This is a genomic window from Streptomyces sp. NPDC054872, assembly GCF_053610705.1.
In genome coordinates this window covers 1-91,799 of sequence record NZ_JBSGYY010000038.1, presented here as the reverse complement: position 1 = coordinate 91,799, position 91,799 = coordinate 1, and the positions used below count along the sequence as shown (strand labels likewise).

The 91,799-nt window shown below is 70.0% G+C and carries 82 protein-coding genes, 1 tRNA gene and 2 pseudogenes; 41 read left to right on the top strand and 44 right to left on the bottom strand.

What is annotated here, in order from left to right:
• Positions 1–102: 102 nt before the first annotated feature.
• On the top strand, positions 103–2,379 hold the full coding sequence (locus ACWGIH_RS34545) for a transglycosylase domain-containing protein (RefSeq protein WP_453452376.1): 2,277 nt from the start codon (positions 103–105) through the stop codon (positions 2,377–2,379).
• A 212-nt stretch (positions 2,380–2,591) separates the two neighbouring features.
• On the opposite strand, the gene ACWGIH_RS34540 is transcribed toward ACWGIH_RS34545, so the two are convergent.
• A complete protein-coding gene (locus tag ACWGIH_RS34540; protein WP_363310242.1) occupies positions 2,592–3,056 on the bottom strand; it encodes a GatB/YqeY domain-containing protein in 465 nt (154 codons plus the stop codon).
• Between the two features lie 75 nt (positions 3,057–3,131).
• On the opposite strand from ACWGIH_RS34540, the gene ACWGIH_RS34535 reads away from it, so the two are divergent.
• From ACWGIH_RS34535 to ACWGIH_RS34520, 4 genes and pseudogenes are all read left to right on the top strand, one after another.
• The gene (locus ACWGIH_RS34535) at positions 3,132–4,058 is read left to right on the top strand and encodes a metallophosphoesterase (RefSeq protein WP_453452375.1); all 927 of its coding nucleotides are present in this window, start codon (positions 3,132–3,134) and stop codon (positions 4,056–4,058) included.
• 123 nt (positions 4,059–4,181) lie between these two features.
• The gene (locus ACWGIH_RS34530) at positions 4,182–4,964 is read left to right on the top strand and encodes a Pr6Pr family membrane protein (RefSeq protein WP_453452374.1); all 783 of its coding nucleotides are present in this window, start codon (positions 4,182–4,184) and stop codon (positions 4,962–4,964) included.
• A 49-nt stretch (positions 4,965–5,013) separates the two neighbouring features.
• Positions 5,014–5,087: transfer RNA gene (locus ACWGIH_RS34525), tRNA-Pro, on the top strand.
• Positions 5,088–5,210: 123 nt separating this feature from the next.
• Positions 5,211–5,386, top strand: a pseudogene (locus ACWGIH_RS34520) (Tn3 family transposase); the annotation flags it as partial.
• Between the two features lie 58 nt (positions 5,387–5,444).
• Here the strand turns inward: ACWGIH_RS34520 and ACWGIH_RS34515 are convergent.
• Entirely contained in the window at positions 5,445–6,599 is a 1,155-nt protein-coding gene (locus ACWGIH_RS34515) for a DNA sulfur modification protein DndB (protein ID WP_453452373.1), read from the bottom strand.
• A gap of 204 nt (positions 6,600–6,803) precedes the next feature.
• Here ACWGIH_RS34515 and ACWGIH_RS34510 point away from each other — a divergent pair, with 204 nt between their 5' ends.
• A complete protein-coding gene (locus ACWGIH_RS34510) occupies positions 6,804–7,199 on the top strand; it encodes a hypothetical protein (protein ID WP_453452372.1) in 396 nt (131 codons plus the stop codon).
• A 280-nt stretch (positions 7,200–7,479) separates the two neighbouring features.
• Here ACWGIH_RS34510 and ACWGIH_RS34505 read toward each other — a convergent pair whose 3' ends face one another.
• The 4 genes and pseudogenes from ACWGIH_RS34505 to ACWGIH_RS34490 form a co-directional block, all read right to left on the bottom strand.
• Positions 7,480–7,842 carry a hypothetical protein gene (locus ACWGIH_RS34505; protein ID WP_453452371.1) on the bottom strand — a complete coding sequence of 121 codons (363 nt, stop codon included), beginning with the start codon at positions 7,840–7,842 and terminating at the stop codon, positions 7,480–7,482.
• 189 nt (positions 7,843–8,031) lie between these two features.
• A complete protein-coding gene (locus ACWGIH_RS34500) occupies positions 8,032–8,547 on the bottom strand; it encodes a hypothetical protein (protein WP_453452370.1) in 516 nt (171 codons plus the stop codon).
• A gap of 116 nt (positions 8,548–8,663) precedes the next feature.
• A pseudogene (locus ACWGIH_RS34495) lies at positions 8,664–9,514 on the bottom strand (tyrosine-type recombinase/integrase); the annotation flags it as partial.
• A gap of 135 nt (positions 9,515–9,649) precedes the next feature.
• A complete protein-coding gene (locus ACWGIH_RS34490) occupies positions 9,650–10,303 on the bottom strand; it encodes a DUF4231 domain-containing protein (RefSeq protein WP_453452369.1) in 654 nt (217 codons plus the stop codon).
• Between ACWGIH_RS34490 and ACWGIH_RS34485 the strand changes: the two genes are divergently transcribed.
• From ACWGIH_RS34485 to ACWGIH_RS34470, 4 genes are read left to right on the top strand one after another with little or no spacing between them, the layout of a single operon-like run.
• On the top strand, positions 10,302–11,270 hold the full coding sequence (locus ACWGIH_RS34485; protein WP_453452368.1) for a hypothetical protein: 969 nt from the start codon (positions 10,302–10,304) through the stop codon (positions 11,268–11,270). The genes ACWGIH_RS34490 and ACWGIH_RS34485 overlap by 2 nt on opposite strands.
• Positions 11,225–11,674, top strand: coding sequence for a hypothetical protein (locus ACWGIH_RS34480; RefSeq protein WP_453452367.1), 450 nt, complete (start codon positions 11,225–11,227; stop codon positions 11,672–11,674). The genes ACWGIH_RS34485 and ACWGIH_RS34480 overlap by 46 nt, the downstream gene beginning before the upstream one ends.
• Entirely contained in the window at positions 11,671–12,057 is a 387-nt protein-coding gene (locus ACWGIH_RS34475) for a hypothetical protein (protein WP_453452366.1), read from the top strand. Before ACWGIH_RS34480 ends, ACWGIH_RS34475 begins: the two co-directional genes overlap by 4 nt.
• 20 nt (positions 12,058–12,077) lie before the next feature.
• Positions 12,078–14,588 carry a DUF499 domain-containing protein gene (locus ACWGIH_RS34470; RefSeq protein ID WP_453452365.1) on the top strand — a complete coding sequence of 837 codons (2,511 nt, stop codon included), beginning with the start codon at positions 12,078–12,080 and terminating at the stop codon, positions 14,586–14,588.
• A gap of 364 nt (positions 14,589–14,952) precedes the next feature.
• On the opposite strand, the gene ACWGIH_RS34465 is transcribed toward ACWGIH_RS34470, so the two are convergent.
• The 3 genes from ACWGIH_RS34465 to ACWGIH_RS34455 all read right to left on the bottom strand — a co-directional run bounded on the left by ACWGIH_RS34465 (position 14,953) and on the right by ACWGIH_RS34455 (position 16,818).
• Positions 14,953–15,219 carry a hypothetical protein gene (locus ACWGIH_RS34465; protein WP_453452364.1) on the bottom strand — a complete coding sequence of 89 codons (267 nt, stop codon included), beginning with the start codon at positions 15,217–15,219 and terminating at the stop codon, positions 14,953–14,955.
• 68 nt (positions 15,220–15,287) lie between these two features.
• Positions 15,288–15,455, bottom strand: coding sequence for a hypothetical protein (locus ACWGIH_RS34460; protein ID WP_453452363.1), 168 nt, complete (start codon positions 15,453–15,455; stop codon positions 15,288–15,290).
• A gap of 541 nt (positions 15,456–15,996) precedes the next feature.
• Positions 15,997–16,818, bottom strand: coding sequence for a VOC family protein (locus ACWGIH_RS34455; RefSeq protein ID WP_453452379.1), 822 nt, complete (start codon positions 16,816–16,818; stop codon positions 15,997–15,999).
• Positions 16,819–17,025: 207 nt separating this feature from the next.
• On the opposite strand from ACWGIH_RS34455, the gene ACWGIH_RS34450 reads away from it, so the two are divergent.
• Together ACWGIH_RS34450 and ACWGIH_RS34445 are read left to right on the top strand one after the other, a co-directional pair.
• Complete coding sequence (locus ACWGIH_RS34450) at positions 17,026–17,715, top strand: TetR/AcrR family transcriptional regulator (RefSeq protein WP_453452378.1); 690 nt, start codon at positions 17,026–17,028, stop codon at positions 17,713–17,715.
• Between the two features lie 117 nt (positions 17,716–17,832).
• Positions 17,833–18,432 (top strand): GNAT family N-acetyltransferase, encoded by a 600-nt coding sequence (locus ACWGIH_RS34445; protein WP_453452362.1) that lies wholly within the window; start codon positions 17,833–17,835, stop codon positions 18,430–18,432.
• Positions 18,433–18,525: 93 nt separating this feature from the next.
• On the opposite strand, the gene ACWGIH_RS34440 is transcribed toward ACWGIH_RS34445, so the two are convergent.
• Positions 18,526–19,365 (bottom strand): class I SAM-dependent methyltransferase, encoded by an 840-nt coding sequence (locus tag ACWGIH_RS34440; RefSeq protein ID WP_453452361.1) that lies wholly within the window; start codon positions 19,363–19,365, stop codon positions 18,526–18,528.
• 140 nt (positions 19,366–19,505) lie between these two features.
• On the opposite strand from ACWGIH_RS34440, the gene ACWGIH_RS34435 reads away from it, so the two are divergent.
• Positions 19,506–21,281: a S9 family peptidase gene (locus tag ACWGIH_RS34435; protein WP_453452377.1), complete on the top strand. Its 1,776-nt coding sequence runs from the start codon at positions 19,506–19,508 to the stop codon at positions 21,279–21,281.
• Between the two features lie 168 nt (positions 21,282–21,449).
• Entirely contained in the window at positions 21,450–22,286 is an 837-nt protein-coding gene (locus tag ACWGIH_RS34430; RefSeq protein WP_453452360.1) for an SURF1 family protein, read from the top strand.
• 123 nt (positions 22,287–22,409) lie between these two features.
• Here the strand turns inward: ACWGIH_RS34430 and ACWGIH_RS34425 are convergent, their stop codons facing one another.
• From ACWGIH_RS34425 to ACWGIH_RS34395, 7 genes are all read right to left on the bottom strand, one after another.
• A complete protein-coding gene (locus tag ACWGIH_RS34425) occupies positions 22,410–23,729 on the bottom strand; it encodes a hypothetical protein (RefSeq protein WP_453446133.1) in 1,320 nt (439 codons plus the stop codon).
• Entirely contained in the window at positions 23,726–24,385 is a 660-nt protein-coding gene (locus ACWGIH_RS34420; RefSeq protein ID WP_453446132.1) for a SigE family RNA polymerase sigma factor, read from the bottom strand. Before ACWGIH_RS34420 ends, ACWGIH_RS34425 begins: the two co-directional genes overlap by 4 nt.
• A 337-nt stretch (positions 24,386–24,722) precedes the next feature.
• The gene (locus ACWGIH_RS34415; RefSeq protein WP_453446130.1) at positions 24,723–25,787 is read right to left on the bottom strand and encodes an aspartate-semialdehyde dehydrogenase; all 1,065 of its coding nucleotides are present in this window, start codon (positions 25,785–25,787) and stop codon (positions 24,723–24,725) included.
• On the bottom strand, positions 25,784–27,055 hold the full coding sequence (locus ACWGIH_RS34410; protein WP_249588720.1) for an aspartate kinase: 1,272 nt from the start codon (positions 27,053–27,055) through the stop codon (positions 25,784–25,786). Before ACWGIH_RS34410 ends, ACWGIH_RS34415 begins: the two co-directional genes overlap by 4 nt.
• A 282-nt stretch (positions 27,056–27,337) precedes the next feature.
• Positions 27,338–28,099: a DUF5063 domain-containing protein gene (locus ACWGIH_RS34405; protein ID WP_453446129.1), complete on the bottom strand. Its 762-nt coding sequence runs from the start codon at positions 28,097–28,099 to the stop codon at positions 27,338–27,340.
• Positions 28,092–28,691, bottom strand: coding sequence for a recombination mediator RecR (gene recR, locus ACWGIH_RS34400; protein WP_125514107.1), 600 nt, complete (start codon positions 28,689–28,691; stop codon positions 28,092–28,094). The genes ACWGIH_RS34405 and recR overlap by 8 nt, the downstream gene beginning before the upstream one ends.
• 79 nt (positions 28,692–28,770) lie before the next feature.
• Complete coding sequence (locus ACWGIH_RS34395; protein WP_190084082.1) at positions 28,771–29,112, bottom strand: YbaB/EbfC family nucleoid-associated protein; 342 nt, start codon at positions 29,110–29,112, stop codon at positions 28,771–28,773.
• A gap of 356 nt (positions 29,113–29,468) precedes the next feature.
• Between ACWGIH_RS34395 and ACWGIH_RS34390 the strand changes: the two genes are divergently transcribed.
• Positions 29,469–30,263 (top strand): SLATT domain-containing protein, encoded by a 795-nt coding sequence (locus tag ACWGIH_RS34390; RefSeq protein WP_453446127.1) that lies wholly within the window; start codon positions 29,469–29,471, stop codon positions 30,261–30,263.
• 179 nt (positions 30,264–30,442) lie between these two features.
• Here ACWGIH_RS34390 and ACWGIH_RS34385 read toward each other — a convergent pair whose 3' ends face one another.
• The 5 genes from ACWGIH_RS34385 to ACWGIH_RS34365 form a co-directional block, all read right to left on the bottom strand.
• A complete protein-coding gene (locus tag ACWGIH_RS34385; protein WP_453446125.1) occupies positions 30,443–31,093 on the bottom strand; it encodes a hypothetical protein in 651 nt (216 codons plus the stop codon).
• A 102-nt stretch (positions 31,094–31,195) separates the two neighbouring features.
• Positions 31,196–33,625 carry a glycosyltransferase gene (locus ACWGIH_RS34380; protein ID WP_453446124.1) on the bottom strand — a complete coding sequence of 810 codons (2,430 nt, stop codon included), beginning with the start codon at positions 33,623–33,625 and terminating at the stop codon, positions 31,196–31,198.
• A complete protein-coding gene (locus tag ACWGIH_RS34375) occupies positions 33,622–34,335 on the bottom strand; it encodes a GntR family transcriptional regulator (RefSeq protein ID WP_453446122.1) in 714 nt (237 codons plus the stop codon). Before ACWGIH_RS34375 ends, ACWGIH_RS34380 begins: the two co-directional genes overlap by 4 nt.
• Before the next feature lie 144 nt (positions 34,336–34,479).
• A complete protein-coding gene (locus ACWGIH_RS34370; protein ID WP_453446121.1) occupies positions 34,480–35,847 on the bottom strand; it encodes an aminotransferase class III-fold pyridoxal phosphate-dependent enzyme in 1,368 nt (455 codons plus the stop codon).
• Positions 35,848–36,012: 165 nt separating this feature from the next.
• On the bottom strand, positions 36,013–36,507 hold the full coding sequence (locus tag ACWGIH_RS34365) for a hypothetical protein (RefSeq protein WP_453446119.1): 495 nt from the start codon (positions 36,505–36,507) through the stop codon (positions 36,013–36,015).
• A gap of 72 nt (positions 36,508–36,579) precedes the next feature.
• Between ACWGIH_RS34365 and ACWGIH_RS34360 the strand changes: the two genes are divergently transcribed.
• Together ACWGIH_RS34360 and ACWGIH_RS34355 are read left to right on the top strand one after the other, a co-directional pair.
• Entirely contained in the window at positions 36,580–37,323 is a 744-nt protein-coding gene (locus tag ACWGIH_RS34360) for a response regulator transcription factor (protein ID WP_453446118.1), read from the top strand.
• Entirely contained in the window at positions 37,323–38,663 is a 1,341-nt protein-coding gene (locus ACWGIH_RS34355) for a sensor histidine kinase (protein WP_453446116.1), read from the top strand. The genes ACWGIH_RS34360 and ACWGIH_RS34355 overlap by 1 nt, the downstream gene beginning before the upstream one ends.
• On the opposite strand, the gene ACWGIH_RS34350 is transcribed toward ACWGIH_RS34355, so the two are convergent.
• Entirely contained in the window at positions 38,596–39,408 is an 813-nt protein-coding gene (locus ACWGIH_RS34350) for a VTC domain-containing protein (RefSeq protein ID WP_453446115.1), read from the bottom strand. The genes ACWGIH_RS34355 and ACWGIH_RS34350 overlap by 68 nt on opposite strands.
• Entirely contained in the window at positions 39,405–40,070 is a 666-nt protein-coding gene (locus ACWGIH_RS34345) for a DUF4956 domain-containing protein (RefSeq protein WP_453446113.1), read from the bottom strand. The genes ACWGIH_RS34350 and ACWGIH_RS34345 overlap by 4 nt, the downstream gene beginning before the upstream one ends.
• Positions 40,071–40,221: 151 nt before the next feature.
• Here ACWGIH_RS34345 and ACWGIH_RS34340 point away from each other — a divergent pair, with 151 nt between their 5' ends.
• From ACWGIH_RS34340 to ACWGIH_RS34325, 4 genes are all read left to right on the top strand, one after another.
• Positions 40,222–40,818, top strand: coding sequence for a DJ-1/PfpI family protein (locus ACWGIH_RS34340; protein ID WP_453446111.1), 597 nt, complete (start codon positions 40,222–40,224; stop codon positions 40,816–40,818).
• The gene (locus ACWGIH_RS34335; RefSeq protein ID WP_453446109.1) at positions 40,815–41,333 is read left to right on the top strand and encodes a MarR family winged helix-turn-helix transcriptional regulator; all 519 of its coding nucleotides are present in this window, start codon (positions 40,815–40,817) and stop codon (positions 41,331–41,333) included. Before ACWGIH_RS34340 ends, ACWGIH_RS34335 begins: the two co-directional genes overlap by 4 nt.
• A 79-nt stretch (positions 41,334–41,412) precedes the next feature.
• On the top strand, positions 41,413–43,440 hold the full coding sequence (locus ACWGIH_RS34330) for a serine/threonine-protein kinase (protein WP_453446108.1): 2,028 nt from the start codon (positions 41,413–41,415) through the stop codon (positions 43,438–43,440).
• Between the two features lie 101 nt (positions 43,441–43,541).
• Entirely contained in the window at positions 43,542–45,089 is a 1,548-nt protein-coding gene (locus ACWGIH_RS34325; RefSeq protein ID WP_453446106.1) for a substrate-binding domain-containing protein, read from the top strand.
• On the opposite strand, the gene ACWGIH_RS34320 is transcribed toward ACWGIH_RS34325, so the two are convergent.
• Positions 45,082–46,365, bottom strand: coding sequence for an adenylosuccinate synthase (locus ACWGIH_RS34320; RefSeq protein WP_344520021.1), 1,284 nt, complete (start codon positions 46,363–46,365; stop codon positions 45,082–45,084). The genes ACWGIH_RS34325 and ACWGIH_RS34320 overlap by 8 nt on opposite strands.
• Positions 46,366–46,496: 131 nt before the next feature.
• Here ACWGIH_RS34320 and ACWGIH_RS34315 point away from each other — a divergent pair, with 131 nt between their 5' ends.
• On the top strand, positions 46,497–47,357 hold the full coding sequence (locus ACWGIH_RS34315; RefSeq protein WP_453446104.1) for a diacylglycerol kinase family protein: 861 nt from the start codon (positions 46,497–46,499) through the stop codon (positions 47,355–47,357).
• A 31-nt stretch (positions 47,358–47,388) separates the two neighbouring features.
• On the opposite strand, the gene ACWGIH_RS34310 is transcribed toward ACWGIH_RS34315, so the two are convergent.
• Positions 47,389–47,892: a GbsR/MarR family transcriptional regulator gene (locus ACWGIH_RS34310; RefSeq protein WP_453446102.1), complete on the bottom strand. Its 504-nt coding sequence runs from the start codon at positions 47,890–47,892 to the stop codon at positions 47,389–47,391.
• A gap of 104 nt (positions 47,893–47,996) precedes the next feature.
• On the opposite strand from ACWGIH_RS34310, the gene ACWGIH_RS34305 reads away from it, so the two are divergent.
• The 5 genes from ACWGIH_RS34305 (at position 47,997) to ACWGIH_RS34285 (ending at position 54,049) form a co-directional block, all read left to right on the top strand.
• On the top strand, positions 47,997–48,899 hold the full coding sequence (locus tag ACWGIH_RS34305) for an ABC transporter ATP-binding protein (RefSeq protein WP_453446100.1): 903 nt from the start codon (positions 47,997–47,999) through the stop codon (positions 48,897–48,899).
• Complete coding sequence (locus ACWGIH_RS34300) at positions 48,896–50,506, top strand: ABC transporter permease (RefSeq protein WP_453446098.1); 1,611 nt, start codon at positions 48,896–48,898, stop codon at positions 50,504–50,506. The genes ACWGIH_RS34305 and ACWGIH_RS34300 overlap by 4 nt, the downstream gene beginning before the upstream one ends.
• Positions 50,507–50,781: 275 nt before the next feature.
• Complete coding sequence (locus tag ACWGIH_RS34295; RefSeq protein ID WP_453446096.1) at positions 50,782–52,110, top strand: sensor histidine kinase; 1,329 nt, start codon at positions 50,782–50,784, stop codon at positions 52,108–52,110.
• Positions 52,107–52,775: a response regulator transcription factor gene (locus ACWGIH_RS34290; RefSeq protein ID WP_363210464.1), complete on the top strand. Its 669-nt coding sequence runs from the start codon at positions 52,107–52,109 to the stop codon at positions 52,773–52,775. Before ACWGIH_RS34295 ends, ACWGIH_RS34290 begins: the two co-directional genes overlap by 4 nt.
• A gap of 56 nt (positions 52,776–52,831) precedes the next feature.
• The gene (locus ACWGIH_RS34285; protein WP_453446094.1) at positions 52,832–54,049 is read left to right on the top strand and encodes a cytochrome P450; all 1,218 of its coding nucleotides are present in this window, start codon (positions 52,832–52,834) and stop codon (positions 54,047–54,049) included.
• Between the two features lie 22 nt (positions 54,050–54,071).
• On the opposite strand, the gene ACWGIH_RS34280 is transcribed toward ACWGIH_RS34285, so the two are convergent.
• The 10 genes from ACWGIH_RS34280 to ACWGIH_RS34235 form a co-directional block, all read right to left on the bottom strand.
• A complete protein-coding gene (locus tag ACWGIH_RS34280) occupies positions 54,072–54,947 on the bottom strand; it encodes an alpha/beta hydrolase (protein WP_453446093.1) in 876 nt (291 codons plus the stop codon).
• 97 nt (positions 54,948–55,044) lie between these two features.
• Positions 55,045–56,256, bottom strand: a complete 1,212-nt coding sequence (gene kynU / locus ACWGIH_RS34275; RefSeq protein ID WP_453446091.1) for a kynureninase — start codon at positions 56,254–56,256, stop codon at positions 55,045–55,047.
• Positions 56,249–57,070 (bottom strand): tryptophan 2,3-dioxygenase family protein, encoded by an 822-nt coding sequence (locus tag ACWGIH_RS34270; RefSeq protein ID WP_453446089.1) that lies wholly within the window; start codon positions 57,068–57,070, stop codon positions 56,249–56,251. Before ACWGIH_RS34270 ends, kynU begins: the two co-directional genes overlap by 8 nt.
• A gap of 156 nt (positions 57,071–57,226) precedes the next feature.
• A complete protein-coding gene (locus tag ACWGIH_RS34265) occupies positions 57,227–57,640 on the bottom strand; it encodes a DUF3151 domain-containing protein (RefSeq protein WP_453446087.1) in 414 nt (137 codons plus the stop codon).
• A 102-nt stretch (positions 57,641–57,742) separates the two neighbouring features.
• Positions 57,743–58,774: a class II fructose-bisphosphate aldolase gene (fbaA, locus tag ACWGIH_RS34260; RefSeq protein WP_453446086.1), complete on the bottom strand. Its 1,032-nt coding sequence runs from the start codon at positions 58,772–58,774 to the stop codon at positions 57,743–57,745.
• 131 nt (positions 58,775–58,905) lie between these two features.
• A complete protein-coding gene (gene pyrE, locus ACWGIH_RS34255; protein ID WP_351167044.1) occupies positions 58,906–59,457 on the bottom strand; it encodes an orotate phosphoribosyltransferase in 552 nt (183 codons plus the stop codon).
• Positions 59,458–59,487: 30 nt separating this feature from the next.
• Positions 59,488–60,279, bottom strand: coding sequence for an aldose epimerase family protein (locus tag ACWGIH_RS34250; RefSeq protein WP_453446084.1), 792 nt, complete (start codon positions 60,277–60,279; stop codon positions 59,488–59,490).
• A gap of 202 nt (positions 60,280–60,481) precedes the next feature.
• Positions 60,482–61,261: an SRPBCC family protein gene (locus ACWGIH_RS34245; protein ID WP_453446083.1), complete on the bottom strand. Its 780-nt coding sequence runs from the start codon at positions 61,259–61,261 to the stop codon at positions 60,482–60,484.
• A gap of 46 nt (positions 61,262–61,307) precedes the next feature.
• The gene (locus ACWGIH_RS34240) at positions 61,308–62,876 is read right to left on the bottom strand and encodes a polyamine aminopropyltransferase (RefSeq protein ID WP_453446081.1); all 1,569 of its coding nucleotides are present in this window, start codon (positions 62,874–62,876) and stop codon (positions 61,308–61,310) included.
• Between the two features lie 98 nt (positions 62,877–62,974).
• Positions 62,975–63,493, bottom strand: coding sequence for a DUF2617 family protein (locus tag ACWGIH_RS34235; RefSeq protein WP_453446080.1), 519 nt, complete (start codon positions 63,491–63,493; stop codon positions 62,975–62,977).
• Between the two features lie 704 nt (positions 63,494–64,197).
• Here ACWGIH_RS34235 and ACWGIH_RS34230 point away from each other — a divergent pair.
• On the top strand, positions 64,198–65,430 hold the full coding sequence (locus ACWGIH_RS34230; RefSeq protein WP_453446078.1) for a pyridoxal phosphate-dependent aminotransferase: 1,233 nt from the start codon (positions 64,198–64,200) through the stop codon (positions 65,428–65,430).
• 70 nt (positions 65,431–65,500) lie between these two features.
• Here the strand turns inward: ACWGIH_RS34230 and ACWGIH_RS34225 are convergent, their stop codons facing one another.
• Both ACWGIH_RS34225 and clpB read right to left on the bottom strand, forming a co-directional pair.
• Entirely contained in the window at positions 65,501–66,049 is a 549-nt protein-coding gene (locus ACWGIH_RS34225) for a YbjN domain-containing protein (protein ID WP_453446077.1), read from the bottom strand.
• Between the two features lie 83 nt (positions 66,050–66,132).
• Positions 66,133–68,730: an ATP-dependent chaperone ClpB gene (clpB, locus tag ACWGIH_RS34220; protein ID WP_453446075.1), complete on the bottom strand. Its 2,598-nt coding sequence runs from the start codon at positions 68,728–68,730 to the stop codon at positions 66,133–66,135.
• 259 nt (positions 68,731–68,989) lie between these two features.
• Here clpB and ACWGIH_RS34215 point away from each other — a divergent pair, with 259 nt between their 5' ends.
• Complete coding sequence (locus ACWGIH_RS34215) at positions 68,990–69,445, top strand: pyridoxamine 5'-phosphate oxidase family protein (RefSeq protein WP_453446073.1); 456 nt, start codon at positions 68,990–68,992, stop codon at positions 69,443–69,445.
• Positions 69,446–69,559: 114 nt separating this feature from the next.
• Here ACWGIH_RS34215 and ACWGIH_RS34210 read toward each other — a convergent pair whose 3' ends face one another.
• A complete protein-coding gene (locus ACWGIH_RS34210; protein WP_453446072.1) occupies positions 69,560–69,925 on the bottom strand; it encodes a hypothetical protein in 366 nt (121 codons plus the stop codon).
• A 319-nt stretch (positions 69,926–70,244) separates the two neighbouring features.
• Here ACWGIH_RS34210 and ACWGIH_RS34205 point away from each other — a divergent pair, with 319 nt between their 5' ends.
• The 6 genes from ACWGIH_RS34205 (at position 70,245) to ACWGIH_RS34180 (ending at position 76,556) form a co-directional block, all read left to right on the top strand.
• Positions 70,245–71,213 carry a helix-turn-helix transcriptional regulator gene (locus ACWGIH_RS34205; protein WP_453446071.1) on the top strand — a complete coding sequence of 323 codons (969 nt, stop codon included), beginning with the start codon at positions 70,245–70,247 and terminating at the stop codon, positions 71,211–71,213.
• Positions 71,214–71,237: 24 nt separating this feature from the next.
• Positions 71,238–72,218, top strand: coding sequence for a LuxR C-terminal-related transcriptional regulator (locus ACWGIH_RS34200; protein WP_453446070.1), 981 nt, complete (start codon positions 71,238–71,240; stop codon positions 72,216–72,218).
• A gap of 21 nt (positions 72,219–72,239) precedes the next feature.
• Entirely contained in the window at positions 72,240–73,214 is a 975-nt protein-coding gene (locus tag ACWGIH_RS34195) for a helix-turn-helix transcriptional regulator (protein ID WP_453446068.1), read from the top strand.
• Between the two features lie 642 nt (positions 73,215–73,856).
• Entirely contained in the window at positions 73,857–74,633 is a 777-nt protein-coding gene (locus tag ACWGIH_RS34190; RefSeq protein ID WP_453446067.1) for an ABC transporter ATP-binding protein, read from the top strand.
• Complete coding sequence (locus tag ACWGIH_RS34185; protein WP_453446065.1) at positions 74,627–75,928, top strand: DUF7224 domain-containing protein; 1,302 nt, start codon at positions 74,627–74,629, stop codon at positions 75,926–75,928. Before ACWGIH_RS34190 ends, ACWGIH_RS34185 begins: the two co-directional genes overlap by 7 nt.
• The gene (locus ACWGIH_RS34180) at positions 75,915–76,556 is read left to right on the top strand and encodes a hypothetical protein (protein WP_453446063.1); all 642 of its coding nucleotides are present in this window, start codon (positions 75,915–75,917) and stop codon (positions 76,554–76,556) included. The genes ACWGIH_RS34185 and ACWGIH_RS34180 overlap by 14 nt, the downstream gene beginning before the upstream one ends.
• Before the next feature lie 98 nt (positions 76,557–76,654).
• Here the strand turns inward: ACWGIH_RS34180 and ACWGIH_RS34175 are convergent, their stop codons facing one another.
• The 5 genes from ACWGIH_RS34175 to dnaK form a co-directional block, all read right to left on the bottom strand.
• On the bottom strand, positions 76,655–77,176 hold the full coding sequence (locus ACWGIH_RS34175; protein WP_453446061.1) for a hypothetical protein: 522 nt from the start codon (positions 77,174–77,176) through the stop codon (positions 76,655–76,657).
• 81 nt (positions 77,177–77,257) lie between these two features.
• Positions 77,258–77,722: a heat shock protein transcriptional repressor HspR gene (locus tag ACWGIH_RS34170; protein ID WP_363210447.1), complete on the bottom strand. Its 465-nt coding sequence runs from the start codon at positions 77,720–77,722 to the stop codon at positions 77,258–77,260.
• A gap of 1 nt (position 77,723) precedes the next feature.
• Positions 77,724–78,935: a molecular chaperone DnaJ gene (gene dnaJ, locus ACWGIH_RS34165; protein ID WP_453446060.1), complete on the bottom strand. Its 1,212-nt coding sequence runs from the start codon at positions 78,933–78,935 to the stop codon at positions 77,724–77,726.
• Positions 78,936–78,976: 41 nt separating this feature from the next.
• Entirely contained in the window at positions 78,977–79,717 is a 741-nt protein-coding gene (grpE, locus tag ACWGIH_RS34160; protein WP_453446058.1) for a nucleotide exchange factor GrpE, read from the bottom strand.
• On the bottom strand, positions 79,714–81,582 hold the full coding sequence (gene dnaK / locus ACWGIH_RS34155) for a molecular chaperone DnaK (protein ID WP_453446057.1): 1,869 nt from the start codon (positions 81,580–81,582) through the stop codon (positions 79,714–79,716). The genes grpE and dnaK overlap by 4 nt, the downstream gene beginning before the upstream one ends.
• A gap of 343 nt (positions 81,583–81,925) precedes the next feature.
• On the opposite strand from dnaK, the gene ACWGIH_RS34150 reads away from it, so the two are divergent.
• The 6 genes from ACWGIH_RS34150 (at position 81,926) to ACWGIH_RS34125 (ending at position 91,768) form a co-directional block, all read left to right on the top strand.
• Positions 81,926–84,208, top strand: coding sequence for a (Fe-S)-binding protein (locus ACWGIH_RS34150; RefSeq protein WP_453446055.1), 2,283 nt, complete (start codon positions 81,926–81,928; stop codon positions 84,206–84,208).
• Positions 84,209–84,390: 182 nt separating this feature from the next.
• A complete protein-coding gene (locus ACWGIH_RS34145) occupies positions 84,391–85,716 on the top strand; it encodes an FG-GAP repeat domain-containing protein (RefSeq protein ID WP_453446053.1) in 1,326 nt (441 codons plus the stop codon).
• Positions 85,717–85,910: 194 nt separating this feature from the next.
• A complete protein-coding gene (locus ACWGIH_RS34140) occupies positions 85,911–87,284 on the top strand; it encodes an FG-GAP repeat protein (RefSeq protein ID WP_453446052.1) in 1,374 nt (457 codons plus the stop codon).
• Between the two features lie 272 nt (positions 87,285–87,556).
• On the top strand, positions 87,557–89,041 hold the full coding sequence (locus ACWGIH_RS34135) for an FG-GAP repeat protein (protein ID WP_453446142.1): 1,485 nt from the start codon (positions 87,557–87,559) through the stop codon (positions 89,039–89,041).
• Positions 89,042–89,201: 160 nt separating this feature from the next.
• Positions 89,202–90,662, top strand: a complete 1,461-nt coding sequence (locus ACWGIH_RS34130) for an FG-GAP-like repeat-containing protein (RefSeq protein WP_453452829.1) — start codon at positions 89,202–89,204, stop codon at positions 90,660–90,662.
• Between the two features lie 134 nt (positions 90,663–90,796).
• Positions 90,797–91,768 (top strand): Yip1 family protein, encoded by a 972-nt coding sequence (locus ACWGIH_RS34125; RefSeq protein WP_453452827.1) that lies wholly within the window; start codon positions 90,797–90,799, stop codon positions 91,766–91,768.
• Positions 91,769–91,799: the final 31 nt, after the last annotated feature.

Here is a 91,799-nt window from a genome sequence, read left to right as displayed (position 1 = left end):
TCAGTGACCCGGCTGCCCCTAGATGTCACGATCCGGTACTCGAACATCCCGAGGAACACCCGCTCCATCGGAACGTCCATAACTACGGATTAGGCTGCCCCCATGGGAAAGAAGCGCTCGGGCGGTGGTCTGTCACCAACTCAGCAGGCCGCGAAGTTCCTAGGTGTCAGCGTGCTCGCGGGAGCCGTGCTGGCAGGTATCGCCCTGCCCGCGGCCGGTGCGCTCGGCCTCGCGGCGAAGGGCTCGGTGGAGGAGTTCGACGAGATCCCGTCCAACTTGGAGCAGCCGCCGCTGAGTCAGCGCACCACGATCCTCGACAGCGAGGGCGGCTCCATCGCCACGGTCTACTCGCGTGACCGCACGGTGGTCCCCCTCAAGGAGATCTCGCCGTACATGCAGAAGGCGATCGTCGCGATCGAGGACTCGCGCTTCTACGAGCACGGCGCGATCGACGCGAAGGGCATCCTTCGCGCGCTGAACCAGAACGCGCAGAGCGGCGGCGTCTCCCAGGGCGCCTCCACCCTCACGCAGCAGTACGTGAAGAACGTCTTCGTGGAAGAGGCGGGCAACGACCCGACGAAGGTCGCCGAGGCCACCCAGCAGACCCTCGGGCGCAAGATCCGCGAGCTGAAGTACGCGATCCAGGTCGAGGACAAGCTGGGCAAGAAGCGCATCCTCAGCAACTACCTGAACATCACCTACTTCGGGCAGCAGGCGTACGGAGTCGAGGCCGCGGCCCAGCGCTACTTCTCCAAGCCCGCCAAGGATCTGCAGGTCCAGGAGGCCGCGCTGCTCGCCGGCATCGTGCAGTCCCCCAGCCGGTACGACCCCGTGAACGACTCCGAGGAAGCCACCAAGCGCCGCAACACCGTGCTGCAGCGGATGGCGGAGACGCACGACATCACGCGGGCGGAGGCGGCGGAGGCGAAGGCGAAGCCGCTGGGCCTCAAGGTGAGCAGGCCCAAGAACGGCTGCATCACGGCGGTCAGCGGCGCCGGGTTCTTCTGTGACTACGTACGCGAGGTCTTCCTCTCCGACCCGGTCTTCGGCAAGACCCAGAAGGACCGGGCCAAGGTCTGGAACCAGGGCGGCCTGCGGATCAAGACGACCCTCGACCCGAAGGCCCAGCAGTCCGTGCAGGCCTCGATAAAGGATCACGTCAACCAGAAGGACGACGTGGCGACGGCCGCCACCATCGTCGAGCCGGGCACCGGCAAGATCCTGGGCATGGGCCAGTCGCGGCCCTACGGCATCAATCTCAAGGACAACGAGACCTCGATGAACCTGTCCGTGGACCACGCCATGGGCGGCGGCGCGGGCTACCAGCCGGGCTCGACCTTCAAGCCGATCGTGGCAGCGGCCGCCCTGGAGGGCGGGATGCCCGCCACGAAGAGCTACGACTCTCCGTACGAGATGCCGTACCCCAGCAGCGTCGCGGCGTGTGACGGCAAGAAGTGGCTGAACTCGGGGGGCGCGAAGCTCACCAACGAGAACGAGGCCGAGGTCGGCCCGTACGACATGCGGGAAGCGACCGCGAAGTCGGTCAACACCTACTACGTGGAGATGATCGGCGACATCGGCATCTGCCCGGTGACGCAGATGGCCGAGAAGATGGGCGTCGAGCGGGCCGACGGCAGGAAGATCGATCAGGCGCCGTCGATCGCGCTCGGCACCCAGGAGATGTCGCCGCTGACGATGGCGGGCGCGTACGCGACGTTCGCCGCGCGCGGTAAGTACTGCTCGCCCGTCGCGATCGAGTCGATCGCCGCGCCGGGCGGCAAGACGCTGCCGGTGCCGAAGTCGACGTGCTCGCGCGCGATGTCGACGAAGACGGCGGACACGATCAACACCCTCCTGAAGGGTGTGGTCGAGGACGGAACCGGCAAGCAGGCCGGCCTCGGCTCCCGTGCGAGCGCGGGCAAGACGGGTACGACCGACTTCCGCTACGCCGCCTGGTTCGTGGGCTACACCCCGAACATGTCGGGCGCGGTCTGGGTCGGCGACCCGGAGCACAAGCGGCGGATGGTCAACATCACCATCGGCGGACGACCGTACGGCAAGGTCTTCGGTGGTGAGGTCCCCGGTCCGATCTGGCGGGACGCGATGAGCGGGGCGCTCGAGGGCGAGCCGGCGCCGGGCTTCAACACCGTCCACATCCCGGGCGGCGACAAGGACAAGGACAAGCCCCACGAGGACAACAAGCCGCCGAGCGACGGCAACGGTGGTGGCGGCGGCGGAGACGGCGGCAACAACGGGGGTGGCGGCGGGGGCGGCGATCCCTGGCCGGACATCTCCCTGCCGCCGGACGTCATCGGTGGCGGCGGGAACGGCGGCGGAGGGAACGGCAATGGGGGCGGGATCGGTGGCTGGGGGCGCTAGCCGGGCGCTCTTGCCTCGACGGGTTCTCTGAGTTGTGTGAATGAGGGCGCCTCCCGACTTCGGGGGCGCCCTCATTCATGTGTGAGCCGCGTTGAGCTTCGTACGAGCGGCGTATGAGCTACGTACGAGCGTGACGGTTGGCGGCTGGTGGCCGGCGGCTGGCGGCTGGCGCTCTACCGCTGGCGGCTGTCTGCGCGTCGTCCGGTGGCTCGTCAGCCTGCGAGGAGCTTCTTGACGACGGCGGCGACGCGGCCGCCCTCGGCCAGGCCCGCGACCTTCGGGTTCACGATCTTCATGACCTGGCCCATGGCGCGCGGCCCCTCGGCACCGGCGGCCCTGGCCTCCTCGACGGCCTGGGCGACGATCGCCTGGAGCTCGTCCTCGGAGAGCTGCTTCGGCAGGTACTCGGCGAGGACCTCGCCCTCCGCCTTCTCCTTGGCGGCCTGCTCGGCGCGACCGCCCTGGGCGAAGGCCTCCGCGGCCTCGCGGCGCTTCTTGGCCTCGCGGGCGATCACCTTCTGCACCTCGTCGTCGGAGAGTTCGCGGGCCGTCTTGCCCGAGACCTCCTCCTTCGTGATGGCGGTGAGGGTCAGCCGGAGCGTGGAGGAGCGCAGCTCGTCACGCCCCCTGATCGCGGCGGTGAGGTCTTCCTGCAGCTTCGACTTGAGCGTGGTCATGCGGTGATTGTCGCAGGTGCGTACGGCCCGACGCCCGCCGATTTACGGGGCCTTCGGGTCTGACACGATGGGTGGATGCGCGCGCAATACGCAGTACCTCTGGGAATCGCGGCGACGGCCGCCGCCGGTCTGGCCTACTCGGTGGGCTTCGAAGCCCGCTTCTTCCGACTGCGACGGATCACGGTGCCGGTCCTGCCGCCCGGGATGCGACCGCTCAGAGTTCTCCAGGTGTCGGACATCCACATGGTGTCGGGGCAGCGCAAGAAGCAGCGCTGGCTGCGTTCGCTCGCGGGTCTACGCCCTGACTTCGTGATCAACACCGGGGACAACCTCTCCGACCCGGAGGGCGTGCCGGAGACGCTGGACGCGCTCGGCCCGCTGATGCAGTTCCCCGGGGCGTACGTCTTCGGCTCGAACGACTACTACGGCCCCAAGCCGCGCAACCCCGTCCGCTACCTGGTCGAGAAGTCGCAGGGCAAGCACGGCCTGAACGGCAACGCACCCGCCGTCGGCGTGATCCACAACCCGTGGGAGGACCTGCGCGACGGCTTCGACGCCGCGGGCTGGGTGAACCTGACGAACACGCGGGGTGCCCTGAAGATCGAGGGCTACGAGATCGGGCTCACCGGCCTGGACGACCCGCACATCAAACGCGACCGGTACGCGCGCGTGGCGGGCGGTCCGGACACGGGCGCCGACTTCTCGATGGGCATCGTGCACGCTCCGTACCTGCGCGCGCTCGACGCCTTCGCGGCCGACGGCTACCCCCTGATCCTCGCGGGCCACACGCATGGCGGCCAGGTGTGCATCCCCTTCTACGGGGCGCTGGTCACCAACTGCGACCTGGACACGGAGCGCGTGAAGGGCCTCTCGCAGCACGAGGCGGAGGGCCGGACGTCGTACATGCACGTCTCCGCGGGCTGCGGCGCAAACCGCTACACCCCGATGCGCTTCGCCTGCCCTCCGGAGGCGACACTGCTGACGTTGGTGGCGGGGGGCTGAGGGCGGGGCCGGGGGCCCGCAGTGGAGGTGACTGCAGGGTGCGGTGGCCGAGGCCCGCGGTGGGCGTCAGGCGCCTGGCCCTGACGGCGCGCGCGTGAGCGGAACGGTGCTTAGCGTGGGGGCATGATCACGCGGACAACGTCGTCGTACGCCCCGACCGACATAGCGATGCCCGGAGTGTGCCGCCCCGGGACCGCGGCCTTCCGGACGCTGATCGCCCTGGCCGCGGTCACCGGCATCGTCATCGATCTGGCCATCGGCAGCCCTCTGCGCGTGCTCAGCTACTTCACCATCCAGAGCAATGTCCTGGTGGCGGTGGTCTTCGGGCTCGGCGCACGCCGCGCGTGGCAGGGCCGGCGCGAGCTGCCCCCGGTGGTGACCGGCGGCACGCTTCTCTTCATCTCGATCACGGGCCTCGTCTACCACTTCATCCTCGCCAACGGCTCCAGCGGCTTCGCCATGACGGACGACACCGGTGCGCTCTCCGGCTGGCACTCCCTCGCCAATCACCTTCTGCACACCGTGACCCCGATCGGCGCGCTCCTCGACTGGCTCCTGCTGACACCGCCCCTCGCCCTGAGCTCCACCTCGGGCGGCTGCCTCCGCTGGCGCCACGCGGCGCTGTGGCTGCTCTACCCGCTCGCCTACCTGGGCTTCGCCCTGATCCGCGGGGCGCTCATGGACCCCGGCTCGCCGGCGCGCTACCCCTACCCGTTCCTGGACGTCGACGCCCACGGCTACGCGGGAGTCCTTCGCAACGCCGTCATCCTCGGCCTGGCCTTCTACGCGCTGGCCCTGCTCCTGGTGGCCCTGGACCGACTCCGCCCGGGCCCACGCCGCCGCGGGTCCGGAACCCGGGCCCGCGAAAACCGGATTTCGTCTCCGGGCGCCGGTCCGCTAAAGTAATCGATGTCGCCACGGCCAGCAGCAATGCGGGCAGGTGGAGCAACGACATCGGGGTGTAGCGCAGCTTGGCAGCGCGCTTCGTTCGGGACGAAGAGGTCGTGGGTTCAAATCCCGCCACCCCGACAGAGAAACGCCAGGTCAGGCCCGGTGCTGAGAGATCAGCACCGGGCCTGATTTGCTTTGCGGGGCCATTTTGGGAGCCATTTGGGAGCCGACCTCGGAAAGCGGCTCCCCGGTGGCTCCCCCGCCGCGGTGAACCAGCTGCCCGCGGACGGCTTCGACATCCGCGACGAGGACGTGGCCCGCCTCTCCCCGTTCGTGCGGCAGCACATCAACATGCACGGCCGCTACTCGTTCCAGCTCCCCGACCTGACGCGCGGCCTGCGCCCTTGCGCGACAAGGATTCCACCGACGACGAATAAGCCGGACGGCCAGAGGGGGGCCTCCGGATGGAGGCACCCCCCTCTGGTTCCTGTTCGATCATTTTCCGGCCACGTATGCCTGAAGGATCTGAGCTGCGGTCTCCCACGCGGTGCGACCGGCGACAAGCTTCCCGGTCTCCGTGTCGATCAGGTTGCCGGCGAAGGGGGTGTCCGCCGTGGTGATGTCCTTGACCTTCTTCGTGCGACTGAAGCTGAAGCTGTCCATGGCCTTGACGGCCTCTGAGACAGCCAGTCCGTCCTTCTGGAGGAGGTAGACGGCCATCGCCACGGCGTAAAGGACCCCGGCCGACAGGAGGTAAGTGTCCTGGCGCAGCTCGTATGCCTTCACACTGTCGTCGATGACGTCCGCGAAGAGGGTGAGTTCGCCCAGCGCGGTCCAGAAGTCGACCAGTTCCTGACGTGCCTTCTCGGGGTCGGCGTCGGGTCCTTCGAACCGGCCGTTGACGGCCCTGTCCATCGTGGCAGGGGACCGGTAGCCGTTGCCGACGAGGAGCAGTCCGGAGACGTAGCGCACGGTCTTGAAGCTGAACAGCTTGGCGGACAGCTTCCCCGGGTTGTCCTTCTGGTACTCGACGCGGTCGACCAGGACGGGGACGCTGTCGAACAGGTTGTTGAGTTCGCGGTTGATGGGCTGGCGGCGGTCCATCGACTGGCCGAGGGACTGGGTGGGGGCCTTGACGTTGCGCTGGAGGTCGGCGAAGTCCTGGGCACGTCGGCGGGTGTCGTCCTCGATGACGATGATCAGGGGTTGGCCGGACTCACGGAGCCGCTCGATGACCGGGTCTCCGTCCTCGTCGCGGTTCTGGACGATGTGCTCGTAGGCGCCGATCCGGTGCTGCCCGTCGCCGATGTCGAACAGGGCGCCGATGTCGACGGCCAGAGTGCCGATGGAAGCGGCGTCCTTGTCGGTGGAGACCCCGTCGATCGGCGTCGGCTTGAACTCGGCCTCGCGCTGGGTGAGGTAGAGGACGGCCGCACCGAGGACGAAGTGCTCTTCCTCTTCGAGGTACTTCACGATGCCCTGCAGGTGCGCCTTGTCGCGCGGCCGGTTGCCGTGCTGCGTGGCCTTCACCGGGTCCCAGGCTTCGGGCTTGCGGACCATGCGAACCAGGTCGGTGGGCGACATCGCGGTGACGAGCATCTGCCGGCCGCCCTGCTTGTAGCGAATCGCGGGGATGTGGATCTTAGGCATCTGGGCCCCTCCGGGAGCTTAGGAATCCGAACACCCACCATAGCTACGCCGAATTATCGTGTCAACGGTGAGTTGATTTTGGCGTAGCTTCGCTAAAGATTTGCGTATCCGCACCTTCGTGTGGCGTAGTGGAGAGTGGTGGATGAGAGCAGGGCGACCGCTGGACAGGGCGTCCCGGATCTAACGCGCAGGAGGCGTGACGGCATGACCAAGGACAAGGGCGACAGCACCACCATCGCGGCGCGGTGCCGTGCGGAGGGCGGGTTGATGGAGGTGAACCTGGGGGACCTCAGGGAGGAGCTCGGATACAAGAAGCTGGGCAAGTGGGTGCTCGTCGAGGTGGCGGAGGCGCTGGGCAGGGACAAGCTGGGCTACTTCCCGGAGGGCATGCTCGACCCGCAGCACAACACCGTTCCTCGCCAGGCGCAGACGGTCTGGATCTACGAGAACGACGGCGGCCTCCGTGCCCAGGTCATCAGCGCTGTTCTGCACCCGGATCAGCGCGACGTTCGGGCGGCGCTGGACGCCCTGGCGGACCACGGCGAAGTGCTGACGCCGGAGCAGAAGCTCGATCGCATCCGCGACTTGGTCGGCTCGTAGGGGAATGAAGCCGGGATCCCCGCCAGGGCGGCCGCTCAGGCAGGGGTCACGGCTTCATAGCCTTGCCTGGTGCCGTTCAGCGCCTGCTGTTTCCGGGGGCGAGCAGACTGGTGACCTCGGCGATCGTCACGGGGGAAGGGTGGAAGTTGCGGCGGACGTTCTCCGGCTTCTTGTGCCGGGACTTCGCCATCAACATGAGCAGGCTTGCCCGGCCTCAAGGGCGCTGGACAGTCCGTGATGCGGATCCCACCCTGGCCCGCGCCAGCGCCTGGCCTGACGGTCAGACAGCGCGCAGTCGAGGGGCGTCAGGCTGCTCCGGCTCGACCTCCGCAACAACCGTGAGGGGAACGAGGGTCTCGGCGTCGGTGGTCTCCTCCGCCCGGCGGCGCAGCTTCGACTTAAGGCTGATCAACCCGCTCTTGACGTGCGGCGCGACAACGACCCCCAGCGCGAAGCACGTGCCGGCGATCGCCAGGGCCGTCTTGGTGCCGTCGAACAGCACGGCGTGCGTGACGAGCGTGTTGTCGTCATCCCGCGCCAACGGGCTCTTTCCGCCCGGAGTACTCGACTGCGAGAAGCGCGTGTCGGAGGGACGCCTCGTCAGCATCAGTTCCCAGATCCAGTCACCCCGGTTGAACTCCATGACGGAACTGTAAAGGCGACCAGGCACACCGCGGCCCGAAATGCCATGTTCCCCACTTTGGTCAGCGGACGGGGACCCGAGGACCTTGACACCCTTTCAGTCGAGGTCCTCGGGTCCCCAAGGAATGGCCTGCCGGCCGCCATAGCGTCAAGCGATCTGTGCCTGTTGGGTACCGTAGTGTCCCCGGGTCTACTCCTGAACGAGGTCGTATACAGCCCGTTGAGGGTCGGTTTTGACGATGAGCCCGTCCGCGCACAGGTCGCGCATGATCTGCCGGACCCGTTTTTCCGCTGCCTGTTGGTCTTCCCACGTGTGACCGTGGTCGCCGAGAACCTTGATGGCACGCTGCGGGTCCCAGGTGCCGCCGAGGGCGCGAATCGCCTGGGCGAGGACATGTCGGTCGGGATGGTCCTTCTTGCGGTGGTTGGCGATGCTGGCAGGGGCGCCGCTGTAGTTGCAGTCGGCGCACTTCTCCCACGAGCAGTCCGGATCGGTGACGGCGGCGTGGCGGACGGAATGGTGCGAGCCGAAGCCGTGGGCGTGGAGCAGTTGAGCGACGGATCCCTCGTACTTGAGGGCCATGAGAGCTGCTTCGGCGATCTTGTCGTGACCGGCGGCGAAGAACTTGCCCAGGCCGACGTCCTTCCCGCAGCCGCACCAGCACTTGCCGGTCGGGATGAGGCGAGGCTTCTCATTGCTTGGCATAAATCCAAGGTACCAACCCTTGGGTTTAAGTCAAGGAGTAAATCCAAGGATCCAATTCAAGGGTTGCATCGACGTAAGCAGGCGTACAACCGCAACCGACTTCATGCACAGCAGGGTCAGCGGCGCGCGTCGCCGGGGGCGAGCAGACTGGTCAGCTCAGAGATCGCCTCAGGGGACGGCTTGAAGTAGCGGCGGACGTTCTCCGGCTTCTTGTGCCGGGACTTCGCCATCAGCATCAGCAGGGAGGCGCCCTGCTCCCCGAGGTGGGTGAGGGCGGAATGGCGGTACTCGTGCAGGTCCCATCCTGTCCCCGGCCCGCGCACGGCGGTGTGCTCATCGAGCAGGGCGCGGGCCTGTCCGTAGGAGAGGCGGGCCTGTCCGTAGGAGAGGCGGGCCAACCCGGTGTCCGGGCACACGTCGCGCGGGCTGACCGCCTTCCCCGGACCTGGACGGCGATGGGTGACGAACACCGGGCCACGGGTGCGGCCCCGCAGCAGGCGAGGCAGGAGCCGGGCGGTGCCGGCGTCCCAGTAGACGGTCTCCAGCACGAAGTCCTCGCGCGCCTGTCCACGGCGGCGGGCCTTGCTGCGGCACCCTTGGCCTTGACCAGGCAGCGGCGGACAGCGAGGTCCAGGTCCTCGACGTTCACTCCGAGGATCTCCTCGGACCGCCCGGCGGTCTCGTAGAGCATCCGCCACAGCGTCTTCTCCCGCAGGTGGACCTCGCGCCGGGTGATGAGCCGGTCCAGGGCCATCTTCGAGCGGGCCGGGGTCTCGGAGTCCGGCACTGCCAGCCGCTTCGTCCAAGCCGGGACCGCCGGGGCGTCATGCCCGTACGACTCGCACCAGCCCAGCCACGACAGCACCGCCGCCCGGCGGGCGTTCCAGGTGTTGACCGCCGCAGTGCCCCACAGCAGTTCCAGGGCCTCGCCGATCTCGTCGTCCGCGACCGACCCGAGCGGGCATTCCGGGCTGGTCACCTGGCAGCCTCTGCCGAAGGCTCTCACGTGTGGCCGTGCCGCCAAACGACAACGCTGACACAAGCTGCCGGAGCTGGCCAAAACCGTTCCATAGCCTTCCCCGGACTCTGCTGATGGTGAGGATTAGCCGGACGGGTCGCGCGTTTCCGGCGGTTGGTCAAGTTGTTGTTCTCGGCGTCGTTGTTCCACCTGGAGGGTTTCGACCTTGGCGGTGAGGAGCGCAAGGTTGGCCGCAGGGTCGGTGCCGTCGTAGGGCGGCAGACCGAGGTGGAAAGCGTTGGCGTGCTCTTCGATCGAATCCGCGGTCTGCTGCAAGTTGAAGCTGCGTTCGCGGAACTTGTAGTACCCGGTGATGCCTGCGCAGATGGCGACCAGCATGGTCAATCCAATGATGACCGACTTGAGCGGCTGGCTGGTGTCACTGAAGGACTGCGCCCCAGCGTTGGCGATCGAACCGATGATGATCAGGAGCTGGAAGAAGTTGTGCCGCCGACGGTAGCGGTGGCTCTCTTTACGGAGCTGATCCAGTTCCTCGGGCACGGACTCGCTGTAGGCGAACTGCCTGTTGCGGATGGGGATGTCGAGCGGGGTCGCGTCAATGAGCCGGTTCTCGATTGCGATTTCGAGATCCAGCTCCAGCTCCTCGCGATTCAGCCGATCCCCAGAGGTTCCAGGCCGCGGGCCCTCGTGTCTGATCGTTTCTATCCACGAGGACGCAATGAACCCAACAACAAATACGGCGGCCAAGAGAACGAGCACCGTGTTGATGGGTGCCATGTTGAAGCGCCGCCACGTCAGCGCTGTAGGAACCTGGGCGTCCCTGACCAAAACCGGCCTGCGGCCCTATGAGGCCCACATACGCGGCCTGCGTGGCACGCCCGCACGCTTCCGCCAGGCGAACGCGATGCGGCTGCCCTACCGCGACGCGAGCGTCGACGCCGTGGTCACCGACCCTCCGTACTACGACATGATCGAGTACGCGGACGCCTCCGACCTCATGTACGTCTGGCTCAAACGCGTCCTGTTCGACATCGAACCGGACCTCTTCGGGCCCAAGGCAATCCGTACGAGTGACGGCCTGCAGAACAAGGACGACGAAATCATCGTCCGCCGGGTTCATGAGCCCGGACGGGTGCGGCACGACAAGGACTTCTACGAAACGTCGCTGTCCGCCGCCTTTATGGAGAGCCGCAGGATACTGCGCCCTGACGGGCACCTGGTCGTCGTCTTCGGCCACTCCGACCCCGATGCCTGGAAGCGCCTGCTCGCGGCGCTCCACGATGCCGGGTTCGTGGTCACCAGCTCATGGCCGAGTCGGACCGAATCAGCCAACACCAAGGTGGCCTCGGTCAAGGTCACCATCACCATCGGCTGCCGCGTTGCCCCCACCGGCCGGGAGACTGCCACCGCCGCGCAGGTCGACAGGGAGATCGCCGACGCGATACGGCCGCAAGTGCGCAACTGGACACAGGACGGCCTGGCCCTGGCCGACCAGATGATGGCCGCGTACGGACCTGCCATGGAGGTCTACGGTCGGTACTCCACGGTCATCCAGCCAGACGGCGAGTCAGCCCCGCTGGAGCGGTATCTGACCTTGGCCCGCCGCTGCGTCCGCGAGGCAACCGCACTGCGACTGGACCGCATCCCCATCGAGACCTTCGACGCGATCACCCGCTTCGCCGTGTTCTGGATGAGGGGGTGCACGGGCGCACCGTTGTTGCCAAGGGAGAGGCCATCTTCCTAGCGCAGGTCGACGGACTGCGACTGGAGAACGTCCGTGGGGACCTTCTCGCGGAATCCGGCAAGGGTTTTCGCTTGATCCTTGACCCGCCGACGTCGATAGGACCCGGCAGCGCCGAGTTCGACGTTGCCCGTGCTCTCGCTGGCGCCTACATCTCCGGTGGTACCGAAGCGGCCTCCGTGGTGCTCGCCCAGTGGGAGCGCCCCGTCGATGACGAGCATCTTTGGGCGGTCATTGGAGACCTGGCAGCCCAACTGCCCCCCAGCGACTCCATCGCGAAGGCGCTAGTAGCCCTGCAGCGCAACGCCGGAACCATCAAGAACATCGCCCGCGGCCTGGCAGGAACACTTGCCCCGAGTGAAACCGACCAACGTCTGACCTTGTTCGACGCTGAGGACGCCCGATGACCACTACGTATCCCCACTGGGCCGAAGTACTCACCCTGCGGCCCGAGATCACAGATGCGAACGGCCAAATCGCCGACCTTCAGATGTCTCTGTACAGCGCCGTCTACACCGACCGCAACGTGCCATACACCGATCCCGTGTACTACGCGGAGATCACCGAGCCGACTCCCAGGCTTGTCCAGTTCATGAGCACCGTCGCCCGAAGGCTCGGCACTCGGACCCGCGGTGGAAAAGCCCTCTTTCACCTAGACCAGGGGATGGGTGGCGGCAAGAGCCACGCCTGGTCGGTCTATACCATCTGGCCAACAGCCCCCAGGCTTTTCTGGCGACCGAACTGGGCCAGCGAGTACAAGACGAAGCCGAGCAAAACGGGGCGCACTTAGACCTGGACGGCGCCCGGGTAGTGGTCCTGTCCGCAGACAACATGACCCCAGGGGCGACGAGCCCGGAATTTGGCCCGGCAACGACCTTGTATGAGCGGTTCCTGTGGGCCCTGTTCCATGGCGACCGGGACCGATACGCCCAGCACCTCGCCGAGGGATCGAACAAGGCGGCGTTGGCCCGAGCCCTGGAGGCAGTTCAGGGACCGGTGCTGATCCTGCTCGACGAGTTGATGCAGTACGCCCTCGACCTCGCGGACAAGAAGCACATCGCCACGATGCCTGGCGAGAAGGTCTTCCTGGACTGTCTGATGGACGCCGTCGACGAGGTCCCCCGGGTGGCCTTCGTCATTGTGATGATCCGCTCCGACCGCGATGATCGCGGCTACCCGGTGGAAGCCGAAAGCCTTCGTACCTTCGTGACGAGCGGCATAGAGCGCAATGGAATTGGTGACTCCGTCACCGAGCCGCAGGACTTCTCGGCGATCATCCGCCGTCGTCTCTTCCAGCCTGTCGACACAACGCCCGTCAGCGCACTTGCCGCTGCCTGGGCAGAGCATGCGGGACGGGCCTGGACCGAGGAGGTGTTCCAGCGGCTCGGCGCACGGCACGGCCTCGGTGGCCTGACTGAACGCCTCGCTGCCAGCTATCCGTTCTCTCCCGACGTCATGGCATTGGTCCGCGACGACTGGTCGCGCCATGCCGGCTTCCAGCGAGTGCGTTCCACCGTGGAAATATTCTCCGCCACCGCCTACTACTGGGCTCGCGAGCACGAGGCCGGCCGATGGACGCCTGAGCTCATCGGGATAGGCGACATTCCTCTTCACAACGCCATAGAGAACGTCCTCTCCTCAGGTCTCCTACACGGCAACGAACGTGTCATCCAAGGATTCCGGCAGGTAGCCGCAACCGACATCACGACCAAGGACGGCACCCGCGGCCGTGCCCGCGCCCTCGATAACGTCCTGGCTGAGCGAGGCATCGACACCGGACAGCCCTTTACGAGTCTGCGGATGGCCACCGCCCTGTTCTGCTACTCACTGGTGCCGCGAGACCAGGCGAAGCGAGGAGCCACCAAGCCGGAGCTCCTCGCAAGCGTCTACAGCCCAGGCGTCGAGTTCAACTCTGCCGAAGAGGTCTTCAACCTCCTCATCAGCGACGACGAAGGGCTCGGCGCCCTGGAGGTGACCGATACCACCTCCGGACGCGGCACCGCGCGGTTCCACCTGGCCATCGCCCAGACCCTGCGAATGTTCTACAAACAGGCCAAGAGCTCCGTTTCCGCATCCGACCGCGACGCCTACCTGTGGGAACGGGCCAAGACGATCGCCCGCAGCAACCAGGGCCCTTTCGACCAGGTCATACCCGTCGCGAACACTCCCGGTGCACCTCTGTCCCAAGTGTTCAGCGACGTCGACCAGAACAGCAAGACCCGGCTGGTCGTTCTTGATCCGAGCCGCTGGACCCTGCATAACGGCCGGGACACCCCCACCCGAGCCGAAGTCTCAGCGCTCCTCGGCGAGGGTGATAATTCCCTGCCTGTCGACAACGGCGCTTCCTGCGTTGTGGCGTGCGTCAACACTCAGCGGCGCGACACCGTCCGCAAGCGTGTCATCGAAGTACTGGCCTGGCGTTCGGTCATCTCGCAACTCGACCAAGATGATGACAAGCGTCCCGAAGCCCAGGCCGAACTGCGCTCCGCCGCCCAGCGTGTGGACGATGACTTACAGAAGGCATTCCAGCACTTCGCCTACCTCACCCGCACCGACCAGACTGAAGTCGACTGGCAGCGATTCGACGACGACGGCAAGACCGCTCTCAAGGGCGGACACGTCTGGGACGCCTTGGTCAACCACAGCCGCGCCGTACACCCTGGCCGCCTTTCCGGCGCCTACCTGAAGACCCTGCTGTCCAAAATCGCCCGCGACTTGACGCTGAAAGAGATAGGTCAGCAGTTCTACAAGAACCCGGCGTTCCCCCTTGTCCCCTCCATTGACGACATCCGACGAGCCGTACACCAGACCTTGACCGGACCTGATTCCTTGCAGGTCATCGACGGTGAGGGTGCACCCCAACACATTGCCTCCCCCGATGAGCTGTCCATCGGCTCCTTGGAACTTCGGCTGCGCCGAGCGCCAGCGCCGACGACGGACGGCTCCCCGCAGCCATCACAGGTCACAGCGTGTTCCGGCTCGGCATCGAGTAGCGGCTCGACTCCCAGCCGCGCCAGCGGCCCTCCGAACCGCCCTACGAGCCCACCCGCCCATTCGGGACCAGTTGTCAGCACGCCCGCCGACTACCATCGCTACCGGCTCGATATCCCGAATCGGAGCATGGCATCCACAGATGCGCGCCGCACCGTCGCTAACCTCCTCCAGGAGGTGCTCGACCTGGTCGATCCGGAGATCGGCGGGGACATCCAACTGCTCGACCTCCAGCTGACGCTTACGGCCGCTCCAGCAGCTGTGGATAAGGTCGAAGCGACCGCTGCCGCGGCGAACGCCGACTGGGAAGAGGAGGCCCTGGACTTCTGAGAGGGCGTCCACGGACATGACTGCGATGTCGATGCTGGGAGCCATCTGGGAGCCAACCCGCTCCCCAACCCCCTTCGAGACCACCCGAGACCACAACAGCCCGACGCTGTGACCAGGGCAATCGGCATCGGCGCTGGCAAGATCAGCAACCGATCCTCATTCGGGACGAAGAGGTCGTGGGTTCAAATCCCGCCACCCCGACAGCTGAAACACCAGGTGAGGCGCCTACCGGATTCGGTAGGCGCCTCACCTGTTTCTGCGTGGGTGTCCGTCTGAGTCGCTTGCGGCCTAGGCGGCTGCGGGCCAGTGACACCGTGAGAGCCCCTGACCGGTATTGCCGGTCAGGGGCTCTCGACCGTCGTGGTCAGTTCTGCGAGCTGGTGCGGCCGCGTACCGCGTGGATTCCGGTGATGGCTGCGGCCATCCAGAAGCAGGCGCCGGACACCGCGATCCGGGCCGGTGCGTGGAGGAGCAGAGCCGGAACGCACACCGCGGCGAAGACGACGACGCCGCAGGCTATCGACGTGGTGTCACGCCAGGCCGGTGTCGTGGGTCTGCCCACGAAGAACAGGATCCCGATGGACAGGAGCACCATCAGGGCTCCGCTGTAGATGAGCCACGTGCTGCTCAAAGCCAATCTCCGCTCGCGTTACTGGTGTTGCTGGTGACACAGGTGTTGCTGGTGGCGCGCTCGTGTTGCTACTTGCAGTTTCCGCCGGAGTATTGGTCAGGGATGAAGATTCCAGCCGCGAACTTGATCTTGATGCACTTCTTGGCGTTCTTCGCCTTCAGTGCCGTCGTGGTGATGACCGCGGCGTGCGCGCCCCAGTAGATGTTCAGACCCGGCGGGAGGAAACCCGAGACCACGCCGGACAGAGCGCCGTTGGCGGCGATCGCCTTGGTTTCTGCGCCACGCCATCTTCGGGTCGGCGACCGCCGGGAACGCGGTCTCCCCGCCGGTCTCAATGGTTTGGATGAGATCCGTACCGTCCAGCTTGTAACTGGTGGGAACGCTCCTGCCGTTCGCGTCCTCGGCCCACGGCGCGTCGATCGTGGCTACCGGGGCATGGAAAGCCGCCCTGGCCGTCGGAAACGGTGGGTCTCAGAAGCTTTGTCGTCCCGCATCGGGGTAAATCACTGTGCCCGCGCCGGCCGAACGAAGAGCCGTTGTCGTCGGCCGCGTACAGGGCGCCATTCGTCTCTCCGGTGCGGTGACCGCCTTGGCCGGCGTCCCCGGAGCCGCCGTCGGCCGACGCGGCCACCACCCCTCATGCCGCCGCTGTAGTGGAATCGGCGACGGGGACGGCTGATATCGCCGTGTGTGCTGGTCTGCACGCGCCGTACTCCTTTGAGCGTGCTTTTCAGGCATTGCTCGCAACCCGGCCCCGTAGGGGGTTAGGGGTGCCAGTCACTGGGCCCACGGCAGAGTGCGTGTGCCCTCGGTGCCTGGTACGGAGGCGACTCCGTCCGCGCGCATGGCGACGTGCGCCTCTGTCGCCTGCGGGGCGTGTATCTGCCTGGGCACGTCCGGCGGGAGGACGAAGGTCTGGCCCGCCGCGATCCTTTCGGTGCGGCCGTCGCACGTGACGTCCAGGACGCCGTCGGTCACCGTCCAGACCTGCTCGCGGTTGATGGCGTGCTCCGGGCCGGTCTGCCCCGCCGTCATTGCGACGGTCCACGTGCTGAGCTCCGTACTGCCCCGGCTGGGCGCGGCCAGACCCGTCATGCGGGCGTTCGGGGATTCCGTGACGTTCTTGTCGGTCGGGGTGATCACGAGCATGGCGGGCTCTTCCGTTTCCGACTCCGGCTTCAATTCAGATTCCCTTTTCGGCTCCGGCTCGGTCTCCTCTGCCTGCGCCGCCCACTCGACGAACTGGACCACGACGCCGTTCGGGTCGGTCAGTTGGAACAGGCGCTCGCCCCAGGGCTCCTCGCGCAGCGGCATGGTGATCGGGGCGCCGGCCTCGCGCAGGCGTCGTTCCACGGCCTCGATGCCGGTGACGGTGAGCGCGAAGATCAGGCCCGTGGCCCGCTGGTCTCGCTGCTCGGGCGGGAGGACCTCGCTGCCGCGGCGGAGCAGCACGATGTCGGCGGCTCCGTCGCCGCGGGTCAAGGACGCGAAGCCGTCGGCGGCCATGGCGACCTGGTAGCCGAGGTGGGCGTGGAAGAACTCACGCGAGGCGTCCACGTCGGCGACGGTGAGGGAGAGGGTGGAAGCGGTGACGTTCAGGGCAACTCCTGGCAGGTCGGGTGTTGGTGGGGCGAGGTGTTGGCGTGGGGCGTTGTGGTGTGACGGGTTCGAGCGGGCACTGCGGGCGGTCCGCCCGCCCGGACCCTTGGGGTAATTTTACTACGGACATAACTTTAGGCACGGGGGCGCAGTCAGTCAAGGGTAATTTTGCTATCGGTGTAAGATTTCCTCATGACCGCCACCGAGATGGGGCTCCGCGAGTCCAAGAAGCAGGAGACCAGGCAGCTGATCTCCGACTGCGCCACCAAGCTCTTCATCGAGCAGGGCTTCGAGCAGACCACCATCGCCGAGATCGCCGCCGCGGCCCGCGTGGCCAAGAAGACGGTGACCAACTACTTCCCCCGCAAGGAGGACCTGGCCCTCGACCACCACGAGGCGTTCACCGAGGGCCTGGCCCGGACCGTTGCCGAGCGCGAGCCCGGCGAAGCGCCGCTCGCAGCCCTCGGGCGGACGTTCCGCGCCGCTCTCCTCGCGCACAGCCCCGTCGTCGGCTTCACCGGCCCCGCGTTCGCCCGTATGGTCGCCGACAGCCCCACCCTCACCGCCCGCCTGCGTGAACTGCACGACCTGCGCGAGGATTCGCTGGCCGTGGCGCTGGCCGCCGCTTCCCCGGGCGCCGACCCGGACACCGCCCCGAACGACGCCCCGTCCATCGCGCACCGGGCCGACGCAGCCCTGATCGCGGCGGCGGACCGGCTCCTGTTCCGGCGCATCCAGGAACTCACCCTGGCCGGTCGCCCCAACGACGAGATCGAGGCCGCGCTGCTCCCTGAAGCCGATCACCTCCGCGCCCTCCTCGCCGCCGCACTCGGCGTTCGCGGGACGGACGGACAGGAGCTCGCCGCACCCGTACCGGGCACCTTCACGCAGCCGTGACTTCAAGTGGCCCCCACACGCCCCGTTCCGCTAGTCGTTCCGTGGTGTCACCATGCGGAGTCCAGGGGTGTCGAGGGGTGTCGAGGGGTCCCTCGGCGGGGGCGGGCGGAGGTACGAATGGCTGAGGTGTTCTTGCGGCGGCTGACCCGGTGGCAGGCGGAGCAGCAGCGGGAAGCGGTCGCCGACGTCTATGTCGAGGCCTACAAAGGAGACGCCGGAGCCGAGTACCGGGACCGGCAGGAGTTCCTGCGCACGTTCGAGAACATCGTGCAGCGGCCCGACTTCGACATGGTCGTCGCCGACGCGGCGGGCCTGGTCGGCTGCCTCTACGGCTACCGTGCCACGCGCACCGGCGACTGGTGGGAGGGGTTCCGCGGCGTGCTCCCCCCGGAGATCGAGGAACGCACGGCATCGGGCCGGGTCTTCGTCCTGACGGAGCTGATGGTGGTGCCCGCCTACCGGCGCCTTGGCATCTCGGAGCGCCTGCGCACCCTGCTGCTCGTACGGCACACCACGGATCTGGTCGTCGCGGTCATCAAGCGGGACGACGACCTGGGGCGTGAGGTCCTGCGCTCGTGGGGCTGGACGAAGCTCGGGGAGTTCGATCCGGCGGGCCCGGGTTCGACGGCCCCGCCCCGCCGCGGGGAGAGCGAGGCGGCGAAGCCCGACGGGCTCGTGCGGGAGGGGTGGATGCGGCCGATGGGCGCGCTGTCCTGAGCTGCCTCGGCGGCCGGGGCACGACGTCTGCTGGGGCAGGACGTCTGCTGCGGCAGGACGTCTGCCGCGGCAGGACGTCTGCGGGGGCCCCGCTCAGGTCCTGGCCTTGCGGTCCTTGCTCGCCCTCAGGGAGTACATGAGGGGGATGCGGGGGCGCGTTGCCGGGAACTGGTAGGCGCCGTCGCGGAGTTCGAGGGTGCCGAAGCGTTCGAAGAGCGTGATGTCGTGCTCGTGGAGGAACTCGATCCGCAGGCCGGCCGCCGCCAGGGCCGAGACGACCTCGCCCACCGGGTGCTGCCACTCCACGGTGCGGTTGTGGACCGTGGGGGTGGTGTTGTCCGCGTAACCGCCGGGGGTCTCCTCGATCCAGGCGTCGCGGGCGAAGTAGTCGTACTCGATCCGTGAGCCGGTGGCGTCGTCCAGGATGTCCGCGAGCGGATGGAACTCCGAGAGGTAGAGGAAGCCGCCGGGCGCGACGAGCGCGGCCGCGGTCTCGGCCCACCGCTGGATGTCGGGGAGCCAGCACAGGGCGCCCACTCCGGTGTAGACGATGTCGTACGAGGAGTCCGGCACCGCGTCCGCCGCGTCGTACACGTCGGCGGCGACGAAGGACGCCTGGTCGGCGCTGAGGCCGAGCTCGGCGGCGAGGTCGCGGGCCGCGTCCACGGCGGGCTCGGAGAAGTCCAGGCCGACCACGCGGGAAGCTCCGTGCCGGGCCCAGGACAGGGTGTCGAGGCCGAGGTGGCACTGGAGGTGGAGCAGGGACCGCCCGGTGACGTCACCGACCTCGGCCAGCTCGAAGGCGCGCAGCGGGTCCTTGCCCGCGCGGAAGGCCTCGAGGTCGTAGTAGTCGCTGGCGAGGTGGAGAGGGACACGCTCGTCCCAGCGTTTTCGGTTGGCCTCGCGCCAGTCGGACGGGGTCGGTGAGTACATTCCAGAAAGTTATCCACAGGCTGGGGACCCTCGCCAGCGGATTGTCGGCGCGTACGTGCACTATGGGGTCCATGAGCGACTTGGGTGCGGGTGCAGGGAAGACGACGCCGACTGCTGCGGGCGGGGACGCGGATGCGCCGATGCCGGACTGGGAGAAGCGGTTCCGTGCGCCGCGGGTCTCCCTGCCGGACTGGGCGGAGGACGCCCCTGACCGCTCTTTGTTCGTGTCGAACGCGACGGGGACGTACGAGCTGTACGCGTGGGACCGCGCGTCCGGCGAGCAGCGCCAGGTGACGGACCGGCCGAACGGCACGACGGACGGGGTGCTCACGCCGGACGGCGAGTGGATCTGGTGGTTCAACGACACGGACGGCGACGAATTCGGCGTGTGGATGCGCCAGCCGTTCACGGGCGGCGGCACCGACGAACCCGCGGTGCCGGGACTCGAACCGTCGTATCCGGCGGGCCTCGTCCTCGCGCGGGACGGACGGATGTCCGTCGTCGGCCGCTCGACGGACGACGAGGGCTCGACGATCCACGTCGTACGGTCCCCCGGCGCGGACCCCGTCGAGATCTACCGCCATCGCGAGTCCGCGGGCGTCGGCGACCTCTCCCACGACGGTTCGCTGATCGCCGTCGAGCACACGGAGCACGGCGACGCGATGCACTCCACCCTCCGGGTGATCAGGCCGGACGGCTCCACGGTCGCCGAGCTCGACGACACCGAGGGCGGCACGGTCGAGCTGGGCCTGGAAGTCCTCGGCTTCGCGCCGGTCGACGGGGACACGCGGCTCCTCGTCGGGCATCAGCGGCGCGGCCGCTGGGAGCCGATGGTGTGGGACGTCGCGACGGGCGAGGAGACGGACCTGGCGCTCGACCTGCCGGGTGACGTGAGCGCCGAGTGGTATCCGGACGGCTCCGCTCTGCTCATCGCGCACAGCTTCGAGGCACGCAGCGAGCTGTTCCGGTACGGATTCGCCTCGGGTGACCTCGTCAGGGTCGAGACGCCCGCGGGGTCGGTGTCGGGGGCGACGGCACGGCCGGACGGCAGCGTGGAGTACCTGTGGTCGTCGGCCGCCGAGCCGCCGGTGGTGCGCTCGACGTCGGGCGGCGTCGTGCTCGACCCGCCCGGCATGAAGGCCCCGGCGTCCGTGCCGGTGGAGGACGTGTGGGTGGAAGGCCCCGGCGGCCGGGTGCACGCCCTCGTGCAGAAGCCCGCCGACGCGACCGGCCCCCTCCCCACGGTCTTCGAGATCCACGGCGGCCCGACGTGGCACGACAGCGACGCGTTCGCGGCGGGCCCCGCGGCCTGGGTGGACCACGGGTACGCGGTGGTGCGCGTGAACTACCGCGGCTCGACCGGGTACGGCAGGGAGTGGACGGACGCCCTCAAGCACCGGGTCGGCCTGATCGAACTGGAGGACATCGCGGCGGTGCGGGAGTGGGCCGTGACGTCGGGCCTGGCGGACCCGGACCGCATCGTCCTGGCCGGCGGCTCCTGGGGCGGGTACCTCACGCTGCTCGGCGTCGGCACGCAGCCCGACTCCTGGGCGGTGGGCCTGGCCGCGGTCCCCGTCGCGGACTACGTGACGGCGTACCACGACGAGATGGAGGCCCTGAAGGCGATGGACCGCACGCTTCTCGGCGGTACGCCGGAGGAGGTCCCGGAGCGCTTCGAGGCCTCGTCCCCGCTGACGTACGTGGACGCGGTGAAGGCCCCGGTCTACATCTCCGCGGGCGTGAACGACCCGCGCTGCCCGATCCGGCAGGTCGAGAACTACGTGGACCGGCTCAAGGCGCGGGACGCGGTCCACGAGGTGTACCGCTATGACGCGGGGCACGGCTCGCTCGTCGTGGACGAGCGGATCAAGCAGGTGCGGTTGGAACTGGACTTCACCGAGCGGCACCTCCGCTAGCCGGGGGTATCGGCGGTCGGGCCAGGGCGGCGCTGGGCTCGGCGCTCGTCTTGGCGCTCGGCTCGATCGAGGGCTCGGCAGGGACGGTGGTCGCGGGACAGCGGTCGCGGGCAGTGGATTGGGGAACCCCGCGGCCTCTCCCCGGCGGACGCCCCGTACCGTGGGGGTGTGTACCGGTTCCTGCTGACGCCCCGCTGGTGGGGGATCAACGTCTTCGTACTGCTGGCCATCCCCGTCTGCGTCTTCATGGGGTCATGGCAGTTGGGGCGGTTCGAGGACCGCGTCGAGGCGCATGACGCCGCGCAGCAGCAGGCGGACCGGCAGGCGTCGCCGACCCGGGCCGAGAAGAAGCCCCGGCCGCTGGACTCGATGCTCCCCGTGGACCAGGAGACGTCCGGGGAACAGGTGTCGGCCACGGGCCGGTACGGCAGGCAACTGCTGGTGCCGGGCCGGGAGTTGGACGACAAGTCGGGGTACTACGTCCTGACTCTGCTGCGTACCGGAAGCGGCAAGGACCTGCCCGTCGTACGCGGCTGGCTCCCCGGCCGGGCGAGCACGGCGAAGGCTCCCGCGGCGCCCTCCGGCGAGGTCACCGTGACGGGCGCGCTCCAGGCCTCCGAGAGCCCTGGTTCGAACGGGGTCAGCGCGGCCGGAGGGCTGCCGGACGGGCAGCTGGGCGCCATCAGCGCGGCCTCCCTGGTGAACGTGGTCCAGGGCGATGTGTACGACGCCTGGGTCACCCTGGCGAAGGGTGACTCCGGGATGAAGACGGTGCCCGCGGCCGCGCCGGAGAACTCCGGGCTCGACCTCAAGGCCTTCCAGAACCTCGGTTACACCGGCGAGTGGTTCGTGTTCGCGGGGTTCGTCGTCTTCATGTGGTTCCGGCTGTTCCGACGGGAGCGGGAGTTCGCGCGGGACGCCGAGCTGGGGCTTCTTCCGGAGGAGCCGGCCACCGCCACTGGTGACGGAACGGCTGACGCAGCTGCCGGGGTCCGCGCGGGCTGACCCCCGTCCTCCCCCTCCCACTCACACACCCGCACGCACGACGGCCGGGCCGGAACCTCGCACAGGTTCCGGCCCGGCCGTCTCACTCAGTCAGTCTCAGGCCGTCGTGTCCGTCCGCCTCGTCTACGACGCCGACAGCATCCCGGTCCGGTACACCGTCCCCGCGCACGCGTTGACGATCGTCGCGCCCGCGGCGGGCGAACCCTGGGGGCCGGTCAGGGACACCGTCACGCCACCGTCCAGTACGCCGCCGTCCTCGCGGACCATCTGGGGCTCCACGCCACCGGGTGTGCCGCCGTCCGTGCCGCCGCCGTTCTCGGTCGGGGTCGGGTCGGGCGAAGGCTCTCCGCTGTCCGTCGGACATGCCTCCGAAGGCACCCAGGCGAACTTCACCTCGTACGCCGCGCCCGGCTGGAGGACCAGCGAACTGACCGCCTGCGACGGGTCCGGGAGGCCCGTCGCCGCGTCGCCCGCCACGTGGTCGGCGACCACGATCTTCGCCGGGTCGGCCGCCCCCGTCGTCGCCGTGCTCACGCTGCCCGGGGCGCTGACCGTACAACTGCTGCCGGAGACGTTGGCGACGCGGAACGTGCCGTACACCTTGCCGTCGGCCTCGGCCACACCCGCGCTGCCCGAGGCGTTGCCGAGCTGGTCCACCGCGCAGGCGGGCGAGCCCGCGGACTCCGTGCCCGCAGGGTCGGGGCCACCGGTCGCGCCGCCGCTGGCCTCACCCTTGCCCTTGCCGTCCTTCTTGCCCTTCTTGTCCTTCTTGTCCTTGGACTTGGAGGGGCCGGAGCCGCTGCTCTCGCCCTTCTCCCCGCCCCCAGGACCCTTGCCCTGGCTCGAACCGCCCTGCGTCTGCTCGCTGTTGCCCGCGATCGACGGCCGGTCGTCCGAGCCGCCGCCGGAGTTCGTCACGTGCACGAGAGCGGGGATGGCGGTGCCGATGAAGAGCGCGGCGGCCGCCATGCCGACCACGGCCTGGCGCTTGCGCTGCCGCCGCGCCGGTACCGCATGCCGCAGACGCTCCAGGGCACGGTCTCCCGGCTCGATCTCCTGGACCGCCGAGCGCATCATCCTGCGCAGCGCCAGCTCGTCGGAGCCTTCGTCACCGCCGAAGAGGGAATCCAACGGGGAAGCCGCCGCGGGACCCTTGGCCTCGGCAGCTCCGGAGTCCTTGGCGTCAGCGGCCCCGGAGTCACCGGCCCGCGGGCCCTCGGCCTCGGCAGCCCCGGACGCTTCGGCCCCGGATTCCTCGGCCCCGGACCCTTCCGTCCCGGACTCCTCCGCCCCGGACGCTTCGGTCCCGGAGCCCCCGGCCCCCGTCTCGTTCTCGGAGGCGGTGGGCTCGTCACCCTGGCCGTGATTCACAGTTCCGTCCCCAGCACGCTGCTCAAACTCGGCGCTCTCGTCCTGCTCGCGCCCGTACTCATGCTCGCTCATGCCGGTGCCTCCATGGCGACCCGCAGAGCCGCGATCCCGCGCGAGCCGTACGCCTTCACCGACCCCAGCGATATGCCCAGGGTCTCGGCGACCTGCGCCTCGGTCATGTCCGCGAAGTACCGCAGGACCAGAACCTCGCGCTGGCGGCGCTGGAGGCCGCGCATCGCCTTGATCAGCTCGTCGCGCTCAAGGAGGTCGTACGCCCCCTCCTCGGCACTCGCCATGTCGGGCATCGGCTTCGAGAGCAGCTTCAGCCCGAGAATGCGGCGACGCAGAGCGGACCGCGAGAGGTTCACGACGGTCTGCCGCAGATAGGCGAGGGTCTTCTCCGGGTCCCGGACGCGTTTGCGCGCCGAGTGCACCCGGATGAACGCCTCCTGCACGACGTCCTCGCAGGAGGCCGTGTCATCGAGAAGCAGCGCCGCCAGGCCGAGGAGCGACCTGTAGTGGGCGCGGTAGGTCTCGGTCAGGTGGTCGACTGTGGTGCCGGCGCTCGCCGCCTCTTCAGCGCCCTCGCGCTGCGTCGGGATGCGGGCCGATCTCGTGGTGGGCATGGGGGCGATCACCGGCATGCCGGCGGGCGCACGGGGACGGCGGGGCGGGCGCAGGGTCGCACCCCTCGCCTGTACCGCTGTGAAATCGAGAACCTCTGCCACGCCAGTTGGACACGCCTACCCCCTGGAGGGTTGTACGCATCGCGCGGCGCGTTTGTGGCAGACATCGTCGCCGTCGGTGACGATGCATCAATTGCCCCCATGCGTACCAGCTCTTCCCCTATGCCCAATTTTCGCAGCGCTCAGGTCACACCCCCGGGAGGGCGATCGCAAAGACGCGCCCCGCCCTGCTGCTGGTTGCAGAGGACGGGGACGAATATCTTCGAACGCTTCTTGCGAATCTTCGAACGCGGCGATGGTCCAGTTCAAGCGATCCTGGCCACCAAGTTGGACACAGAATTTACACAGATCCCACAGAGACCTCCGCGCCGGGGACCGGTCAGGAGTGGCGCCCGGTGAGTTCCGCGGCCACCAGCTCCGCGATCTGGACCGTGTTGAGCGCGGCCCCCTTGCGCAGATTGTCCCCGCACACGAAGAGCTCGAGGGCCGTCGGATCGTCCAGTGCGCGCCGCACCCGGCCCACCCACGTGGGGTCGGTCCCGACCACGTCGGCGGGCGTCGGGAACTCCCCGGCTGCCGGATCGTCGAACAGCACGACGCCCGGTGCGGTGGCCAGGATCTCGCGCGCGCGGTCCACCGTGACCTCGTCCTCGAAGCGCGCGTGCACGGTCAGGGAGTGCGTGGTGACGACCGGCACGCGTACGCAGGTCGCCGCGACCCGCAGGTCGGGCAGGCCGAGGATCTTGCGGGACTCGTCCCGCACCTTCATCTCCTCTGACGACCAGCCGTCGTCCCGCAGCGTCCCGGCCCACGGCACCACGTTCAGCGCCACCGGCTCCGGGAAGGGACCGGTGTCGTCGCCGACGGCACGGCGTACGTCACCGGGGCTCGTGCCCAGTTCCGAACCGGCCACCAGCTTCAGCTGGCGGCGCAAGGTCTCCACACCGTCCCGTCCCGCGCCGCTCACGGCCTGGTACGAGGAGACGATCAGTTCGCGCAGACCGAACTCGGCGTGCAGCGCGCCGATGGCCACGATCATCGAAAGAGTCGTGCAGTTCGGGTTGGCGACGATGCCGCGCGGGCGTACGCGCGCGGCATGCGGATTGACCTCCGGGACGACCAGTGGCACATCCGGGTCCATCCGGAAGGCGGCGGAGTTGTCCACGACGACGACGCCCTTGGACGCCGCGATGGGCGCCCACTGTGCGCTGACCTCGTCGGGGACGTCGAACATCGCCACGTCGACACCGTCGAAGACGTCCTCACTCAGCGCGAGGACCTCGATCTCCTCACCGCGCACGGCCAGCTTCTTGCCGGCCGAGCGCGGTGAGGCCACGAGTCGGATCTCGCCCCAGATGTCGGCATGCTGCGACAGGATCTGGAGCATGACCGCGCCGACGGCCCCGGTCGCTCCGACGACCGCGAGCGTCGGCTTTCCGGTCATCGCCCGGTGCCTCCATAGACCACGGCCTCGTCCGTGTCGGAGTCGAGGCCGAAGGCGGTGTGCACGGCGCGCACGGACTCGTTCGCGTCATCGGCGCGGGTCACGACCGAGATGCGGATCTCGGAGGTCGAGATCAGCTCGATGTTCACGCCCGCGTCGCTGAGCGCCTCGAAGAAGGCGGCAGTGACGCCGGGGTTCGTCTTCATGCCCGCGCCGACCAGCGAGATCTTGGCGATCTGGTCGTCGTAGCGGAGGGAGTCGAAGCCGATGGCCGAGCGCGTCTTCTCGAGCGCGTCGATCGCCTTGCGGCCCTCGGCCTTGGGCAGGGTGAACGAGATGTCCGTGAGTCCGGTCGAAGCGGCCGAGACGTTCTGGACGATCATGTCGATGTTGACCCCGGAGTCCGCGATGGCGCGGAAGATCGAGGCGGCCTCACCCGGCTTGTCCGGCACGCCGACGACCGTGATCTTGGCCTCCGAGGTGTCGTGCGCGACACCGGAGATGATGGCCTGCTCCACCTTGCGGTCCCCTTGCGGTTCGTTGCTGACCCACGTGCCCTGAAGTCCACTGAAGGACGAGCGCACGTGAATCGGGATGTTGTAACGGCGGGCGTACTCCACGCAGCGGTGGAGCAGCACCTTGGACCCGGAGCTCGCGAGCTCCAGCATGTCCTCGAACGAGATCCAGTCGATCTTCTGGGCCTTCTTCACCACACGGGGGTCGGCGGTGAAAACGCCGTCCACGTCCGTGTAGATCTCGCAGACCTCGGCGTCGAGCGCGGCGGCGAGGGCGACAGCGGTCGTGTCCGACCCGCCGCGGCCCAGCGTGGTGATGTTCTTGCCCTCCTGGCTGACACCCTGGAACCCCGCGACGATGGCGATGTTGCCCTCGTCGATGGAGGCCCGGATGCGGCCCGGCGTGACATCGATGATCCGCGCTTTGTTGTGGACGGAGTCGGTGATGACACCGGCCTGGCTGCCCGTGAACGACTGGGCCGCGTGACCCAGGTTTTTGATCGCCATGGCAAGAAGGGCCATGGAGATCCGCTCCCCGGCGGTCAGCAGCATGTCGAATTCACGCCCGGCAGGGATCGGAGATACCTGCCCGGCAAGATCGATCAACTCATCCGTCGTGTCACCCATGGCGGACACCACGACAACGACCTGATGGCCGTTCTTCTTGGCGTCGACAATCCTCTTGGCGACCCGCTTGATGCCCTCGGCATCGGCTACGGAGGAGCCTCCGTACTTCTGCACGACAAGGCTCACGTGCGCTCCTCGCTCAGTCCGTCTTCACCGCACTGCTGCGGTCGGCTCAGTTTAACGAGCGGCCGAAATTCGCCGCACAGATATCACATGGTGAGATGTCCCGCCCACCAGGTGATCATCCGACGGCATACGCTCCCGCTGCTCGGGACGTACGTTTCGACCGCTCGGCTTGGCACATGCCCAGCGGGGAGTCGGACACTCCGGAAAGTGGGGCGGGTCACAGCGAGCCGCCGGGGGGGGGCGGGCGGGGCGAAGGCCCCGGCGCCCGGCTCCTCCCGGAAGCTACTTGACCGTCCTGAGGCCCAGGGGCCCGGCGATCTCCTCCGCCATGACCTTGCCCGCCGCCTCCGCCAGGGCCTCCTCTGCCAGGTCCTCGTCCGTGTCCAGGCCGTTGAGGTCCTCAAGGGGCTGGTTCAGGCGGACGTGGGCCACCAGGGACTGGAGGGCGCGCAGGGTCGCCGAGGCCGTGGAGCCCCAGTTGGAGAAGTACGAGAACTGCCACCACCACAGGGCCTCGGTCGTGCGGCCCGCGCGGTAGTGGGCCAGGCCGTGGGAGAGGTCCGCGACGACGTCCGCGAGGTCGTCGGAGATGCGGGCCGCCACCGGGGCCTTGCGCGGTTCGTACGGGTCGAAGACCTCGGAGTAGACGTCCACCGGCTCCAGCATGGCGGCCAGGCGTTCGCGCAGGTCGTCCACGTCGCGCTCCGGGCCGAGGTCCGGTTCGTAGCGCTCCTCGGGGAGGATGTCCTCGTGCGCGCCCAGGCGGCCGCCGGCGAGGAGGAGCTGGGAGACCTCCAGGAGGAGGAAGGGCACGGCCGAGTCCGGCTCGTCGCCCTTCGCGACCTCCGTCACCGCCACGATGAAGCTCTCGATCTGATCCGAGATCTGCACCGCGAAGGAGTCCGGGTCCTGGGCGGAGGCGTGCAGCAGGACGGTTGGCTCGGCGCCCGGGGCCGCGGCCGGTGACGTCGCGGGGGCCGCTGCCGCTGCCGGGGCCGGGGTTTCCGCCGGATTCGTGGACTTCTCTTGCTGCTTCTCAGACATCTAGGAGTCGTCTCCCCTCGAAGGCGCGGCCCAGGGTGACCTCGTCCGCGTATTCCAGATCTCCCCCGACAGGGAGCCCGCTGGCCAGGCGGGTGACCTTCAGGCCCATGGGCTTGATCATCCGTGCGAGGTACGTCGCCGTCGCCTCGCCCTCCAGGTTCGGGTCCGTGGCCAGAATCAGCTCCGTGACCGTGCCGTCCGCCAGGCGCGCGAGGAGTTCTCGTATGCGCAGGTCGTCCGGTCCGACCCCCTCGATCGGGCTGATCGCTCCGCCCAGTACGTGGTACTTCCCCCGGAACTCGCGCGTACGCTCGATCGCCACGACGTCCTTCGGCTCCTCGACCACGCAGATGACGCTGAGGTCGCGGCGCGGGTCGCGGCAGATGTTGCAGAGCTCTTCCTGCGCGACGTTCCCGCAGGTCGCGCAGAAGCGGACCTTGTCCTTCACCTCAAGGAGGGCGTGGGCGAGGCGGCGTACGTCCGTCGGCTCCGTCTGCAGGATGTGGAAGGCGATCCGCTGCGCGCTCTTGGGACCGACGCCGGGCAGCCTGCCCAACTCGTCGATGAGGTCCTGAACCACGCCTTCGTACACGGGGTGCCTTTCCCTTTCCTGTTCTTGCCGTTGCCGAGTATCGAGCTTTGATACGTACGGTAGTTGGCCCGTGGCCCTCTTAGAAGGGAAGGCCCGGGATGCCTCCGCCGCCCAGGCCCTGTGCCAGCGGGCCCAGCTTCTGCTGCTGGAGCGCCTGCGCGTTCTCGTTCGCCGCCTGGACCGCCGCGACGACCAGGTCCGCGAGGGTCTCGGTGTCCTCCGGGTCGACCGCCTTGGGGTCGATCACCAGGCCGCGCAGCTCACCGGAACCGGTGACCGTCGCCTTGACGAGGCCGCCGCCCGCCTGGCCTTCGACCTCGGTGCGCGCGAGCTCCTCCTGCGCGGTCGCGAGGTCCTGCTGCATCTTCTGGGCCTGCTGGAGCAGTTGCTGCATGTCGGGCTGGCCACCACCGGGGATCACGATCAGCTCCTGTTCGTCGGTCTGCTGGTAGGTCTGTTCGGCGGGTCTGGCGATGCTTTTTCCACCTGGAATGAGCCTACGTGGTCCAGGGTGCCCTCGCCCCAGCACTCTTTCGAGTGAGACCGACCGTCTCCCTATACCTGATCAAGCACCTCTTCCGGGCGGAAATACCGCGAAAACGGGCTCAGGGCCACCCATTGGGCGGTAGGACTGGGGCTGCGCATGCGCATGAGCAGATGACATCAGTCGCGTCAGCACCACAAGCGCCATCAGTACCAACTGTCACAGTGCGAGCACCGTAAGGAACTGCCGCAGGTGACAGTCAGGGATCTCGTAGAGGTAAGAGGGAGTGCCGGGTGAGCCAGCCGGAGATGCAGCCCGAGGGGGTGCCCCAGGAGGGGCAGGGTGCCGGGGCGGGTGCGCACCAGGGCACTCCTGGGGGTGCTCCCGGTGGGGCTTCCGGGGGTGGGGACGGCTCTCGGACCGGGGATCTGACGGGGCGGGCCTTTCCCCTCGGCGACTGGGGCGAGCCCGCCCAGCGGCTCGACGAGCTGTACCGGTGGGTGGAGCGCGGGGCGCTCAACACCGCGGAGTGGTACCTGTCCGACCGGGCCTGGAAGCGGCGCGGGGCGCGGCTCGCGCGGGTGGGGGCGGCCACGGGGGCCGTCGGCGCGGGGGTTCTTCCGCTGCTCGATCTGGCGGGGGCGGTGGGGGGTCTCGCCACCTGGGGGTTCGTCTCGTTGCTCGCGGGGGCGGCGTGCGTGGCGTGCGACCGGTTCTTCGGTCTGACGTCCGGGTGGATGCGGGACGTGGCCACCGCGCAGGCCGTGCAGCGGCGGCTCCAGGTGCTGCAGTTCGACTGGGCGTCGGAGAGTGTGCGGGAGGTCCTCGGGCCCACCGAGGGGACCGCCAGTGAGGCCGCCGAGCGGTGTCTCGGGGTGCTTCGGCGGTTCTCGGAGGATGTGACAGAGCTCGTGCGGGCCGAGACCGCGGACTGGATGGTGGAGTTCCGGTCGGGGCCCGCGCCGCTGGCCATGCAGGCGGTGGTTCCGGCCTCCCGTGGGGAGGCGGGCGCCTCGCCTGTCCGGGCCGCTCTGCCGCCGGGGGCGCGCCCGAACATGCCTCGGCAGCGTCCGCCTGAGCCGCGGTGAGGGCCCCCGGCGGGGGCGTGGGGCGGGTGCGGGTCAGGGCGGGCCCTGCGGGGCTTTCCCCGATCCCGCCCCTTCCCGAAACTGGGGCTGGGCCCCAGACCCCGTACGTGGCTCGGTGGATCACCGGCTCCGCCGAGTTCGTCCTCGAACGCCGGACGGGCTGAAAGACCGCCCCCCGGTCAGCTGTAGATGATCATGGATCCCTGGGCCAGGCTCCGGGTGGTCGCCGCGTGCAGGCCCAGCCATACGTGACGTTCCCTCGCGAAGGGGCTGTCGTCCGGTGGGGCCGGGGCCGCCGGTTCCTCCAGGGAGGTGGGGGCCTCGGGCGGGGTCGGCGGGCGCGGGGGGTTGGCCGCGTCGATGCCGATCGACGGGGCCACGAACTCCAGTTCCCGGAGCAGCGCCTGGGACGAGCCCAACGGCCCTCCGCCCGAGAGCAGTTCGTCGTTCGAGAGCGGGGCGGGGAAGTCGACGGGGACGTACGCCCCCGCGTGGTCGTAGTGCCAGACCAGATGCGACTGCTGGGCCGTCGCGTCGAACATCTCCAGCAACTGCTCGTAGTCCCCGCCCAGTTCGTCCACCGGCGTGACCTCGAGGCCGCAGACCTGGAGCAGATACGCCCGGCGCAGGAAGTGCAGCGCGTCGTAGTCGAAGCCCGCGACCGGGGCCACGTCCCCGGAGAGGCCCGGCATGTAGGCGAAGACGGGAACGGGCGGCAGGCCGGCCTCGTGCAGCGCCTTGTCGTACGTCGCGATCTCCTCCGCGAAGGGATTGTCGGGGCTGTGGCACAGCACGTCGACGAGCGGGACCAGCCACAGGTCACAGGCCAAGGGTGCTCCTCAGGTCAGGTTCATGAGCAGGCTCGTACGGGGACGGCATATCGGACGTCGGACGTTCCTCGCGTGCAGGCAGCGTAGTCCGGGCGGACGCCCCTAGCTCCCCTCGTGCAAATCCCAGATCCACACCCCGTCTACCCACTTTCCGGGGCGGTCAAGGAGTTCCTCCACCGTCACCCGCAGTTCGGCGTCGTGCTCCTGCGGCGCCAGGACCAGGACGCCCGCCTTCCAGTACGCCAGATCCTCGCGCGCCGCCCTGCGCCACGCGTCCGTGATCTGCGGGGCGCGGCCCGCCGAGCGGACGTCCCGCAGGAGGTTGGAGGTGTTGCGGGGCGACGCGCCGTAGATGCCGATACGGTCCGGCCCCCACGGCCCGTTGAAGTAGCCGCCGGGCAGGCTGAAGCCCAGTCCTGCGGTGGTCTGCCAGTGCAGCGCCTCCGCGCCTGCCGGGTCCGGCAGCGGTATCGGTACGAGGGTCTCGCCCTCCCCCACGTACTGGCGCCACGTCCCGTCGGCGATGAACTCCGGGGGCCGCGCCCGCTCCACCGCCTTCAGCGGCGCCGGCACGATCGGAAGCAGCGCGAGGGCGACCGCGGCCACGCCCGCGTACCGCGCGGCCGTCATGCGGCGCGCGGAGGTGAGGAGATCGGCCAGCGCGAGGGCCACCAGCATGCCGAGCGCCGGGGCGCACACCATGGCCACCCGCGACTCGATGACCGACTCGAAGAGGGGCGCGTGAGCGAGGGGCGCCCAGGGTCCTGGCAGCACGACGTCCGTCAGCGGGATGCGGAACCTCGGGCCCAGCGAGAGGACGGCCGCCGCGATGACCGTGCAGGCCAGCGCCTTCACCACCGCCCGCTCCCAGAGACGTACGACGATCGCGAAGGCCAGCGCGACCAGGGGCCAGCCGTAGAACGCGTTCTGCTCGGTCGGGTTCTGGGAGAGGGCGGCCGCCGTCTCCTCGTTGCCCGCCAGCGAGCGTTCCGCGAAGGAGATGAGCGCCAGCGGACTGTTCCCGGCGTTGTCGCCGTGCAGCACGCTCGTGTAGCTCTGCGGCCCGAAGAACTGCCAGTAGAGCGGGAACGCGACCAGCGGCAGGGTCACGGCCACCGCCACTCCGAGGCCGCGCGCCAAGGGGCGGAACGTTTCCCTCGCCACGTCACGGCGCACCGCGCCGTACGCCGCGGCGAACAGCAGCATGCCCACCGCCGCGAGCAGCAGCGGCTCCTCGCCGAGGAAGATCTGGTACGTCGTGAAGAGCCCGAGGACGACCCCGTCCCGTACGACCCTGCGGCCCTCGCAGAGCCGCAGCGCCCTGTCGATGATCGGCGGGATCATGAACAGGACCATGAAGTTCGGGTGCGCGTGCGCGTGGCTGATCATCGGTGGCGCGAAGGCCGCCAGTGCCGCGCCGACGGCTGCCGCGCCCCGGTGGCGTACGAGACGCTTGCGGATCAGCCAGTACCAGGCGACCCCGGTGGCGGCCAGGCCCAGCGTCATCGCCGCGTTGAGGGCGACGGCCGGACCGAAGAGCCAGGTCACGGGGGCGAAGGGGACGGAGAGGCCGAGCATGACCGTGTTGGCCATGAGGTTCACGCCGTCGGGAAAGTTCTGGAGATGCGTGAAGAGGGGGTTCTGGAGGTGGCGGACGTTGTCCGCCGTCACCGCGAAGAACCACTCCCACTGGTTCTGGTCCTGGAGGGAGTCGGGGAGATAGCGGGCGCCGGGCGCGACCCAGCGGCCCGAGTAGAGGGTGACCGCCATGGCCAGGAAGAACGCCGCCACGAGCAGGTCCTTCGGCCGGACCGTACGGGCCTTGAGCGAGGTCAGCTCGGCGAGGACCTTCACGTAGTCGAACGGGCGGACCTTCGAGCCCTCCTGGTGCGCCCAGCGCACCGGCACCTCGGCGACCGGCCAGCCGGAGCGGCGGAAGTACTGCAGTATCTCGACGTCTATGCCCCAGCCGCGCAGACGGGACGCGGCGAAGGCCTCGCGGGCACGGTCGCCGTCGAAGAGCTTGAAGCCGCACTGGGTGTCGCGGACTCCGGGGACGGCGACCGTTCGTATCAGGAAGTTGCCGGTACGGCCGAGGAGTTCGCGCAGGCGGTGCTGGTGGGCCTCGATCGTGGCGCCGGCACCCGCGCGGGACCCGATCGCTGCCTCGTGGCCGTCGGAGAGCGCCTTGTCGAGGCACTCCAGCTCCTCGATGGGCGTGGCCAGATCGGCGTCGGTGATCAGGACGCGGTCGCCGCGCGAGGCCAGGACGCCCAGGCGCAGGGCGTGTCCCTTGCCGCGGTTGCGGCCGGAGTGGATGAGCCGGACACGGGGGTCGGCGGCCTCGGCGTCGGCCGCGATGTCGAGAGTGCCGTCGGTGGAGCCGTCGTCCACGACGATCAGCTCCCACCGGGTGCCGCGGTCGCCGCCTTCGGACCCGCCCTCCAGATACGCCCGGATCGCGGCGAGCGTGGGGGCCAGGCGCCGCTCCTCGTTGTAGGCGGGGACGACGACAGTCAGATCCACGCTCATGCAGCGGCCAGCCGCTCGATGAGGGCGAGTGAGTGGGCGTTGTACTCGTCGATGATCGCGTGCGCGGCCATGGGGTCGCGGTGCGCCAGGGCGTCGACGAGCTCGGTGTGCCGGGCCCACAGGGTGCCGCGCAGGTCGCCGTCGCCGCGTTCGACGGCGCGGCGCAGGTAGGTGACGGCACAGACCCAGGACTGGACGCGGATGCGGTGCAGGAAGTCCGAGAGGTAGGGGTTGCCGAAGAGGGCGCTGAGCTCGCGCCAGAAGCGCAGGTCGTAGCCGATGAGGACGTTCAGGTCACCCGCGCAGGCGGCGCGCGCCGCTTCCTCGCCACGGCGGCGTACGGAGATCAGCGCGGCGGTGGTCTCCTTCTGGCTCTTGGGTCCCAGCGGGGTGCCGTTCTTCGCGAGGTCGCGGAAGATTCCGTCGGCGACGAGCCCGCGGGCCTCCAGCATGCCGCGGTAGTCGGCGAGGGAGTGCTCGTGGACGCGGTAGCCGCGGTGCTGGTCGGCGTCCAGGAGGCCCTGCGCGGCGAGGTTCACCAGGGCCTCGCGGACCGGGGTCGCGGAGACGCCGTACTGCTCGGCGATCTCCTTGACCGTGAACTCCTGCCCCGGCTCCAGACGGCCGCCGAGGATCTCGTCGCGCAGCGCGTCGGCGATCTGCTGGCGCAGAGTGCTGCGGATGACGGCGGAGCCGTCGGTGCCGGGCATCTGGGTTCCCTCGCGGAGTCGTCTCGGTGGTCGTCGTTCGCTTACGAGCACGTCAGACTACGCGGTCGGAGTTCCCGGCCCCGGGCGTCCGGTTTCCCGGCGCCCGGCGGCGGGTGCCCCGCACGGGGTGCGCCATGGAGGCGGTTACACCGTGTGCTTGTCCGCTTCCGTCAGCGCTACGTCCAGCGCCGCGAGGCCCTCCTTGGCCTCCGTGTCCGTGATGTTGCACGGGGGGACCACGTGGGTGCGGTTCATGTTGATGAAGGGCCACAGGCCCTGCTTCTTCGCGGCGGCGCCGAACGCGGCCATCGGGGCCGCCGCCTCGCCCGTGGCGTTGTACGGGACGAGGGGCTCGCGGGTCTGCTTGTCCTTGACCAGCTCCAGGGCCCAGAACATGCCGAGGCCGCGGACCTCGCCGACGCTCGGGTGCCGCTCGGCGAGCTCCGCGAGGGCGGGGGCGATGATCTCCGTCCCGACGCGGGCGGCGTTCTCGACGACGCCCTCGTCCTCCATGACGTTGATCGTCGCGACGGCGGCGGCGCAGGCCAGGGGGTGCCCGGAGTAGGTGAGACCGCCCGGGTAGGGCCTGCGGGCGAACGTCTCGGCGATGGCGGAGGAGATCGCGACGCCGCCGAGCGGGACGTAACCGGAGTTCACGCCCTTCGCGAAGGTGAGCAGGTCGGGCACGATCCCGCCGTCGAAGTGATCGGCGGCGAACCACTTGCCCGTGCGGCCGAAGCCCGCCATCACCTCGTCGAGGACGAAGACGATGCCGTGGCGGTCGCAGATCTCGCGCACGCCCTTGAGGTAACCCGGCGGCGGGATCATGATGCCCGCCGTGCCCGGGACGGATTCGAGGATGATCGCCGCGATCGTCTGCGGGCCCTCGAAGGCGATGGTGTCCTCGAGGTGCTGGAGGGCTCGCTCGCACTCCTGCCGCTCGTTCTCGGCGTAGAAGGGGCTGCGGTAGAGGAACGGCGCCCAGAAGTGGACGACGCCCGACGTGCCGTTGTCGGAGGCCCAGCGGCGGGGGTCGCCGGTGAGGTTGATCGCGGTGGAGGTGCCGCCGTGGTACGAGCGGTAGGCGGAGAGGACCTTGGGGCGGCCGGTGTGCAGGCGCGCCATGCGGGTCGCGTTCTCCACGGCCTCGGCGCCGCCGTTGGTGAAGAAGATCTTGTCGAGGTCGCCGGGGGTCCGCTCGGCGATGAGGCGTGCGGCCTCGGAGCGGGCTTCCACGGCGAAGGCGGGGGCGAAGGTCGTCATCTCGGCCGCCTGCTTCTGGATGGCGGCGACGACCTTGGGGTGCTGGTATCCGATGTTGGTGAAGACGAGGCCACTGGTGAAGTCGAGGTAGCGGTTGCCGTCGTAGTCCCAGAAGTACGAGCCCTCGGCGCCGGCTACGGCGAGGGGGTCGATCAGCTCCTGTGCGGACCAGGAGTGGAACACGTGCGCGCGGTCTGCTGCCTTCACGGCGGCGCCGACCTGGGGGTTCGGGTTCGGCTGAGGGGTCATGTGGGCGAGGGTAAATGTCCACGGAGTGGACGGGACATGGGCGGTCTGTTTCGCGGGGGCGGGGGGCACTGGACAGTGTGTCGGGGCCGTTCGTCCTCAAACGCCGGACGGGCTGAAAGACCAACCACCGGCCGGGCTGGAAAACCGAACGCCGGGCGGGCTGGATCAATCGTCCGCGTCCGCCACCACCCTCGCCCGCGGCTCCCCGCCCTCCCCGCAGCGGATCTCGTACGGCAGATCGTCCCGCTCGTCGTCGTCATCGCTCGGTTCCGCCTCCAGGCGGGCCACCACGCCCGGGCCCCGTTCCACGTCGTCGTCGATGTGGAAGCCGTCCGCCGGGCTCCACGAGACGAGATACACCGTCCCGTCGTCCCTGCACTCGACCGTCGCCGTCCCGCCCGTGAACCGCAGGGTGGAGCGGTCGGGGGGCGTCTTCGAGGGCGTCGCGGACGGCGAAGGCGACGCGGGCCGGGAGGAGGAGGCCGGTGGCGACGCCGATGTCGCCGCGAGCGCTCTCTCCACCGCGCCCTCGTCCAGGGGACGGCTGTGTGCCGCGCCGCCGCCGTCCGAAGTGGCCAACTGCCAGGCGCCGAGCGCCCCGGCGGCCGTACCCACCCCGACCCATGCCGCGGTCACCACCGCGCTCCGCCACTTCCTCATCGGGCCACTGTGCCGCACAGTTTCCTAACGCCCGGTTAAGAGCTGCCCAAAGCACCTGACTACGGTGGATGTATGGCCCATCTTCTTGTCGTGGAGGACGATCCCCAGCTGCGCGGCGCCCTGGTGCGGGCCCTGCGCGACAAAGGGCACGCCGTCGCCACCGCGCCCAGCGGCATGGCGGGCCTGGACGCGGCGGTCACTCACCGCCCCGACCTCGTCGTGCTCGACCTGGGGCTGCCGGACGTGGACGGCGGGCAGGTCCTGCGCATGCTCCGCGCCGTCAGTGACGTACCCGTCATCGTCGCGACCGCGCGCGACGACGAACCGGAGATGGTGGCGATCCTGGAGGACGGGGCCGACGACTACATCGTCAAGCCGTTCGGCGCCGCCCAGTTGGACGCCCGCGTCAAGGCCGTCCTGCGCCGGCTCGGCTCGCCCGACGTGGCGGAGGAGCCCCTGCGTGTCGGGGGCCTGGCCATCGACCCGGCCTCCCGCGAAGTCACCCTGGACGGCCGCCCCTTGGATCTCACCCCGCGTGAGTTCGACCTCCTCACCTACCTCGCGCACCGCACCGGCCAGGTGATATCCCGTCGCGAACTCCTCGCCGAGGTCTGGCAGCAGCCCCTGGGCGGCGCCGACAAGACGGTGGACGTCCACCTCTCGTGGCTCCGCAGAAAACTCGGCGAGACGGCTCAGGCCCCCCGCTACCTCCATACGGTCCGCACGGTGGGCGTGAAGCTGACCCCACCGGAGGCGTCCGAACCGGAGGCGTCCGACGGCGCGGAAACCCCCGCCCAAGGCCCCGGGGCCCGCTGATGCGGCGCAGGCTCCTCCTCCTCACCGCCGCCACCACCGCCCTCGTGCTCACCGCTCTCCTCGTGCCCCTCACGCTCCTCACCCGCACTCACGCCGCCGACCGCACCACCGCCGAGGCCACCGCACGTGCCCAGTGTGTGGCGCATGCGCTCGGGCCCGCGCTCGCCGGTCCCGACGAGCGCGAGACCGCCGAGCAGACCGTGGAGAGCGTCAACACCCAGGATCTGCCCACCACCTCGATCGTCCTCGGGGACGGCGCCGTCATCGGGCCGGGGCCCAGGGGCCGCGTCTCGGACGCCGTCCGTCTGGCCCGCACCGGCCGCGCCTTCACCTACGAACCCTCCACCGGTGGCCGTCAGGTCCTCGTCCCCGTCCAGGGCGCGACCGGCGGCACCGCCGTCGTGCAAGTCACGGTGACCGAGCGCCAGTTGTACGCGGGCACCATGACGTCCTGGCTCGTGCTCGCCGGGATCGGGGTCGGCCTCGTACTCATCGGGCTGCTCCTCGCCGACCGCCTCGGCGCCCGTCTGGTCGGCGCCACCCGCCGTTTGGCCGGCACCGCGGACCGGCTCGCCGCCGGCGACCTCACGGCACGCGCCACTCCCGAGGGCCCGCCCGAACTGCGCCTCGTCGCGGGCGAGCTGAACCGCCTCGCCACCCGCATCGACGAACTCCTCGCCGCCGAGCGCGAGAACGCCGCCGACCTCGCCCACCGCCTGCGTACCCCCGTCGCCGCCCTGCGACTGGACGCCGAGACCCTCCGCGACACCGAGGAGGCGCACCGCATCGCCGCGGACGTCGCCGCCCTGGAGCGCAGTGTCGACGACGTGATCCGCAAGGCCCGCAGGACCTTTAGGGACGCCCCGTACGCGGACCTGGCCGCCGTGACGCGCGAACGTGCCACGTTCTGGCTGCCGCTCGCCGAGGATCAGGGGCGCACGACCGAGATCGCGGCCGGGGAGGACGCGCGCCCCGTTCCCGTTCCCGAGGACGATCTGGCCGCCGCCATCGACGCCCTCATCGGCAACGTCCTCGACCACACCCCCCAGGGCACCCCGCTCCGCATCACCGTCCGCGCCACCCCGGCGGGCAGGACCGAGCTCACCGTCGCCGACGAGGGCCCCGGTCTCCCGCCCACGTACGCGGCCGCACGCGGCGCCAGCGGCGGCGGCTCCACCGGACTCGGCCTGGACATCGCGCGCCGCACGGCCGAGGACGCCGGCGGCACCTTCGACATCACGTCGGACGCCACCCGCGGCACCCGCGTGACCCTCACCTTCCCGCAGGCGCCCCCGCGGCCCGCGGAAACGCGACCCGGACGGCCCGGGCCCACCGGTTGACCCCCAACTCGGGCCGCAGCGCGGCGAACCCGCCGCAGTACTTCGTGAAGTCCGCGGCCCGCACCCCGTACCGGTGAAGCACCCGGTCCGCCTCCGTCAGATGCCCCTTCGTCTTGGTCTCCACCAGGACGAGCCCGGAGTCGGCCGCCACCGACCGCCCGGTGGCCACGTCCCGCACGACGAGCCCCGCGTCGCAGGTGATCCGCTGGCCGTCGGCCACGAAGGTCGCCCGCTGGTACTCGGTGACCAGCGCCCTGGTCAGCCCGCCGGGCGCCTCGATCCCGTACGACCCGCTCAGCACCCCGGCGAGGAACCCCTGCCGCTCGGCGTCGAGCACGCGGTCCTCGCCCCGGAGACGCTGGCGGTGCTTGACCGTCTCGCCGCGGCCGCTCTTCAGCTTGATCTCGAACTGCCGCTCCCCGCTGTCCTGGTAGACGCGCTCCCGGATGCGGTAGCGCAGCCGTCTGCCCTGCCGGTGGTGGTGGTAGGTCAGGAGATCGGGGGTGTCGTAGTACGTCGAGTGGTAGCCGAACCAGCGCTTGCCTCCGATGCTCAGGGCCCGGAAGGGGCCCGATGCGCGGCGCGGGTCCGTGAGCAGCGCGGCCAGGTCGTCGAAGATCTCGACCGGCACGAGGTAGCTGTTGTCGTAGCGGGCGAGCAGCTCCGCCCGCGCGTTCACCTCGTCAAGCGCGATGGGGTGCGCGGCGAGCGCGGCCCGTCCGATGGCGCGTACGGCGGGGTTCACACGGTCTCCTTCTGGTGGGGGACGGCAGGCGTGCGGGACCGGGTCGTGCGGCGTCGTGGTGTCGTACGTACGAACTCCCCGGACCGCTCCGAAGGTTCCGGTTGCCGGAAACGGACTTCCAGAACCATCAGGTCCCGTACGTAGTCGACTTCCCGGACGTTCCAGCCGAGCGGCTGCCCGAGGCGCCGCGCCAGTTCGGCGCGGAGCTCGGTCTCCTCGCGGTACACGGCGTCCAGGGTGACGACCGCGCGCCGGTCACCGGCGAAGAGGCGGGGGTGGTCGGCGCCGTACATCACCAGGAGCAGCACCGCCGCGAGCCCGGCGGCGACCGGCAGGTCCAGGCCCGGAAGCCCGCAGAGGAGACCCAGGACGAGGGTGATGAAGTAGTACGCCACTTCCTGGTGCTGCAGGGCGTCCGAGCGGAGCCGCACGATGGAGAGCACCCCGAAGAGCCCGAACCCGAGCGCGAGCCCGCCGTTGCCGCCTGCGCTCGCGAGGGCGGAGACGACCGCGAAGAGCGCGACGTTCAGGGCGAGATAGGCGGGGACCAACTCCCTTCTGCGGTGCCGCGGATAGAAGACCCCGAAGGTCAGGAGGGTCACGGCCACCAGGTCGAGGCCGAGGTGGGCGGCCATCTGTCCGAGGTTCTCTGCGCTGTCCATGACCAGGACGCTAGGGATCGGCGGGTTAAGGGCGCCCCCGGTGAGGGTTAACGGGCCGGAGCCGGATCCTCGCACACTATTGACAGCATGCTGTCGAGATGACAGCATACTTACATAACAGCCCGACGGAGCCCAGCCAACGGAGGCAGCCATGTCCCGCAAGCCCGTGCACCTCGCCGTTTACGACACGCTCGCCGACTGGGAGACCGGATTCGCCACGGCGTTCCTCGCCCGCGCCGGATACGAGATCCGCACCGTCGCCGCGGACCCGTCGGCGCTCGTCACCACGGCGGGCGGCGTCCGCATCCAGCCCGACCTGGCCCTCGCCGACCTGCGGCCCGAGGACAGCGCGCTGCTGATCCTGCCGGGCGCCGACCTGTGGGACGCGGGCGACGACCTGGCCCCCTTCGGCCGCACGGCCCGCGCCTTCCTCGACGCGGACATCCCGGTCGCCGCGATCTGCGGGGCCACCGCCGGCCTCGCCAAGGAGGGGCTGCTCGACGACCGCGCGCACACCAGCGCGGTGTCGTTCTACCTCGCGGCCACCGGCTACAAGGGCGGCGAGCGGTACGTGGACGTGGACGCCGTCACCGACGGCGGGCTGACCACGGCGGGGCCGACCGAACCCGTGGCCTTCGCGCGGGAGATCCTCGGGCGGCTCGGCGCCTTCGAGGGCGCGAAACTCGACGCCTGGTACCGCCTGTTCCACGACTCGGACGCCTCCGCCTACGAGGTGCTCGAAGCGTGAGCGGCGACGCGGACCGCGGGGTGCGGGAGCAGCAGGAGCTGTTCTCCCGCACCGCCCTCGGGGTCTTCAGGCTCAACGGACAGTTCCTCTCCGTGGCGGACGACCTTGCCAAGCCGGGCGGGCTCACCGCCGCCTGGTGGCAGGTGCTCGGCGCCGTCCTGCGCGAGCCCCTGCCCGTCGCCGGGATCGCCCGCTCGATGGGCATCACCCGGCAGAGCGTGCAGCGCATCGCCGATCTGCTCGTGCGGCGCGGCCTCGCCGAGTACGTGCCGAACCCCGCCCACCGCCGCGCCAAGATCCTGCGCCCCACGGACGAGGGCCTGGCCGCCGTCCGCAGGATCAGCCCCGGGCACGCGGACGTGGCCGCGCGGCTCGCGGAAGCACTCGGCGAAGAGGAATTCGCGGAGACCGTACGGGTATTGGAGCGGCTTTCCGAAGTGCTTGCCGGGAAAGTCCTTCCCGGCATGGAAGGAAATGCGGCGGCGGATACGGAACAACCCGTTACGGAGCCGTAGCAGGCAGTCCGCACCCCGATGTCCTGCCGCCCCACTATCCTCGATCTGTTGCACACCAACGGGGGAGGTCGGCGCGGCGATGGAGAAACTGGGTTCCGGGGATCCACAGCGAATAGGCGCCTATCGACTGCTCGCGCGACTCGGCGCGGGCGGCATGGGACACGTTTATCTCGCGCGATCCGACCGAGGACGGACGGTCGCGGTGAAGCTCGTGCGGGAAGAGCTCGCCGAGCAGGAGGAGTTCAGGAACCGCTTCCGGCAGGAGGTGCAGGCGGCGCGGCGGGTCGGCGGCGCGTGGACGGCGCCGGTGCTCGACGCGGACACCGAGGCGGCGATCCCGTGGCTGGCCACGGGATATGTGGCGGGCCCCTCCCTGCAGAGCGTCATCTCGCAGGACCACGGGCCGCTGCCCGAGCGGTCCGTGAAGATACTGGCGGCCGGGCTCGCCAACGCGCTCAAGGACATCCACGCGGCGGGCCTCATCCACCGCGACCTCAAGCCGTCGAACGTGCTCGTCACGATCGACGGGCCGCGCGTCATCGACTTCGGCATCGCCCGCGCCCTCGAAACCGTGACCGACGGCGGCCTGACCCGCACCGGCGCGCTCGTCGGTTCGCCCGGCTTCATGGCGCCCGAGCAGGTGCGGGGCGACCGGATCACCCCGGCCTGCGACGTGTTCTGCCTGGGTTCGGTCCTCGCGTACGCGGCTTCGGGCGCGCTGCCGTTCGGCACGGCCAACAGCGGCGTGCACGCGATGATGTTCCGTATCGCGCAGGAGGAACCGGACCTTCAGGGGCTGCCCGAGGAGCTGGCCGAGCTGGTCGGCGACTGCCTGCGCAAGAACCCCGCCGACCGGCCGACGCTGGCCCAGCTCCTCGAGCGGACGGGGGCCGAGGACACGCTCGGCGACGGCGGCCGGACCCGGGACCCTTGGCTGCCGGGCGCGCTGGTGGCCCAACTGGGCCGCCACGCCGTGCAGTTGCTGGACACGGAGAATCCGGACGAGGGCGGCGCGGAGGCACCGTCCACGCAGGACCCCTCGGCGAAGGACCCCTCGGCGAAGGGTCCCGGTGCGCCGGTGTCGCTCGCGCCGCCGAAGGAGCTGGCCGCGGGGAGCGGGGGCGCCGCTTCCCACTCCGCCGGGGGACAGGCCGGGGCCGCGGCGGCCGGATCCGCAGCAGCCGCAGCCGGAGCCGCGGCGGCCTCCGCAGCCGCCGGGGGGAACGGCGCCGGGCCGGCGCCCGCCGCCGGTGACACCCCGCCGCCGCCGGGCAGGCCGGGCGAGGCGACCCCCCTGGACCACCTCCCCACGATGATCACCGGGCAGACACCGCCGCCCACTCCCCCGCCAGGGCAGGCGTACGGCTATCCCCAACAGCACCCCCAGCCACAGCAGCACCCCCAGCAACCGCCCGGCTACGGCTACCCCCAGCAGGGCCCGTACGGCCCCACGCCCCCGTACGGCCCCACACCTCCGTACGGCCCGCTTGTCCACCCTCAGGGCGAGCCCCCGCGCCGCAGTGGCCGGTCCACCGCCGCGCTCATCGCGGTCGCCGTCATAGTGGCCATCGGAGCGGGCGGCACGGTGTACGCGGTGATGAAGGGCGAGGGCAGCACGAAGGCGGGCGGCACGAGCTCCGACTCGCCGTCCAACAGCGCGCCCACGACGCCGGGCACGCCCTCCGACGGCGGCTCATCGGAGCCCGACGACCCGCCCACGTCACCGGCGTCGGAGGACAAGGGCAAGGAGGAGGGCACGGTCCCGGACAAGTTCCTCGGCACCTGGAGCGGGTCCATCCAGAACAACCTGGGCAGCAACTCCCGTCAGCTCGTCCTCCAGCAGGGAGAGGTCGGCGACACCGTCATCTCGATCACGGCGGACGGCCCGACCGACACGGGCGGCACGTATCACTGCGTGTTCCAGGGCAAGTTGGAGTCGGTGAGCGGCAACACCCTGCGCATCGGGCCGACGGACGTGATCGTCGGGCAGCCCGCGAGTTCCTGCAGGCCGGGCCAGGCGAGCACGGTGACGCTGCTCTCGAACGGCAGGCTGCACCGGGAGAACACGGGCACGGACAAGGGCCTCACCTACGACAAGGAGGGCTGAACCAGCCGCCTGACGTGCCGAGTTGAACCCCGGGCGAACAGATCACGTCCGGACGGACAAGCGGGGTCCGACGCCCGGCACCGCCGCCTACCGTGCCGCCCATGAACTGGTTGAGCACCGAAAACATCATCGCCGTGCTCGCCATCCTGGTCGGCATCGCCGGCGCGTTCGTCCCCGTGCTGCTCGAACGCCGCGTACCGCGCCGCAAGCGCATCGGCTACCGCAAGCAGATGGACACGGCGATAGGCGACAACGTCCGTACGGGCGACGCCAACGCGCGTCTCGGCCTCTTCGACGAGGCCCCCGAGATGTCGGACGCGACGCTGGTGCTGCTCCGCGTCGAGAACGACGGCTCGCTGCCGATCGACGTGGCCGACTACACGGGCCGCTCGCCGCACGGCCTGACGGCGGTCTTCGAGAACCGCACGATCCGCGCGGTGGCGGTGACGCTGCCGCCCGAAGCGGACCATCTGATGGAGCACTTCGCGCCCGGCACGGGCCTCGGCTACGAGTCCGGCAGGCTGCACATCCCGCGCGTGCCGCTCAACCGGGGCGAGTACTACAAGCTCCTGGTCCTGCTGACCGGCGGCCCCGTGGACAGCGGATACACGGTCATCGGCGGCATCCAGGGCGGCGAGACGCACGAGAACCACAGCGCCGCGCCCGACGAGAAGCCGCCCGTCTTCAGCAGGCTGTCGCAGCGGGTGGCCATCGCGCTGAGCCTGGTGATCCTCGGCCTCGCGGGCCTCATCCTGCGCCCCGACGCCGAGCCGCCGCCGTCGTACTGCGAGACGGGAAGCCTCACCCTGACCGGGTCGACCGCGTTCCAGCCGGTGGCCACCGAGCTCGCCGAGAAGTACATGAAGGCCTGCGAGGGCTCCGACATCGAGGTGAGCGCGCACGGCAGCCGCGGCGGCGTCAGGGAGCTTGCCGCGACGGACACCGGGCCCGGCGAGGGCTCACCACCGGTGATCGCCTTCTCCGACGGGCCGCGCCCGGGCAGCTACACGCAGCTGAGCGAGACGCGGGTGGCGGTCTCCCTGTTCGCCCTCGTCCTCAACGAGAGGGTGCCGGTCGAGAACCTCTCCACGAGGGACGTACGCCGCCTCTTCACCGGCGAGATCCGCAACTGGAAGGAGCTGCGGGGCGGCCCCGACCTGCCGGTGGTCCTGGTCAGCCGGGGGTCGAGCTCCGGTACGCGGGTCACCCTCCAGCAGCGGGTCCTCAAGGGCGCCCCGGAGATCCAGGAGTCGTCGAGCGACTGCCTCACGAAGGACATCGGACCCCGGGCGCCCGTGATCCGCTGCGAACTCGACTCCACGGAACAGGTCCTGGACACGGTCGCCGCCACCCCGGGCGCGGTCGGCTACAGCGAGCTGCGCGACACGACCGCCCTCAAGGGCGTGCGCCGCGTGAGCCTGGACGGCCACACCCCGACCATCGACCACATCCAGTCCAGCGGCTACCCGTACCGCGAGATCGAGTACGCCTACACCTACGGCAGCCCGCCCGCCGACTCGCTGGCGTCGAGCTTCCTCGCGTACGCGATCCGCGGAAACGGACAGGACGTGGTCCGCACCCACGGGCATCTGCCGTGCCAGACGCCCGTGGGACTGCGGATGTGCGGGGAGAACCGATCCGCTAGATGAACGAGTTGATCTCGATCGTCTCCGTGCGGCCCGGGCCCACACCGATCGCGGAGATCGGGGCGCCGGACATCTCCTCCAGGGCCTTCACGTAACCCTGCGCGTTCTTCGGCAGGTCGGAGAAGGTCTGGGCCTTGGTGATGTCCTCGGACCAGCCGGGGAGGTACTCGTAGACGGGCTTCGCGTGGTGGAAGTCGGTCTGGTTGTACGGGAGTTCCTCGACGCGCTTGCCGTCGATCTCGTACGCCACGCAGACCGGGATCTGCTCCCAGCCCGTCAGGACGTCCAGCTTCGTGAGGAAGAAGTCCGTCAGGCCGTTCACGCGGGTCGCGTACCGCGCGATCGGCGCGTCGAACCAGCCGCAGCGCCGGTCACGGCCGGTCGTGACACCGCGCTCGCCGCCGATGCGGCGCAGGTCCTCGCCGTCCTGGTCGAAGAGCTCGGTCGGGAACGGGCCCGCGCCGACACGCGTGGTGTACGCCTTCAGGATGCCGATGACGCGGCTGATCTTCGTCGGGCCGACGCCCGTACCCGTGCAGGCGCCGCCCGCGGTCGGGTTCGAGGAGGTGACGAAGGGATACGTGCCGTGGTCCACGTCCAGGAGCGTGCCCTGGCCGCCCTCGAACAGGACGACCTTGTCCTCGTCGAGCGCGTTGTTGAGGATCAGCGTGGTGTCGGCGACGTACCGCTTGATGTTCTCGCCGTGCTCCAGGAGCTGCTCGACGATCTGGCCGACCTCGATGGCGCGGCGGTTGTAGAGCTTGGTGAGGAGCTGGTTCTTGACCTCGAGGGCCGCCTCGACCTTCTGCTCCAGGATCGACTGGTCGTAGAGGTCCTGGACGCGGATGCCGGTGCGGTTGATCTTGTCGGCGTACGTCGGGCCGATGCCGCGGCCCGTCGTGCCGATCTTGCGCTTGCCGAGGAAGCGTTCCGTCACCTTGTCGACGGTCACGTTGTACGGCGTGATGATGTGCGCGTTACCGCTGATCAGCAGCTTCGACGTGTCGACGCCGCGCTCGTTCAGACCGCTCAGCTCGGAGAGCAGGACCGACGGGTCGACGACGACTCCGTTGCCGATGACAGGCACGCAGTCCGGGGAGAGAATCCCGGAAGGGAGGAGATGCAGCGCGTACTTCTGGTCGCCTACGACGACCGTGTGGCCGGCATTGTTGCCGCCCTGGTATCGCACCACATAGTCCACGGAGCCACCGAGCAGGTCAGTGGCCTTTCCCTTGCCTTCGTCACCCCACTGAGCACCGAGCAGCACAAGTGCGGGCACAGGCGTACACCCCTTCCGGGCGGGGCATGTCCAAGGTCAGGGGCCGTAGCCGCCATATGGGTGTGCCTTGGATGCTGCCCCGGAATAGACGAAGCCCCTGGCGCAATAGCGCAAGGGGCTCTTGCACAAAGATGCTACCCGAGGACTCAGAAAAGGGGCGCACGTTGTCGGCTCGCGACCAGCTGCTAGTCGTCATCGACCCGGTCGCCCGGCGCACGGACGGTGAGTCGGTAAGGATCGCGAAGGACGTCCTCGGCGCGGGCGCGTCCGTTCGCGTCTGCCTGCCCGAGAGCCCCGAGGACTTTGCGAAAGCCCTGGCCAGACGGGGTGCGCGGCGCCCTGTGGTGATCGGTGACGACCGTGCTCTGGCGCGGGCCGTGGGGGTGCTCCACCGGGAGCGGGAACTCGCGCGATGCGCACTCTCCGTAGTTCCCGTGGGCGCCTCGCAAACGCTCGCGCGGGCGCTCGGAGTGCCCGCCGGGGCGGTCGCGGCGGCGCGTGCGGTGCTCGAAGGGGCCGAGCGGCGGCTGGATCTGCTCGTCGACGACCGGGACGGAGTGGTCCTCGGGGAGCTCCGGATCCCCTCGGTCGTCGCCTCGGTCCCCGGAGGCATACCGATGGACGGCCACCCGTGGCTGCGGACCTGCCAGTCCTTCGTGCGCACCCTCGCCGCGCGGCCCGCGCGGGTGGCGTCGGCGCCGGGGCCCGCTCCGGCGCGACTGCGGGTGGAGGCCGACGGGGTGGTCGTGGTGGACCTGGACCAGCCGGTCGAGGGGGTCTCGGTGAACCCCGCCGAGGACGGCCTCGCCGAGGTGGAGGTGCGCCCCTCGTCAGTGGGCGCCGAGGCGTCGCCGCTGCGGGTGCGGGCCCGGACGGTGACGGTGTCGGGGGCGGATTTCCGCTACCGGGCGGACGCGGTGGTGGGCGGTCCCGTGCGCACGCGTACGTGGTCGGTGCGGGCCAGTGCCTGGGGCTTGACGCTGCCTGTCTGACGCTGTGTCGCCGCGCGCCTGCCCTGAAGCGCTACTTGCCGAACAAGCTCTCCCGGCGCACTCGCCAGCGTTCCATCATGGCTTCGAACTCTTCCTGCATGAACTCGAAGAAGGCGAGCGTCTCGGCCAGGCGCTGCCCCGCCGGGGTGTCGGGGCCGAGGCTGGAGACACCGTCGCGCAGGGCGGCCTCCCAGCGCTTGAGCACCCCTTCCCGGCTGCCCAGCGCCTCGTACCACTGGTTGCTGTGCACCCGGAAGATGTCCCGGCGCGAGCCGGGCTCGCGCTCCCGGGTCACCATGTGCTGCTGCGTGAGGTAGCGGACGGCGCCCGATACGGCTGCCGGGCTGACCTGGAGCCGCTCGCCGAGCTCCGCCGATGTCAGCGCTCCCGAGTCCGATGCGAGGAGCGCCGCGAAGATCCTGGCGGGCATCCTCGGCATGCCCGCCTCGACCAGCTGCGAGGCGAACTGTTCGACGAAGCGGCCGACGAGCTCGCCGTCCCGGTCGCCCGGCAGCGGCGCCGGCTCCTTGGGCATGTACTGATCCTCTCCTCGGTGCGGTTGCGCGGTCCTCCAGCGCACCCAAGTTTATACGCTTCCTTAACTTCACAACTTTGTGAAGTTCGCGTACGTTCTGAAACATGACGAAGGCAATCACCGTCTCCGGACTGCACAAGTCGTTCGGCCGCACACACGCGCTGGACGGTCTCGACCTGGACGTCGAGGCGGGCGAGGTGCACGGCTTCCTCGGACCCAACGGCGCCGGGAAGTCCACGGCCATCCGCGTCCTCCTCGGCCTGCTCCGCGCCGACTCCGGCGCCGCCCAGCTCCTCGGCGGGGACCCGTGGAGTGACGCGGTCGCACTGCACCGGCGCGTCGCGTACGTCCCCGGCGACATCACCCTGTGGCGCAACCTCTCCGGCGGCGAGGTCATCGACCTCTACGGGAAGCTGCGCGGCGGCCTCGACCGGGCCCGCAGGGCGGACCTCGTCGAGCGGTACGAACTCGACCCGACCAAGAAGGGCCGCACGTACTCCAAGGGCAACCGGCAGAAGGTCGCCCTGGTCGCCGCCTTCGCGTCCGACGTCGACCTGCTGATCCTCGACGAGCCCACCTCCGGGCTCGACCCGCTCATGGAGGAGGTCTTCCAGGCGTGCGTCGAGGAGGAACGGGACAGGGGCCGCACCATCCTCCTGTCCTCGCACATCCTCAGCGAGGTGGAGACGCTCTGCGACCGCGTCAGCATCATCAGGAAGGGGCGGACCGTCGAGTCCGGCTCGCTCGCCGAGCTGCGCCATCTGACGCGGACCAGCGTCACCGCCGAGCTCGCGGGGCCGCCCAACGGGCTCGCGCGGCTGCCCGGCGTCCACGATGTCGACGTGTCCGGGCATCGCGTCACACTCCAGGTCGACACCGACAAGCTGGACGCCGTACTGCGTTCGCTCACCGAGTCCGGGGTCCGCTCGCTCCTCTCCACACCACCGACGCTGGAGGAACTCTTCCTGCGGCACTACCAGGACGACGCGGGGGCGGTCGCGCGATGACCGCAGTCACCGGAACTCCGGGCTTCGCTCCCCGCGCCGCCCGCCGACTCGCGGGCACCGGAGCCCTGTTGAGGCTCGCCCTGCGCCGCGACCGCGTCATGATGCCCGTCTGGATCACCGTCGTCGCCGGCCTGGTCCTCGCGATGCCGGGCTCCCTGGAGAAGACGTACGGCACCGCCGCCGAGCGGGCCGACGCCATGCGGTCGATGAACGCCAACTCCTCGATGCGGGCGCTGTACTCGCCGGTGTTCGGGGACTCCGTCGGCGCGCTGTCCGCCTGGCGCATCGGGGTCTACGCCGCGATCCTCGCCGCCGTGATGAGCCTGATCATCGTCGTGCGGCACACGCGCGAGGAGGAGGAGACCGGCCGCCAGGAGATGCTCTCCGCCGCGATGGTGGGGCGGCGTGCGCCACTGACCGCCGCGCTGCTCGCCGCGTTCACGGCGAACGCGGCCGTGGGGCTGCTCGTCGCGGGCGGGATGGCCGGGCAGGGCTCGGCCGGGGCCCTCGCGCTCGGCCTCGGCGTCGCGGGCACCGGCATGCTCTTCGCGACCACGGCGGCGATCGTCGCCCAGCTCACGGAGAGCGCGCGGCTCGCCAAGGGGCTGACGTCCGGGGCGCTGGGGGCCGCATACGTGCTGAAGGCCGCCGGTGACGCCGGGAGCGAGCGCGGGGAGTCCGTGCTGACCTGGCTCTCGCCGCTCGGCTGGACGGAGAATCTGCGGGCCTACGCCGGTGAGCGGTGGTGGGTGCTGCTCCTGACCGCCGCCGCGATCGTGGCGCAGGGCGCGGTCGCGTACGGCCTTGCGGGGCGGCGTGACGTCGGCATGAGCTTCCTGCCGACCCGGCCGGGGCCCGCGAAGGGCGCGATCCGCACGGCGGGCGGGCTCGCGTGGCGGTTGCAGCGGGGCAGCGTGCTGGGCTGGACGCTCGGGTATCTGCTCGCCGGTGTCGTCTTCGGCGGGATGGTCGAGGGGGCGGCGGACATCGTCGGCGACAACCGGAACACCCGGGACGTCATCGAGCGGATGGGCGGCCAGTCCGGCCTCACGGAAGCCTTCCTCGCCACGATGGTCGGCCTGCTCGGGATGGTCGCCTCGCTGTACGTGGTCGCCTGCGTCCTGCGGCTGCACGGCGAGGAGACCTCGCAGCGGGCGGAGCCGGTCCTCGCGGGCGCGGTGGGGCGGCTGCGGTGGGCCGCCGGCCACCTGGTGATCGCCTTCGGCGGTGCGGTGCTGCTGATGCTGGTGGGCGGGTTCGGACTCTTCCTCGGATACGGCAAGGACCTCGGGCCGATCCTGGGGGCGTGCCTGGTGCAGGTGGCGGCGGTCTGGGCGCTGGGGGGCGTCGCCGTGCTGCTCGTGGGGGCGTTTCCGCGGGTGGCGGTGGGGGCGTGGGGGGCGGCGGGGGTGTGCCTGGCGATCGGCTGGATCGGCCCTGCCCTGGACCTCCCGCAGGTGGCGATGGACGTGTCTCCGTTCGGCCACCTCCCGAACGTGCCGGGCTCCGCGATGGAGTGGGGACCGGTGGGGACGCTTCTCGCCACCGCGACGACGCTGGCGGCCACGGGCCTCGCGGGCCTCCGCCACCGCGACATGACCACGTGACGGGCCCGACGCCAACGGCCGGGGAAGGCTTGTTCGCCCAGGCCCAGACGCGGGGCAAACGGGCGGGTGGGCGGGAAGGCCTGTTCGCCCGGGCCCAGACGCGGGGCAAACGGGCAGGTGGGCGGGAAAGGCCCGTTCGCCCGGGGAAGGCCACGGGGCCCCGCCCCCGACGCCCGGTGAAGGCCCAGGGGCCAGCCGTAGTACCTGAGGCGGACCCCGCAGAACCCCTCCCAGAGGGGACGACCCCCCTCCCCCGCCCCCGTACCTTCGTAAGCGTGACTGACGCGACCAAGACCGCCCCCGGCAGCAACCGCAGCCCGGAGTTCCGCCTGGCCATGGGTGCTCTCGGAGGGCTCCGCCAGGACCTCTTCCGTGGTGCCTTCGCCTACCGGCCACTGCCCCAGATGCGTACGGACGGGGTCCTTTCCCGGCGCCTCCCCGCCCGCATACGCCAGTACGCGGGCTGGGCCCCGCACGCGGCGGTCCTCGCCGCCGCCTTCCTCACCTTCCTCATCGGCTACGCGGACGACACCGGCGGCCTCGACTACGTCCTCACCGGGCTCATTCCGGCCGCCGCCGTCGCCATGACCCTGCTCAGGCCCGTCGCCGCCTGGTGGGTCCTGATCGCGACCACGCCCTTCTCCGGCGCCCTCGGCAGCCACTGGGACAGCAGCTATCCGTGGGCCGACAGCGTCTTCTTCGCGCACATCACCGTGATGACGGTGATCACCCTGCGGACCCGCCCCCGGGCCGGCGCGTGGATGTGGATCGGCACGGCGGCGTACGGCATCGCCGCCGAGGTCTTCCTCAGCCCCGGCTACACCACCAACCTCCCGGAGATGCTCTTCGTCTCCGCGCTCGCCCTCCTCGCCGCCTCCCTCGTGCACATCCGCCGCGAGGCCAAGCACGAGGTCAGCGCCCAGCGGACCGTCACCGAGATGGAGCGCGGCAAGCGCACGCTCCTCGAAGAGCGGACGACGATCGCCCGCGAACTGCACGACGTCGTCGCGCACCACATGTCCGTGGTCGCCATCCAGGCGGAGGCCGCCCCCTACCGCGTCGAGAACCCGCCACCGGAGCTGGAGCAGGCGTTCGTCACGATCCGCGAGAACGCCGTGGCCGCCCTGACGGAACTGCGCCGCGTCCTCGGTGTCGTACGCGCGGAGGACTACGAGGCGCCGGACGCCCCGCAGCCCACCCTGGCCGACCTCGACCGGCTCATCGCGAACGTCCGCGAGACCGGCCTCGACGTCGAGAAGATCGTCACCGGAGCCGTCCGCGAACTCCCGCAGGGCGTCGAGCTCTCCGCGTACCGCATCGTCCAGGAGGCGCTGAGCAACACCCTGCGCCACGCGCCCGGCGCCACGGCCCGCGTCGAGGTCGGCTATGTGCTGGGCGGCCTCGGCCTGCGCATCGTCAACGGCCCGGCGACCGGCCTGGTCAAGCCCTCGCCCGGAGCGGGGCACGGTCTCACCGGCATGCGCGAGCGTGTCACGATGCTGGACGGCGAGATGACGACCGCGGAGACCGCCGACGGGGGCTACGAGGTCACCGTCTTCCTGCCGGTCGCGTCCGCGCACGAACCGGCCGGAGGCCAGGAATGACGATCCGCGTACTGATCGCCGACGACCAGATGATGGTCCGCGAAGGCTTCTCGGTCCTGCTCAACGCGATGCCGGACTTCGAGGTCGTGGGCGAGGCCGTCAACGGCCGCGAGGCGGTCGACCGCGTCCGCGAGCTCAACCCGGACGTCGTCCTGATGGACATCCGCATGCCCGAGCTGAACGGCATCGAGGCCACCCGCGAGATCGTCGCGGCCGACGTCACGTCGAAGGTCCTCGTCCTCACCACGTTCGACCTCGACGAGTACGTCTACCAGGCGTTGCGGGCCGGTGCGTCCGGCTTCCTCCTGAAGGACGCCTCGGCACGCCAGCTCGCGGACGGCGTACGGGTGGTGGCCGCGGGCGAGGCCCTGCTCGCGCCCTCCGTGACCCGCCGCCTCATCACGGAGTTCTCCAAGCTGGGCGAGACGCCGCGCCTCTCGGCGACGGTGCAGGCGCAGCAGTACGGCGAGCTCACCGAGCGCGAGACGGAGGTGCTCGTCCTCATCGCCCAGGGCCTGTCCAACGGCGAGATCGCCTCGCGCCTCGTCGTCGCCGAGTCCACCATCAAGACCCACGTGAGCCGCGTCCTGGTGAAACTGGGCCTGCGCGACCGCACCCAGGCGGCGGTCTTCGCATACGAGGCACGGCTGGTCACCCCGGGCTGACGGCCGAGCGGCGGGCAGCCCTTCCCGGCCGGGCCGACAGCGCCTAACGTCCCCCTATGGACGCCCCCCTCGCCGAATTCTCCCCCTGGTCGGCCGAGTTCGTCGCCGACCCCTACCCGGCCTACGCGCGGCTGCGGGCCGCCGGGCGGGTCCACCACTTCGAACCCACCGACCAGTGGCTGATCCCGCACCACGCCGACGTGTCCGCGCTGCTGCGGGACCGGCGGCTCGGGCGCACCTATCTGCACCGTTTCACGCACGAGGAGTTCGGGCGGCAGGCCCCGCCGCCCGAGCACGAGCCGTTCCACGTCCTGAACGACAACGGCATGCTCGACCTGGAGGCCCCGACCCACACCCGCATCCGGCGCCTGGTGTCGAAGGCGTTCACTCCGCGCACGGTCGCGCAACTCAAGCCATATGTACGGGAGTTGGCGGACCAGCTGGTACGGGAGCTGGTGGACGACGGGGGCGGGGACCTCGCCGCCCGCGTCGCCGAGCCGCTGCCCGTCGCGGTGATCGCCCAGATGCTCGGCATCCCGGAGAGCGACCGGGACCAGCTGCGGCCCTGGTCGGCGGACATCTGCGGGATGTACGAGCTGAGCCCGTCCGACGAGACCGCGGGCCGCGCGGTCAGGGCCTCGCTCGCATTCTCCGCGTACCTGCGCGAACTCATCGCCGCGCGCCGCGAGAAGCCGGGCGACGACCTGATCTCGGGGCTCATCGCCGCACACGACGAAGGAGAGTCCCTCAGCGAGCAGGAGATGATCTCCACCTGTGTGCTGCTGCTCAACGCGGGGCACGAGGCGACGGTCAACGCCACCGTCAACGGCTGGTACGCGCTCTTCAGGAACCCCGCCCAACTGGCCGCCCTGCGCGCGGACCCCGGGCGTCTGATCCCCACCGCCGTGGAGGAGTTGATGCGGTACGACACCCCGCTGCAGCTCTTCGAGCGATGGGTCCTCGACGACATCGAGATCGACGGCACCGTGATCCCGCGCGGCAGCGAGGTCGCCCTCCTCTTCGGCTCCGCGAACCACGACCCCGCGGTGTTCGCCGCCCCCGCCGAACTGGACCTGGCCCGCGCCGATAACCCGCACATCTCCTTCAGCGCGGGCATCCACTACTGCATCGGCGCACCCCTGGCCCGGATCGAACTCGCGGCGTCTCTGGGCGCGTTGCTGCGCCGGGCGCCGGGCCTGACGCTCGCCGCGGAGCCCGAGCGCAGGCCCAACTTCGTGATCCGGGGGCTGCGGGAACTGCTCGTGGAGGTCTGAGCCCCCCGCAGCTGCAGAAGCCTCAGAACGCCAGCTGCGCGATCTCCTCCGCCACCACCGCGCACGCGTCGGCGGCCGGGTCGATCAGCGGGAAGTGCCCGACCTCTTCGAGAAGCGTCACCCCGACGACCTCGCCCGCCTTGGCCGCCGCGTCCGCGTACGCCTCGGCGACGGCCTGCGGCACGACGATGTCGGTGCGCCCCTGGACGACGGTCGTGGCGATGCCGGTCGGCAGCAGGGCCGCCGGGTCGGCGTGCGGCAGCCGCTCCTCGAACTTCCCCGCACCGCCGAGCAGTTGCAGGGAGGCGTCCGAGCAGACGCCGAGCTCCTGCGCCGCACGCAGGTCGGCGATGGGCGCGAGGGCCACGACACCGCGGAAGGGGGCCGGCCGGCCGATGCGCCACGGGGACCCCTCGGGCAGGACATGGCGGGCGGCGGCCCACAGGGCGAGGTGCCCGCCCGCGGAGTGACCGGTCACCACGGTGCGGCGCGTGTCGGCCAGCGGCAGATGCTCCCGTACGAGGCCCGGCAGCGCGTCGAAGGCGGCGGCCACGTCGTCGAAGGTCTCGGGCCAGCGTCCCGCGACGGGCCCTTCGCCCTGGGCGGGGATCGAACTTCCGCGGCGGTACTCGACGTTGGCCACGGCGAAGCCGCGCCGCGCGAGGAAGTCCGCGAAGGGCGTGATGTGCTGACGGTCGTACGGAGCACGCCAGGCGCCGCCGTGCAGCACGACGACCAGCGGGGCCGGGGCGTCGCCGCCGGTCCGGGGTTCGTAGAAGTCGATCACCTGGTCGGCGTGTTCGCCATACGCGGCGGTGGTGTCGGGAGTCACCGCTGGGTGCGAGAAGGCGGCGTCGGCCTCGGCGGCATCGCGGGCCACGGCGGCGTCGTCCGGCATGCGAGGGCCTCTCTGCGGGGTTGGGTGCCAGGGGCTGGGGCGGGGTGTTCGGTTGATCTTCCCCTACCCCGCCCCTGCCCGGTAACGGCTGCCGCCGTCAGCTCACGGAGTCGTCCAGCGTCCGCGCGAGCACGCCCGCCGCCCGCTCCACATCGGCGAAGCCGACGTACAGCGGCGTGAAGCCGAACCGCAGGACGTCCGGCGCCCGGAAGTCACCGACCACGCCCTGCTCGATGAGGCGCCGCATCACGTCACCCGCCCCGTGGCACCGCAGGGCGACCTGGCTGCCGCGCTCGGCGTGCGCCGCCGGGGTGAGCACCTCGACCCGGCCCTCGGGCACATAGGCCCGCACGCACTCGACGAAGAAGTCCGTCAGGGCGAGGGACTTGGCCCGCACCGCCTCGACGGACACGCCGTCCCAGACGTCGAGCGCCGCGTCGAGCGCCAGCATCGACAGGATGTCCGGCGTACCGACCCGCCCCCGCAGGGCACCGTCCGCCGCCTCGAACTCCGGCCGCATCCCGAAGGGCTCGGCGTGCGAGTTCCAGCCGGGCAGCGGGGAGTCGAAGCGGGGCTGCAGATCCGCCCGTACGTAGATGTAGGCAGGCGAGCCCGGCCCCCCGTTCAGGTACTTGTACGTGCACCCGACCGCGAGGTCGACGCCGTGCGCGTCGAGGCCGACGGGCAGCGCGCCCGCGGTGTGGCACAGGTCCCAGACCACGAGCGCGCCCGCGTCGTGCACGGCCGCCGTGAGGCCGGGCAGATCGTGCAGCCGTCCCGTGCGGTAGTCGGCGTGATTGAGCAGGACCACGGCCGTGCGCGGGCCGAGGACGTCGCGCACCTCGCCCGGGGCGACCGGCACCAGACGGCAGCCCGTCAGGCGCGCCGCGGACTCGGCGATGTACCCGTCCGTGGGGAAGGTCGTCGCGTCAACGACGATCTCGTCCCGCCCCTCGTCCGGGTCACGGACCATGCGTACGGCGGCCACCAGCGCCTTGAAGACGTTCACGCTCGTGGAGTCGCCGACGACGATCTGGCCGGGGGCGGCTCCCACGAGCGGGGCTATGCGGTCGCCGATCCGCTCGGGGGCGGTCCACCAGCCGCTCTCGTCCCAGGAGCGGATGCGGAGCTGCCCCCACTGCCGGGAGATGACGTCGGCGACCCGCTCCTGGACGTGTCCCGGCAGGGCGCCCAGCGAATTCCCGTCCAGGTAGACGGTGTCGTCCAGGACGAACTCCGCGCGCTTGGCGCCGAGTTCGTCGTCGCCGTCCCGCTTCGCCGCCTGCGCCTTGAGGTCGGCCTCAGACATGACTCCTCGCAGTCCACAGCTCGGGGAACACGTTCTTCGTCGCGCGCTTCTCCAGCCAGGCCACACCGGCCGAGCCGCCCGTGCCCGTCTTGGAGCCCATCGCGCGCCGGGTCGCCACCAGGTGGTCGTTGCGCCAGCGCCACACCAGCTCGGCGACGTCCGTCAACACCTCGCCGAGGCGCGCCAGTTCATCGCTCTCGTCGCCCGCGTAGAGGTCGGTCCACACCTGCTCGACCTCGGGCGACGGCTCGTACTTCTTCGTCAGGTCGCGCTGCAGCACCGCGTCCGGGACGGCGTGGCCGCGGCGGGCGAGCAGGGCGAGGACCTCGTCGTACAGGCTCGGCTCCTGGAGCGCCTTCTCCAGCTCCGCGTGGACGCGCGGCGCGCCCCGGTGCGGCACCAGCATGGACGCGGACTTGTCGCCGAGCAGGAACTCCATGCGGCGGTACATCGCGGACTGGAATCCGGACCCCTCGCCGAGCGCGCCACGGTAGGAGTTGAACTGGGCGGGGGTGAGCTGCGCCAGCGGGCGCCAGGAGGCGTTCAGCGCCTCCAGCTCGCGCAGGCTGCGCTTGAGCGCGGCCACGGCGGTGGGGATCTCGTCGCGGCGCAGGGCGTGCGACGCGGTCTCCCACTCGTGCACGATGACCGTGAACCACAGCTCCATGACCTGGGTGGTGACCAGGAAGACCATTTCTCCGGGGTCGTCGGAGCGCAGGTGCTGGAGGTGCGTGAGGACGTCCGCCTGGACGTAGTCCTCGTACGGGGTGGTTCCTGCGAAGTCGAGGTTCGGGGTGTCCGCGTCTTGGGACATCGCGATCTCCTTGATACGTACTCCGGGTAGCGGTCCGCCCCTGCCGTTACCGACACGGGGGCCCCGGTCCCCACCGGCATCCTCTGCAACATCCCACGAAACGGCAAGACCTGCCTGGTCACAGCGGCGTCCAGGCAGGTCACGCACGTGCGGGGACTAGCCCAGGGTGTCCGCGGCCGTCTCCGAGGAGTCCCGCAGGAAGCCGGCGCAGCGCTCGTACTCCTCCTGCTCGCCGATGGACTGCGCGGCGCGCGCGAGGCCGTGCAGGGCCCGCAGGAAGCCGCGGTTCGGCTCGTGCTCCCACGGCACCGGGCCGTGGCCCTTCCAGCCGCTGCGGCGCAGCGAGTCGAGGCCGCGGTGGTAGCCGGTGCGGGCGTACGCGTACGACTCGACGACGCTGCCCCGCTCGAACGCCTCGTCGGCGAGCTGCGCCCAGGCGAGGGAGGAGGTGGGGTACTTCGCCGCGACGTCCGCGGGCACCGCCCCGTTCGCGAGCAGCTCGCGCGGCTCCGGGTCGTCGGGCAGGTGGGTCGGGGGCGGTCCCCCGAGCAGATCCTTGTGAATGGCCATGGGTTCCAGTCTGCGGCATGGCGCCACGCGAAGGGCCCGGTACCCCGTCCTGGAACGGGGTACCGGGCCCTCCGGCGCGAAAAATGGGCTGAGCCCGGGTGCCTACTTCAGCTTCGTGCCCGTGGAGCGCAGGTTCGCGCACGCCTCGGTGACACGCTTGGCCATGCCCGCCTCGGCGGCCTTGCCCCAGGTGCGGGGGTCGTACGTCTTCTTCGAGCCGACCTCGCCGTCGACCTTCAGGACGCCGTCGTAGTTCTTGAACATGTGGTCCGCGACGGGACGCGTGAAGGCGTACTGCGTGTCCGTGTCGAGGTTCATCTTCACGACGCCGTTCTCCAGGGCGGTCGCGATCTCCTCGGCGGTCGAGCCGGAGCCGCCGTGGAAGACGAAGTCGAACGGCTGCGCGCCCGCGGGCTTGCCGTGCTTGGCGGCGACGCCCTCCTGGAGGTCCTTCAGGAGCTCGGGGCGCAGGACGACGTTGCCCGGCTTGTAGACGCCGTGGACGTTGCCGAAGGACGCGGCCAGGAGGTAGCGGCCCTTCTCGCCCAGGCCGAGGGCCTCGGCCGTACGCAGCGCGTCGTCGACGGTCGTGTAGAGCTCGTCGTTGATCTCGTGCGTGACGCCGTCCTCCTCGCCACCGGTCGGGGTGATCTCCACCTCAAGGATGATCTTCGCGGCGGCGGCCTTCGCGAGCAGCTCCTGGCCGATGGCCAGGTTGTCGGCGAGGGTCTCGGCGGAGCCGTCCCACATGTGCGACTGGAAGAGCGGGTTACGGCCGGCCTTGACGCGCTCGGCGGAGACGTCGAGCAGCGGACGGACGTACGTGTCCAGCTTGTCCTTGGGGCAGTGGTCGGTGTGCAGCGCGACGGTGATGTCGTACTTCGCGGCGACGATGTGCGCGAACTCGGCGAGGGCCACGGCGCCCGTCACCATGTCCTTGTTGTGCTGGCCGCCCAGGAACTCCGCACCACCGGTGGAGATCTGGATGATGCCGTCGCTCTCGGCCTCCGCGAAACCGCGCAGTGCGGCGTGCAGCGTCTGCGAGGAGGTCACGTTGATGGCCGGGTAGGCGAACTTGCCTGCCTTCGCCCGGTCCAGCATCTCGGCGTAGACCTCGGGGGTTGCGATGGGCATGTGTCCGCTCCTTGTGATGTGCGGGTGTGTGCTTGGCCCTGACCTAAGGGGGCGACGTCATCGTCGCCCCCATCTTTCCAGATCTGCCGGGCGGCTCAGGCCGCCCGCCACATACCGGAACCGGTCCGGCTCTAGTCCAGGCCGAGGTCGTCCTTGGAGTACGCGAAGAGGTACGGGACCCCGGCGCCGTCGGTGATCTTCTCGCCGGCACCGGTGGCGCGGTCCACGATGGTCGCGACGCCCACGACCTCGGCACCCGCCTCGCGCACGGCCTCGACGGCGGTGAGCGGGGAGCCGCCGGTGGTGGAGGTGTCCTCGACGACGAGAACGCGGCGCCCCTTGATGTCCGGCCCCTCGACGCGGCGCTGCATGCCGTGCGCCTTGGCGGCCTTGCGCACGACGAAGGCGTCAAGGCGCTTGCCGCGCGCGGCGGAGGCGTGCAGCATCGCGCCGGCGACGGGGTCGGCGCCCATGGTGAGGCCGCCCACGGCGTCGAAGTCCAGGTCGGCGGTGAGGTCGAGAAGCACCTGGCCGACCAGGGGCGCGGCCTCGCCGTCCAGGGTGATGCGGCGCAGGTCGATGTAGTAATCGGCCTCGAGACCCGAGGAGAGGGTCACCTTGCCGTGCACCACGGCCTTGTCCTTGATCTGCTGCAGCAGCGCGCCACGTACGTCGTCAGTCATGCCTGTCAGCTTAAAGCCGCGTCCAGGGGCTCAGAGCCGCGTCCAGGTCCAGGTCGTCGTCGCCTCGAGGGGCTCGATGGGGGTGACGAGGCGCGGCAGGGTGTTGAGCCCGTTCGGCGGGCCGGTCTGCGGCTCGACGCACACGGCGGCCTCCTGCTCGTCGTACACCACGACCCACTGCTCGCGGCTCTTCACCGTGAGCGCGAGCTGCTCGGGCCAGGTCAGGGTGACGTCGACGCCGTCGGGCATCCCGAAGCAGTCGTCCCAGGGGCCGGGGGTGGGGGCGACGCGGTTGCCGGTGGGGAGGTGGTCGTCGCCGCGCTCCTCCTGCCAGGCGGCGTCGAAGTCGACGCGCACGTCGTCCTGCCCCAGGTTGCGGTTGAACCACGGGTGCCAGCCCACCTGGGCGGGGAAGGAGTCGCCGTACGTCTCGATGCCGAGCGTGAGGGTGAGGGAGTCCTCGGTGAGGGCGACGATCTGCGTGACGCGGCCTTCGTAGGGCCAGGGGTCGGTCAGGTCGTACGTGAACGCGGCCTCGCTCTTGCCGGCGCGGGCCGTGCGCCAGACGGCGTCCCGCGCGAAACCGTGGATGGCGTGGGGCGGGGAGTTGAGGGGCATCTGGTGGGTCGTGCCGCCGTTGCGGAACATGCCCTCGCGGATGCGGCCGGCCCAGGGGGCCATGGGGAAGCAGCCGTAGCGCGCCCCTTGCCTCAGCAGTTCCGTCCCGCCGACCCGAAGGCTCCCCACCCGGCAGCCGTTCCCGGCCTGCACGGTAACTTCCACGTCGCCTGCGGACAGTGTCACGTCTTCGTCGCTACTCACGGGGTCGACCCTACGGGCACAGATTTGCCCCCTCCAGCCCGTCCGGCGTCAGAGGACGAACTCGGCGAGGCCGGTGATGACGGCGACCAAGGCCTATCCAGCCCGTCCGGCGTTTGAGGACGAACTCGGCGAAGCCGGTGATGACGGCGACCAAGGCCCTCGCGCCGAGCGCGTTTTCGGGAAGGGGCGGGGTCGGGGAAACTCAACGCCTACGCCGAAGCACCCGTCCCGCGACGATCGCCGAGGCCAGCACCACCGCCGCAGCGGGCGCGGCCCACCGCAGCGTGGCGGAGCTCGACAGCGACTCCGCGGCGGGGGCCGGGGCGTACCGCCCCCGGGGCGGCGCGTGGTCGACCTCCTCGGCACTCCGGCCGATCATCGTCCGCCGGGCATGCGCGGCCTCCGCGGGCGGCACCAAGATCTCCTCGACGTCGTCGGCGTCGTCCTCGTCGAACGACGACGGCGGCACGTCCGTCTCGAAGACGGAGGCCGCCTCGACGGGCTCGACCACCACCGGCTCAGGTGCGGCCGCAGCCTCGGGCGCAGGCTCGGCCACCCGCCCGAGCGCCTCCCCGAACCGGTCGAGGAGCCGACGCACCGCCCCCTCCACAGCCTGTGGAGAACTTTCGGTGACGCGCCCCTCCCCCGCACCCGTGCCGGAGAAGACCACCTGCGTCGCGGCGCCGTCCTCGGCGGGATCGAGCCGCACCGTCAGCGAGAACTTCACGGTGCCGCCGCCCCGCACCTCCACGCCCTCGCCCTCGATCGCGAAGGAGCCGTCGCCGCGCGGAGCGACCCGCGCCGCGCCCCGGTACGTGATCGTGTGCCCGCCGACCCGCACCTTGAGACGGCCGGAGAGCGGCGACGCGGACTCGTCGGCGTCGCGCTGCAGTCCGGGCACCGCCCCGGCGACCTGCGCGGGGTCGTTCAGCACCTGCTGAAGACGGTCGACGGTAACCGGAACGAACACCTCATGCTCCATGGCAGTCGAGCCTACCCACGTGGCCGAGAACATGTACGTCAGTTCGTCAGTTCGCGTACCGCGGGTGCACCAGTGTGGAGGGGTTCAGACCCCGCATCCGCGTCCGTTCGGCGGACTCCACGCTCACCCTCAGCAGCGCCGCCGTCCCGGGCGGTTCGAGGGCCGGGCGGGACCTGCCCGCCAGGACGAAGCCCCAGTCGCGGGGCGCGGACGCGCCGCCCGGCTCCCGCTCGGGGCCCGCCGCGAACCCGGAGATCCTGCCGTCCACGCGATACGGCGCGGTGAACAGCCCGGCCGCCCGCAGCGTGGCGTCCACCGTCCAGAAGACGCGGGGCCGGTCGGCCATCGGCCCGGCGTGCACGGCGAGCCGCCCGCCGTCGGCCAGGGCCCGCCACGCCAGGCCGTAGAACTCCTGGGAGTAGAACTTGGCGCTCGCGGTGATGCCGGGGTCGGGCAGATCGGAGATCACCACGTCGTACGTACGAGGGGGCGAGCGCAGCCAGTGGAACGCGTCGGCGTGCACGACCCGCACCCGGGGGTCGCTGTACACGTGTTCGTTCAGCTCGCTCAGCGCCGGATCCCGGCGCGCCAACCGCACGACCCCCGGGTCGAGTTCGACGACGTCCACCCGCCGCACCCCGGGATGCCGCAGCACCTCGCGCGCCGCGAGGCCGTCGCCGCCGCCGAGGACCAGCACGCGCGCGTGCCGTCCGGCCATCGCGGGGCCGACGAGCGCCCGGTGGTAGCGGTGCTCGTCACGGCCGCTGACCCGAAGGCGCCCGTCGAGGTAGAGGTCCAGAGAATCGTGCCTGCCGCCGGTGAGGACGACTTCCTGGACGTCGGTCTGCACGGCGACCCGGACGTCCTTGCCGTAGACCGCCCGGCGGGCCGCCGCCTCGAAATCGCCGACGAGGACGGCGGCGGAGGCGAGCAGGCCGAGAACCGTGACGTTCGCGACGACGAGGACCCAGCGGCCGCGCACGCTCAGATCACGGCGGAACAGACCGAACACGAGCGCGCAGCCCGCGACCACGTTGACCGCGCCGGTGATCAGCGCACCGGTCAACTGGCCGAGCAGGGGAAGCATGAGGAAGGGGAAGGCGAGTCCGCCGACCAGCGCGCCCACATAGTCGGCGGCGAAGAGATCGGACACGGCGCCGCTGGGGTCCTGCCGTCTGATCCGCTGCATGAGCACCATGAGCAGCGGCACCTCGGCGCCGATGAGCAGGCCGATGGCGAGCGAGAAGGCGACCAGCAGATACCGCGAGCCGCCCGCCCACACCTCGCCCTGATCGCCGGTCCAGGCGAACGCCGCGTACAACGCCATCGCGCTCAGTCCGCCGACCAGCGCGAGCGCCGCCTCCACCAGGCCGAACCCGGCCGCGGCCCGGCACCTCAGGCGCTTGGCGAGCAGCGAGCCGATGCCCATGGCGAAGACCATCACCGAGAGGACCACCGACGCCTGGGTGACCGAGTCGCCGATCAAGTACGAGGCGAGGGCGACGAGTTCGAGTTCGTACACCAGACCGCACGCCGCACAGATGAAGACGCCCACCAGGACGAAGAACCGCCCCGTCCTGGGCGTCACCGGTAAATCCGTTGACGGCTCGATCATCCTGGGAACGCTACGTCACCGGACTCGCACACCTGGTCACCCACAAGGGTGCATCTCGGCGCCAGAGGTGTATATGGGGCGCGGCGGTCAGAGCGCAGTCAGAGCACTGCCGGCATCCGCACGCCCACCCGGGTGCGGGTGGCCACGAGTTGCCCGTCCTGCGGGTAGGCGTGCCAGGTGCGCCATTGCACCGCGCCTTCGTGCCGCTGCGCCAGCATGGCCGTGAACGCGTGCGGACTGCCGGGGAAGACCCCGGCGAGGCCGTGCGGATGCTCGGCCACCAGAGCGAGCAATTCCTGTGCGCGGCCCGCGAACTGGCCGCGCGAAAGGGTCTCGACGCGCGCCGCGAATTCGTACTCCCACTCGCCGAGGCGCTTGGAGACACCGAGCGGAAGCGGCGTACTGCTGCCGGGGATGCAGGCGACGGTCTCGGAACAGGTGCCCTGTTCCTCCTCGAGGATCACCTGGTGCGAGGCCCCGAGGAGCCTCAGCTCCATTCTCGCGTCGGCAAGATCCAGTTCGAGTGTGGCGAGTGCGGGCAGCGGCTCACGCCCAAGGGTCCAGGCGAGGTCCGCGGCGCACGTGTCGGTATAGACAGTCTTCAGGGTCGTGAGCATGGGTCGGCTCCGCTAACACGCAATGGAGGGGGTGCCGGCGCACCCGGTCGGAGAACGGGTGGTCGGTATGCCGGCTCGTGCCCACGAGGGCGAACGACCTGTTGCCCCAAGTCGTCCCTACGGGGGCGGTGCTGACGGTTAAGAGGGAATCATGGACTGCTGCCCTGCCACAGCGCTTTTACCCAACTTCGGAGGGTTTCCACCCCCGCGGGGGCTGCACAGTTCAACTGTTCAATGAGTCAATGACGAAGTGCCCGGCAGGAGTTGTCTCCTGCCGGGCACTTCAACAGATGGACGGACCAGCTGCCCCGTGTCAGCTGCCTCCGCCACCGCCACAACCGCCACCGCCACCGCCGCACGAAGAGCTGCTGCCGCAGGACGAACCGCCACCACAGGAGCCACCGCCGTGGCCGCCGCTGTCACCACCACCGGCCCACCAGCTGCCGCCGGAACCAGTCGCACCGGCCGCACCGGAGTGCGAGCGGCCACGGCTCCCCCGGCCGGCGTACACCGCGAGTGCGACGACCAGACCCACCGCGACAAACACGAAGACCAAGACCATGACCTCCACGCCCCTTTCCGTTCCCCCGAAGCAGGCCCCCCGTGGGTCCGCCTTCTCTTGTGCTGTTCTTGCGTGAAAGGGGAATGCCCTCCCGTAACCCGGCCCAAAGCAGAGTTGAGGAACTCCAGAGGTTCGGCGCAGGATGGCGGCCATGACCTCCACATCCGGGAGCGGGCGCCCGCTGCTCAACCGCCGCCTTGCCGAGTTCGGGACGACGATTTTCGCCGAGATGTCCGCGCTGGCGGTGAAAACGGGGGCCATCAACCTCGGCCAGGGCTTCCCCGACACGGACGGTCCCGAGGAGATCCGCGAAGCCGCGGTCCGTGCCCTGCGCGACGGCCGCGGCAATCAGTACCCGCCGGGCCCCGGTGTCCCCGAGCTCCGCGCGGCGATCGTCGCGCACCAGCAGCGAAGGTACGGCCTCGCGTACGACCCCGACCGGGAGGTCCTGGTCACGGCGGGCGCCACCGAGGCGATCGCCGCGTCGCTGCTCGCCCTGGTCGAGCCCGGCGACGAGGTCATCGCCCTGGAGCCGTACTACGACTCGTACGCGGCGTCGATCGCCCTCGCCGGGGGCAAGCGGGTCCCCGTGACGCTGCGCCCCGACGCGGCCGAGGGGCCCCGCGGCGGAGCCGCCGATCGACACTTCCGCCTCGACCTGGACGAGCTGCGCGACGCCATCACGCCCCACACCCGGCTGCTGCTCCTGAACACCCCGCACAACCCGACCGGCACGGTCCTGACCCGCTCGGAGCTCGCCGAGATCGCGCGGCTCGCCGTCGAGCGTGACCTGCTCGTGGTCACGGACGAGGTGTACGAGCACCTGGTCTTCGACGACGGCGAGGGCACGGAGCACATCCCCCTCGCCTCCTTCCCCGGCATGCGCGAGCGCACGGTCACGATCGGTTCGAGCGGCAAGACGTTCTCGTACACCGGCTGGAAGGTCGGCTGGATCACCTCGTCGCCGGAGCTCGTGACGGCGGTCCGCTCGGCGAAGCAGTTCCTCACCTACGTGTCGGCGGGCCCGTTCCAGTACGCGATCGCGGAGGCCCTGGCCCTGCCCGACTCGTACTTCGCGTCCTTCGCCGAGGGCATGCGTGCCAAGCGGGACCTGTTGAGCGAGGGCCTGACGGCCGCGGGCTTCGACGTCTACCGCCCGGCGGGCACGTACTTCGTCACGACCGACATCCGGGGCCTGGGAGAGACCGACGGCTTCGCCTTCTGCCGTGCCCTGCCCGAGCGCGCCGGCGTGGTCGCCATCCCGAACGCGGTCTTCTACGACCACCGGGAGGCGGGGGCGCCGTTCGTGCGCTTCGCGTTCTGCAAGAAGGACGAGGTCCTTGCCGAGGCGGTCTCCCGGCTCAAGTCGCTGTGACACGAAAGCCCGGCCGGGAAGCGCCCACCTGGTGGTGTGCGTCCTGGCCGGGCTCTCGCTCGGACCTTGCCTAGGCCTTGTCGCCGGGGTCGCCCGGCTTCTCTTCACCCTCGGTGCCGTCGACCTCGGCCTCCAGGCCGAGCTGCTCGACCAGCCAGCGGTCGAACTCGATCGCGGCGCGCACCCAGCTGACCGTGGACGACACGAAGTGCTCGAGCGCGACGCCCGTGCCGATCAGCATCTGCGCCTCGCCGATGAGGCGGACGGTGCCGTCGTCGTGGGTGTGCGTGTAGACCTTCGGCCACAGGGTGCGGCGGTTCCAGTCGTCGATCGCCTCGAGGATCTGGGCCTTCTCCTCGATGCCGTGCGCGCGGTCGTAGAACGTCCGCACCGAGAAGACCTGCTGGTCGTCCTCGCCACGGAACATGAAGTACGTGCGGAACTCCTCCCACGGCGCCGCGAGGTCACCCTCTTCGTCGACGACGTGCTTGAGCTCCATCTGGTCCAGGAGCTGCTTGACCAGGTCCTGGTCGGGGACAACGGGGCCCGCCGGTCCATCGCCCTGCTGCGGTTCGGGCTGTCCCCCGAAATTCGGAATCGAGGACGGGTCGATGCTCACGTGCTTAGTCCCTTCGTACGGATTCCGCCATCCTGCCCCATGTCGGGCGGGGGCCCGCAACCCCCGCCCCCGATGTGACCGGGTTATGCCGTCTCGGCCGTCGCCGGACCGACGATCAGACCGTCCTCGAAGGTGTCCACGCGGACCGTGTCCCCGTCCTTCACCTCGCCCGAGAGGATCTCCTTGGCGAGCCGGTCGCCGATGGACGTCTGGATGAGACGCCGCAGCGGCCGCGCGCCGTACGCCGGGTCGTTGCCCTCGTCAGCCAGCCAGGCCAGCGCGTCGGGGGAGACCTCCAGCGTGAGCCGCCGCTCGGCGAGCCTCTTCGCGAGGCGGTCGATCTGCAGCTGGGCGATGTGCGCGAGCTCGTCCTTGCCGAGCGCGGAGAAGACGACGAGGTCGTCGAGCCGGTTCAGGAACTCCGGCTTGAAAGAGGCCCGTACGACTTCGAGGACCTGCTGCTTCTTCTCCTCCTCGGAGGTCAGCGGCTCGACGAGGTACTGGCTGCCGAGGTTGGAGGTCAGGACGAGGATGGTGTTGCGGAAGTCCACCGTCCGCCCCTGCCCGTCGGTGAGCCGTCCGTCGTCGAGGACCTGGAGCAGGACGTCGAAGACCTCCGGGTGCGCCTTCTCCACCTCGTCGAGCAGCACGACGCTGTACGGGCGCCTGCGCACGGCCTCGGTGAGCTGGCCGCCCTCCTCGTAGCCGACGTACCCGGGCGGGGCGCCGACAAGGCGGGCCACGCTGTGCTTCTCGCCGTACTCGCTCATGTCGATGCGGACCATGGCGCGCTCGTCGTCGAAGAGGAAGTCCGCGAGGGCCTTCGCCAGCTCGGTCTTGCCGACGCCGGTCGGGCCGAGGAAGAGGAAGGACCCGGTGGGGCGGTCGGGGTCGGCGATCCCGGCCCGGGTGCGGCGCACGGCGTCGGACACCGCGCGTACGGCCTCGGTCTGGCCGATGAGCCGCTTGCCGAGCTCGTCCTCCATGCGGAGCAGCTTCTGCGTCTCGCCTTCGAGGAGCCGCCCGGCCGGGATGCCCGTCCAGGCGCCGACGACGTCGGCGATGTCGTCCGGGCCGACCTCCTCCTTGACCATGGTGTCCTTGGAGACCTCCTCCTCGGCCTCGGAGGCGACCTCCAGGTCGTGTTCGAGGGTGGGGATCTCGCCGTAGAGCAGCTTGCTCGCGGTGTCGAAGTCGCCGTCGCGCTGGGCGCGTTCGGCCTGGCCGCGCAGCTCGTCGAGCTTCTCCTTCAGCTCACCGACGCGGTTGAGGGACTGCTTCTCCTTCTCCCAGCGCGCGTTGAGCCCGCGCAGCTCCTCCTCCTTGTCGGCGAGGTCGCGCCGCAGCCTTTCGAGGCGCTCCTTGCTCGCGGGGTCGGTCTCCTTGCTGAGCGCGAGCTCCTCCATCTTCAGCCGGTCGACGGAACGCTGAAGCTCATCGATCTCCAGCGGGGAAGAGTCGATCTCCATGCGCAACCGGCTCGCGGCTTCGTCGACGAGGTCGATGGCCTTGTCGGGCAGGAAACGCGAGGTGATGTACCGATCGGAGAGCGCGGCGGCTGCGACCAGCGCGGAGTCGGCGATCTGGACCTTGTGGTGCGCCTCGTACCGCCCCTTGAGCCCACGGAGGATGGCGATCGAGTCCTCGACGCTCGGCTCGTCCACGAGCACCTGCTGGAAGCGGCGTTCGAGGGCGGGGTCCTTCTCGATCCGTTCGCGGTACTCGTCGAGGGTCGTGGCGCCGACCATGCGCAGCTCGCCGCGGGCGAGCATGGGCTTGAGCATGTTGCCGGCGTCCATGGCGGAGTCGCCGCCGGCTCCGGCACCCACGACGGTGTGCAGCTCGTCGATGAAGGTGATGATCTGCCCGTCGCTCTCCTTGATCTCGGAGAGGACGGTCTTGAGGCGCTCCTCGAACTCGCCGCGGTACTTCGCGCCCGCGACCATGGCGCCCAGGTCGAGGGAGACGAGCCGCTTGTTCTTCAGCGACTCGGGAACGTCGCCCTTCACGATGCGCTGCGCGAGCCCTTCGACGACGGCGGTCTTGCCGACGCCGGGTTCACCGATGAGGACGGGGTTGTTCTTGGTGCGCCGGGACAGGACCTGCACGACGCGCCGGATCTCCTGGTCACGCCCGATGACGGGGTCCAGCTTGCCTTCCCTGGCGGCGGCGGTGAAGTCGGTGCCGAACTTCTCCAGGGCCTTGTACTGACCCTCCGGGTCCGGTGTGGTCACCCGACGTCCTCCCCTTGCCTTCTCGAACGCGTCGAGCAGTTTCTTGGCGGTGGCCCCGTTCTTGCCCAGGACCTCGGCGGCGGGACCGCCCTTGGCGGCGATGCCGATCAGCAGATGTTCGGTGGAGAGGTAATCATCGCCCAGCTCCTTCGCCCGCTGGGAGGCGTCGGCGATGACCGCGAGCAGGTCGCGGTTGGGCTGCGGCGGCGCAACGGTGGATCCCGTGACGCTGGGCAGGCCGCTCAGTGCCCGTTCGGCGTCGGCACGGACGGCGGCCTGGTCGGCCTCCACCGCGGCGAGCAGGTCGGTGATGTTCTCGTTGTCCTGCCCCTCCAGCAGCGCGAGCAGCAGATGCGCGGGGGTCAGGTCGGGGTGCCCGTCCTTCACGGCCAGGCTGCTGGCCGCGTTGATCGCGTCCCGGCTCCTGTTGGTCAGCTCGGCGTCCACGTGCGTCGTCTCCTCCTTGCGTCTTTACGTCTCGTCCATGCGTCTGCACGTCGCTACGTCTTACGGCTTTCCGGCCTTGGGTCGGCCGGCTTTCCGGCCTTGGGCCGGCGGGTTCCGCGAACCCACCTGACTTAAACAGCGTACATAAAGTTGAGTCTATTCCACTCAAGGGGGCGCAGGTCGACCCCAGGGAGCCGGGAGGGGTGGCAGGAGGGGTGGCAGGAGGGGTGCGGCCGGGGGCAACGGTTAGGTTCGCCCCATGGCCATGGACCCTCACCACCCCACCCCCGCCTACCTCAGCTTCTGGCGTGAACGGCATCTGTGCACGCTGACGACGCACCGCCCCGACGGCACCCCGCATGTCGTACCGGTCTGCGTGACGTACGACCCGGAGGCGGGTGTGGCCCGCGTGCTCGCGAGCAGGTCGAGCGCGAAGGTCCGCAACGTCCTGGCGGCGGAGGCTGCGGCGGGCACAGAGAGCGTGGCGGGCGCGGAGGCGCCGGGGGCGCGGGTGGCGGTCTGCCAGGTCGACGGACGGCGCTGGGCGACGCTGGAGGGGGTCGCACGCGTGCGCACGGGGCCGGTGGAGGTCGCGGAGGGCGAGCGCCGCTTCGAGGAGCGGTACGGGCGGCCGCCGAGGCCGAATCCGCACCGCGCGCTGATCGAGATCACGCTGACGCGGGCGATGGGCCAGCGGGCGCTGATCACACCCTGACCCCGCGCCCGGAACCCCCCGGCACACACCACAGCGGCGCCACCGTGTTCAGGTCCACGGTGGCGCCGCTGCTGGGGGAAGCACCTGCGCGATGTACAACGACGGGGGATCGCGTCAGGCGCTGCGGGGGGTGGCTGTGATGGCTCTTGTAGTGGTGGAGCTCTGCTGGTCCTGCTGCTGCCGGCCGCCCGGCTCACCGACCAGCTGGTGATCACGCCGATCAAGATTGACGAAGACCATCCCGTACCGGATGGCACACCGCACGGGCTGGGGGGCTCCACGCGGCTTGCGGAGGCACCGGTAGGCCCGGATCTCCTCCTCGTCGTCCCGGGTGACGACCACCGGCTCACCGAGAAGCGTGACCATCAACGAGTCACCGGCGTGGGGTATCGCGGTGGCAAGATCGATGAAGTGCCAGCCGGAACGGTAGGCGGTGGCCATTTCTCGGCGAAAGGTGCGGTCGTCGGGCGGGGTGCTCATGCACTCGCTCCCTTCGGGCCGACGTGCCACCCCAGATCCGTGGCCGGAGCTGAAACGGAACTCGTACTGGCCGGCGCGCTGTGCCACCCGAGATCAAGAGTGCTCAACGCACCCAAGGTCAGCCCTGCGGAGAAGGTGGTGACAAGCACCGAGCGAAGCATGCGCTTAAACATGGTCGGCTTCGTCCTCACTTGGTAGGTTCCTCTCCCCCGGCACAACAAGACGATGTCTCAATCGAGCACGTCAAAGCCACAGGGTCGATGCATCATGTTCCTGCACGTTCAGGACCCTGGGGGGTGGAGATTTGCTTACAACAGGTATGAAACCGACACATCCTCACCCCACCGTCCCCCTGTGCGGCGAAGGAGCGAGGTTGTACGCGAGTGCGCTCGGCAGTGGCCGTCTGGCGCGGGCCGAGGCCGAGAACGCTCCCTGCCTACTGGAATCTGCTCTTCTCCACCCGGATCCGGACGACTCCGAGTGGCTGCGCCCGGTTTCCCCGTCCGCCGCCCTCGCGCAACGTCTGCACCCCATCGAGCAAGAAATCAAGGATCGGCGGAAACTGGCCGTTCAACTGGCCGACGCATTCGAGCCATTCATGGCCATCACCGCACGTGAGGAACCGGCTACCCACGCGATCACCGTCCTGGAGGGCGAGGCGCGGATCAACGCGGCCATCGAGCGTGCGACGGCGGAGTGCCGTACGGAGGTGCTCACCGTCCAGCCGGGAGGCGGTCGCAGCGAGAAGACCCTGAACGTGGCGCTGAAGCGCGGCCAGACCGTGCTCGACCGCGGTGTCACGATGCGCACCCTCTACCAACACACCATGCGACACAGCCAGGGCACCCTCGCCTACGCGGCTCGCATGGCCCAGGAGAGCGTGGAGATACGCACCCTGGAAGAAGTCATCGACCGGATGATGATCTTCGACCGTACCGTCGCGCTCATCCCCGCCCGCGCCGATCGCGACGTCGCCCTGGAGCTGCGCCACCCCGGCCTCGTCGAGTACCTCGCCAAGGTCTTCGAGCAGCAGTGGCGCTCGGCCATTCCGCTTCTGGACGAAGTTCCGTATCCCCCTTCGACGGACGGCATCACCGGCGTTCAGCGCTCCATAGCCAAGTTGCTCATCGAGGGCCACGTGGACGAGGCCATCGCCCGCCGCCTCGGCATGAACGTCCGCACCTGCCGCGCCCACATCGCCAAGATCGCCGCCGCACTGGGCAGCGGCAGCCGCGCTCAACTCGGCTATCTGATTGCCCAGTCCGGGATCCTCGAGAAGGACCACTGAACTCGGTCAGGGAGTGAGCGGTACGTGACGAAGGTTCCCCATACGCACGCCGAAGATTTATGTGAGGCGGGCTCGGCCCTTTATGCCCTCGCACTGCGCGAGGGGCGTCTCCGCCGCGGTGATGCCGAACCGGCTCCCTGCCTCCGCGAACTCGGGCTGCTGCGCCCCGACACCGATGACTCCGCATGGCTCAGCCCCGTATCCCCTGCCCTCGCCCTTTCCGGGATGCTCCTCGGCGTCGAAGAGGGCATCGTGCGCCGACGCCGGCTCGGCGCCCGACTGGCCACGGCATTCGAGCCGCTGATGGCGCTCGCTCCCGGTCGGCCCGAACCGGCCCCCGCATCGCACGCCGTCACCGTGCTCCGGGGTTTCCCGGAGATCGACGAAGCCATCAACCGGGCGATGGCCGACACCACCAAGGAGACACTCGTCATCCAGCCCGGCGGGACACGGCCCACTTGGTCGCTGGCCAAGACCCGAGCCCGCGAGCAGAAGTCCCTCGACCGGGGCGCCAGGCTCCGCACCCTTTACCAGCACACGACCCGCCATGCGCTACCGGTGGTCGCTCACTACGAGCAGTTGGACGGCGACGTAGAAGTGCGCACCCTCGACGAAGTCAGCGAGCGCCTGTTCCTCTTCGACCGAACCGTGGCCTTCATCCCGGCGAACAAGAGTCGCGATGTCGCGTTGGAGATCCGCCTTCCTGCCCTCGTCGAACACTTCGCCCGGACCTTCGAGTGTCTCTGGGCTCTGGCCACACCCATGTACCCGCAGCCGACGCAGCTCGATCCGGGGAACGGCAACGGCATCACCACCCGGCGGCAGGCGATCGCGGAACTCTTGGTCGACGGCCTCACCGACACTGAGATCGCTGCACGGCTCGGCATGAATGTGCGCACCGCCCGCGTCCACATCGCCAAGCTCGCCGATACCCTCGGCAGCCGAAGCCGTACCCAACTCGGATACCTCATAGGCCGGTCAGACATCCTGAGACACCCGCGCTGAGAGGTGGAGGGACGGCACTGCATGACCCGGCAACACGTGGCCCACAGCATCGACGAGCTGTGCGAGGCAGGCGCGGCCCTCTATGAGCGCGCGCTGATGAACGGGCGTATCCCCTACCACGACGCCACCCCCGCCCCCTGTCTGATCGACCACGGGCTGCTGCATCCCGACACCGACGACATGAAGTGGCTACGCCCCATCGCCCCCGCGGCCGCCCTGTCCCGAGCCCTGCACGCGATCGAGAGGGACATCGCCCGTCAACGCGACCGCGAGGCGCGGCTGACCGCAGCCTTCGAGTCCTTGACGGCGCTCGGCAGTCAATCCGTATCCGACCCGGACGCCCCCGAGATCACCGTCCTGGACGGTCTTCCCCGCATCAACGGGGCCATCACCCGGGCCATGGCCGATGCGACGGAGGAACTGCTGACAGTGCGGCCGGGTGAAGGCCGGCCCTCCGGGTTCCTGACCGCCGACTTGTCCCGCGAACAGGCCATGTTGGGGCGTGGCTGCCGTATACGTACTCTGCACCGGCAGACCTCGCGTCACGCCCCACCCGCCCTCGCACAGTACGAGCGACTTGAGGGCGACGTAGAAGTCCGCACCCTCAACGAGGTCACCGACCACCTGCTCGTCCTCGACAGCACCGTGGCGTTCGTCCCTGCGCACCGGGACAACGATCTCGCCGTCGAACTTCGGCATCCCGCCTTGGTCGAGTACCTCGTGACCACGTTCGAGCGCTTGTGGCGCATGGCCACGCCGATGCGCCCGAACACGGCACAACAGCCCCCGGAACACAGCATCTCCGCCGGTCAACGAGCCATAGCCGCCCTCCTCACCGAGGGCTTGGCCGATGCCGAAATCGCCGCCCGGCTGGACATGAACATCCGCACTGCCCGAGCCCACATCTCCAAACTCTCAGCCACTCTCGGCAGCCGTAGTCGAGCACAACTCGGCTACCTCATAGGCCAGTCCGGGATTCTCGGCCCAGAAGCCTGAGCCGGCGGGAACGCTCACCAGTACCTGCAAATGGCGGCCTTCGCGGCTTTTGTCTCCGCCCCAGTGAGATGCAGTGCAACAAGATGACGCTAGCGACACAGCCCCCGGTCACCCCAAAGTGATGTCGGCGGGAGCCCGACTCGGGTGGTCCCGCGGACGAACTCATCTGCCGTGACTCACGACTGGAGACGGAATCATTGTGCCTCCAGCGCCACATTCCCAGGGGGGGAAATGCAAATCAGTTCTTTTGCAAACCGAATAATGGCTACCAAGGCCGCGAAGGGAGCCGTCGTTGCGGCATTGGCAGCTACAGCCATCGGGCTTACGGCTCCGATGTCGAATGCCTCCAACGAGAGTTCGTGGGATGACGGCTGCCGGGGGTACTGGTACTCAACGTCCGGTCACGGGTACTGCAAAAAGGCCAACACGTGGTACTCCAGCAGCTGGTACACGGACTACAACTGCAACAACGAGGTCGATGAGCAGCACCACGACTCGCTGCGGAACGGCTACCGAGGCAAGTACGACACTTACGAGTGCACGTTCAAGATAAACAACACGGACGTACACAAGTAGCAGTTCACCTGCGCTCGGTGGGCCCACGGTTCCGGTGGGCCCACCCCATAATTTGGGAATTCATCTATGCCAACGCACCCCGCCGCCAGATTGTCCGCCCTCGCTCAGGGGTACGGCAGCCGACGCATCATCGAGGACCTTGACCTGTCCATCCAGCCCGGTGTCACCGGGCTGCTGGGCCCCAACGGAGCGGGCAAGACAACCCTGTTCCGCACCCTCGCCACGATCGCGCCTCCGCAGAGCGGGGAACTGGAGCTCTTCGGCAGGCCCGTGACCAGCGAACGGGAGGTCCGGCAGGTGCGTCCCCGAATCGGCTATCTCCCCCAGGACTTCGGCTACTACCCGGCCTTCTCGCTCACGGATTTCGTCCGCTACTGCGCCTGGTTACGTGAAGTTCCTTCCAAGGAGGCCGAGTCGGCGACGGCGGAGGCACTGGCTGCCGTCGGCCTGACCGACCGGGCCCGCGACCGCATGAAGTCGCTTTCCGGTGGCATGCTCCGTCGCGCCGGTATCGCCGCGGCCATCGTCGGTTCCCCGTCCCTGCTCCTCCTCGACGAGCCCACCGTCGGCCTCGACCCCGCCCAGCGCCTCGACTTCCGCGACCTCATACGTTCCCTTGCAGGCGCCGGCGCCGCCATCGTGCTCAGTACGCATTTGGTGGAGGACGTGGGAGCCGCCTGCGACACCGTCCTGGTCCTCAACGACGGCCGGCTGGTCCACAGCGGTACGCCACAGGAGCTGGCGGCTCTGTCCACACCGGCGGCTCCAGGAGACAGTCCGCTGGAGCGCGGCTACATGACCGTTCTGAGCGGCCGTGGAACGACCGAGGAAGCCGCATGCTGAACGCCTACCGCATCGAGCTGCGCCGCTCGCCCCTGCTCACCGTCTTTCCGCTGATGATCGCCGTGGACCTTCTGGTGCTCTTCGGGCGGTCGCGGTACTGGATCGGTGTGTGGCCCGAGGCGAGCGTGGCGGCACAGGTCGTCACGCTCTTCCTGGGGCCCGTCCTCGCCGGTGCCTCCGCCTGGCAGGCCGGACGTGCCTCCCGGGCAGGGATGCCCGAGTTCCTTCTCGCCGCCGCCCGGCCGGGCTGGCAGATCGAGACCATGCGGCTTGCCGCCACCCTCACGCTCGGCTTCCTCGCGTACGGCATCGGGTGCCTCACCGCCGTGGCCGTCTCGTTCGGCGACGCGGGGCCGGGGTTCCTCTGGCCGTCCTACCTGCTGCTCGGCGCCTCGACCCTGATCATTTTCGCGTCTGTGGGACATCTGGCCGGTCGCTGGTGGCCCTCGGCGGCATTCACACCCATCGTCTGCGCGTTGGGCTGCTTCATCAGCATGTTGTCCCTGCCGTTCAGATTCAATGTGCTTGCGGGGCCGCCGGACACCCACCTGCGCCCGCTGCCGGTCGCCCTCCGCCTGCTGCTCGCCCTCGCTCTCGCGGTGCTGGCGGTGACTGCGCCGCCGATGAGGAGAAGAGCCGAACTCCGGACGCCCCGCCGGAAGTCCTCACGCCCTGTCCGCGCCATCGCCGTCGTGTCGGTGGCCTGCTCCCTCACCGCACTGGCCTCGGTCCCGGCCGCAGGCGAATTGCGCGTGGACCGCCCGGCCTCCGCGACCGATCCGCTGTGCGACCGTGCCGACAAGAGCGCCCCACAAGTGTGCGTCTGGCCCGAGCACCGGAAGTATCTGCCGGAGCTGACGCGGATGGCCCAGCGCCTGGACCGGGCCGATCAGCCCTGGATCAAGACACCCGACGTGTTCTACGAGTTCGGGCTCCGGCGGACGGACCTGGGGGACCGCGGTTTCGACATCGCCGAAGGGCACGTACGCACCGCGGCAATCGCCATGTCCGACCAGGTGTTCACCGAGTCGATCGGCGACTGCAGCCCGCCCGAGGACGAACGCCGTGCGTGGCAGTCCATGGACAACCTCACACTGTGGCTTGAATACGAGGCCGTTGGGCAGGACCCGGCCGTCGCGGACGATGGCCTTCACATGGAGGGAGTCGACACCGCCCAGCGCGAGGCGGCCAAGGCCGCGCGGATGCCGTCGGCCGAACAGCGGAAGTGGGTCGAGCGGGAGCGCGGCCACGTACTTCGTGAAAGCTCGTGGTGCAAGCCTGATGACTGGCACTGATCTGCTCCGCTACGCGAGAGTCCACCGGGGCCCGGCAGTCCTCCTCGGCACAGCGGTTGTCGCCTTGCTGTCGGCGCTTTTCGGCGGCGCCAACATCGCGATTCCCTCGATCGGCAGCGGAGGCGTCTCCACGGGTGTGCCCTACCGGCAGGAACTTCCGCTGCTGACGGCGGTCTTCCTCTCCGCCGCGCTCGACGGCGCCATGTCGGCACACGACGCGATGGGTGCGTCCACGATGCACCGCTTGCGCGCCATGTACTGCACGGCACTGACCTTGACGGTCTGCGCCTTCTCGTTCGGCACGGAAGCCCTGGCGGGCGGTGCTGACTCAGGGGTCGTCTTCGTCCGGTCAACATTGATCTGGCTGGGCCTCGCCCTGCTCTCCGCCGGTGTACTCGGCCATCAACTCGGCTGGGCCGTCCCGCTGGCCTCGGTCCTCATCCTGATCTGGTACCCGGGCAACTGGTGGGACTGGACGGCCAAACCGGCCGCCGACCCCTTCAGTTGGGCTGCCGCAGCCATCGCGCTGCTCCTCGGAGTCATGGCGGCCGCGGCAACTCCCTGGCGGCGGAGGACCTTCCTCCGCAGGGGAGCGGCAACTCCGTGGGTGACCTCATGCAGCAAGTAGCTGGGCCGCCGGTCGCAGAAAAGTCCCACCCCCGCCCCCGTACCCGCACGTCAGCGCGGTCAGCCGGGAGCAGTGCGTGGGACTTTCCTGCAATCGCCCTACGCCTCGGCCTCGGCCCCGGTCCACGTCCGTAGCAGCGTCTCTCGCTCCGGGCCCCGGGGCGAACCGCCCTCCCGGGCCCGGCCCCACTCCGCCATCGCCGCCAGCGTCGTACGCAGGGTCGCCTCGCCCTCCGTCATGCGGGAAAGCAGTGTCAGCGACAGGTCGTGCTCCGACTGGGAGTAGCCCGTCGCCGCGGCCACGTACGCCGTCAGTTCCGTCTCCTCGGCCTCCGCGCCCGCGACGAGCCGTACCGTCATCGCCGGGGCTTCGTGCAAGCCGCCGAGGCCCGCCGTCATGGCCGCGTCCACCAAGGCGCCCACCTGCCTCCTCAGCGACCTCACGGGGGCGTCCTCGACCGTCAGGGCACGCACCTCGTCCCAGGGGTAGAACGCCGACTGTCTGTCGCCGAGAGCCACGATGCCCTCCGGCGTCAGCCGCACCCCCGCCGCGAGGCCCGACGGCTTCGCGCCCACGTATACATCGCCCTCGGCGATCCAGAACAGGCCCACCATGGCCATCGCCCCGCCCCCACTTCCTCCGACAGACACGTAGGGGCCGGGAGGTTGCCACCTCCCGGCCCCTACAAGAGCGTACGAAATCTACTGTTCCGTCGTCCGCTTGGGACGCCACACCACCAGCGCGCTCGCCTGCTGCACGTCCTGGTACGGGACCAGGTCGCGGCGGTACGACGCGTGGACCGCCGCCTCGCGCTGCTGCATCGCGGCAGCCGCGCCCTCGACGGCGCTGGACAGCTCCACCACTCTCGCCTGCAGCGCAGCGACCTGGTTCTCCAGCTCGATGATGCGCTTGATGCCGGCGAGGTTGATGCCCTCTTCCTGCGACAACTGCTGCACCGTGCGCAGCAGTTCGATGTCGCGGGCCGAGTAGCGGCGGCCGCGGCCCGCCGTGCGGTCCGGGGAGACCAGGCCGAGGCGGTCGTACTGCCGCAGGGTCTGCGGGTGGAGGCCCGAAAGCTGGGCGGCCACCGAGATGACGTAGACCGGCGTCTCGTCGGTCAGTTGGTACGCCCGCCCAAAATTGGACTGTCGACGGCGGCCGTCCATCTCATGCTCCCTTCGCGGCCTGGAACAGTTCTGCCCGCGGATCGTCGTCCGCAGTCGCCTCGCGGTACGTCTCCAGGGCTTCCTTCGCCTGGTCGCTCAACGACGTCGGTACCGATACCTCCACCGTCACCAGCAGGTCGCCCCTTGAACCGTCCTTGCGCACCGCGCCCTTGCCCCGCGCCCGCATCGTACGACCGTTGGGGGTGCCCGGTGGCAGCTTCAGGGTGACCGGCGGGCCGCCCAAAGTGGGGACCTTCACCTCGCCGCCCAGTGCCGCCTCGGCGAACGTCACCGGCACCGTCACCGTCAGGTTGTCGCCCTTGCGGCCGAAGACCGGGTGGGTGTCGACGTGCACGACGACGTACAGATCGCCCGCCGGGCCGCCCCGTTCACCGGGACCGCCCTTGCCTCGTAGGCGGATGCGCTGGCCGTCCGACACTCCCGCGGGAATGCGGACCTGCATCGTGCGTGACGACTTCGCCCGGCCCGAGCCCTTGCAGACCTCGCAGGCGTCCTGGGCGATGAGCCCGCGGCCCTTGCAGTCCACGCAGGGGTCGGTGAGGGAGAATCCGCCGCCGCCGCCCCGCGTGACCTGGCCCGTGCCGACGCAGGTCGGGCACACGCGCGGTGTGCCGTTCTTGTCGCCGGTGCCGGAACAGGCCTTGCAGGGCGCCTGGGAGGACATCCGGAGCGGGACCGTGGCCCCGTCCACCGCCTCCGTGAAACTCAGCGTGACCTCGGACTCGATGTCCTGGCCGCGCCGGGGCTGCGTACGCGTGCCCGCGCCGCCCGCGCCCGTGCCGCCTCGGTTGAACAGGCCCCCGAAGACGTCACCCAGACCGCCCCCGAAGCCGCCGCCGGCACCGGCACCGCCCGCTCCTCCGCCCGGGGCGCCGCCTCCGAAGAGGTCGCCCAGGTCGAAGTTGAACGAACCGCCGCCGCCCGCGCCTCCGGGGCCGGCCCTGAAGCCGCCGTTGCCGAAGAGAGCACGCGCTTCGTCGTACTCCTTGCGCTTCTTGGGGTCGCCGAGGACGTCATTCGCCTCGGAGATCTCCTTGAAGCGCTCTTCCGCCTTGGTGTTGCCCTTGTTGGCGTCCGGGTGGTTCTCGCGTGCGAGCTTCCGGTACGCCTTCTTGATCTCGGCTTCGGTGGCGTCCTTGGGGACGCCGAGGACCTTGTAGTAGTCCTTCTCGATGAAGTCCTTGGTGCTCATCCCCGACGTCCCTCCTCTCGCTTCACAACAACTCCGATGTGTCAGCCCTCGTCCGGGCCGCCACCGGTCTCCTTGTCCTCCGCCTTGTCGGCGGAGTCCGTGGATGCGGCGGTCTCGGAATCACCCTTGACCGTCTGCGCGCCCGGCTGCGGCTCGGCCACGGCCACCCGCGCGGGGCGGATGGTGCGCTCACCGATGCGGTACCCCGGCTGCAGGATCGCGACGCAGGTCGTCTCGGTGACGTCCGGTGCGTACGAGTGCATCAGGGCCTCGTGGATCGTCGGGTCGAAGGGCTCGCCCTCCTTGCCGAACTGCTGGAGGCCCATCTTGGCGACGACCGTCTCCAGCGCTTCCGCGACCGACTTGAAGCCGCCGACCAGCTCGCCGTGTTCACGGGCGCGGCCGACGTCGTCGAGGGTCGGCAGGAGCTCGGACAGGAGGTTCGCCGCGGCGATCTCCTTGACCGTGACCTTGTCCCGCTCCACCCGGCGGCGGTAGTTCTGATACTCGGCCTGCAGCCGCTGGAGGTCCGCCGTGCGCTCGCCGAGCGCCGTACGCACCTGGTCCAGCTGCGCGATCAGACCGACGTCCTGAGCGGACGGGGCAGACTGACCGGACTGAGCCGACTGGGCGGATGCCTTGCTTGCGTCCCCGGCCGGGGCCGCCGTGCCCTCCTCGACGGAGGGCTCGGCGGCCTGCGGCGCCGCGTCATCAGGGGTGGCGCCGGAGGGGACGTCAGGCTTCTCGGCGTTGTCGCCGAAGCCCGGAGTCTCCTCGGTCATGCGGCGCCGCCCTTCGAGTCACCGGGCTTCTCGTCGTCGACGATCTCGGCGTCGACCACGTCGTCGTCCTTGGACATGTTCGGGGACTCGGCGCCCTCGGCACCCGGGGCAGCGCCCTCACCGCCGGCGGCCTGCGCGTCCGCGTACATGGCCTGGCCGAGCTTCTGCGAGACGGCCGCGACCTTCTCGGTGGCCGTGCGGATCTCCGCGGTGTCCTCGCCCTTGAGCTTTTCCTTCAGCTCTTCGACGGCGGACTCGACCTCGGTCTTCACGTCACCGGGAACCTTGTCCGCGTTGTCGTTGAGGAACTTCTCCGTCTGGTAGACGAGCTGCTCGCCCTGGTTGCGGGACTCGGCGGCCTCGCGGCGCTTGTGGTCCTCGTCCGCGTACTGCTCGGCCTCCTGGCGCATGCGGTCGACCTCGTCCTTCGGCAGCGAGGAGCCGCCGGTGACGGTCATCTTCTGCTCCTTGCCGGTGCCGAGGTCCTTGGCCGTCACGTGCATGATGCCGTTGGCGTCGATGTCGAAGGCGACCTCGATCTGCGGGACACCGCGCGGGGCCGGCGGCAGGCCCGTGAGCTCGAACATCCCGAGCTTCTTGTTGTACGCCGCGATCTCGCGCTCGCCCTGGTAGACCTGGATCTGGACGGACGGCTGGTTGTCCTCGGCCGTCGTGAAGATCTCGGAGCGCTTCGTCGGGATGGTCGTGTTGCGCTCGATGAGCTTCGTCATGATGCCGCCCTTGGTCTCGATACCGAGGGACAGCGGGGTGACGTCGAGGAGCAGGACGTCCTTGACCTCGCCCTTGAGGACACCGGCCTGGAGGGCGGCACCGATGGCGACGACCTCGTCCGGGTTCACGCCCTTGTTGGCGTCCTGGCCGCCGGTCAGCTCCTTGACGAGCTCCGCGACGGCGGGCATACGGGTCGAGCCACCGACGAGAACGACGTGGTCGATCTCGGAGAGCTGGATGCCCGCGTCCTTGATGACGTTGTGGAACGGCGTCTTGCAGCGCTCCAGGAGGTCGGACGTGAGCTGCTGGAACTGGGCGCGCGTGAGCTTCTCGTCCAGGTGCAGCGGGCCCTCGGCGGACGCCGTGATGTAGGGCAGGTTGATCGTGGTCTCCGTGGAGGAGGACAGCTCGATCTTGGCCTTCTCGGCCGCCTCGCGCAGGCGCTGGAGCGCCATCTTGTCCTTGGAGAGGTCCACGCCGTGGCCGTTGTTGAACTGCTTGACCAGGTAGTCGACGACGCGCTGGTCCCAGTCGTCACCACCGAGGTGGTTGTCGCCGTTCGTGGCCTTCACCTCGACGACGCCGTCGCCGATCTCCAGGAGGGACACGTCGAAGGTGCCGCCACCGAGGTCGAAGACGAGGATCGTCTGGTCGTCCTTGTCGAGGCCGTACGCGAGAGCGGCGGCCGTCGGCTCGTTGACGATGCGCAGGACGTTCAGGCCCGCGATCTCGCCGGCCTCCTTCGTCGCCTGGCGCTCCGAGTCGTTGAAGTACGCCGGGACGGTGATGACCGCGTCGGCCACCTTCTCGCCCAGGTAGGACTCCGCGTCGCGCTTCAGCTTCTGCAGGATGAACGCCGAGATCTGCTGGGGGTTGAACCCCTTGTCGTCGATGTCCACCTTCCAGTCAGTGCCCATGTGGCGCTTGACCGAGCGGATGGTCCTGTCGACGTTCGTGACTGCCTGGCGCTTCGCAACCTCGCCGACCAGCACCTCGCCGTTCTTCGCGAAGGCGACGACGGACGGCGTGGTCCTGGCGCCCTCGGCGTTGGTGATGACGGTGGGCTCGCCGCCTTCAAGAACGCTGACGACAGAGTTAGTCGTGCCCAGGTCGATGCCGACCGCACGTGCCATTTCGGTTCCTCCAGATGTAACTCTTGAGTGGATCTGACTCAAGGATGCATGGTCGCTGCGCTGGCGTCAACAGAAGTGAGTCTAGGGGGCTCAACTCTTATCCCGGGCTTACGCGCAAGTAGGGGCTTCACCTGCGAGGCCGGCTCTCGAGTGCGGGTCCGTCTCGACTGATCGCGCAGTTCCCCGCGCCCCTTTGGGGCGCCATGCGCGGCAAGGGTTGCCTGAGCGACGCAGATCACCGCCTCGCTGGCTACAGTGCGGCTGAGTAAGTGGGTAGTCTCAGACGGACTGCATAAGTTACCGCTTAGTAATAGTTCGCCTCGCAGGCCCGAGGAGCCCCCAAATGCAACTCGCCGCGATCATCGTGTCGCTGGTCCTAATCGCGGTCGGCGTCGCGCTGTTCGGCCGTGCCATCGTGCAGATCTACCAGTACATGCGGCTCGGACAGTCCGTCCCGGCAGGTACCCGCACCGATCAGCCCGTGCAGCGCACCGTCACCGTGGCCAGGGAGTTCCTCGGCCACACCCGCATGAACCGGTGGGGCGTCGTCGGCGTCGCGCACTGGTTCGTGGCGGTGGGCTTCTTCTCGCTGCTCCTCACCATCGTCAACGCCATCGGCCAGCTCTTCAAGGCCGACTGGATGCTGCCGATCATCGGTGAGTGGGCGCCGTACAACATGTTCGTCGAGTTCATCGGCACGATGACGATCGTCGGCATCCTGACGCTGATCGTCATCCGGCAGCTGAGCAACCCCGACAAGCCGGGCCGCAAGTCCCGGTTCGCGGGCTCCAAGAAGGGCCAGGCGTACTTCGTCGAGGCCGTCATCCTCATCGTCGGCGTCTGCATCTTCACGCTGCACGCCCTCGAGGGTGCCCAGCACCACGTGGACAGCTACGAGGCGTCGTTCTTCATCTCGTACCCGTTCGTCTCCTGGTTCGGCGGCATGGATCTCTCCACGCTGCAGAACCTCACGTACTTCTTCGCCATGGTGAAGATCGCGACATCCTTCATCTGGATGATCACCGTCGCGCTCAACACGAACATGGGCGTCGCCTGGCACCGCTTCCTCGCCTTCCCGAACATCTGGTTCAAGCGCGACGCGGACGGCTCCACGACGCTCGGCGAGCTGCAGCCCATGACGTCCGGCGGCAAGCCGATCGACTGGGAGGACCCGGCGGAGGACGCCGTCTTCGGCGTCAGCCAGGTCGAGCAGTTCTCCTGGAAGGGCCTGCTCGACTTCTCGACGTGTACGGAGTGCGGGCGCTGCCAGTCGCAGTGCCCCGCCTGGAACACCGGCAAGCCGCTCTCCCCGAAGCTCCTGATCATGTCCCTGCGCGACCACGCGCACGCCAAGGCCCCGTACCTGCTCGCGGGCGGCGGCAAGGACATGGAGGGCAACGAGAAGGCGACGGAGGAGCAGCTCAAGGACGTGCCCGCGGCCGCGATCGCCGAGGCCGAGCGCCCCCTCATCGGCACCGCCGAGGAGAACGGCGTCATCGACCCCGACGTCCTGTGGTCCTGCACCAGCTGCGGCGCCTGCGTCGAGCAGTGCCCGGTGGACATCGAGCACATCGACCACATCGTCGACATGCGCCGCTACCAGGTGATGATCGAGAGCGCGTTCCCGTCCGAGGCCGGGACGATGCTCAAGAACCTGGAGAAGAAGGGCAACCCCTGGGGCCTGGCCAAGAAGCAGCGCCTGGAGTGGCTCAAGGAGCTCGACTTCGAGGTGCCGGTCGTCGGCAAGGACATCGAGGACCTCACCGAGGTCGAGTACCTCTACTGGGTCGGCTGCGCGGGCTCCCTCGAGGACCGGGCGAAGAAGACCACCAAGGCCTTCGCGGAGCTGCTGCACATGGCGGGCGTCAAGTTCGCGATCATGGGCGGCGACGAGAAGTGCACCGGTGACTCCGCCCGCCGCCTGGGCAACGAGCCGCTGTTCCAGCAGCTCGGCCAGGAGAACGTCATGGCGCTGAACATGGCGTTCGGCGAGGAGCTCGACGACGACGGCAAGGTCACGCCGGAGTCGGCCAAGCCGAAGACGGCGAAGAAGATCGTCGCGACCTGCCCGCACTGCCTCAACACGCTCGGCAACGAGTACCCGCAGCTGGGCGGCGACTACGAGGTCATCCACCACACGCAGCTGCTCCAGCACCTCATCGACGAGGGCAAGCTGATCCCGGTGACGCCCGTCGAGGGCCTCATCACCTACCACGACCCGTGCTACCTGGGCCGGCACAACAAGATCTACACGCCGCCGCGCGAGATCATGTCCGCCGTCCCCGGCCTGCGCCAGCAGGAGATGCACCGCCACAAGGAGCGCGGCTTCTGCTGCGGCGCCGGTGGCGCGCGGATGTGGATGGAGGAGCGGATCGGCAAGCGCATCAACACGGAGCGGGTCGACGAGGCGCTCAGCCTCAACCCCGACATCGTGTCGACGGCCTGCCCGTTCTGCCTGGTGATGCTCACCGACTCCGTCAACGGCAAGAAGAACGACGGCAAGGCCCAGGAGTCCCTCCAGGTCGTGGACGTCGCGCAGTTGCTGCTCGACTCCGTGAAGACCCCGGTGGACCCCGCCGGTGAGGCCGAGACCGCGGACGAGCCGGAGCCCGAGCCGGTGAAGTAACGGCTCCTGGCGTACGTGAGGCCGGTTCCGCCCTTGGGCGGGACCGGCCTTTCGCGTCCCGCGGAAGGGGGGCATCATGTGCTGGTTGTTGTCGGTTGGGGCGGTCGGGGCGGGTGGTGGGCATGCGGAGTGCCGGGATACGTGGTGTCAGACGGCAGAGTGTCGCGAGGCGCGGTGGTGTCATGGGCACGGCAGCCGTCGTTAGTTGCGCGCTGCTGCTCGCCGGGTGCGGGGGCAACGACGACGCGGCGAAGCCCGACGCCCGGCACAAGCCCGTCAGCATGGCGGGCAAGGGCGCGGCGCAGCTGCCCGTACCGGCCGGCAAGGGCAGCAAGGTCGACGACGACTTCAACGGTGACGGCTCCCCCGATCTCGTACTCGACGACCTGGTGCACAGCGGCCACGGCGACGACGCGGGCATCGGTGTCGTCTACGGGTCGAAGAGCGGACTGCGGCCCGGGGCACGGCAGTTGCTGAGCGCGCGCAAGAACGGCGCGCGGACCAAGGGCGAGCTGCCCGCCGCCTTCGAGTCGGAGGCCTCCTGCGACCTCGACAAGGACGGGTTCACCGACCTGCTGGTCTCCACCGACCCGCCCTACGACGGCATCGGCCGGCCGCCCGTGCCGCTGCAGATCCTCTTCGGCTCGCCCCAGGGCCTCAAGGGCAAGGCCGTGAAGGTCAAGGTGCCCGCGCAGGCCCGCATCGGCAACGACTGGTCCGACCAGCCGGTGTGCGGTGACTTCGACGGGGACGGCGCGAGCGACCTCGTCCTGCACGCGAGCGGCGCCCGCCTCACCTTCCTGCGCGGCCCCTTCAAGCGCTCCGGCGCCCCGCGCGCCGCGGGCAAACCCCTGGCCGCGCCCGGCAACGACCTCGTGACCGGCAGGGCGACGGACGTCGACCGGGACGGCTACGACGACGTCCTCGTCCGCAAGGCGGCGAACGCGTCCGGCGCCGCCGCCGGAGCCCTCGTCCTGGGCGGCCCGAGGGGTCCCGTCGAGACCGGGGTGCTCTTCCCCGCGGGCACGGACACCGCGTTCGGGCGCTTCGGCAGGGGCAAGGGCACGGACGCGGCCGTCGCGGGCCCGAACGGCGTCGCCCTGCGCTACGACGTGCCCGGCACCGCGCGCGCCGCCATGGAGTCCAAGAACGTCGCCGTGGACACGGGTGACCTCGACGGAGACGGCCTGAGCGAGCTCATCCTGAGCGGCGGGAGCAGCGGGGACGGCGGCGGCACGGGCGAGGTGCGGGTGTTCCGTGGACGCACCGGGCCGCTCGACAGCAACGCCTCGGCGCTCGTGGTCCCTTCGGCCAAGGGCACCACGCAGGTGCTCGCCGTCGCGGACTTCGACGGGGACGAGCGGGCCGACCTGGTCCTGCGGACGTACCGGGGGGACGGCGAGGACACCATCGGGGTCTATCCGGGCATCAAGACCGACCTGGTCTCCCGCAAGCCCCGGCTGACCTTCTCCAGTGCGGAGTTCCTCACGGCGGGGAAGGGCGCTTGACGGCTCCGGGGTTCCTCACGTCGGGCAACGGCGCCTGAGGGCCCCGGAGTTCCTCACGCCCGGCAACGGCGCCTGACGGCTCCGGCGTTCACCCGTCGGACACCTGACCGCTCCCGTCGCACAACCATTCGTACGCCCCGCATGTCACATCCCGGGAAGCAGCCCTCTCAGTCCTCCACTCCCGGGAGCCCCACGTGCGCGTACGTAATCTGGCCATCGCCGCGAGCGTCGCGGCCCTCGCCGCCACGGGCCTGACGCTGCCCCTCGCGGGCACGGCGAGCGCCGCCTCGACACTCAAGGACGACTACAACGGCGACGGCTACCGCGACCTGGCCGTCGGGACGACCCGCTCCAACTCCGTGACCGTGACGTTCGGTTCGGCCTCCGGAGTCTCCGGTGGCCGCTCCGTCACCGTCACCCAGGACACGCCGGGCGTGCCCGGAGTCATGGAGGACGAGGACGAGTTCGGCGAGAACATCACCAGCGGCGACACGAACGGCGACGGCTACGCCGACCTGATCGTGGGCTCCCCCGGCGAGCAGGTCGAGGGCAAGCCCTCCGGCTCCGTCACGGTCATCAAGGGCGGCAAGAACGCCTTCACCTCCGGCGGCCATGTCATCAACGCCCCCGAGGACACCGCCGGCCGCTTCGGCGAGGCCACCACCTGGTCCGACTTCGACGACGACGGCGCGCCCCAGCTGGCCGTGATCAGCGGCGACAACTGGTGGTACTACTCCGGTGCGCAGGGGACCGCGTACGGCCTCGAGGTCGACTTCATCCCCGAGGGCGCCCACCTGGACGGCATGGTCTCGGGCAACTTCAAGCGCAAGGACGGCATCGGCCTCGTCCTGTACGGGGAGCGCGCGGACGGCGGCGCCTGGACCGCGCACATGAACGGCGGCGCCGGCGACTACGGCTACCAGGCGGAGATCCTCGGCGAGGGCGCCGACCCGGCGGCCACCCGCGACGCCGCCACCACCGGTGATGTCAACGGCGACGGCTACGCCGACCTGGTCACCGGCAACCACGGTGCCACCAAGGGCGGTTCGGTCACCGTCCGGTTCGGCGGCGACGGCAAGTTCGGCGCCCCGGTGACGTACGACCAGTCCGACGCGGGCATCCCCGGCGCCGACGAGGCGTACGACGGCTTCGGCTGGTCCGTGGCCGCGGGTGACGTCACGGGCGACGGCCTCGCGGACCTCGCGGTGGGGGCGCCCGGCGAGCAGGTCGGCACGGTGGGCGGCACCGGCAGCGTGACGCTCCTCAAGTCCACCGCGGGCAAGTTCACCTCGGGCAAGGCCTGGCACCAGGAGACCGCGGGCGTGCCCGGCGTCGCCGAGGCGGGCGACAGCTTCGGTGCGTCCGTACGCCTCAAGGACATCAACGGGAACGGCAAGGCGGACCTGGCCACCGGCGCGATCGGCGAGGACATCGGCGCGAAGGTGGACGTCGGCGCCGTGTGGGTCCTGCGCGGCACGACGACGGGCCTGACCTCGTCGTACGCGGCCTCCTTCAACGGCACGGACTTCGGCCTCGGTGCCGGCAGCTTCGGCGAGACCCTGCGCTGACGCCGGACCCGACTTCGCGGGGGTGGGGGGCGTGTGGACAAGCAAGACCGAACCGTCACATACCCCCCAACACCCGCCCATCACCCCTCCACCACCCGCCGCTGTCTCCCCCAACTTCCCTCCCCCATACAACCCTTGCCCCCCTCCATGAGTCTCCCGTTCGCCAACAAGGCGTGACGCCAGGGCCAAGGCCCGGCAAACACGCCCCACCGGCACCCCATCGACTGCGGATGTCATCCAGACATCCCCGCATGCAGCAGGAGACCAACGGAATGGCCAAGCACAAGCGCACTTCCCCGCTCCCCCGATCCAGACGCGGCCGCCTCGCGGCAGCCACGGCCACGGCCGCCGCGCTGACGGGCGGACTCCTCACTCTCACGGCCACGACGGCGACCGCCGCGCCCGCCGCGGCCACCCAGCCGGACGACGCCGACTTCAACGGCGACGGCGCCGCCGACCTCGCCACCTCCGCGCCGCACGCCAACGTGGGCGGCAAGGACAAGGCGGGCCAGGTCGTCGTCACGTACGGCGGCGCCGAGCAGCGCCACGTCACCTACAGCCAGAACAGCGCGGGCGTGCCCGGCACCGCCGAGAAGGGCGACTTCTTCGGCGCCGACACCGCGTACGGAGACTTCGACAGCGACGGCTACGACGACCTCGCCGTCGGCGCCATCGGCGAGGACGTCGGCAGCGACGTCGACGGCGGCACGGTCCAGGTCCTGTGGGGCTCCCCGAGCGGCCTCTCCGGCGGCTCCACGATCGCGGACCCGCGCCCCACGAAGCACGACAGGTTCGGCGGCCCCCTCCAGGCGGGTGACTTCGACGGCGACGGCAAGGACGACCTCGCCGTCGGGGCCGCGTCGGGCGCGGCCACCCTCGACATCTTCGACGGCGGCATCAAGCGCTCCGGCGCCACCGGCGGCCGCTACACCGTGCTCCCGCCCATCCACAGCGGCGAGGGGGCGGGCGCCTTCAACCTGCACTCCGGGGACGTCAACGGCGACGGCAAGGACGACCTGCTCGTCGACGGCTTCTCCACCGCCGACGACTACAACGCCAACCTCTGGCTGCCCGGCAGCGCGAACGGCGTCACCACCAACGGCGTCCAGCGCCTGCCCGCCGGCTACATCACCGACGTGGGCGACACGGACGGCGACGGCTACGGCGACGTCATCATCGGCCTGACCTGGGACGAGGGCATCGCCGGCGCCAACAAGGGCGGCACGGTGTACGTCGTCAAGGGCAACGCGAACGGCCCGTACGGCGACAGCCAGGCCATCACCCAGGACACGGCGGGCATCCCGGGCGGCAGCGAGAACGGCGACTCCTTCGGCGCGGAGCTCGACCTCGGCGACGTCAACGGCGACGGTCACCTCGACCTGGTCGCGAGCACTCCCGGCGAGGACCTGGAGGGCGTCAGCGACGCGGGCTCCATCACCGTCATCTACGGCGCGGCGGACGGCTCCGGCCTCTCCACGGCGGGCTCGGTGCTCTACAGCCAGAACTCCCCGGGCGTCCCCAACTCCAACGAGAAGAACGACTTCTTCGGGTCCGACGTCCACATCGACGACCTGAACGCGGACGGCCGGGGCGACGTCTCCGTCGGCGCGTCGGGCGAGAACGGCTCCAACGGCGCGTTCTACGTCCTGGACGCCCTCCCCGACGGCACCCTCGCGGGCACGACCGGCGTCTACACGTCCACGGTCGGCATCTCCGCCACGGGCACACCGCGCCTCGGCACCAACTTCGCGGACTGACCCCGCCCGTCCCCCCCCCTTTGAACACCGGGCCCGCACCCCTCCGTGCGGGCCCGGCCCATGCCTCCGGAGCCCTTCCGCAACCTTCTCCTCGCTCCGCGTGTCCCATGTGTACCGGCACCGGTCACCACCCCGCGTTCACCGACAAGTTGGAGATCCCGTGCGCACACGCACCCTCGCCCTCGCCGCGACCACAGCCCTCGCCGCCACCGGCCTAGCCCTCCCCCTCGCGGCCCCCGCCGTCGCCGCCCCCGCACCCGCACCCCTCACCGCCGACTTCAACGGTGACGGTTACGACGATCTCTTCGTCGGGGTGCCCAGCGGCAGTGTCGGTGGCAAGGCCAAGGCGGGGTACGTCAGTGTGGTGTTCGGTGGGGAGTACGGGCCCGGGCCGCACGGCGTGCGGCGGATCACCCAGGCCACCGTCGAGGTGCCCGGCACCCCGGAGGCCGGTGACCGGTTCGGCGGGTCCGTCGTCGCCGCGCATGTCGATGACGACAAGTACGCCGACCTCGTCATCGGTGCTCCCGGTGAGGACATCGACGCCAAGACCGATGCCGGTTCCGTCACCGTCCTGTACGGCACCGGCGACGGCTTCGCCCTGGCCAACACGGCGGGCCGCGGCGCGAAGTCCGGTGACGTGTACGGAAACGCCCTCGCCGCCGCCGACTTCACCGGTGACACGGACGTCGACCTCGCCATCGGCGGCAAGGACCAGGTCGTCGCCAACTTCAACCCGCTCGCCGCCGACACCCAGCCGTTCATGGCCGACCGCATGGGCGGCCGCGCCCCCGTCATGACCACCGGCGACTTCAACAACGACGGGCGCCCCGACCTCGCCCTCGGCTACTACACGCAGAACCAGCCCTACACCCAGTCCCACCTCCGCCTCTACGGCTGGAACAAGGACGAGGGAGCCATGGCCAACTTCTGGAACAACTCCAACGGAGCCGCGAACGCCCTCGCGGCCGGTGACTTCAACGGCGACGGCTTCGACGACCTCGCCGTCGGCAACTGCCGCGAGATCGCCGACGAGAACATCGACGACCCGTGCGGCCCCGAGAAGCTCGCCAAGGGCGGCGGCATCCACATCCGCTTCGGCGACGCCAACGGCAGCTTCGGCTGGGAGCAGCAGACGTTCAACCAGGACACCGCGGGCATGCCCGGCGTCGCCGAGACCGGCGACGGCTTCGGTGACGCCCTTGCCGTGGCCGACATCGACGCCGACGGCCACGACGACCTGATCGCGGGCGCCCCCGGCGAGGCCATCGGCAGCGCGGCGAAGGCGGGCAGCGTCACCGTCCTGAAGGGCGGCGAGATGGGCCTGCTCGACCCGGCGGGCGCGGCGAACCCGGGCACGGTCGCGTACCAGCAGAACTCCCCCGACATCCTGGGCGTCGCCCAGGCCGGCGACCGCTTCGGGGCGGCGCTCGCCTTCGGTGACCACAACGGCGACGGCGTCCCCGACCTGTCCGTAGCCGCACCCGGCGAGAACTCCGCCGCGGGCGGCGTCTGGGATCTGCCCGGCGCCAAGGCGGGCGGCTCGGTCGTCACCCCGAACTCCCTCGGCCTTCCCGCCTCGTTGGACCCGTACGCGTACGGGGCGGTGCTCGGCCGCTGACGGGCCTCAGCAGCACCAGGACCCTGGGGCAAACCCCTCAGGGTCCCCCTAGGGGTTGTCACAGGTCAGCGGCAAAGCCTCTCTCCTCCCGAGGAGGGACGACCCGGGCCCTCCAGACCAGGTACGTTCGATTCGTGGCTGGATTCAGGATCGGACGCGGCCGGGACAACCGCACCCCGCAAGCGCGACCCCAACAACGACCGCGGCAGGAGCCGTACGGGCAGCAGGCCCCCCAGGGCCAGCAGCCCCCGTACGGCTACCCTCAGCCGTCCTCGCAGCAGTACGGCGGGCAGCAGCCGCCGTACGGCCGGCCCCAGGGCGGACAGCCCCAGGGCGGCCGCGGCCAGGGCGGATACGGCGGACAGCAATGGCCGCAGGCGGGCGGCAACCACGGCAACCACGGGGAGCCGGAGTACTTCGGCGGGCAGCCGGGGCAGGGCGGTCAGGGCGGCTTCGATCCGTACGCCGCCAACAACCCCGGTCACACCCAGGCCTTCTCCGTGGGCGAGGACCCGTACAACCAGGGCGACACCTATCGCGCGGGCCAGGCTCCCGCGCCGGTGGGCCCGCGCCTGCACTGGAAGGACCTGCTGCGCGGCATCGTGCTGCGCCCGGGCCCGACCTTCCTCCAGATGCGGGACTACGCGATGTGGGCCCCGGCCGTCATCGTGACGTTCCTCTACGGCCTGCTCGCGATCTTCGGCTTCGACGGCGCCCGCGAGGACGCCATCAGCGCCACGCTCTCCACGGCCGTCCCGTACGTCCTGACGACGGCCGTCGCGATCACGATCAGTGCCTTCATCCTGGGCGTGGTCACGCACACCCTCGCCCGCCAGCTCGGCGGCGACGGCGCGTGGCAGCCGACGGTCGGCCTCTCCATGCTGATCATGTCCATCACGGACGCGCCCCGCGTGGTCGTCGCGATGTTCCTCGGCGGCGGCCAGCCCTTCGTCCAGCTGCTCGGCTGGGTGACCTGGGTCGCCGCGGGCGCGCTGCTGACCACGATGGTGAGCAAGTCGCACGACCTGCCGTGGCCGAAGGCGCTCGGCGCGGCGTCGATCCAGCTGCTCGCGCTGCTCGCGATCATCAAGCTCGGCACGTTCTAGCGACAGCCATGGAAGAGCGGCGGGGCCCGGC

What these genes read in the sequence shown, in the direction of transcription:
- ACWGIH_RS34545 (WP_453452376.1), top strand. Translation starts at nt 103, where the DNA reads ATGGGAAAGAAGCGCTCGGGCGGTGGTCTGTCACCAACTCAGCAGGCC.
- ACWGIH_RS34540 (WP_363310242.1), bottom strand. Translation starts at nt 3,056, where the DNA reads ATGACCACGCTCAAGTCGAAGCTGCAGGAAGACCTCACCGCCGCGATC.
- ACWGIH_RS34535 (WP_453452375.1), top strand. Translation starts at nt 3,132, where the DNA reads ATGCGCGCGCAATACGCAGTACCTCTGGGAATCGCGGCGACGGCCGCC.
- ACWGIH_RS34530 (WP_453452374.1), top strand. Translation starts at nt 4,182, where the DNA reads ATGATCACGCGGACAACGTCGTCGTACGCCCCGACCGACATAGCGATG.
- ACWGIH_RS34515 (WP_453452373.1), bottom strand. Translation starts at nt 6,599, where the DNA reads ATGCCTAAGATCCACATCCCCGCGATTCGCTACAAGCAGGGCGGCCGG.
- ACWGIH_RS34510 (WP_453452372.1), top strand. Translation starts at nt 6,804, where the DNA reads ATGACCAAGGACAAGGGCGACAGCACCACCATCGCGGCGCGGTGCCGT.
- ACWGIH_RS34505 (WP_453452371.1), bottom strand. Translation starts at nt 7,842, where the DNA reads ATGGAGTTCAACCGGGGTGACTGGATCTGGGAACTGATGCTGACGAGG.
- ACWGIH_RS34500 (WP_453452370.1), bottom strand. Translation starts at nt 8,547, where the DNA reads ATGCCAAGCAATGAGAAGCCTCGCCTCATCCCGACCGGCAAGTGCTGG.
- ACWGIH_RS34485 (WP_453452368.1), top strand. Translation starts at nt 10,302, where the DNA reads ATGTTGAAGCGCCGCCACGTCAGCGCTGTAGGAACCTGGGCGTCCCTG.
- ACWGIH_RS34490 (WP_453452369.1), bottom strand. Translation starts at nt 10,303, where the DNA reads ATGGCACCCATCAACACGGTGCTCGTTCTCTTGGCCGCCGTATTTGTT.
- ACWGIH_RS34475 (WP_453452366.1), top strand. Translation starts at nt 11,671, where the DNA reads ATGACCACTACGTATCCCCACTGGGCCGAAGTACTCACCCTGCGGCCC.
- ACWGIH_RS34450 (WP_453452378.1), top strand. Translation starts at nt 17,026, where the DNA reads ATGGGGCTCCGCGAGTCCAAGAAGCAGGAGACCAGGCAGCTGATCTCC.
- ACWGIH_RS34445 (WP_453452362.1), top strand. Translation starts at nt 17,833, where the DNA reads ATGGCTGAGGTGTTCTTGCGGCGGCTGACCCGGTGGCAGGCGGAGCAG.
- ACWGIH_RS34440 (WP_453452361.1), bottom strand. Translation starts at nt 19,365, where the DNA reads ATGTACTCACCGACCCCGTCCGACTGGCGCGAGGCCAACCGAAAACGC.
- ACWGIH_RS34435 (WP_453452377.1), top strand. Translation starts at nt 19,506, where the DNA reads ATGCCGGACTGGGAGAAGCGGTTCCGTGCGCCGCGGGTCTCCCTGCCG.
- ACWGIH_RS34425 (WP_453446133.1), bottom strand. Translation starts at nt 23,729, where the DNA reads ATGAGCGAGCATGAGTACGGGCGCGAGCAGGACGAGAGCGCCGAGTTT.
- ACWGIH_RS34415 (WP_453446130.1), bottom strand. Translation starts at nt 25,787, where the DNA reads ATGACCGGAAAGCCGACGCTCGCGGTCGTCGGAGCGACCGGGGCCGTC.
- ACWGIH_RS34405 (WP_453446129.1), bottom strand. Translation starts at nt 28,099, where the DNA reads ATGTCTGAGAAGCAGCAAGAGAAGTCCACGAATCCGGCGGAAACCCCG.
- ACWGIH_RS34380 (WP_453446124.1), bottom strand. Translation starts at nt 33,625, where the DNA reads ATGAGCGTGGATCTGACTGTCGTCGTCCCCGCCTACAACGAGGAGCGG.
- ACWGIH_RS34375 (WP_453446122.1), bottom strand. Translation starts at nt 34,335, where the DNA reads ATGCCCGGCACCGACGGCTCCGCCGTCATCCGCAGCACTCTGCGCCAG.
- ACWGIH_RS34370 (WP_453446121.1), bottom strand. Translation starts at nt 35,847, where the DNA reads ATGACCCCTCAGCCGAACCCGAACCCCCAGGTCGGCGCCGCCGTGAAG.
- ACWGIH_RS34365 (WP_453446119.1), bottom strand. Translation starts at nt 36,507, where the DNA reads ATGAGGAAGTGGCGGAGCGCGGTGGTGACCGCGGCATGGGTCGGGGTG.
- ACWGIH_RS34360 (WP_453446118.1), top strand. Translation starts at nt 36,580, where the DNA reads ATGGCCCATCTTCTTGTCGTGGAGGACGATCCCCAGCTGCGCGGCGCC.
- ACWGIH_RS34355 (WP_453446116.1), top strand. Translation starts at nt 37,323, where the DNA reads ATGCGGCGCAGGCTCCTCCTCCTCACCGCCGCCACCACCGCCCTCGTG.
- ACWGIH_RS34345 (WP_453446113.1), bottom strand. Translation starts at nt 40,070, where the DNA reads ATGGACAGCGCAGAGAACCTCGGACAGATGGCCGCCCACCTCGGCCTC.
- ACWGIH_RS34340 (WP_453446111.1), top strand. Translation starts at nt 40,222, where the DNA reads ATGTCCCGCAAGCCCGTGCACCTCGCCGTTTACGACACGCTCGCCGAC.
- ACWGIH_RS34330 (WP_453446108.1), top strand. Translation starts at nt 41,413, where the DNA reads ATGGAGAAACTGGGTTCCGGGGATCCACAGCGAATAGGCGCCTATCGA.
- ACWGIH_RS34325 (WP_453446106.1), top strand. Translation starts at nt 43,542, where the DNA reads ATGAACTGGTTGAGCACCGAAAACATCATCGCCGTGCTCGCCATCCTG.
- ACWGIH_RS34315 (WP_453446104.1), top strand. Translation starts at nt 46,497, where the DNA reads ATGCTACCCGAGGACTCAGAAAAGGGGCGCACGTTGTCGGCTCGCGAC.
- ACWGIH_RS34310 (WP_453446102.1), bottom strand. Translation starts at nt 47,892, where the DNA reads ATGCCCAAGGAGCCGGCGCCGCTGCCGGGCGACCGGGACGGCGAGCTC.
- ACWGIH_RS34305 (WP_453446100.1), top strand. Translation starts at nt 47,997, where the DNA reads ATGACGAAGGCAATCACCGTCTCCGGACTGCACAAGTCGTTCGGCCGC.
- ACWGIH_RS34300 (WP_453446098.1), top strand. Translation starts at nt 48,896, where the DNA reads ATGACCGCAGTCACCGGAACTCCGGGCTTCGCTCCCCGCGCCGCCCGC.
- ACWGIH_RS34290 (WP_363210464.1), top strand. Translation starts at nt 52,107, where the DNA reads ATGACGATCCGCGTACTGATCGCCGACGACCAGATGATGGTCCGCGAA.
- ACWGIH_RS34285 (WP_453446094.1), top strand. Translation starts at nt 52,832, where the DNA reads ATGGACGCCCCCCTCGCCGAATTCTCCCCCTGGTCGGCCGAGTTCGTC.
- ACWGIH_RS34280 (WP_453446093.1), bottom strand. Translation starts at nt 54,947, where the DNA reads ATGCCGGACGACGCCGCCGTGGCCCGCGATGCCGCCGAGGCCGACGCC.
- kynU (WP_453446091.1), bottom strand. Translation starts at nt 56,256, where the DNA reads ATGTCTGAGGCCGACCTCAAGGCGCAGGCGGCGAAGCGGGACGGCGAC.
- ACWGIH_RS34270 (WP_453446089.1), bottom strand. Translation starts at nt 57,070, where the DNA reads ATGTCCCAAGACGCGGACACCCCGAACCTCGACTTCGCAGGAACCACC.
- ACWGIH_RS34265 (WP_453446087.1), bottom strand. Translation starts at nt 57,640, where the DNA reads ATGGCCATTCACAAGGATCTGCTCGGGGGACCGCCCCCGACCCACCTG.
- fbaA (WP_453446086.1), bottom strand. Translation starts at nt 58,774, where the DNA reads ATGCCCATCGCAACCCCCGAGGTCTACGCCGAGATGCTGGACCGGGCG.
- pyrE (WP_351167044.1), bottom strand. Translation starts at nt 59,457, where the DNA reads ATGACTGACGACGTACGTGGCGCGCTGCTGCAGCAGATCAAGGACAAG.
- ACWGIH_RS34245 (WP_453446083.1), bottom strand. Translation starts at nt 61,261, where the DNA reads ATGGAGCATGAGGTGTTCGTTCCGGTTACCGTCGACCGTCTTCAGCAG.
- ACWGIH_RS34240 (WP_453446081.1), bottom strand. Translation starts at nt 62,876, where the DNA reads ATGATCGAGCCGTCAACGGATTTACCGGTGACGCCCAGGACGGGGCGG.
- ACWGIH_RS34235 (WP_453446080.1), bottom strand. Translation starts at nt 63,493, where the DNA reads ATGCTCACGACCCTGAAGACTGTCTATACCGACACGTGCGCCGCGGAC.
- ACWGIH_RS34230 (WP_453446078.1), top strand. Translation starts at nt 64,198, where the DNA reads ATGGCGGCCATGACCTCCACATCCGGGAGCGGGCGCCCGCTGCTCAAC.
- ACWGIH_RS34215 (WP_453446073.1), top strand. Translation starts at nt 68,990, where the DNA reads ATGGCCATGGACCCTCACCACCCCACCCCCGCCTACCTCAGCTTCTGG.
- ACWGIH_RS34210 (WP_453446072.1), bottom strand. Translation starts at nt 69,925, where the DNA reads ATGAGCACCCCGCCCGACGACCGCACCTTTCGCCGAGAAATGGCCACC.
- ACWGIH_RS34205 (WP_453446071.1), top strand. Translation starts at nt 70,245, where the DNA reads ATGAAACCGACACATCCTCACCCCACCGTCCCCCTGTGCGGCGAAGGA.
- ACWGIH_RS34195 (WP_453446068.1), top strand. Translation starts at nt 72,240, where the DNA reads ATGACCCGGCAACACGTGGCCCACAGCATCGACGAGCTGTGCGAGGCA.
- ACWGIH_RS34190 (WP_453446067.1), top strand. Translation starts at nt 73,857, where the DNA reads ATGCCAACGCACCCCGCCGCCAGATTGTCCGCCCTCGCTCAGGGGTAC.
- ACWGIH_RS34185 (WP_453446065.1), top strand. Translation starts at nt 74,627, where the DNA reads ATGCTGAACGCCTACCGCATCGAGCTGCGCCGCTCGCCCCTGCTCACC.
- ACWGIH_RS34180 (WP_453446063.1), top strand. Translation starts at nt 75,915, where the DNA reads ATGACTGGCACTGATCTGCTCCGCTACGCGAGAGTCCACCGGGGCCCG.
- ACWGIH_RS34175 (WP_453446061.1), bottom strand. Translation starts at nt 77,176, where the DNA reads ATGGCCATGGTGGGCCTGTTCTGGATCGCCGAGGGCGATGTATACGTG.
- ACWGIH_RS34170 (WP_363210447.1), bottom strand. Translation starts at nt 77,722, where the DNA reads ATGGACGGCCGCCGTCGACAGTCCAATTTTGGGCGGGCGTACCAACTG.
- dnaJ (WP_453446060.1), bottom strand. Translation starts at nt 78,935, where the DNA reads ATGAGCACCAAGGACTTCATCGAGAAGGACTACTACAAGGTCCTCGGC.
- grpE (WP_453446058.1), bottom strand. Translation starts at nt 79,717, where the DNA reads ATGACCGAGGAGACTCCGGGCTTCGGCGACAACGCCGAGAAGCCTGAC.
- dnaK (WP_453446057.1), bottom strand. Translation starts at nt 81,582, where the DNA reads ATGGCACGTGCGGTCGGCATCGACCTGGGCACGACTAACTCTGTCGTC.
- ACWGIH_RS34150 (WP_453446055.1), top strand. Translation starts at nt 81,926, where the DNA reads ATGCAACTCGCCGCGATCATCGTGTCGCTGGTCCTAATCGCGGTCGGC.
- ACWGIH_RS34145 (WP_453446053.1), top strand. Translation starts at nt 84,391, where the DNA reads ATGGGCACGGCAGCCGTCGTTAGTTGCGCGCTGCTGCTCGCCGGGTGC.
- ACWGIH_RS34135 (WP_453446142.1), top strand. Translation starts at nt 87,557, where the DNA reads ATGGCCAAGCACAAGCGCACTTCCCCGCTCCCCCGATCCAGACGCGGC.